The organism is Nocardia canadensis (genome assembly GCF_032656385.1).
In the GTDB taxonomy this organism is placed as follows: Bacteria; Actinomycetota; Actinomycetes; order Mycobacteriales; family Mycobacteriaceae; genus Nocardia; species Nocardia canadensis.
The window spans coordinates 57084-172426 of record NZ_JAVCWB010000010.1; the positions used below are offsets into that span (position 1 = coordinate 57084).

The following is a 115343-nucleotide window of genomic DNA, read 5'->3' on the forward strand; positions in this document are numbered from 1 at the left end:
GACCATCGAAAATGTGCCGAGCAGCCACAGCGTCGCGACGACGAGGGCGAAGGTGGCCACCGCGCCGAGGATCCTGATCGTCCACCCGCGTGAGGTGTACCAACCCATGACGATCCGGTATTTGCCCCGCACCCAGGTCAGGGTGTGGTGGGCCCAGACGAACTCGGTGGCCAGGATGCCGAAGCCCGCGAACACCAGCGCCCAGCCGGGTCCCGGGTACGGGATCGTGACGATCCCGATCAGCAGCACCAGCCCACCGACCACGCCGACGGCGATGCGGTAGCCGAGATTCAGGGTAGGGCGGTGCTCGATGCTCGCCCGGAAGGCGCGCCAGCGCTGCTTGAAGTCCGGCCGCTCGAGGACCGGCTCGGCCGCCGACGCCCCGGCGGCGGAATCCGCCGGGGCGTCGGTGGTGTCAGCGGTCGGCTTGCTCGTCATCGTTCCAGCCTACGAGCCGCCGGGCCCGCGATCACGCCGTAGTCGGCGTACCGTCTCGATCGTCGATGGTGCGCATACCCTCGGCGGTGACCTCGATCACCCGCGCGCCCGCGATGTCGAAAAACAGTCCCGACACCGCCAGCCCGCGCTCGGCGACCGCCCGGCGCACCGCCGGATGCCGGTGCAGCGTCTCGACCTGCACGGCGACGTTGACCATGCCGAGCTGGTCGACCTCGTCGAAGCCCGCGGCCCTGGCCGCGACCGCGACCGGGTGGTCGGCCCGGAACCGGTCCAGGCTCGCCTCGGCGTGCCGCAGCCACGAGCTCAGCCCGCCGTCGGACTCGGCGCCCCGGTAGACCGCCTTCATGGCGCCGCAGGCGGAGTGCCCGCAGACCACGACCGAGCGCACCGCGAGTTCCTCGAGCGCGAACACCAGCGCCGCCTCGACCGAGTCGTCGCCGCTGGTCGGCACCAGATTGCCGACATTGCGGACGGTGAACAGGTCGCCGGGGCCACTCGAGGTGATCACATTGGGCACGATCCGCGAGTCCGAGCAGGTGAGGAAGAAGGAATCGGGGTCCTGCCGGTCCCGCAGCTCGTCCAGGTGCGGGCGCACGACGTGGGCGTGGCTGCGGTGGAACGCCGAGACTCCGGCGGTCAGCGCGTCGCTGCCGGACTTCTGGTGCCGCCACGGGCCGAGCAGCTCGTCCCAGGTCGCGCGACCGAAGCCACGGGCGGGCGGGGAGCCCACCGTGTCGGCCATCCTGGCGCTGCCGATCTCCACGAAATCGACGCGGCCACCACCGCTTTCCTGCTGATGCTGCCAGCTCTCGATGGCCTCGAAGGCGGCGTGGTCGAGGAAGTCGACCGTCATCTCCACGGTGACCTCGGCGCCCGCGGGCACCTTGGCGAGCTCGGCCGAGAGCTTGGGCAGGGCCAGGAAGGTGCACGACCCGTCGATGCGGACCAGCCAGCGCTCACCGCCGGGCAGCGGCATCGCGGCGACCTGCACGCGCACCACGCGCCACAGCAGCAGCCCGAAAGCCAGTGCGAGACCGATGATCACGCCCTCGAGCAGGTTCAGGAACACCACGCCGAGCACGGTGACCAGATACACCAGCAGGTCGCCGGTACGGCGGGCCAGCCGGATGTGGGCCAGCTTCACCAGCTGGATGCCGATCACGATCAGCAGGCCCGCCAGCGCGGCCTTCGGGATCTGCTCGACCAGACCGACCAGCGCCACGGAGAACAGCAGGATCCAGCAGCCGTGCATGATCGCCGAGGCCCGGCTGCGCGCACCCGCCTGCACATTGGTGGCGCTGCGCACGATCACGCCGGTCACCGGCAGGCCGCCGACCAGTCCGGACAGCACGTTCGCCGAACCCTGACCGATCAGCTCACGATCGAAATCGGTACGCGGACCGGTGTGCATCTTGTCCACCGCCACGGCGGAGAGCAGGCTCTCGACGCTGGCGATGAGCGCGATGGTGAGCACCATCATGGCGACCGCCGACCAGTTCCCCGACGGCAGTTCGGGCAGTTGCAGCGCGTCGAAGAGCGAGCCGCTCAACACGATCCGTTCCACCTCGGTGGGCAGCACGAGCGAGAGCAGGGTGCCTGCGACGACCGCGACCAGCGGACCGGGCACCGGGCGCAGCCTCGACGGCACGTACTTCCAGCCCAGCATCACCACGATGACGACGGCGCCGACGAACGCGTCACCGCCGTGCAGCGACAACAGCTGACCCGGCAGCTCGATCAGATTGCGCCAGGCGGTGCTGTGCGATGACCCCCCGAGCAGCACGTGGACCTGCTGCAACGCGATGGTGATGCCGATGCCGGCGAGCATCGCGTGCACCACCACGGGGGCGACGGCGAGCGCGGCACGCGCGATGCGGCTGAGCCCGAACAGGATCTGTAACAGGCCGGCGGCGCCGACGATGAAACAGGTGGTACGCCAGCCGAACTGGGCGATGGATTCGGCGACGACGACGGTCAGGCCCGCGGCGGGGCCACTGACCTGCAGCACCGAGCCGCCGAGCGCACCGACGACGATGCCGCCGATCACCGCGGCGACCAGACCGGCGGCGACCGGGGCGCCGGAGGCGACGGCGATGCCCAACGACAACGGCAGGGCGACGAGGAACACCACGATCGAGGCGGACAGGTCGTGGCGGAGCAGGGACTGCCGCCAGGACGGCGGCGGGGGTTTCGGCGAGGACGCCGGTGCGGCGGGTGGAGCTAGGTCGTTCGCGACAGACATGGTTCTCCTTCGGCGACGCGGCGCGCGGCCGTGGTCGATGGACGATCTACGTGTCGTGGACGGTCGGGTGACCGCGAGACAGCTTCCAGCGATGAAGCGTCGAACGCCCCGGTGCGTCGGCGAACCGGGGCGGGGTGCCAACCACCGTATTGGTAAAGACTTGGCAAAACCAGTGTGCCGCACGAAGAGTGGGTGTCGCCATAACCGCAGGACCGCTGTGGTGTGGCCCACACCAGGCCCGGCGCTCATACCGGTTCGGCCGCGACCCGGCGATGACTGTCGTCGAACTCGGCGATCCCGTCGGTGGTCACCTCGATGACCCGCGCGGTCGCCAGATCGAAGAACAGCCCCGACACCACCACCCCGCGCTCCTCGATCCCGCCGCGCACCGCCGGGTAGTCCATCAGCGTCTGGACCTGCCGGGCGACGTTCACCATCCCGAGCTGATCGACCGGGCCGAAGCCCGCCCGCCGGGCCGCCTCGGCGACCGGGTGACCCGCGTGGAATTCCGCCAGAGTCGGCGCGGCGTGCGCGAGCCAGTCGTCGAGCCCGGGACCGGCCTGGACCTGTCCGTACAGCGCCTCCATGGCCCCACACCCGCTGTGCCCGCACACCACGACCGCGCGCACGTCGAGCTTGTCGAGCGCGTAGATCAGCGCCGCCTCCACCGAGACGTCGCTGCCGCCGACCGGCACGAGATTGCCCACGTTGCGCACGGTGAACAGGTCACCGGGACCGCTGTTGGTGATGACGTTGGGCACGATGCGGGCATCGGCGCAGGTGAGGAAGAAGGTGTCGGCGTCGGGCCGGTGCCGCAGGCCGGCCAGGTGCGGGCGCATGAGGTGCGCGTGGCCGCGGTGATAGGCCGCGATACCCGCCGCGATCGGGTCGACACCGCCGCTGCGCCGCCACGGCCGGATCGCCTCGTCGACCGCCTTGCGGGCGTGGCCGTATTCGGGCGGACCGTCGTGCGCGCGCGCCATCCGCGCGGTGCCGAGTTCGACGAAATCGACCGTGCCACCGCCCGATTCGCGGGCACCGGCCCACTCGGAGAGCAGTTCGCACGCGGCATGATCGAGGAAGTCGACACTGAGCTCCACCGTGACGTCCACGCCGGCGGGCACTTTCGCCAGTTCGCTGGTGAGGCGGGGCACGGCCAGGAAGGTGCAGGGTCCATCGATGCGCACCAGCCAGGTCCCGTCGGGGCGCGGCGCCGCGGCGATGGTGAACTTCACGACCCGCCACAGCAGCAGCGCGAACGAGGCGATCAGGCCGATCACCATGCCCTGCAACAGGTTCAGCGAGACGACCGCCACGACGGTGACGAGGTAGACGTAGATGTCGCCGGTGCGGCGGGCGCGTTTGATGTGCGCCAGTTTCACCAGCTGCACCCCGATCAGCACCAGCAGTCCGGCCAGCGCGGCGGTCGGGATCTGCCGGACCAATCCGACCAGCGCGATCGCGAATACCAGTACCCAGCAACCGTGCAGCACGGTGGCGGCCCGGCTGCGGGCTCCGGCGTTGGCGTTGGTGATGCTGCGGACGATGACGGCCGCGATCGGCAGGCCGCCCAGCGTCCCGGAGGCCATGTTGGCGGCGCCCTGCCCCAGGAGTTCACGATCGAAGTCGGTGCGCTGACCGGGCCGCATCTTGTCGACGGCGACCGCCGAGAGCAGCGTTTCCACGCTGGCGATGAGCGCGACGGTGAGCATGGTCAGCGCGATCGGCACCCAGCCACCGTGCGGCAGCGCGGGCAACCCGATGCCGTCGATCAGCGAGCCGTCCAGGCGCACCCGGTCCACCGTCAGCGGCAGCACCAGCGAGATCACCGTCGCCACCACCACCGCGACCAGCGGGCCGGGCACCACCCGGACGCGGCGCGGCAGGTATTGCCACCCGATCAGGATGGCGATCACGAGCAGCCCGACGAACAGGTCGCCCTTGTGCACCGACATCACCTGATTCGGCAGCGCGACGATGCTCGCCCACGGCGAGCTGACCGTGGTGCCGCCGAGCAGCACGTGCACCTGCTGTAGCGCGATGATCACGCCGATTCCGGCGAGCATGGCGTGCACCACGACCGGGGCGATGCCCAGCGCGGCGCGCGCGATGCGGCTGAGCCCGAACAGGATCTGCAGCAGACCCGCCCCGACGGTGATGAAACACATGGCGGCCCAGCCGAATTGCTGGACCGCACCCGCGACGACGACGGCGAGACTGGCGGTCGGCCCGCTCACCTGGATCGACGAGCCGCCGAGCAGGCCGGCGACCACGCCGCCGACCGCGGCGGCGATGAGTCCGGCGACGACGGGCGCGCCGGAGGCGAGCGCCACACCCAACGACAGCGGCAAGGCGACGAGGAACACCACGATGGACGCCGGAAGGTCTTGCCGAAGAACAGATTTCAGCGAATGGCCCGGATCATTGTCGGTCATCATTCTCCTTCGCCGGGGCGGATCGGCGCCCGGTTCATCGGTCGAACATGCACTGGCAATTGATGCTGAGCTGCGAGCGAACGGCGGCGGAACGGCACTGCTCGAAGAGATTCTCGACCCGAGACACAGGGTCGGGCCAATAGTAAAGAATTACCCAAGCGTTTGGAAAGTCCTCAAGGCGAATGGGACGAATCGCGACTCAACTGTGACGTGCACCACACGCAATACGTCGGGCCCGCGGGGTGCGGCCGATCCGTCGACCGGCCGCAACGATCAGGAATCGAGAAGCGCGGCGCCCGGGTCGGTGGAAACATCGTTTCCGCAGACCACCACAACGAAAGGGTTCCCGATGACCAGCACCTGGGTGCGCCGATCCCACCGGTGGCTCGCCGTGGCCTTCACCGCGATCGTGATCCTCACGGTGATCGCGCTGGCGCTGAGCGGACCGGTCTGGGTGTCCTATCTCCCGCTGTTGCCCCTCGCCGGGCTCTTCCTCTCCGGCAGCGTCCTGTTCGTCCGGTACTACACCGGGAGGTCGGGCGCGGCTCGCCGGACCGGGGCGACCGGCACGCGCGCGCGAACCCGCGGGCTACACCGCTGGGCCGCGGTGGTGTTCGTCGTCACCGTCGTCGCCACCGTGATCGCCCTGTCCCTGCCGGAGCCGATCGTGTGGGTGTCCTACCTGCCGCTGATCCCCCTCGCCGCGCTGCTGTTCTCCGGGCTGTCCATGTTGGTGACGCAGCGTCTTTCGGCGCGGCGCCGGGCCGCCACCGCGTAGGCCTCACCCGATCTCCACCACTCGCGCCCAGGCGGGCGGGCGGTCCGGCACGTAGTCCGGATCGGCCTCGCTCCACGACCCCGCCCGGCGGAACACCCCGACCACCGTCCGGCACGGTGGCCGGGTGTCGGGCCAGGGCGTCTGCCCGTCGGTCAGCGCCACGACCACGTCCGGGCGGGTGCGCAGGGCCGCGGTGAAACCGGTCCGCAGATCGGTGCCGCCACCGCCCATCAAGGTCATCCCCTCGGCCCGGCACAGCGGATCGGCGATCCAGACCGCGGCATCGCACGACAGCACGGTGACCAGGTCCCGACGACCGCCGACTGCGCGGGTGATGGCGGCGACTTCCAGCAGCGCGCTGCCCAATTCGACGTCACTGACCGACCCCGAGGTATCGATGACGACCGCGACCCGAGGGGGCATCCGACGCAGGCTCGGCAGCACCACCCCGGGCAGCGCCGCCGAGCGCCGCGCCGGCCTGCCGTAGGTGTAGTCGGCGCCGACCCCGGGGGCCGAGGCCGCCGAGCGCAGGGCGGCGCCCAGCAGATCCCGCCACGGCTGCGACGGATGCAGCGCCTCCTCAGCCCATCGTCGCCACCCCTGGGGCGCGTCGCCCGGTCGGCCGACGATGCCCTGGGCCACCCGGAACCGCACCGCGTCGCGCTCCTGCTCGCTGAGGCCGTCCGCGCCGTCGGGCCCGAGTTCCCAGGCCCGCTCCAGTCCGTCGGCGCCGCTACCGCAATCGAGCCAGGCCATGCCCTCGGTCAGCCTGCCCAGCCGGAACTGCCCGAGGTAGTCCTCCATGAGTTCGCCTGGGGACAGCCCGAGGTCGGCGGGCAGGACCGCCCCCGCGGGCTGGACGAGCCCGTCGCCGAACGCGTCGTCGTTGATCTCGGCGTCGGCGGCGATGTTCATCCGCAGCCGCTCCGCCGGGCCGGTCAGATCGTGCGCGCGGGCGTATCGATCGCTGCGCGCGTGATGCTCGCGCAGCAGGTGCGACACCTCGTGCACCAGGATCGAGGCGAGTTCTTCCACGGACGTGCAGGCCACGAACGCGGGTGAGACGTAGCAGCGCCAGTGCTTGTCCACCCCCATCGTCGGCACCTGCCGCGACTCGACGATGTGCAGCGCATACAGCGCCGTGGCGAGATAGGGCCGGGCCGACACCGCGGACAGCCTTGCGGCATACAGCTTCTCGTGATCCAGGTGGCCCGTCATCGACGGGCCTCGGCGACGCGGGCCGTGGCCTGCTCGGCCTGCCGGGACACCGAGACCGTGGCGGCGAGATATTCGATCGACGCCGGGATCTCCCAGTCGTCCCGGCGCAGGGTGGCCAGCGTGGTCGCGGGGACCACCACCAGATCCGGCGCCCCGGTCGCCACGGCCCCGGCCAGCAGGGCCCACGCCGCGTCCCAGCGCGCCTTCTCGGGTCGTCGGCGCACCGCCGCCACCACCGCGTCGAGCACGGCCTGGCGCAGATCGCCCCGGTCGGGCAGCGCGGCGACCGCAGGATCGGCCAGCAGCACTTCGGGATCGGGCAGATCCATCCGATCGATGCTGGTCAGCAGCTCGAAACCGGGACCGTCACCGACGGTCCCGCGCACCAGCATCGACAGCACATCGCGCGCGGCGCCCGCCGCCGTGGCGAACGCGATCAGCCGGACCACCATCTCCCAGCTGCGCGGCGACGGCCAGGCACCGCCGCGCCGGGTTTCGGTGGTGGGCAGCTGATGCACCAGCTTCGGGCGGCCCGCGAGCAGCTCGCACACCGCGCGCCGGGCGAACGCCACCGCCTCCGAGAGCTTTTCGGGCGCGAGGCGGGGCAGCGTCGCCCGCGGCCAGGTGCCGCCGAGGCCGCGCACGACGACCTCGTGGTCATGGGTCCATTGCAGGTGCACGAACCGATTCGCCAGCGGCGGGCTCAGTTCCCAGCCGTCGGCGGCCGAGGAACGCGGGTTGGCAGCGGCGACGATGCGGACCCCTGGCGGCAACCGCAGCGTGCCGATCCGCCGTTCCAGGACCAGGCGCAGCAGGGCCGCTTGCACGGCGGGCGGCGCGGTCGAGAGTTCGTCGAGGAACAGCAGGCCCCGTCCGGCCTCGACCAGCTTCACGGCCCAGTCCGGCGGGGCCATCGGCACCCCGTCGGTCGCGGGGTCGTCACCGAGGATGGGCAGGCCCGAGAAGTCGGACGGTTCGTGCACACTCGCGATCACCGTGGTCAGCGGCAGGTCGAGGGACTCGGCGAGCTGGGTCAGCGCGGCGGTCTTGCCGATGCCCGGCTCACCCCACAGCAGGACCGGGAGGTCGGCGGCGACCGCCAGCGTCAGTGCCTCGAGCCGGGTGTCGGGACGGGGTTCGGTGGTCGTTTCGCCGAGCAGAGCGAGCAGTTCGCCCGCGATGTCGAGTTGGGAGCCGATGGTTCGGACCGGACGCGGGACGACGGGAATGCGTACAGACATGGGTGTATCACCTTGATGTGCGGAGGAAGTGGGGAAAGATCAGCGCTTGACCGCGTGGCGCGGACGAACGCCGTCTTCACGGCGGGGGCGGCCGGCGGGCGCGGGGACACCGCGACCGGGCGCGGACAGCCCGGCCCGGAACAGGCCATAGGTGATCCGCCGTCGCGCGGCGGACTCGAGTTCGTCGCGGAGGGGACCGTCGCGCAGCAGCGCCGCGGGACCGAGCAGCCGTTCGACCTCGGCCAGCGCACCGGCGCTGTCACCGTGGTCGAGCCGTTCGCGAATGCCCGTCAGCGCCTCCGGACGACGGTGCGCCCGGTCGATGACCTGTAGGCAGGGCAGCGCAGTGCCGGTCAGCGCGACCAGCAGTTCCTCGCGCCGGATCTCGGCCGGGTCGTGATCGAGCGCGGCCAGGCGCCCGTCGACGAACCCGATCCGGTGCCACTGCCCCCGGCACCACACGAGCCGAGGCCGCTCCGGTCCCCCGGACTTCCGCGAGGCAGCCCGTGGTGACCAGGTCGGGTCTAGTGCCGCGGCGACCAGCGGATGCAGCTGATCGACCGAGATCGCGCCGGCCCGCAGCAGGACCAGATCGGGCAGCGCCCAGGTCGCCGCGTCGGGCAGCACCGGCAAGGCGGACACCGCGCCGCGCCGATATTCCTCGGTGATGCGCACCTGCGCGCCGACCTCGAGGACCACCCGGCGCCGGGCGCCGCAGCGCACCAGAACCATTCCGGCCGTGGACTTCTCGGCCCGCAGCAGGAGCGCGGCCTCCTCGGCCCAGCGATCGACCGCGCATCCGGGCGGCAGCTGTGCGGATGCGTTCTCCCCCGGCGGCGCCCCGCACCGCAGCGGCAGCTCGTCGGCCCTGCGCGCGTCCCACAGGTGCCGGTGCAGATCGAGCCGGAAGCGCCGGTTCGGCCGGGCATGGGGGTGCGGGCTCGCCGCGGCGCCCTCCCAGAGCCCGAGCGCGACGCGCTGACCGGCATCGGCCCAGGCCGGCGCGGTCCGCACCACCAGGTGCACGAATCCTTCACCGCCACCACGGGTTCCGGCGGTCGCGTAGCGCGCCAAGGTGATCGTCAGCCCCGGCCGGAGCAGTCCGTCGGGCGCGATCCTGGGCAGGTGCCAGCGCAGCAGGTCCGGGGCCAGATACCGCAGGTCGGCCCGCACCCGCGCGGCCAGATCCCGGCCGTGGGTCCGGGCCAGCGCGCGCAGATCGAGATCGACGTCGACATGCGCCGCGGCGCAGGCCCCGGCCCAGTCGCCGAGACCGCGGCGCGCGGTGGCGAGATCGATCATGGCGGGTGGCACCGCGAATGCGCGAACCCGCCGCCACAAGGCCAGGCGGGCATCGTCGCCGGGTGGTCCGGCCGCGCGAAGATGCTGCGGATACTGCGGGAATTCCGCTCGATCGAGCGGGAAGGAAGCCGGTGCGATGACCGGCAGGGGGCTCAACGGCCCGGGCGCCGTACGCCCTTTCGACTAGTCGTCATGTGCCCAGTATGCACAACGCCGCCCGGCCCGACAACGCCGACGCCGGGCAGGCGGACGCCGACACGAGGTCGCGCGCCCGCCTGATCCGCAGGTCGCGGAAGGCGATTACCCCGCGTCGGCGGCGGCCAGCGCGGGCTCGGCCGACGGCACGCCGAGCTGCGGGTAGGTCGGATACTCGATGCCCGAGATGTACTGCACGGTGCGCACGACCTGGCACGAGTAGCCGAATTCGTTGTCGTACCAGACGTAGAGGATCGCGGTGTCGCCCTCGACGATCGTGGCGTTGGCGTCGATGATCGACGCCGCGCGCGAGCCGATGAAGTCGCTGGAGACCACGTCGTTGGCGGCGGTGTAGTCGAGGTTGCGGCTCAACGGGCCCGCGAGCGAGACCTGACGCAGGTACGCGAGCACGTCCTCCTTGGTCGTCTCCTGCGCGAGCTGCAGGTTCAGGATCGCGACCGAGACGTCCGGCGTGGGTACCCGGATCGAGTTGCCGGTGATCTTGGCCTTGAAGTCCGGCATCGCCTTCGCGACGGCGGAGGCGGCGCCGGTCTCGGTGAGCACCAGGTTGAACGGCGCGGACCGGCCGCGACGGTCGGCCTTGTGGTAGTTGTCGAGCAGGTTCTGGTCGTTGGTGAACGAGTGCACCGTCTCGACGTGTCCGCGCAGGATGCCGAACTCGTCGTCCATGGCCTTGAGCGGCGGCACGATCGCGTTGGTCGTGCACGAGGCGCAGGAGAAGATCTGCTGGGACAGATCCAGGCTGCGGTGGTTCACGCCGTGCACGATGTTGGGGACATCGCCCTTGCCCGGCGCGGTCAGCACGACCTTCGCGATACCAGGGCGCAGGTGCTGGGACAGACCGTCGCGATCACGCCACCGGCCGGTGTTGTCGATCAGGATGGCGTTGTCGATGCCGTAGGCGGTGTAGTCGATCGTGGTCGGGTCATCGCTGTAGATGAACTTGATGACGTTGCCGTTGGCGGTGATCGTGTCGTTGTCGGCGTCGACCTTGATGGTGCCGTTGAAGTGGCCGTGCACCGAGTCGCGGCGCAGCAGCGACGCGCGCTTGGCCAGATCGTCGTCACCGCCCTTGCGGACCACGACGGCGCGCAGGGTCAGCCCGTTGCCGGAACCCGCCTTCTCGATGAGCAGCCGGGTCACCAGTCGCCCGATCCGGCCGAAGCCGTAAAGCACGACATCGCGCGGGCCCTGCGGCTCGGCCTTGTTGCCGTCGAGCACCTCGGTCAGCACCGCCGCGGTGAACTCCGGGATCGACAGCCCGCGGTCATCGGCGCGATAGGCCATGACCAGCTGTCCGAGGTCGATCTTGCACGGCCCCAGGTCCAGTTCGCTGAGCACCTGCAGGAAGGGCAGGGTCTCGTCGACGGACAGTTCCTCGCCGGCGATCTGCCGCGCGAACCGGTGCGTCCGCAGGATGCTGATCACCGATTTGTTCACCAGCGACCGGCTGTGCAGCAGGATCGTCACGCCCTTGCCCCGGTACAGCGTGCCGATGATCGGGATCATCGCCTCGGCGGCGGCTTCCTGAGCGTTCCAGCGGTCAAGTTGTTCGGTGGTCACCACACGTCCTCAGGTTCTCGGTAAGTAGTCTCTACCGATGCTAAGGAGCGCGGAGTTTTCACCGAGACCGGCTCCCCACCAGTGAGGTTTCCGCCACTCCACCAACGAAAAATGACCAGGACGACAGTCCTGGTCATTACTGTGGTCCCAGCTGGTTTCGAACCAGCGACCTTCCGCGTGTGAGGCGGACGCTCTCCCGCTGAGCTATGGGACCGAACACTGTGCCGAGGGGCTCGGTAGGGCCTCTCGAACGAGATGGAACATTAGCACGGCGCACCCGGGTGACACCAAATCGCCTCGTGAACGGGGGCTTCGGGCTCCCTGGCCGCTTTTGCAGACCGCCGTAGTCACACCTTCCCCTGAATGGATTATCACACTACATGCCTTCATACGCATATCTACGTGTTCTCATGACTGCGCTCTACGGAGAGTCGAGGAGCCGCGAGACAGGGATGTCGCCGTGCCGACACGGACGACTGAACCGATGACACACCCACCGCGACCGTCACGGACGATTCGCCGCCATCCACCGCCCCCACACGCCCGGCGACCACCCGAACAACATGCCTGTAATTCACATTTAGGCCCATCTACCAGCCGATTTGTAGTCTGCGCCGACCGTCGGCTAATGTTTTCCTCGCACCACGGAGAGCAGCCAAGCCGCAAGGCCGACAGCCTCCGGAAGTGCGAATGCGGATGTAGCGCAGTGGTAGCGCATCACCTTGCCAAGGTGAGGGTCGCGGGTTCAAATCCCGTCATCCGCTCGAGAGGTAGGTTAGGCATTCATGCCATCCTCCTTTGCGCGGTGGAGTGGCCGAGTGGTGAGGCAACGGCCTGCAAAGCCGTGCACACGGGTTCGATTCCCGTCTCCACCTCGCGCGATTAGCTCAGCGGGAGAGCGCTTCCCTGACACGGAAGAGGTCACTGGTTCAATCCCAGTATCGCGCACCACAAGAAGGCCCCGGTTTCGACCGGGGCCTTCTTGCGTTTCCGGGCCAGGCCGACCTCCGGACCGCGGCATGTAACACAGGTCACTCCCGACCCGGATACCGTCGGCGCTCCCCTAGGATCGGCACTCGGCGTCGCCGGGCCGGTGTCGGCGACGCGGACCAGCGGCATGGAGGGGCGAGCAGTTGAGGCAGATCCTGATGTCGGCGGGGATCGCCCTGTTCGTCACCATCACCCTCACCCCGGTACTGATCCGGGTCTTCGCGCGCCGCGGCTTCGGCCAGGAGATCCGGATCGACGGACCCGCCAGCCACCAGACCAAACGCGGCACCCCGACCATGGGCGGGCTGGCGATCGGCGCCGGCGTGTGGGCCGGATTCCTCGGATCACACCTGATCGGCCTGCTGTGGGACGCCCCAGGGCCCAGCGCCTCCGGTGTTCTCGTGCTGCTGCTGGCCTCGGCGCTGGGTATGGTCGGTTTCCTCGACGACTCGATCAAGCTGCGCAAACACCGCAATCTCGGCCTGACCGCGGCGGGCAAGTATCTCGGGCAGATCGGTGCCGCGGTCGTGTTCGCGGTGCTGGCGCTGCGTTTTCCCGGCGCGACGGGGCTCACTCCCGCGAGCAACAATCTCTCCTACGTCCGCGACATCAACACCATCGCCTTCGAGTCGCTGATCTTCGTCGCGTTCATCTGCCTGCTGGTGGTGGCCTGGTCGAACGCCGTCAACATCACCGACGGTCTGGACGGTCTCGCGGCCGGCTCGATGAGCCTGACGCTGGGCGCCTACGTGGTGATCACGCTGTGGCAGTTCGAGAACTCGTGCGAGCTCAGCCCGGGCCGGGGCTGCTACAACGTGCGTGATCCGCTCGATCTCGCGGTGGTCAGCGCCGCCGCCGCGGGCGCGTGCATCGGGTTCCTGTGGTGGAACGCCGCGCCTGCCAAGATCTTCATGGGCGACACCGGCTCGCTGGGCCTCGGCGGCCTGGTGGCCGGACTGTCGATCACCAGCCGCACCGAACTGCTCGCGGTGGTGCTCGGCGCGCTGTTCGTCGCGGAGATCCTGTCGGTGCTGCTACAGATCGTCGTCTTCCGCACCACGCACACGCGGCTGTTCCGGATGGCACCGTTCCATCACCACTTCGAATTGAACAATTGGCCCGAGACCGCGGTGATCATCCGGTTCTGGGTGCTGGCCGGCATCGCATCGGCGATCGGGCTGTGCCTGTTCTACGGCGAGTACATCACCGCGCTGTAGCCGGGAACTGTCGGACCGCCCCGCTACGCTGACCCGACACAGTGAGCGAGCGGGAGGTGGCCCAGTGAGTGCCGGCAACGGGCGGGAACTCGACCACGACATCGCCGCCGATGTCTCCTTCGAGCTCGAGGAACTCGACGAGCTGGTCGCCGAACTGCTCACCGAGCACGCCGAACGCGCCCCCAGGGACGCACGGATCGTCGCCCTGCGCCTCGGCATCGGCGGGCAGCGCCCGGAAACCCTGACCCGCATCGGCGCCCGCTACGACCTGGCGCGCGACCGGGTCCGTCAGCTCTACGCCAAGGCGATCGGGCAGCTGGTGCGCGAGGCCGCGCGCTCCGGGCACCGCTGCGCCGAGGTGTTCGCGCACCGTTACCCGCGCGACGCGGGCGATCTGCGGCTGGTGCGGGAGCTGCTCACCGAGACCTACGCCACCGACACCGATCTGGTGGCGATGGAATGGTCGTATCTGAAACTGCGCCTGGCCGGGCACGACCAGACCGACGCAAAGCGCGTCGCCGGATACGTGATGCAGCGAATCCTGGGCTGGCAGAAGAAGACCGCCAGCATCCTGGCCAAACTGCATCCACTCGACGAGACCGACGACCTGGGTCCGCTGCTCGACGACGTCGAATGGGCAGACGGGACCCCCGCTCCCCTGCCGACCGCCTCGGCCCGCGTCGCCGACGGCGACGACGACGGCCGCGGCCGCTTCTACCTCGCCACCGTCGGCCGCGATGTCGCCTACGATTCCGCGCTGGCGGCCCGGCTGCTGCGCACCCTCGACGCCAGCCCGGCCGTGACAGCGTTCCAGGAGGAGCCGACCGCGCTCACCTACGCCTTCGGCGGCGAGGACCACGTGCACTACCCGACCGTCGCCGCGCGGCTCACCGACGGCAGGACGGTGCTGGTCGACGTCGTTCCGCTGGGCCGGATCGCCTTCCATCACACCAGGATCCAGAGCGAGCTCGCCCGCGCCTATGCCCATGACCAGGGCTGGGGCTGGCTGACCTGGACCGGCAGCGCGCTGGACCCGGCCCGGCTGCGGGCCCGCGTCACCGACCCGGCGATCGAGCAACGCCTCGCCGACGACCTCGACAAAGGTCCCTACGATCGCCGCGCGCTGGCGAGCGTGCGCGCCGAGACCGGCCTCGATCTGCTCGATCTGGCCGGGCTCGTGCTGCGCAACGACTGGCGGTGGGACCGAACGCCGATGCGGCTCAGCGCGTCACCAGCGCGCCTGCCATCACGGTGATCACCAGCAGCATCGCGCAGCAGGTGAGCCACTGCCACTGATTGATCGTGCGGTCCATCCGGCCGATCGTCGCCCGCAGGCCCGCCGCGATCCGCTGCTGGGCGACCAGTTCGCTGCGCACCCCGGCCAGGGTGATCGCCTCGGCGTCGGCGTTCACGCCCGCGCGGTCGATCCGATGGTGCAGCCGGTTGACCAGCTTCTGCTTGTCGCGCACGGTCTGTCGCGACACCGCCAGCTCGACCCGCTGATCGCGCAGCTCCCTGCGCTGATGCTCGATCATGGCGGCCTGCGCCGCGGTATGCCGCTCCCAGGTGCCCACCTCGGCCCACCCTCCTGTCGTCGAATCCGCGTGACCCCAGTGGATCTCGCCGGTCACCCAGCCCTCGAGGAAGTCACGCAGTTCCCAGCCCGGCCGCACCGGACCGGCGAACCCCGTCTCGCCCGCGGCGAGCATGCCCTGATCGATGCGGTAGTCGGCCGCCGCGGGCGCGAAATCGGCGATGCCGACCGCGGGGACCAGCGGCACCCAGTACCCCTGCGGGCAGACCCACAGCACGTCGTCGATGCCGGCCGCCTGCAGGCGTCGGCGATGCGCGCGGGCCGCGGTGATGTCGAGGGGGCCGCTGCGCACCTCGACCACACAACGCCGATCGCCACGACGCCAGAAGATGTCGACGGGGATGTCGTCGACCCGCGCGTCGACCTCGGCCTCGTCGGCGCCCGCCGCCGTCAGTCTGCCGCAGATCCAGTGCTCGAGCCGCTGGGTATTCCATTGGGTCGCCACGCATTCGGGGCAACCACAGCCGTATCCGGTCCGTTCCGGTGCCGCCCGCCTGGTGCCCTCGGAGATACCGAGTTCGTCGAGCAGCGCCCGCCGTCCGCACACCACCTGGGTGTCGCTTCGCCGCTTCGTCCTCACACCACACTCCCTCACCGGGGACCCTGACGTGTGCCCGCGCCCACGCCCTGTTCTCCAGGTTCCCGCAGCCACCGACGGGCCGCCAGCCCCCTTGACCCGCGCTCGGGTGCGTCACCGCCCGGTGAGCGAGATCACAAACGCGATTCCACTTGAATATCAAGCTATTTCATTGTGCCGACGTCGCGGAACGTCGCCGAGATCTTGATCATTTCGATACACAGACCGGGCCTGTTGCCCGTCCATTTCGTCCGGATTACGAAACGCTTCGGCGCGTCGCGGATCCGGTCACCGGGACATCGCGACGACGCGGGCGCAGCGCCCGGTGGATATGATCGCTGCGGCCGGGGCGGGCACGCTCGCCGAGCACGGGAAGTAGGGTGTGCATGAACCACGCTGAGCACGACGAGTCCATCGGGTCGATGCTGGCGAGTATCGCCGCGGCGCTGCGTGAGGTCAGTGACAAGCTCGATGTCGTCGCCGCCCGGGTCCAGCAGGAAGTCCCCAGTTTTCCCGCCGATGACGATCTGCCCGACCAGACCAGGATCCGCAGGCTCGAGACCTGGGCTTTCCATGCGTCACAGGACATTTCCCGGCTCAGTGCCCGGCTCGACGCCCTCGACGGCGGCGATCCCGAGCCGGCACCGCGCGCTCGCGGCACCCGCAGCCGCCGCGAAGTGCGGGAGGCCGCCGAAGCCGCCGCGCGCGCGGCCGCCGATTCCGGCGCGGGAGAAGAGCTCTCGTCCCCGAACCCGGCGGGTGACCGGCCCCCGCTGGAGCGCCGACATTCCCGCACCGACCACCTGGGCGACCCGACCTGGCCACTCACCGTCGCCCCGATCCCCCGTCCCTCGACGACCGTCGAACCGGGGAGCGAGCCGACCGGCGAGGCCGCGCAGTTCGCCGATACGGCGCGGTCGGCGCGTTCGGGTCGCGCCGAAGGTCATGCGGCGGGCGGTTCCGCGTCGGCGGGCGGATCGGCCGTGGGCACGCTGGCCGACGGTACGGCCGAGTCCGGCGGTCCGACGCCGCCGGTCAACGGCACGGATCGTGCGCTGCCGGTGAACGGTCGGGATCGCGTGCCGCCGGTGAACGGCCGGGCATCGGTGAACGGGACGTCCCGCGCCATCAGCACGAAGCCGCTCAACGGGGTACGGGTGGTCGATGACTCGGAGTCGCGACGCGACCTTCCGGCGCGCGGGGAAACGGCCGCCGACGAGCGGGGCCGGGGAGCTCGCCGACTCGCTGCCGAGGGTGCCGCTCCCCTGGTCGGTGCGCCCCAGGCCGGTGCTCGCCAGGCCGATGCACCCCAGGCAGGTTCTCGCCAGGCCGGGGCCCACCAGGCCGATGCGCCCCAGGCGGGTTCTCGCCAGGCCGATGTGCCCCAGGCAGGGGCCGAGGGCGTGCGGGGCGGCGTCGAGCCGACCGCAGCGGCCCACGGTGCCGCGGCAGAGATGTCGGTGCGAGGAACCGGGCAGGCGGGCGGAGGGCCCGAGTACAGCACCGGCGTTGCCGGGGCATCCGCTCCCGACTGGCAGACCGAGGCGCAGGCGGGACAGCAGATCATCGCGCCCAGCGCGTCGCAGGCCGGCGAGCCCACCTCGGCGACCGCCCGGAGGCACGCCGACTCTCCTCCCGGCGGACAGCTACCGGTCCGTTCGACTACTTCCGACCAGCCGAACGACGGAGGCGGCAGTGTCGTCGGTCCGGATCGACAGGTCGATCGGTTCACCTCGGCGAGCACCGCCGCACCGCGGCCCGACGATGCCGGGACCGCGCGACCGCCCGCCGATGATGTCGTCCCGACCGAGTCCGCGCGCCGGTGGGCCGAGCGCCTCGCCGCGGCCGCCGCCGACCAGCAGGGCGGCGATGTCGTCCCCACCGCCGCCGCGCGGGCGTGGGCCGATCGCCTGGCCGCCGCCGCGCAGCAGCAGACCGACGATGTCGTGCCCACGGCGACCGCCCGCGAATGGGCCGACCGCCTAGCCGCGGCAGCCGAGTTGGATGCCCTCGCCGCGGCTGCCGGACGAAGTGACGCGGCCGCGACGGCGGAGCGGACCGGCGTCGCCGCGCGGTTGGGGTCGGTGAACGGCCGGGCGGTGGAGCTGTCGGACGACACCGTGATCGAGGCTGTGGAACGGCCAGGCACGCAGCGGTTGCCGCACAACGGTGCGAGCCGGGGTGGCGAGGCCGGTTCGGGTCGTGACGCCGAGATCGGTGGGCGGACGGTGTCGATGTCGGCGCTCGGACGCGAGGGAGCGTCGCCGGAGGCAGATCTGCCAGGGGGGAACGCTACCGGGACAAGTGCACTGTCGGCCGAGGTCGCGGCGCGCCGGGGAGAGTCTGTCGCAGGGGCTGCCGACGAGCTCACCGTGCCGGGTCGAACCGCGCTGGGTGAGGCCGCCCGTGGCGGTGACCGGGTGATCGACGGTGCCCACGCGTCGCAGGCGAATGCCGCTGCCGTCGACATGGCGTCGGATCCGCCGACGGAGACCGGGGTGCGCCCGCCCGCCGAGACCGGTGTGGAGCGGGCCAGGCCGGTCGGCAAGCCCACCGGGGCGACGACCGCGCCGGGAGTGGGCGCTGGACCGGCAGCGGGATCGTCGGAGGCGTTGTCCGGCAATCGGATCGATGCGACGGCCGACGACCTCGAGCGAGTCGTGAGTGATCCCCGGTCTGCCGGTCTCACCGCGGGTGACCGGGGCGAGACGGCCGGTGCCTCCCCGGTGGACGGGTTCGATCCGCGCTCCGCCACGTCACCGGAGCCCGCGGCCTCCGGCACCACCACCAGCGGAATCCACTGGACCTTCACCGACGAGGACCTGACCACGCCGTCGGCCCCGAGTCCGAACGGCTACGCCCGCAACGGCTTCACCGGCGGCGACTCGCAGCGCCCCGGGTCGATGTTCGACGAGGTCCCGCGAGAGCGCCTCACTTCCTCGGGTGACACGCCACCGCCGCCACCCGCCCGCCTCTCCGTGCCGAAGGACCCCGGCCCTGCCGGACAGTCCACCAGCAGCGCCGGGCACGCTGCCTCCGCGGCCGACCGCGCAAGCGCGAGCCTCGAACCCACAACAAGATTCGGTGCCTCGACCAGCGACCACGGCAACGCGGGCCTGGAACCCACCACCCGATTCGGCAGCTCCACCAGCGACTACGACAACGCAGGTCTGGAGCCCGCGACGCGGTTCGGCGGCTCGACCAGCGACCGAGGAACCGAGGGCCTCGAGCCCGCGGGGGGCGCTGGGAGCGAATCGGCGCGGGCCGGTGGGTTCGCCGCGGCGAATGCGCGTGGACCGGAGGCGCCGGCGACCAGCCCGCTCGATCGTGTGGCGTCCGATCCGGCGCCGCCGACCGCGACCGACGCGGCGGGGATCACCGTGACGGGGACGTTCCGGGCGTTCGACATCGAGCGCGCGCACGTCGACAAACTGCAGGCGATGCTGGACGAATTGAAGCGATCGTCGGGGCTGCCGCCGGGGCGGAGCGACGTCTTCGGGCCGCCGACCACAGAGCCCGGCTAGCACCAGCGCAGGAGCAGGCCCGGGCTGCCGGTGCCGGAAGCCGTTCGGGGAGACCGGCGTCGGGAGCCGGTCAGACGGGTGCTGCGACCAGGTCGGGGTGCGGGGCGTCGCGCAGGATGACGCCGATGAGGTCGCGCAGTGCTCGGTGGCCTCCGTCGGCGGTGTTGCGGGGATGCCAGGCCATCGCGACGACGGGAGCGGGCAGGGGCAGGGGGATCTCGAACATCGTCAGGCCGAGGGCAACGGCGGCGGGGCGCGACAGCAGTTCCGGGGCGGGACAGACCAGTTCGGTGGTGGCGACGGTGAACAGGGCCGTGGACAGGTCGGGCACGGTGGCGACCACGCGCCGGGTGCGGCCGTGCAGGGCCAGGCGGTCGTCGATGGGGCTGTGGGTGCGGCCGGTGGCCGAGACCTCGAGGTGCTGGGCGGAGGCGTAGGCGGCGACGGTCGGGCGGTCGGCGCCGAAGGGGTGCGTCGCGGCGGCCAGGCCGACCCAGCGGTCGGCGAACAGGCGGGTCACCACCGTCTCCGGATCGGTCTGACCGATCATGCCGACCTCCACGTCGACCCGGCCGTCGCGCAGGGCGACCGCACCGTCCGCGGCATCGGCGGCCAGCACCCGTACCGTGACGCCGGGCAGCTCGGTGCGGACGGCGGCCAGGAGCGGACCGGTCAGGCGCGGGGCCACCGAATCAGCCACCCGGACAACGAAATCGCGGTGGCGTCCCGCGCCGGTGCCGTCGCGGGCGGTGAGCAGCAACCGCGCCTGATCGACCAGGCCCGCGACGTCGTGGCGCAACTCGAGTGCCCGCGGGGTGGGCACGAGTTGTCGGCCGGAGCGCACCAGCAGCGGGTCCCCCAGCACGGTACGCAACCGGGTCAGGGTGCGGCTCATCGCCGAGGTCGACGTGTGCAGACGCCGGGCCGCCTCGGTCACGCTATTGGTCTCGAGCAGCGCGTCGAGGGCGAGCAACAGGTTCAGATCCAGCGCGTCCACGCGAGGATTATCACCAACGCAATGATCACCGCCAAGTGTTGCGGCGGCGGCGATCCGGCGTGTCGGGCTACCGCTCGGCAACCGGTGCGGGCGCGGGCTGCGCGGGGACGGTGGCCGGATGGTCACGCAGCACCCGCCGGTAGGTGGCGGGCCGCACCGGGCGCACCCACTGGGCCAGCCGGCTGGTCAGCGGCAGCGGGGTACGCAGGTCGTCGAGCATCTCGTCGATGTTGGCCAGGGAGAACGGAACCACCGACGCGCCCTGGGCGTGATGGCCCTCGGTGCGTTCCCGCGACCACCGCAGCCGCTCGTCGATCTCGGAGTTCATCTGCTCGGGCATCGGCGGCACGAACTTGCCGGTGAGCAGCCCGGCGATCCAATGCGCGCCGACCTCCGCGCTCAGCGCGCTCACATTGGAGTTGTTGTAGCCGGCGAAGGTCAGGTTGGGCACCTCGACCGGCAGGATGTTGCGGAAGAGCCGGAAATCGCCGACCTCGTCGGTCAGGCTGCGCCGCACGAACGGGGTCAGAAACGGCACCTCCTGCTGATATCCGGTGGCGCAGACGACGATCTCGGCCAGCTTCAGGGTGCCGTCGGACAGGCGCACCGCGGGCCCGTGCTGCCCGCCGATCAGCTCGGTGACCTCGGTCTCGCGGTGAACGCTGATCCGGCCCGCCTCGACCTGCTCGGCGAAGCCCTCGGTCGCCAGGCTCGCGCTGCTGTCGGCCATCTCCTCGATGCCGCCGGTCGGGAGCAGATCGAGCTCGCGCAGCCGCAGCTTGCGCGTCACCCGCTCCTGCAGCAGATCCAGGTTCGCCTGGCGCAGGCTGAGCCCGTCGAGCCAGCGCTCGACACGGTGCGGCTCCCGCGACCGGAAGTGCGCCTCGCCCAGGCGGGTCAGCAACAGCCGCTCGTAGTCGAGGCCGAAGTCGACCTTGCGCGGCATCTTCCAGGTGAGCCTGCGCGCGACGACGCTGGTCTCGTCGGCCAGATGGCTGACGGCCTCGGCGACATCACAGGCCGACTTGCCGTAGCCGATCACGACCACCGAGCGATCCCGGGCCTGCTCGACGTCGTGGAAGTCCGATACGTGGACGAGCCGACCGCCCGCGGCCGCGAACGCCGCCGCGCCGGGCAGCGCGGGCATGACCGGTTCGCTGAACACGCCGTTGGCGACGATCAGGTGATCGCAGGTCGTGCGGTGCACGCCGTCGCGATCGCGGACCTCGAGCAGCCAGCCGCTGTCGACCGGGTCGGCGGCGACGACCTCGGTGCCCAGTCGCAGGTGCTCGGCCAGGCCGAACTCGTGGACGTACCCGGCCAGGTAAGCCTGGACCTGCTGGCCGTCGGGCCAGCGCGGGAAGTCCTCGGGCATCGGGTAATCGCTGAAGTGGTACCGGAACTTGCTGTTCTGCGCGCGCAGCCCCGGATAGCGTCGGGTGGCGCTCCACACACCTCCGACATCAGGGGCCCGGTCGAACACCTCGACCGGGAAACCCGCCCGACTCAACACTTTCGCGCAGGCCAAACCCGCAACTCCCGCACCGACGATCCCGATGCGGCTACCGCTCGTCATGGCGAGGAGAGTACTCGGCACCGATGCCAGGGTGCCACCGCCGCCGGGCCGACCCGTGCTGTACTGGAACTATGACCAACAGTTCCGTCGTCGTCGATCGGGCCGGGCTCTGGGATGCCGAGGAGCTCAGTGATGTCGCCGCGGCGACCTTCCCGCTGGCGTGCCCGCCGGAAGCCACCCAGGGCGACATCGAGATCTTCCTCGAGCAGATGCTCTCGGGCGAACGGTTCGGCGAGTACCTGTCCGATCCGGAGCGCACGGTCCTCAAGGCCGTCGAGGGCGACGAGATCGTCGGCTACGCCATGCTCGTCGCGGGCAGGCCGATCGATCCGGAGGTGGATGCCCAGGTCAGCCCGGGTGCGGTGGTCGAGCTGAGCAAGATGTACGTGCTGCCGGGACACCACGGCAGCGGCGTCGCCGCCGCGCTGATGACCGCCGCGGTGGCGACCGCCCGCGAGTCGGGCGCGACGGTGCTGTGGCTGGGGGTGAACCAGGCCAACGAGCGCGCCCAGAAGTTCTACGCCAAGCACGGTTTCACGCAGGTGGGAACCAAGACCTTCACGGTCGGCACCCAGGTGCACTCCGACTTCGTGTACGAACGGGCGCTGTGAGGCTCAGACGAGCAGCGCCGCCCGCAGCGCGGTGATCTCGGACTCGGACAGGCCGAGACCGGCGCGGACGTAGCTGTCGAAGCTGCCGTAGCTCTGGTTCGCCTGATCGAAGGCGGCGTCGAGCCAGCTCTGCTGCACGCCGTTGAGCGGGTCGGTGGGCGCGGCGTTGCGGTAGGTGTTGGAGGCCAGGTAGTCGGCGGTGACGGTGGCCCGGTCGACGCCGAGCAGCGTCAGCAGCACCGCCGAGGTCCAGCCGGTGCGGTCCTTGCCCGCGCTGCAGTGGAACAGCACCCCGGTGCCGTCGGCGGCGATGATGTCGCGCAGCACGGCGGCGAACGCCTCGTTGGCACCGGGAGCGGTGATGAACGCGCGGTACATGCCCTCGCCGCCGAACAGCGCGCCCGCCAGGATCAGCGGCGGCGCCTGGCCGATCACGTCGTAGGAGTTGCCGACCGCGCCGACGGGCAGCCGGTCCGCGCCCAGGCCCCGCTCGTAGCCGGTGCGCAGATCGTCGACGACGCGCACATCGAGGGCGCTGAGCCGGGCCAGGTCCTCGGGGGTCGCCTTGTCCAGCGCGCCGGTGCGGAACACCAGCCCGGTGCGCACCCGGTGCCCGTCGGTGGTGCGGTAACCGCCCGCGTCCCTGGCGTTCTGGACGCCGGTGAGGCCGAGCAGCCGATCGGCGCTCCCGATCTCGCTGGTGGGCGCGGGCGCGGCGACGGCCTGGCCGAGTGCCGGACCGAGCAGCACCGCTACTCCGGTCGCGGCGGCCAGACTCGCGCGGACAGCACGGCTACGGGTCACGACAGGCTCCTTCGACGACGCCGGGGTCACGGTCGGGACGAACGTACCCGGCGCCGGTCGATCACGCGGCGGCGGCCTCGAAGCGTGACAGCGCCAGCAGGCGCGAGATCGCGCGCAGGTACTTCTTGCGGTAGCCGCCGTCGAGCATCTCCTGGGAGAAGATCTCGTCGAGCTTCGCGCCGGAGACCGTCACCGGGATGCTGGCGTCGTAGAGACGGTCGGCCAGCACGACGATGCGCAGGGCGACGGCCTGGTCGGTGACCGGGTGCACGCCGGAGATGAACACCGAGGACACCCCGTTGATCAGGGCGCCGTACTTCGACGGATGCAGCGTGCTCAGGTGCTTCAGCAGCGCGTCGTAGTCGTCGAGGGTGGATCCCGGTGTGGTGGCGGCCCGTTCGGCCAGGATGTCCGGGGAGGTCGGCTCGGGCGCCGGCGGCAGGTCGCGGTGGCGGTAGTCGGGGCCGTCGACGCGCACCGGCTCGAAGATGGAGCCGAGCTTCTTGATCTCGCGCAGGAAGTCCTGGGCGGCGAAACGGCCCTCACCGAGCTGGCTGGGCAGCGTGTTCGAGGTGGCCGCGATGGACACACCCGCGGCGGAGAGCTCGGTGAGCAGGCGCGAGACCATGGTGGTGTCGCCGGGATCGTCGAGCTCGAACTCGTCGATGCACAGCAGGCTGTTGCCGGAGAGGCGCTCGACGGCGTTGACGAAGCCCAGCGCGCCGACCAGGTTGGTCAGCTCGCCGAAGGTGCCGAACGACTTGGGCGCGGGCGCGCTGTGGAAGATCGAGGCGAGCAGGTGGGTCTTGCCGACGCCGAACCCACCGTCGAGGTACAGGCCGGCGCCGGAGACGGCCTTCTTCTTGCCGAACAGGCTCTTCTTGGACGCGGCCTTGTGGATCTTGGCGATCTGACCGGCGAATTCCTCGGCCTTGCGGACCGCGGCCGCCTGGCTGGGTTCCTTGGGGTCGGGAATGTAGGAGGCGAAGCTGACCTCGTCGAACATGGGCGGGGGCACCATCTGCGCGACGAGCTGGTCGGCCGGGACCTCCGGATGGCGATCGACGAGGCGTTCTTGCATGAACGAATCGTACGGACGTGGTTGCATCGGTTCCTATGCAGCGTATCCACAATGTGACCCAGCTCGCAGACCTCGACGACGACGCACTGGCCAGGTGCTATGCCTACCCCCGCCACCTGGAACGGCCCTGGGTGCGCGCGAACTTCGTCAACAGTATCGACGGGGCGTTCACCGTCGACGGTGTCTCGGCCGGGCTGGGCACCGACGCCGACCATCGGGTGTTCGGCCTGCTGCGCGAGCTGGCGGAGGTGATCGTCGTCGGCGCGGGCACCGTGCGCGCGGAGAACTACGGCGGCGCGCACCCCGATCCGGACCGCCGCCGAGCGCATTTCCGGCACGGGATCGGCGGGTCGGCCGACGGTACGCCGCCGCCGATCGCGGTGGTCACCGCGAGCGCGCGGCTCGATCCGGCCGCGAAGTTCTTCACCGACGCCGAGACCCCGCCGCTGATCATCACCACCGCGCACGCCGCCAAGGACCAGGTCGACGCCCTCGAGCGGGCGGGTGCGGAGGTGATCGTCGCCGGGGAGGCCGCGATCATGCCCGCCGCGCTGCTGCGGGTGCTCGCCGAGCGCGGGCTGCAACGAGTGCTGTGCGAGGGCGGGCCGCATCTGTTCGGGCAGCTCGCCGAGGCGGATCTGGTCGACGAACTGTGCCTGAGCACCGCGCCGCTGCTGGTCGGCGGGGCGGGCGGGCGAATCTCGCTGTCGGCGAGCGGTTTCGACATCCCGATGCACCGCAGGCAGCTCGTGCTCGCCGAGGACGGCACCGTCCTGGCCCGCTGGGCCCGTCGATGAAACCTGGCGCCGAACCTGGCAGTGTGTAGCCCATGCGCTGGACTCGGGCCGCGGCGACGGCCGCGACACTGTCGATCATGCTCGCGGGCTGTGGGGCCGGACCGTCGGATCGGCCCGTCGTCGCCGTGGAGCGGCCGGGGGTCGGCGGCGCGCAGACCGAGGCGCCCCCGGTGCACGAACCAGCCAAGGCGGACACGCCCAAGACCGACCTGGCCTGGAAGGACTGCACCGCCGCGACACTGAGCTCGCTCGACTTCGGTCCGGCCCCGGCCGGGCTGGTGCTCGAATGCGCCGACTTCTCCACCCCGATCGACACCGCGGGCACCGTGCTCGGCACGTTCCGGGCGGGCGCGCTGCGGGCCCGGCTGCCGCAGACCCCCGTCGACGCCGCGCCGCTGGTGCTCACCTCCGGCGCCGACCGTTCCTCGGCCTCGACGCTGGCCGGGCTGGCCGTCGGGCCGAACAGCGCGCTGCTGGCCGCACAGCCGATCGTCGCCGTGGACCGGCGCGGTATCGGCGCCTCGCAACCCATCGACTGCATCCCGGCGCAACTGCGCGCGGTGATGACCGACCTCGGCCAGTTCGGGGTCGGCAGCGACGACCAGGTCGGCGCCGTCGCCGGCTACAGCCAGGACGCGACCATCGCCTGCCGCGACTTCCTGCAGCCCTACGAGGGCACCTTCGACGCGCCGCACGCGGCCGACGACATCGAACAGCTGCGCAAGCAGTGGCAGGTCGACAAGATCAACCTGCTCGGCACGGGCAACGGCGGCAAGGTCGCGCTCAGCTACGCCCGCCGCTACGGCGACCACCTGGCCCGGTTGGTCCTCGACGCCCCCGAACCGGTCGGCGCCGACGTGACGACGAAGACCGAAGCCGCCGTGACCGGCGCCGAAGCCGCGGTGACCGCGTTCGCGCAGCGCTGCAAGGCCGCCAACTGCGCGCTGGGCGCCGACCCGCGGGCCACCATCGTCGGGTTGGTGGCCAAGGCGAACACCGGCGGCCTGGGCGACATCTCGGCCGCCGACCTCTCGACCGCGCTCACCGGGTTCCTGTCGAGCCCGCGCGGCGACCAGGCGAGCCGGGTCACCGCGCTGGCCGACGTCCTCGCCGCCGCCGACCGTGGCGACCGCGCCCCGCTGGCGGCGCTGGTGGCCCGCGAATCCGCGGCGATCAATTCCGACGGCGAGTTCGTCAACCGGTGCACCGACAGCCAGCAGCCGCCGACCCCGGACAAGGCGCGCGAGCTCGCCGGAACCTGGGCCGGCAAATATCCGGTTTTCGGTCGCACCGCCGCGATCGGGATGATGGTCTGCTCGGCCTGGCCGGTCTCGACCGCGCCGCCGCTGCCGACGAAGCTCGATCTGCCGGTGCTGGTGTTCGCCGGTGCCGCCGACCCGGTCGTCGGCGGGGCCGCGGCCTCGGTCACCGGTGCCCTCGGGGCGGCGGGCGCCCGGCACGCCACGATGACCTGGCAGGGCTGGGGACACCCGGTGATCGCTCACTCCGGCTGCGCGCAGAAGGCGGTCGCCGACTATCTCGCCGAGGCGAAACTGCCCGCCGACGGCGGTGCCTGCCCGGCCTGATCCAGGTCGTACGACCATGTGATTCCGGCGCGTCGGACGGGTCCGGCGACACCATCGCTACCCGATCCGGTGTACCGTGCCCCAGTGTTGTTCCGACAGCTCGAGCCCCGCACCGCTCGCACCTCCGCCGAGGTGATCAAGTTCGCACTCTGGCCGTTCGCGGTCATGACCGTGCTGAACCGTGTCTTCATCAAGGCGGTCAACGGATTCGTCACCGACGACTACCGGCCTGTGTACAACGCCTCGTTCGAGTTCCTGAACGGCAGGCCGCTGTACACCGCCGACTTCTCCTCGGTCGACCCGCACTATCTCTACTATCCGAGCGGAACCCTGCTGATCGCCCCGGTGGCGATCATCGAATACGAGCTGTCCCGGTGGCTGTTCATCGGTCTCAACGCTGTCGCGATCCTGATCGCCTGGTACCTGCTGCTGCGGCTGTTCAAGTTCGGTCTGGGCTCGATCGCCGCGCCGGCGCTGCTGCTGGCGATGTTCGCCTCCGAGACGGTGACCAACACGTTGGTCTTCACCAACGTCAACGGCTGCCTGCTGCTGGCCGAGCTGGTGTTCCTGCACCTGTTGCTGGCACGGCGGGATCTGTGGGCCGGTGTCGCACTCGGGTTGAGCATCTCGGTGAAGCCGACGCTGGCGCCCCTGCTGCTCGTCGCGGCCGTGCGCGGCCAGTGGAAGGTCTTCATCACCGCGCTCGGTGTGCCGCTGACGCTCACCGCGATCGCCTGGCCGCTGTCGGCCGACCCCGAGAAGTTCTTCACCCGGGTCGTGCCGTATCTGGCGCAGACGCGCGACTACTTCAACAGCTCGATCGGCGGCAACGGGCTCTACTACGGACTGCCGCACTGGCTGATCCTGCTGGTCCAGGCCGTGATGGCCGGTGTGGTCGCGGTGACGCTGTGGCTGCTGTGGCGTTACTACCGCCACGACGACCTGTTCTTCGTCACCACGTTCTCCGGGGTGCTGCTCACCGCGTCGTTCCTGCTGCTCTCGCTGGGCCAGATGTACTACTCGATGATGCTGTTCCCGTTCCTGATGTCGGTCGTGCTGCGCAATTCCGTGCTGCGCAACTGGCCGGCGTGGCTGGCGATCTTCGGGTTCATGACCTACGACAAGTGGCTCTCGGACCGCTGGCAGAGCACCGGGCGCACGCTCGAGTACCTGCGCGTGACCTTCGGCTGGGGCCTGCTGCTCGTCGTCGTGTTCTGTGTGCTCGGCGACCGCTACCTGGCCGCGCGCCGCGAGGGCAGACTGCGGTTCGGCATCGACCCCGCGTGGATGGCGAACGCGCCGGATTCGCGCGACGGCACCGAGGACGAGCGGCCCGCGCCCGCGGCGGTCTCCGCCACCACCGATCGCGACGATCCGGTCGCTCCGGAAGAGCCGATCGACGACCGCGAACCCGCGCTGAAATAGGGCTCGGCCGGTGCTGTGACGCGACGATCGCGGCGCGCACCGGCCGAAACCATTAGCGTGGAGTGATGAGTTCCGATACTTCGTTGCCCACGCCGCGCATCCAGCTGACGCCGCAGCAGTGGCGGGCGAAACTGGATCCGCAGGAGTACGCCGTGCTCCGTGAGGCCGCCACCGAGCGCCCGTTCGTCGGCGAGTACACCGATACCAAGACCGAGGGCGTCTACACCTGCCGCGCCTGCGACGCCGAATTGTTCCGCAGCACCGAGAAATTCGACTCGCACTGCGGCTGGCCGTCGTTCTTCGACCCGGCCGATTCCGACGCGGTGATCCTGCGCGCCGACGATTCGCTCGGCATGCGCCGGGTGGAGGTGCTGTGCGCGAACTGCCACAGCCACCTCGGCCACGTCTTCGAGGGCGAGGGCTACCCGACGCCCACCGACCAGCGTTACTGCATCAACTCGATCGCGCTGCGCCTGACACCGGCCCAACCGGAAGGAACTGCCTGAGCGCGCTGGGTGCCCCGCACGACCCGACCTCGAGGAGGGTCCCGCCGACGAAGTCGACGGTTCGCGACCGTCCCGTGGATCAGGTGCCGTTGCGTACGCGACGAAGGAGCAAGCAACGGTGCCTGATCGGCGGGACCGCCGGGGCGCGAACTCGAGCGCGCCAGCGCTCCAGAATTACGGCAGTGCGGTGACCAGCTGCTCGACCTCGACGCGCGGGCCGGTGAAGAACGGGATCTCCTCGCGCACGTGCAGGCGGGCCTCGGTGGCGCGCAGGTCGCGCATGAGGTCGACGATGCGGTGCAGTTCGGGGGCCTCGAAGGCGAGGATCCATTCGTAGTCGCCCAGCGCCATCGAGCTGACGGTGTTGGCCCGCACGTCCGGGTAGCCGCGGGCGGCCTTGCCGTGGTCGGCGAGCATCTTGCGCCGCTCCTCGTCGGGCAGCAGGTACCACTCGTAGGACCGCACGAACGGGTACACGCAGATGTAGTTGCCCGGGTCCTCCCCCGCCAGGAACGCCGGGATATGACTCTTGTTGAACTCGGCCGGGCGGTGCACCGCCACGTTGCTCCACACCGGGGCGCTGGCCCGGCCCAGTTCGGTGGTGCGGCGGAAGTCGGCGTAGGCGGCCTGCAGGTCCTCGACGCGCTCGGCGTGGGTCCACAGCATGAAGTCGGCGTCGGCACGCAGGCCGGCCACGTCGTAGATGCCACGCAGCACGACGCCCTTGTCGGCCAAGCCGTCGAAGAACGCCTGCGCCTCCTTGATCGCCGCGGCCCGGTCCTCGCCGAGCACGCCCGGCTGCACCTGGAACACCGAGAACATCAGGTAGCGAATGGTGGAGTTGAGGGCCTGATAGTCGAGTCGCGCCATGGATCCATCGTGCCACTGCGACGATTTCGCCCGCCGGGTGGGCGGGGATTCGAGATCGGCCGGTCGTCGCCCAGGTGGCGGTCTGCAGCGCCGCCGGATCGTCGATGTCGCGGTAGTGGATGCCGGTCATCCCGAGCGCCCGCGCGGCCGGCACGTCATCGAGCCGATCAGCGATGCACAGGCAACGCTGCGGCGTGACACCGGCCGCCGCGATCTCGTGGTGAACGCGCCCGTCAGTCGGTCGCCGGCCTGGCCGGGAGCCAGGGCGCGGTCTCCTCGCTGCCGAACACGGAGGTCACGGTGGTCGCCGCGCCCTCGTGGAGTTCGACCGGGCCGAGGTCGGGGTCGAGGATCAGGGTGCGGAGGGGCTGCTCGCCGGTGGTGGTCACAGCGGGCGATCATGCAACATCGCTATCGCACCCGGTCGGGGACACGCCGGGGCGATGGGCCAGGACATGTCCAGCCCCATGGATTCGCCCTGCCGACCCGTCGGCTGCCCGAATCTCCCGCCGCCGATACGGTGACCCGCTGTCGGCGCTACTCGACGCGGGAGGTGACGGCGCGGGCGATGCGTTCGGCCGCGGCCGTGCCGGCGGCGACGCAGGCGGGGACGCCGACGCCGTGGAGGTAGGCGCCCGCTACGGCCAGGCCGTCGAGGTCGGCGACGGCGGATTCCAGGGTGGCGATGCGTTCGGTGTGGCCGGGGGCGTACTGGGGCAGGCCGCCGGGCCAGCGTTGGACGATGGCGTGGATCGGGGCGATCTCGGTGCCGGTGACCGTGGTCAGGTCGGCGACGGCGGCGGTGACGAGGTCCTCGTCGGACCAGGACAGCGGGGCTTCGTCGCCGAAGCGGCCGAAGGAGGCGCGGACGAGGGCGACGTCGCGGGCGCCCAGGTGCGGCCACTTGCGGCTGGACAGGGTGAAGGCCTTGGCGCGCAAGGGTTCTCCGGTGGCGACCAGGATGCCCGAATTGTCCGGCAGGTCGGTGGTGAGGGGCAGCGCCATGGCGACCAGCGCCGAGGAGGACAGCTCGATGCCCGCGGCGGCCGCGGCCGCGACCGGTGACGCGTAGTGCAGCAGACGGGCGGTGACGGGGGCCGGCGTGGCCAGGACGACGGCGTCGACCAGGCCGATCGGATCGACCACCCAGCCCCGGGGCGCGGCGGCCACCCGGGTCGCCGCCAGGGTGGTGACCAGCCGCGCGTCCGACGCGGCGGTCAGGGCGGCGAGCAGGGCGCCGTAACCGTCGCGCAGACCGCCGAAGACCGGCGCGGTGCTCGGCGGCGGCAGGGCCTCGCGAACGGCCTCGGTGAGGCTGCGGGCGCCGCGGTCCAGCGCGGCGGCGAGGGTGGGCAGCGCGGCGCGGACGCCGATCGAGGCGCTGGTGCCCGCGTAGACGCCGCCCAGCAGCGGGTCGACACTGCGCTCGACCACCTGCCGCCCGAAGCGATCGGCGACGAGACTGTGCACGTCGATATCGGCGCCGGGCGTCCAGTCGAGCGCGCGCTGCGGCTCGGCCGCGACCTGTGCCAGCGTGGCGTCGTCGACGAGCCCGCGCAGGGATTCGGCATCGGAAGGGATACCCATCAGGGTGCGCCCGGGCAGCGGATGCGCCTTCCCCTGTGCCCACACCAGCGGCCGCTTGCCCGCCGGGCGGACGAGCTGGTCGTCGATGCCGAGCTCGGTCATCAGCTCGAGCACCTCGGGCCTGCGCCCGACGAAGGCCTCGGCGCCGAGATCCACCGGCTCCCCGGCCAATTCACCGGTGTGCAGCACTCCGCCGACACGAGCGCTCTGCTCGAGCACCACGAGGTCGGCCTCGGAGCCCAGCCGCTGCCGCAGTCGATACGCCGCGACGAGCCCACTGATGCCGCCACCGATGATCGCGATCCGCATGCCTCGACCGTAGTCGCGCGGGCACGCGCGCCGGAACCCACACCCTCGGCGCTGTCACCGGAATCACGAACCGCCCACACCACCCCGACCCTGCGCGGCAACACCGGGCCGAGGTGCCGACACGACGGGGATCTACAGCGAGTGCACCAGCTCCACCAGTGCGGTCAGCACGCCCGGATCGGTATCGGGCTGCACACCGTGGCCCAGGTTGAAGATGTGCCCGGTCGCGCCGAGGGTGATGGCGTCGTCGGCCTCGCGCAGGATGCGGCGGGTCTCGGCCTCGACCGCGTCGAACCCGGCGAACAGGATCGCCGGATCCAGGTTGCCCTGCAGGCCTTTTCCGGCGCCGACGCGGCGCACGGCCTCGGTGAGCGGCACCCGCCAGTCGACGCCGACCACGTCCGCGCCCGCCTCGCCCATCGCGCCGAGCAGCTCGCCGGTCCCGACACCGAAATGGATGCGCGGCACACCCGCCGCGGCGACCTCGGCGAACACCCGCTCCGAGTGCGGCAGCACGTATTCGCGGTAGTCGGCCAGCGACAGCGCGCCCGCCCAGGAGTCGAACAGCTGCACCGCGTCGACACCGGCGGCCAGCTGGGCCTGCAGGAACGCGATGGTGATGTCGGTGAGCGCGCCGAGCAGGGCGTGCCAGGTCTGCGGATCGGCGTGCATCATCGCCTTGGTGCGCTCGTGATGCTTGCTCGGTCCGCCCTCGACCAGGTAGGAGGCCAGGGTGAAGGGCGCGCCGGCGAAGCCGATGAGCGGGGTGTCGCCGAGCGCGTCGGTGAGCAGGCGCACGCCCTCGGCCACCGCGCCGACCTCTTCGGGCCGCAGCCGCGGCAGAGCCCGCACGTCGGCCTCGGTCCGCACCGGCGCGGCGACGACGGGGCCGACGCCCGGCACGATGTCGAGGTCGATGCCCGCGGCCTTGAGCGGAACGACGATATCGGAGAACAGGATTGCCGCGTCGACGCCGTGGCGGCGGATCGGCTGCATGGTGATCTCGCACACCAGCTCCGGGTCGAAGCAGGACTCGAGCATGCCGATGCCCTTGCGCAGTTCCCGGTACTCGGGCAGCGAGCGGCCCGCCTGGCGCATGAACCACACGGGGCGCCTGCTGGGCGTCGCGCCGGTGGCGGCGGCCAGGAAGGGGGCATCGGTCAACCGGCGGCGGGTGTAAGTGCTCATCGGTGTTCATCCTAAGCGGCGGGGCGCGGCGTGCCGTCAACTGTCGCCCCCGCAGCGCACCCGACGGGTACACACGCGGACATCGGACGAACGACCTCCCGGCCCGCCTCATCGCACATCGCGCATCACACCGAGCCCGAGAATGCGCGCTGCGCAACGCAGCCCGGACCCGGCGACGTGTGGCGGCGCGCCTCCGACGACGCCGGGCACGCACGGTCTACCGTTTCTCCTCGTGACACCGCTCGACATCCGCGACGGCGCCGCACCGACCGGGGGAACGCCCCGCGAGCCTGCTTCTTTCCGGGCGGCGGTCGATGCGATGGGCACCGCAACCGTGCACCCCCGAATCGAGCTGGCGCCTATCCGTCCCCCGCAACGGTTGGCGCCGTTCTCCTATGCGCTCGGAGCGGAGGTCACCCACCCCGACAGCGCCATCGTGCCGATCGATTCCGAGGGGGACGCGTTCGGCAGGCTGATCCTGCTGCACGACCCCGAGGGCGACGAGGCCTGGCACGGCGTGTTCCGGCTGGTCGCCTACATCCAGGCCGACATCGACGCCGCGCTCGCCGCCGACCCGCTGCTGCCCGAGGTGGCGTGGAGCTGGCTGGTCGACTCCCTGGAGTCGCGCGGCGAGCCGTTCACCGCCCTCGGTGGCACGGTCACGGCCACCAGTTCGGTCCGCTACGGCGACATCGCGGGCCCGCCCCGGGCTCACCAGCTGGAGCTGCGCGCCTCCTGGACGGCGATGAACACCGAGATGCGCCGGCACGTGGAGGCATTCTGCGAGGTACTGGCCTTCGCCGCCGGGCTGCCACCCGCCGGGATCACCCATTTGCGACCGGAGTCGTATACCCGCACCGATCGCCCTTGAACGCCACGTAGAGTTCACGTTTATGCCGGTCGCCGAGGAACCAACCGCAGCAGAGCCCCTGCTCGCCCCCGCCGAGGGGGTTCCACCCGTGCTGGCGACCGCCGACGAGGTCGCCGCGGCCGCCGCGAAACTCGCCGCGGGCACCGGCCCGCTGGCGGTCGACGCCGAGCGCGCGTCCGGGTTCCGCTACTCCGCGCGGGCCTATCTGATCCAGCTGCGCCGGGCGGGCGCCGGCTCCTTCCTGATCGACCCGATCCCGCTGACCGACGCGCTGATCCCGTTGGCCGCGGCGATCAACCCCCTCGAATGGGTGCTGCACTCGGCCGACCAGGATCTGCCCGGCCTGGCCGAACTCGGGCTCCGGCCGGCCCGGCTCTTCGACACCGAGCTCGGCGGCCGGATCGCCGGTTACGAGCGTGTCGGCCTGGCCGCGATGGTGGAGAACCTGCTGGGCCGGTCGCTGCGCAAGGGTCACGGCGCCGCCGACTGGTCGACCCGGCCGCTGCCCGACGAATGGCTCAACTACGCCGCCCTGGATGTGGAACTGCTGCTGGAGCTGCGCGACACCGTCGCCGCCGATCTCACCGAGCAGGGCAAGATCGAGTGGGCCGCCGAGGAATTCGAGCACGTCCGCACCATGGACCCGCCCGCGCCGAAGGCCGACCGCTGGCGGCGCACCTCCGGCATCCACACGCTGCGCCGCGCCCGCCAGCTGGCGATCGTGCGCGAACTGTGGACCACCCGCGACGAGCTGGCCCGCGCCCGTGATGTCGCGCCCGCCCGCATTCTGCCCGATTCGGCCATCGTGGCCGCGGCCACCGGGGAGCCGCGCAGCATCGCCCAGCTGCGCACGCTGCCGGTCTTCGGCGGGCCGCGCCAGCGACGCTACTCCCGGGACTGGTTGGCCGCCGTCGAGCGCGGCCGCACCCTGCCGGACAAGGAACTGCCGCCGCTGACGCTGCCCTTCGACGGCCCGCCCCCGGTCAACCGCTGGGAACGCCGTGACCCCGCCGCCGCGGCACGCCTGGCCACCGCGCGCAGCGCGATAGGCGAACTCTCCACCGAGTACGCCATCCCGGTCGAGAACCTGCTCTCCCCCGACCTGGTCCGCCGGCTGTGCTGGGACGGGCTGCCCGACTACAAGAACGTCGGCGAACCCGACGAGCTGTCGGCCACGATCGAGGAGTTCCTCCGGGCGGGCGGCGCCCGGCCGTGGCAGCGCGCGCTGGCCGTGCCCGCGCTGGCCAAGGCGCTGACCCCCGCCGAATAGACCACCGGCCCCCGCCGCGTCACGCGACAGGGGCCGAGGGGTGCCAAGAACTGGTCAGGGGGCGGGTTGCGCCTGTTCGACGAACCGGTTGGTGTAGGTGGCCGCGAGGTCGATGCGGTCACGGACCGGAGCCACATTGCGCGAATACTGGCCGAGAATGCGCAGCACGTTCTGAGCGCCTTCGGTTTTCATGAGTCCGTCGCCGTTGAACATGCCGATCGAGTCGCGCAGGGACTGCACGTAGAGGGCCGGATCGCTGCCCGCGTACTGCGAGGGCATCGTCGCGGCGATCTCCTCGGGCGTGTGGGTGTCGATCCAGCGCAGGGTCTGGACGAACGCGTTCGCCAGCTTCTGCACGATCTCCGGGTGCGCGGATACGGTGTCGCACTTCATGTACAGCGAGGAGGCCGGGTACAGACCGCCGAGGGCCGCGCGGGTGCCTTCCTCGTTGCGCATGTCGGTCAGGATCTTCGCGTCGCCGGACTGCACCATCTTGGCGACGGTCGGGTCGGTGGTCATGCCCGCGTCGATGCCGTCGTGGTTCATGCCGGCGATGAAAGTCTGGCCCGCACCGACTTTCACCCGGGTGTAGTCGGAGGTGCTCAGGCCGGCCTGGCCCGCGAGCGCCTGGGTGAGGAAGTCGGTCGACGAGCCCAGCGAGGTGACGCCGAGTGCGCGGCCGCGGAAGTCGGCCGGACTGCGGATGGCGTCGGCGTCGGCGGTGGAGACCAGCTCCACCTCCCCCGGCACGTCGGCGAACTGGACCACGGTCTGCAGGCACTGATCCTTGGCCTGCAAGTCGATGGTGTGGTCGTAGAAGCCGACCACGGCCTGCACGTCACCGGTCAGCAGCGCGGTCTCGGCACTGGCGCCGGACTGTTCGCCGAGCAACTTCACGTCGAGGTCGTTGGCGTCGAAGGCGCCGAGCTGCTGGGCCAGCATGGCGGGCAGGTAGATCACCTTCTCCAAACCGCCGACCATGATGGTGATCTGGGGCCTGCCGTCGGCCATCGGGATTGTGCGCGAGTCCCGGCACCCGGTGGCCAGCAGCAGCGAACTGATCGCGAGCAGGGCGACGGCGAGCGGCTTGCGGTATCTCATCGTCTACACCCCGTGTCCCGACTGGGCCTGCGAGGGACGCCATTTCAGCAACCGGTTCTCCGCGACCCCGATCAGCCATTCGGCTATCAGCGCGACCACCGTGATGATGATCATGCCCGCGTAGATGCCCGCCGCGTCGAAGGTGCCCTGCGCGTTGGAAATCAGCAGACCCAAACCCTTACTGGCACCGGCGTATTCACCGACGACCGCGCCGATCAGCGCGAAGCCGAAGGCGGTGTGCAGGCTGGACAGGATCCAGGTGGTGGCGCTGGGCAAGACGATCGAACCGAGGATCTGCCGCTTGCTCGCGCCGAGGATGCGGGCGTTGTCGATGACGTTGCCGTCGACCTCCCTGGCACCGGTGAACGCGTTGAAGAACACCGCGAAGAACACCAGCACGACCACGGTCGCCACTTTGGACTCCAGGCCGAGACCGAACCAGATGATGAACAGCGAGGCCAGCACGATGCGCGGAACAGCGTTGAGCGCCTTGATGAACGGGGCGAGCACGTCGGCCCAGTAGCGACTGCGGCCGAGCAGGGTGCCCAGGACGACACCGGCGACGGTGCCGATCACGAAACCGAGCACGGCCTCCTGCACCGTGGTGAAGATCTGCAACCAGATCGAGCCGAACTGCGTTCCCTCGGTGAACCATTCGACGAGCCGGTCCCAGATGAGCGAGGGCTTGGAGTAGAAGAACGGGTCGATCCACACGCTGGCGACCAGTTCCCACGAGCCCAGCCACACCGCGATGAGCGCGGCCCGCAGACCCCACACCCGCAGCGTGGACTTGCGGTGCTCGGCCTTGACCCGAGCCAGGATCTGATCCTCGGTCTCCGCCTCGACCTCCGGTACGGTGACCGCGATCTTGTCCATCGTCTCAAGCGACACGGGTCGCTCCCTTCGTGCGAGCCGCCTCGACCTGATCGCGCAGCGTTTCCCAGATTTCCCTGTAGAGGTCGCGGAACTCCTCGGTCAGGCGTACCTCCTCGACATTGCGCGGCCGTTCGAGCGTGACGCGGAAGTCACCGCACACCGTCGCCGGGCTCGCGGTCATCACCACGACGCGATCGGCCAGGGCGATGGCCTCCTCCAGGTCGTGGGTCACGAAGATCACCGCGGCGTCGGTGCCCGCCCACACGCGCAGCAGTTCGTCCTGCATGAGCTGGCGGGTCTGCACGTCGAGCGCGCTGAACGGCTCGTCCATGAGGATGATCTCGGGCTCGTTGACCAGTGTCTGCGCCAGCGCGACGCGCTTGCGCATGCCGCCGGAGAGCTGATGCGGGTAGTAGTCCTCGAACCCGGCCAGACCGACGATGCGCACCCACTCGGCGGCCTCGGCCTTGGCCTGAGCCTTCGGCACGCCCCGGAACCGCGGGCCGAGCGCGACGTTGTCGAGGACGCTGCGCCAGGGCAGCACGGCATCCTGCTGGAACATGTAGCCGATGCCGTCGGGGATGCCGTCGACATCCTTGCCGCGCACCAGCGTCCGGCCCGCCGAGGTCGGCTCGAGGCCGGACACCAGCGAGAGGGTGGTGGACTTACCGCAGCCGGTCGGGCCGACCACGGCGACGAATTCGCCTGCGGCGACGGTGAAGTCGATGTTGCGCACCGCGGTGTGGATGCCACCGCCGGTTCCGGGGAAGCGCTTCGTCGCGCCCCGGAGTTCGATGAGTGGATTGCTCATTGCTGCTCCTGTGTCCGGCGCCGCTGGGTGTGATGTGCGGCCGCTATCGAAAGATAAGTGGGCTGGGTCACAGTGCGCGCGCTTGTGCGCACAACCAGCGCAACCAGCGATTCGACAGGTTGTGCGCATTGTGCTCACGCGGTCGGGGCGTGCCTACACTGAGCCGGTGAGGCTGTTCCCCCGGGGCGTCCGGCTGCGGACGCAGATCGTGTTGCTGCAGGTCGCGCTGGTCGCGCTGACCCTGGGGCTCGCGTTCGGGGTGTTCGCCTACCTCAGCGATCAGCGGCTCACCGCCGAGTACGGGCAGCGGGCGCTGGCGATCGCGCGGACCGTTGCCAGTGATCCGGTGGTGCGCGCGGAGGTCGGCCGCTATGCGGCGCTGCCGCTCACGCCGGGGCCCGCGCTGCGCACCGAGCTCGCCGGCGGGCAGCTCGAGCGGACCGCCGAGGCGGCCCGGCAGCGCACCGACGCGCTGTTCGTGGTGATCACCGACGATGCCGGACTGCGGCTGGCCCATCCCGATCCGGCCCGGCTCGGCGAGAAGGTGAGCACCGATCCGTCGCAGGCGCTGGGCGGGGCCGAGGTGGTGATCAGCGAGCACGGCACACTCGGCGACTCGGTGCGCGCGAAAGTGCCGGTGCGCGCGCCGGATTCGGAGCGGGTGGTGGGTGAGGTGAGCGTCGGCATCTCCACCGAGGCGGTGGGCGAGCAGCTGACGCGCGACCTGAGCAAGGCCGGTCTGCTGGTGCTCGGCGCGTTGTTCGCCGGGATCGCCGGATCGGTGCTGCTGGCCCGGCGCTGGCACGGGCTGACCCTGGGCCTGCAACCCGCGGAACTGGCCGAGCTGGTGCGCGAACAGGATGTGGTGCTGCACGGCATCGGGGTGGGTGTGGTCGCGGTCGACGACCGGGGGCGCACCACGGTGATCAACGACGAGGCGCGCGCCCTGCTCGGCATCGAGGGCGACAGTGGTCGTCCGGTGGAGACGATCGGGCTGACCCCGCGCGTACTCGCGGCGTTCCGGGCCGCCGACGGGCGCCCGGTCCAGGCGGCGGTCGGCGACCGGATCGTGGTGGTCACCGCGCGCACGGTCACCCGCGACGGGCGGTCGCTGGGCGCGGTGCTGGATGTGCGCGACCGCACCGACGTCGAGTCGCTGACCCGGCAGCTGGACGCGGTGCGATCGATGAGCACCGTCCTGCGCGCCCAGCGGCACGAATTCGCCAACCGGTTACACCTGCTCAGCGGTCTGCTGCACGGCGACCGGCCCGGCGAGGCCGCACGCTACATCGACGAGCTGCTCGGCGCCGGTCCTCTCGGCGCCGCCATGCCGGGCATCGACACGGTGCGTGACCCGTACCTGCAAGCGTTCCTCGCCGCCAAGGCCGCGCACGCCAGGGAGAACAATGTCGAGCTCCGGTTGGGGCCGAGCACCTGGGTCGACGCGAATCTGACTGCGCCAGTGGATGTCACGACGGTGCTGGGCAATCTGCTGGACAACGCGATCGACGCGGTCCGCCCGAGCGGCACGCCGGTGGCCGCCGAGGACGACGCCCGGACCTCGCCGCGTGGCGCCGGTGTCGATCCCGAATCGACAGCACCCACCCGCACGGTGACCCCGCGGCCCTCGATCCATCCGGTCCGCCGATCGGCCGAGGGCGGAGTGGGCTCGGCAGCACCGTTCGGCGGGGAATCCACCGATCCGGAGGCCGCCCGAACCGGCACGAAATCCGCGTCACAGCCCTGCGCGGCACCGACCGATCCGGCAGCGATACACGCCGACGCGGAATCCACCGCGCAATCCGGCTCGGCCGCAGTCGACACCGGCACGCAACCCGCAGCACAAGCCGGTGGGGAACCGAGCGGCGTCGGTGATCGAGGCGGGGAGGTCGCGGACGGGTCCGGGGCCGAACCGGGCGGTCGGCGCGCCGAGTCCGGTCCGCGTTTCGCCGTTTCGGCGGTGGTGGAAGTCGAACTGGTGCAAGAGGGTTCGACCCTGCACATCACGGTGGCCGACAGTGGCGGCGGGGTGGCGCCGGAGCTGGTGGACGCGGTGTTCGCGGACGGGGTCTCGACCAAAGAGGGGGCGGGGGTGCCGGGCGGACGCGGGGTCGGGCTCGCGTTGTCCAGGCAGGTGGCCAGGGCGCTCGGCGGGGACGTGTGGCTGGCGTCGGCGGGGACACCGGCGGAGGAACTGAGCGGGGCGGAGTTCATCGCGCGTCTGCCGGGCGTGCTGACCGAAGGAGACCCGCCGTGAGCCGGACCGAGTTCAGCGTGCTCGTCGTGGACGACGACTTCCGGGTGGCGAACATGCACGCCGGAATCGTCGGGGCGCTCCCGGGATTCACCGTGGGCGCGGTCGTGAATACGGTGGCCGCGGCGCGGCAGGCGCTGGCCGAGGCCAGCTTCGACCTGGCCCTGGTGGACGTGTACCTGCCGGACGGATCCGGGATCGACCTGGTCCGGGAGCTGCGCTGCGATGCCATGATGCTCACCGCCGCCACCGAATCCGCCACGGTGCGGGCGGCGGCGACGGCGGGCGCTCTCGCCTACCTGGTGAAGCCGTTCGATCACACTGTGCTCGCCGCACGACTGGCCGGATACGGGCGCTACCGGCGGATCCTGGCGGCGCCGGATGTCACCGCCCGCGACGTCGACGCGGCCTGGGACGCCCTGCGCCCGGCCCCGCCCGCCCCCGACCGTGCCGCCGCCGCGACCTCTCCCACCCGGGAGTTGGTATTGCGGTCGGCGCAGAGCGCGGACGCGCCGATGTCGGCGGGCGAGATAGCGACCGCCATCGGCATCTCACGCGCCACCGCCCAGCGCTACCTCGCCGCCCTCGTCACCACCGGTGACCTACGTATGCAGTTGCGCTACGGCGCGACCGGACGCCCCGAACAGGAGTACTCCCCCACCCGCCGCACCCCCTGATCGCCGCGGGGGCACGATACCGAGCAACCGCACCATGGTCCCGCCCTCCGCACCGCGCACCATCGCCCGGCACACCACCATGGCCCGCACCCGCCACACCACCGCACCACCGTGGCCCCGCGACCACCACCGGCGTGCGCCATCATGATCCGTGTCCGCCGCGCGCCACCACGGTCCACGTCCGACCGCGGCGCTACCGCACCACGGACCGCTCGCCGCTGCGGTGCCACCGCACCGTTATCTGCCCTCGGCACGGCGACGACGACGCGCCGACGTACCGACCGCGAGGTGTAGGAACGGCCACGGTGGGGTACTGAAAGGGGTTACGCCCCAGACGGTTTGGAGTACGGCCTTGACCGACCCCCGCTTTCCGCAGCCCTACCAGCCGCCCCGCTTTCCGCCGGGTCCACCCGAGCCGAATGCCGTCACCGCGATCTTCGCCGGCATTCTCGCCGTTGTCGGCGGACTGCGTGGCGTGTTCGGCGCCGTCGCCATCCCGTTCCTGACCACCGACCCCGACTTCGACCCGACCGGGTTCTGGAGCAAGATCCAAGTGCTGCTGGGTGTTTCGGCGCTGTGCTCGCTGATCCTGCTCGTCGGCGGCATCCTGATGCTGGCGCGCAAGAAGGTGTCGCGGGTGCTGATCGGGGTCGGCGGGACCGGCACTCTGGCGCTGTCGATCATCACCACGATCGCGCTGTACAACCATCTGGACGCGCAGACCGATGCTTCCACGTCGCTCACCGTGTCGTTCGATTCCGATCTGAGTGTGTTCAACGCGATCGGGTTCCTGTTCAATATCGCGCTGCTGGTGCTGACCTTCCTGCCGAGCACGGGACGCTGGCTGGCCCACCGCCGACCCGGATACTGACCGAAATTCCCTCGACCCGGCGACCTCTCGACGCTAGCGTGGCCTCCTGCCCGTCCCCGTCGAGAGGAACCGCCGTGTCCGAAGCCGAGGCGATCGCCGCCAACCGCGCCAACTGGGACGACCGGGCCGATGTCCACGCGCGCTCGCGGATGTACGACGTCGATGCCTTTCTCGCCGACCCGGCCGCGATTTCCTCGGTGGTGCGCAACGATCTGGCGGTGCTGGCGCCGCACCTGCCCGACACCGGAATCGCCGGGCGCTCGCTGCTGCACCTGCAGTGCCATATCGGCACCGACACCGTGTCATGGGCCCGGCTGGGCGCGATCGAGGTGCACGGGCTCGATCTGTCCCCGAACTCGCTGCGGCACGCGGCGCGCATCGCCGCGGCCGACGGACGCGACATCACCTGGGTCGAGGGCGATGCCCGGTTCGCCTCGTCGGTGATCGACCGGTCGTTCGACACCATCGTGACGAGCACGGGCACGATCGTCTGGCTGCCCGAACTGACCGCGTGGGCCCGCTCGATCCACGATCTGCTCGCCCCCGGCGGAGTGTTCGTGCTCCGCGACGACCACCCGATCCTGGGCGCCATGGACTTCGAGCCCTGGCGGATCACCGACGACTACCTCGCCGGGGGCGGCGCCCGCACCTATTCGGACGCGGGCACCTACACCGAGGATTCGGCGGGCTCGATCGCGCACACGACCAATCACGAATGGCGCCACGACCTGGGCGAGGTTGTCGGCGCGCTGCTCGCGGCGGGCCTGCGGATCGAGGCGCTGCACGAACTGCCCTACCTGGATTGGCGGCCGTTCGGCGACCTCGTCGCCTGCCCGGAAGGCTGGGCGCTGCCGCCGGGGGCACCACGGATCCCGCTGAACTTCGCCGTCGTCGCCCGGCGTCCCGGGCGGTGAACGCACTGCGCGCTCGGTGTCGTCACCGAGCGCGCAGGATCTCGTGGTCGCCGATCAGCGCGCCCGCAGCCAGCCGCCGATGCGCTGGGCGATCGCGTCGGGGGTCAGACCCAGCTCCTCGAGGATCTCGGCGCGCGAGGCGTGATCCAGGAACTGCTGGGGCACACCGAGATCGCGGGTCGGCACATCCAGACCGGCGTCGCGCAAGCGGGCCGAGACCGTCGAACCGATACCGCCGTGCAGGCCGCCGTCCTCGACGGTGACGACGAGCCGGTAGTTCTCGGCCAGCTTGACCAGCGTGTCCGACACCGGGATGACCCAGCGCGGGTCGACCACGGTGACCGAGATGCCCTGGGGCTCCAAGAGTTCGGCGACCCGCATGGCCGTCTCGGCGAACGGGCCGACCGCGACGATCAGGACGTCGCCGTGCTGGGCCTGCGCCGAGCCGGCACCGGGGACCGCCAGGCGCAGCACGTCGAGACCGTCGAGTCGTTCCACCGCCGTGATGTCCTCGGCGACACTGCCCTTCGGGAACCGCAGCACCGTCGGACCGTCGGAGATCGCCAGCGCCTCGGCGAGTTCCTCGCGCAGGGTGGCGCCGTCGCGCGGAGCGGCGACCCGGATGCCGGGAATGATGCCGAGCAGCGAGAAGTCCCACATGCCGTTGTGGCTGGCGCCGTCGGGGCCGGTGATGCCCGCGCGGTCCAGCACCACCGTGACCGGCTGCTTCAGCAGCGCGACATCCATGAGCAGCTGGTCGAACGCGCGGTTGAGGAAGGTGGAGTAGATCGCGACGACGGGGTGCATGCCGCCCAGCGCCAGACCGGCGGCCGAGGCCATCGCGTGCTGTTCGGCGATGCCCACGTCGAACATGCGGTCCGGGAAGCGCTCGCCGAAGGGCGCCAGGCCGGTCGGGCCGGGCATGGCCGCGGTGATGGCGACGATGTCCTCGCGCCGCGAGGCGTGCTCGATGAGTTCCTCGGAGAACACCGCCGTCCAGCCCTTGGCCTTCTTGCCCGCGAGCGGGCGGCCGGTGAGCGGGTCGATCGGGTCGCAGGCGTGCATCTGGTCGGCGACGTGGTTCTCGGCGTGCTCGTAGCCGTTGCCCTTGCGGGTGACCACGTGCACGACCACCGGTCCGCCGAAGTCCTTGGCGCGGCGCATGGCCGCCTCGAGCGCCACCAGATCGTGGCCGTCGACCGGGCCGACGTACTTCATGCCCAGATCGGCGAACAGTTCCTGCGGGCTGACCGCGTCCTTGATCCCCGCCTTGAGCGCGTGAACCATCGAATACGCCGAATCCCCCACGGCCGGAATGCTTTTGAGAAGGCGCTTCCCGGCGTCGAGGGCGTGCTCGTAGGCGGGCTGGGTGCGCAGCGCGGTCAGCCGGTCGGCCAGGCCGCCGATGGTCGGCGCGTAGGAGCGGCCGTTGTCGTTGACCACGACCACCACCGGACGGTCGGGCGCGCCCGCGATGTTGTTGAGCGCCTCCCAGCACATCCCGCCGGTGAGCGCGCCGTCACCGACGACGGCGACGACGGTGCGGTCCTGCTCGCTCAGCGCGAAGGCCTTGGCCAGGCCGTCGGCATAGGACAGCGCGGCCGAGGCGTGCGAGGACTCCACCCAGTCGTGCTCGCTCTCGGCGCGGCTGGGGTAGCCCGACAGGCCGTCGCGCATGCGCAGCGAGTCGAATCGGTCCTTGCGGCCGGTGAGGATCTTGTGCACATACGCCTGATGGCCGGTGTCGAAGATCAGCGGATCGGCCGGGGAGTCGAAGATCCGGTGTAGCGCGATGGTCAGTTCGACCACGCCTAGGTTGGGGCCGAGGTGGCCTCCGGTGGCGGCGACCTTCTGCACCAGGAACTCGCGGATCTCGTCCGCCAGGTCCCGCAGTTGCGGCACGCTCAGCCGGCGCAGATCTTCGGGTGAATCCACCCGCGACAGCACTCCCACCTGAACTCGCTCCCTCCGGACTACTGTGTGATCCGCCCAGTGTATTTGGCCGTGCGGGCGGCTCCAGCTCGCGGGCCCTTCCGGGTGCCCCGCACCGACGATCACAGCGGGCGTGCCGGTCCCCCGCGGCACGCCGCTGAACAGGGCGCGCCGCCGCCTGACGCCGTCACCACGGGCCGCGATCGCCTGTGAGGACTATCTCCCCCGCGCGTCCCCGCGGGACCGGCCACGCCGCGTCCTAGAGTGTCGCTGTGGCCGAACCGGACGGTGTTGCGCGCACGATCGACCCCGGCGTGGTGGCGGGCATGCTCGACGAGGTGTACGCGATCTGCCGCGACGACACCTCGGGTGCGCCCGCCGACTACATCCCCGAGCTGGCCGCGGTCGCGCCCGACTCGTTCGGGTTGTGCCTGGCCACCGCCGACGGGCTGATCTACCAGGTCGGCGACACCGATGTCGGGTTCACCATCCAGTCCATCTCCAAGCCGTTCACCTACGCGCTCGCGCTGGCCGACCGCGGTCTGGACGGGGTGGCCGCGCACATCGATGTCGAACCCTCGGGCGAGCCGTTCAACGAGATCGCCCTCGAGCCCGATACCCAGCGCCCCAGCAATCCGATGATCAACTCCGGCGCGATCACCGCGGCCTCGCTGATCAACGGCCGCGACGCCGCCGAGAAGTTCGAGCGGGTCCGGCGCTGCTACTCCCGCTTCGCCGGCCGCGAGCTGACAATGGACCAGGCGGTCTACGAGTCCGAGGCGCGCACCGGCTACCGCAACCGCGCGATCGGCTACATGCTGCGCTCGGTCGGCATCATCGATGTCGACCCCGACGACGCGGTCGACCGCTATTTCCGGCAGTGCTCGATCGAGATCACCTGCGCGGATCTGGCCCTGATGGCGGCGACGCTGGCCGACAACGGGGTCAACCCGAAGACCAGGGAGCGGGCACTGTCGACCGCGCTGACCGAGCGCGTGCTCAGCGTGATGACGACCTGCGGCATGTACAACGCCGCCGGTGACTGGGTGACCACGGTCGGGCTGCCCGCCAAGAGCGGCGTCGGCGGCGGGATCATCGCCGTGCTGCCCGGCCAGCTCGGGATCTCGGTGTACTCGCCGCGGCTGGACGGCCAGGGCAACAGCGTGCGCGGCGTCGCGGCCTGCCGGGAACTGTCGCGGCGCCTGGAACTGCACTTCTGTCACGTGACCCGCGCCGCGCGCACCGCCATCCGGGCCGACTACTCGGTGGCGCAGGTGCCCTCGCGGCTGCGCCGCTCCCCCGAGGACGCCGCGGTGCTCGCCGATCACGGCGACCGGGCCCGGGTCTACGAATTGCACGGCGACCTGCTCTTCGCCGGCGCCGAGCGCACGGTGCGCTCGATCGAGAGCAAGGTCGGCGAACTCGACGCCCTGGTCATCGACCTGCGCCGGGTGGGCGAGGTGAGCGCGGTGGCGCGCGAGATGCTCGACGCGCTGCAGAACGCACTGGTCCGGCGGGGCAGCCGGGTCGCCCTGGTCGATCCCGAGGCCCGGCTCGGGCACGAGGCCTCCAGCCTGGACCCCGAGGATCCGCGCGGGCGCGTGTTCGTCGACCGCGACACCGCCACCGAGTGGTGTGAGGACATCATCCTGGCCCGGCACCGGCCGACCGGCGCCGAGAGCCGCCGCTCGATCCCCCTCGACGAGCACCCGCTGCTGGCCGGTCTCGACCCCGAGAACCGTGGTCTGCTCGGCAAGGACTTCGAACCGCGGACCTTCGCGCGCGGCGAGGTGATCGCCGAGCGGGGCGATTCGCGCTGCGGGCTGTTCCTGATCCTGGAGGGCCGCGTGCGGATGACCTTCCCCGGCACCGACGGGCGCGTGCACCGGCTGGTGACGCTGTCGGCGGGGATGACGTTCGGCGAGATCCCGATGCTGCTCGGGCAACCGTTCGTCAACGAGATCATCGCCGAGACGCCGGTGCGGGTGGCGGTGATGCGGCCGGCGGTCTTCGACCAGCTCACCCAGGGCCACCCGCAACTGAAACTGGCCCTGCTGCAACGCCTCGCCGCGGGCGCCTACGCCCAGATGGAGGCCGCGGTGCGGACGCTGTCGGGCAACGCGGGCAACTACTGACGGGGAACTCGGACCCGCCGCGAGACGTTGGGCAGCACAGCATCCTTCGACCGACAGGAGTACCGCGGTGGGCAAGAAGTCCTGGCAGGCGAGCACCACGATGATCGGGCGCGGCACGGTGCGCGCGGTTCCCGATCTGATCCGCGTCACCCTGTCGGTGGAATCGCGCGCCGACACCGTCGCCGCCGCCTACGGCCGCGCCGGTGACCGGGTCAGCGCCGTCGTCGCCGCCCTGCGCGCGGCCGGGGTCAGCGACGCCGACATGGCGACCAGCGGGCTGAGCGTGCGCACCGAGACGGTCTACACCGATCAGGGACGCAGCGAGATCTCCGGCTACCTCGCCACCACCGGGCTCAGCATCGCCCTGCGTGACGGCACCGGCACCGAACCGGCCGACACGGTGGCGGCCGCGGTGACCGCGGGCGGCGACGACGTCCGCCTCGGCGGGCTGACCCGCGGGATCGCCGACCCCGAGCCACTGCTCGCCCAGGCCCGCGACGCCGCCTTCGACGACGCGAAGACCAAGGCCGCGCAGTACGCCGAGCGCGCGGGCGTCACGCTGGGCGCGGTCGTGCAGATCACCGAGGACACCGCCGTGCCGCTCCCCCGCGCCTACGACATCAGCGCCGAGATGGACAGTGCGCCGATGCTGATGGCCAGGGCCGCTTCGCCGGTGCCGGTGGTTCCCGGGGAGACCGAGGTCGGTGCCACCGTCCGGGTCACCTGGGCCCTGGACTGATCCGAACCGGGTCGCCCGGCAGCGGAGCCCCGGCACGCCTCGGCGGAGTGCTCGCCGAGCGCGGAGGCGCCGCTGCCGACGTCCCGCACCGGTCGATGCCGGGTGGTCCGGCGGCCCGAACCGTCCTCGCTCAGCGGTCGAGCAGGGCGACGCATTCGACGTGGTGGGTCGCCGGGAACGCGTCGAAAGCGCGCAGGTCGGCGAGGTGATAGCCCGCGTCGAGATACAGCCCGAGGTCGCGGGCGAAAGACGCCGGGTCGCACCCGATGTGGACGATCCGGCGCGGATCGGCGTCGGTGACCGCGGCCACGACCTCCTTGCCCGCACCGGCCCGCGGCGGATCGAGCACCACGACATCGGGGCCGTCGCCGTCGGCGTGGGCACGCACCCAGCGTTCGACACGGTCGGCGCGCAGGTCCAGCCAGGGCAGATCACGCAGCGCGGCGGTGCCGTCGGCGACGGCCGAGCGCGCCGATTCGACGGCGGCGACCGCACCGGTCTGGCCGGTCTGCTCGGCCAGCCGCGCCGCGAACACGCCGACGCCGGCGTAGAGATCCCAGCCCGAACCGCCGGGAGCCAGCCCCGACCACTGCGCGACGAGGTCCGAATAGCATTGCGCGGCACCGCGATGCGCCTGCCAGAAGCCGGTGGCCGCCAATTCCCAGCGCCGGCCCGCCACGTACTCCACGGCTCGGCCGGTGCCCGCCATCACCCATTCCTCGCGGGGGGCGTTGGTGGCCGACTTGCGCGCGGCGGCCCGGTCGCGGATCGCGCCGCGCTCGTCACCGGGGCCGCCGGACTCCCGGCGGCGGGTGGGCCGCTGACCACGGCCACGGCCCGCGCCGCGCGGGGTCGACGGACGACCGCCCGGCTGCACGGTGTCGGGCACCGCCGCCAGTTCCACGATGTGGCGCACACCGTCACCGTCGACGGCGACGACCAGGTCCGAGCCCGGTGTCCAGAGCCGGTCGGCGACACCGTCGAGCGCCCCGGCCACCGGCTGCGGGCAGCGCAGATCCGGGATCACCGCGGTGCTGCGGAAACGGTGGACCCCGGCCCGGCCCGCGTCGTCGACGACCAGCCGCACGCGGGTGCGCCAGCCGCCGGTGGCCTCGCCGGAGTCACCGGCGATCGGCTCGACGGTCACCTCCCGGTCCACCCCGGCCAGCCTGCGCAGCTGCTCGGCCACCACCGTGGCCTTGAGCGCGCGCTGCGCGGCGGGAGTGGCGAAGGAGAAATCACAGCAACCCGCGCCGCCCGGCCCGGACACCGGGCAGGTGGCCGGCACCCGATCGGGCGACGCCTCGACGATCTCGACCGCATCGGCCCGGCAGAACGACCCGCCCCGGTCCTCGGTGACCCGCGCCCGCACCAGTTCGCCCGGCAGTCCGTGGCGCACGAACACCACGCGCCCCTCGTGCCTGCCGACGCAGAATCCGCCGTGCCCGGGCGGCCCGAGCCGGATCTGGAATTCCTGTCCGCGCCAATCGCTCATCGACGACGGCCCGGCTCTTCGAAACCACGGCGCACCGATCCCGGCGCGTTCCCCTCGGCGGCCTGCTTGGCCCGCGTGGAGGAACTGAGCTGCCACGGCACGCTGGTGACCATCACGCCCGGCTCGAACAGCAGCCTGCCCTTGAGCCGCAACGCGGACTGGTTGTGCAGCACCTGCTCCCACCAGTGACCGACGACGTACTCGGGGATGAACACGGTGACGACATCGCGCGGCGCGTCCTTGCGGACCCGCTTGACGTAGTCCAGCACCGGCTTGGTGATCTCGCGATAAGGCGATTCGATCACCTTCAGCGGCACGTTGATCTCGCTGTTCTCCCACTCGCGCACGAGCCTGCGGGTATCGGCGTCGTCGACGTTGACGGTGATCGCCTCGAGCGTGTCCGGGCGGGTCGCGCGGGCGTAGGCCAGCGCGCGCCGGGTCGGCAGGTGCAGTTTGGAGACCAGCACGATGGAGTGGGTGCGGCTGGGCAGCACCCCGTCCCAATCGGATTCGTCGAGTTCGCGCGAGACCGAGTCGTAGTGGCGGTGGATGAGCTTCATCACGACGAAGATCGCCACCATCGTGATGATCGCGATGTAGGCGCCGGCGAAGAACTTGGTGATCAGCACGATCACCAGCACGGTGCCGGTCGCGGTGAGGCCGATGGCGTTGATCACCCTGGACCGCTTCATCTTCGACCGCTGCGCCGGATCGGTCTCGGTGCGCAGCAGGCGCGTCCAGTGCCGCAGCATGCCGGTCTGGCTCAGCACGAACGAGACGAACACCCCGACGATGTAGAGCTGGATGAGCTTGGTCACCTCGGCGCCGAACAGCACGACGAACGCGATCGCGGCGCCGGACAGGAACAGGATGCCGTTGGAGAAGGCCAGCCGGTCGCCACGGGTGTGCAGCTGACGCGGCAGGTAGCGGTCCTGGGCGAGAATCGAGCCCAGCACCGGGAAACCGTTGAACGCGGTGTTGGCGGCCAGCACCAGGATCAGCGCGGTGACGATGGTGATGAAGAAGAAGCCGATCGGGAAGCCGTGGAAGACGGTCTCGGCGATCTGGGCGATCAGCGTCTTCTGCTGGTAGTCGGCGGGTGCGCCGACCAGGTTCGTGGTGTCGTGGGCGTAGACGACGCCGATCTTCTGCGCCAGGATGATGATCCCCATCAGCAGCACGATCGCGATGGTGCCCAGCATGAGCAGCGTGGTCGCGGCATTGCGCGACTTGGGCTTGCGGAACGCGGGCACGCCGTTGCTGATCGCCTCGACACCGGTCAGCGCCGCGCAGCCGGAGGAGAAGGCACGGGCGATGAGGAAGGCGAAGGCCAGACCGTAGAGATGCTCGTCCTCGGCATTGAGCCCGAAACCGGCCGATTCGGCTTCGAGGTCGTCACCGAGCACGAAGATCTGGAACAGCCCCCAGCCCAGCATGACGAACATGCCGACGATGAAGGCATAGGTCGGGATCGCGAACGCCGTACCGGATTCGCGGATGCCGCGCAGGTTGATCGCGGTGAGGATCGCGATCGCCACCACGGCGAACAGCACCTTGTGGGTCGCGACGAACGGGATGGCCGAGCCGATGTTGGAGGCCGCCGAGGAGATCGACACGGCCACCGTGAGCACGTAGTCGACCAGCAGCGCGCTGCCGACGGTCAAACCGGCGTTGGGGCCCAGGTTCTTCGTCGCGACCTCGTAGTCACCGCCGCCGGAGGGATAGGCGTGCACGTTCTGCCGGTAACTGGCGACCACCACGGCCATCACGAACGCGACGGCCAGACCGACCCAAGGCGCGTACAGATAGGCCGAGATGCCCGCGGCCGACAGCACCAGGAAGATCTCCTCCGGCGCGTAGGCCACCGACGACATCGCGTCGGAGGCGAACACCGGCAGCGCGATACGTTTGGGCAACAGCGTGTGGCCGAGCGAATCGCTGCGGAACGGCCTGCCGAGCAGCAATCGCTTGGCTGCCGTCGTCAACTTGGACACCGGGCTGAGCATAGAGGAGAACACCCGCGGCTTCGCGCGCACGTCGGCGCCACACCGGCCCGGTGTCGTGATTGTTTGTGCCGCGTCGCCCGGGGGAAAATGGGCGATGGGAGCATTCGGCGGGTACGGTCCAAGCCGAATGCCACGGGGTTGGCCAGGAACGAGGGTGCGCGGTGTACGTAGTGATCATGGGGTGCGGACGGGTCGGCTCGTCGCTGGCGCGCGCTCTGGTCCGGGTGGGACACGAGGTCACGGTGATCGACCGCGATCCCAGCGCGTTCCGCCGGCTGGGTGAGGGGTTCACCGGGCAGGAAGTAGTCGGCGTCGGCTTCGACCGGGATGTGCTGACCCGCGCGGGAATCGAACGCGCCGACGCCTTCGCCGCCGTGTCCTCGGGTGACAATTCCAACATCATCTCGGCCCGGGTGGCCAGAGAGATGTTCGGCGTGGAGCGGGTCGTCGCCCGGATCTACGACGCCAAGCGCGCCGAGGTCTACGAGCGGCTCGGCATTCCGACCATCGCGACCGTCCCGTGGACCACCGACCGTTTCCTGCGCACGCTCATCGGCGACAACTCGACCACCACCTGGCGCGACCCCACGGGCGCGGTGGCTGTCACGCAACTCACCCTGCACGAGGACTGGTCCGGCCGTACGGTGCGCGATCTGGAACGCGAGCTCGGAGTGCGCGTGGCGTTCATCCTGCGTTTCGGCCAGGGCCTGCTGCCCGAGTCCAAGACCATCGTCCAGGCCGACGATGTGGTCTACGTCGCGGCGACCTCCGGCAGTGTCGGTGAGGCGGTCGCCCTGGCCGCCAAGGCTCCCACAAGCGAGGACTGAACAACATGAAGGTGGCCATCGCCGGAGCGGGCGCCGTCGGGCGCTCGATCGCCAGGGAACTGCTACGCGGCGGGCATCGGGTGATGCTGCTGGAACGTCAGCTCGACCACATCGATCCGCCCGCCATCCCGGATGCCGTCTGGGTGCACGCCGACGCCTGCGAGCTGTCGCTGCTGGAGAACGCGGGACTCGAGACCTACGAGGTCGTCATCGCCGCCACCGGCGACGACAAGGCGAATCTGGTGCACAGCCTGCTGGCCAAGACCGAGTTCGGCGTGCGCCGGGTGGTGGCGCGGGTCAACGATCCGCGCAACGAATGGCTGTTCAACGAGTCGTGGGGCGTCGACGTGGCGGTCTCGACGCCGCGGCTGCTCGCCTCGCTCGTCGAGGAAGCGGTGTCGGTGGGTGATCTGGTGCGGCTGATGACGCTGCGGCAGGGTCAGGCCAATCTGGTCGAGATCACCCTGCCCGCCGACACCCAGCTCGCGGGCAAACCGGTCCGCAGCCTGGTCATGCCGCGCGACACCGCGCTGGTGACCATCCTGCGCGGCGGCCGGGTGATCGTGCCCCAGCCCGACGACCCGTTCGAAGGCGAGGACGAACTGCTGTTCGTCACCTCGGTGGAAGCCGAAGAGGACCTGCGTCTCACCCTGGCCACCCACGGCATCAAACCGTAACCCTCCGATACGGTTTTCGGCGCGCGGGTGGCGCCGGATCAGGCGACCTTCAGCTCCGCGCGCAGCTTGTTGAGCGCGCGGTGCTGCATCACCCGCACGACGCCGGGGCTGGTGCCGATGGCCTCGGCGGTCTGGGCCGCGCTCCAGCCGAGCACGATCCGCATCACCAGCACCTCGCGGTGGTTCGGCGCCAGCACCTGCATGAGATCCCGGGTGGCCGCGCGCCGCTCCAGCGCCAGCGCCCACTCCTCCGGGCCCGCCGCGCCGCACGCCGCGTCGGGCAGCTCGGCCATCGGGTACGCGGTGTGCTTGGCCCGGCGGAAAGCGTCGGAGACCTTGTTGGCGGCGATCCCGTAGACGAAGGCCAGGAACGATTTGCCCTGGTCGCGGTAGCGCGGGATGGCGGTGACGGTGGCCATCAGCACTTCCTGGGTGACATCGTCGGCGGTGACGGTCAGATGCCCGGTGGCACCCATCCGGGCCGAGCAGTACCGGCGGACCAGCGGGTGCACCAGGCGCACGATCTCGGCGACGGCGTCGCGGTCACCGGCCGCGGCGGGCCCGATCAGCGCGTCCAGCTCGGCTCCGATGCGCTTGCTCTCCGACAGCACGGAGGCGTTCGACTTCTTCGATGCGCCGGGGCGGTGCTCGGTAGCCATCATGGTCGCCGGTCCTTTCACGATCACTGCGTTTTTCGGTACGCATTGATCGTGCGACGAACTCGACGGTGCTACCAGGCACCCCAGGGTGGGTACTTCCCCACCTCCGGCGGCGGTCCGGCCACCCTCAGGCGTGAGTGGAATCCGTTCCGGCGCCGGATTTCTCGACCGGCAGGTGGCCGGCCCGGCGCACCGCCCACACGGTGACCACCAGCGCCACCGCCGTCAGCGGCCAGCCCATGCCGATCCTGGCCACGGCCAGCCAGGTGGTGTGATCGGTGTCGTAGAGCTGGGACTGCACCAGATAGCGGGCGCCGAAGACGACCACCCACACGACGGTGGCCAGGTCGTAGAGCCTGCGGATGCGCCGGTCCGCGCGCCAGCCGGTGCCGTGCCCGTTCAGAGCGCCCCAGATCACGCCGACCAGCGGCCAGCGGAACAGGATCGACAGTGCGAACACGCCGCCGTAGACCAGGCTGGTGTAGATGCCGAACAGGAAGAAGCCCTTGGCCTCGCCCATCCGGTAGGCGATGAACGCGCACACACCGACACCGAGGAACCCGGAGATCGCGGGCTGCACGGGGCTGCGCTTGTACAACCGCCACCCCAGGACGCCCGCGGCGACGCCGAGAGCGGCCCAGATGGCCGCGGTGAGGCCGGCGAAGGTGTTCACCGGGACGAACACCAGCACGGGCAGGGTGGAGTAGATCAGGCCGCTGATGCCACCGAGCTGCTCGAGCAGCGTCTGCTCGGCCTGCTCGACCTCGGCGTCCACCGCGGGGTCGACCGGCTCATCGGTCGCCACGGGCAGTGCCACGGTGGGCTCGGGGTCCGCCTCGATGCGGTACTCGTCGCTGGAGGGCATACGTCAGCTGTTCCCGCGCAATTCGTAGTAGGGGTTGAAGATCACCTTGCGGCCGTCGCGGTCGCCCACGCGGCCACGGACCAGGATCCGCCTGCCCGGTTCGATGCCCGGAATGCGCCTGCGGCCGATCCAGACCAGGGTGATCGCGTCGGTGCCGTCGAAGAACTCGGCCTGTACGGTCGCGCCCGCGGCTTTGGGACACGCCTCGACGCTGCGGAGCCTGCCCAGGATGGTGGCTTCCTCACCGCGACAACAGTCCACCGCGCGCCGGGCACCGGAGGCGTCGGCCGTCTCCGCCAGTTCCTCGGCGTCGAGCTGGTCGATATCGGCGGTCAAGCGGCGCCCGAGTCGACGAAAGTATCCCGAGTCCGGACCCGATCCCGACTTGTGTCCGCCCGTGGATGACGACATGGCACGCTTCTCCCGCTAGTTGGCCGTACACCGCCACTGTAGATGGGCAAACGATCGGCCGCTACGCTCGGTCCGTGTTGCGCATCCCATCCCAGGTCACCGTGGTCGCCCTGCCCGGAACCGGTTCCGACGCCGATTTCGCCGCCCGCGCGTTCGGGCCGGCCGCAGCCGCGCACGGACTGCCATTCCTCGCCGTCGAACCGGACCCCCAGGCCGTGATCGCGAGCTGTACCGCTGCTTTGGCGGCCGCCGCAGCGCGCGGCCCCGTCCTGGCCGCGGGGATCTCCCTCGGCGCCGCGATCGCGCTCGACTGGGCAGCCGGGCACTCGACCGCGGTGGTCGGTGTCATTACGGCATTACCCGCCTGGACGGGTCCCGAAACCGCTGCCTGCCCGGCCGCGCTGAGCGCCTCGGTTACCGCCGAGCAACTCCGCGCCGACGGCCTGGACGCGGTGATCGAGCGGATGCGCGCCTCCAGTCCGGCCTGGCTGGCCGACGCGCTCACCCAATCCTGGCGCGGTCAGTGGCCGCACCTGCCGCGGGCGCTCGACGAGGCGGCGGCCTACGCCTGGCCGACAGTCGAGCGGCTGGCGGGCACCACCGTGCCGGTGGCCGTGGTCGGCGCGAGCGACGACCCGGTGCATCCGATCGCCGTCGCCGAGCAGTGGGCCGCGACACTGCCGCAGGCGCGGCTGCGCCGGGTGACCCTCGCCGAGCTGGGCGCCGATCCGGCGGTGCTGGGTTCGGCGGGATTCGCCGAACTGGCAGCGCTGCACGCCGATTCGACCCCCGCCCGCGCCTAGACCGAGACCACGCCGAGCGAGTCCGGCGACTGCCCCGACCTCCCGCGACACCGCCGGTTCGCCCGCGCAGCCACGGACACCGGCTGTGCGCGTTCGGTTCTCAGTTCAGGCCGAGCTGCTGCATGGCCGATCCGTCGGCGCCACGACGCGGCTCGTCGGGCATCTTCGGCGGCAGCGCCGACGTCGGCGCCGCCTGCGCCGCGGCGGCCTGCGCCGCCAGCGCCTGCTGCTGGGCGAGCACCTGCTGCTGATGGGCGGCGGCCAGCTGTTCGGCCAGCTCCTGCGGCAGCACCACCGGGAGCGGATCACGCACCGGCAGCGGCTCGTCACCGCGCCGCACCACGGCGTCGGCCAGGACGGCACGGGCCGCGGTGATCAGCGGACTGCGCTCGTCGACCGCGCCGGACGGGCCCGCGGCGACCAGGCGGATCATCCAGCGCGGACCGTCGACGCCGATGAAGCGCAGGTCGGCGCCCTCGGTGATGGCCTTGACCTCGCGGCCCCACGGCCCCTTCTCCACGGCGACGCTCGCGCCGTCGCCGCGCAGCGATTCGGCCAGATCGGCGGCGACCGTACGCCACTGGCCCGCCGACTTGGGCGCCGCGTAGGCGGCGACGGTGAGCCTGCCGTGCTCGGTGGCCAGGTGCACCGCCTGCGGGGTGCCGTCGGGGCTCATCTCGACCTGGAGCTGCCCGCCGTCGGGCACGGGGATGACCACCGAGCCCAGATCGAGACGGCGCGCGACCATCTCGTCGGTGACCTCGCTGATGTCGTACGGACCGGCCGCGGCGTCCGGCTCGTGGTCGAAGTTGCCGTAGATGCGCTCGTCGGTCGGGGCGTCGTCGAAGTCCAGGTGCGCGAAATCGGGGCGCTGGAATTCGTCGGTGTCGTACTCGTCCTCGAACTCGTCGAAGCCGTCGGCATCGGTGTAGTCGTCGGCCTCGGCGTACTCCGCCTCGTCGTAGGCCGCGTCCGCCCGCGGTGCGCGCTTCTTCTTCCCGAACAGACCCATTACGCCTCCTCGCCGGCCAGGCTGGCATGCCCGCCGCTCGACCCGTATCCGCCGGTACCGCGGGCGGTCTCGTCGAGATCGTCGACCTCGGCGAAATCGACCAGCTCGACCCGCTGCACCAGCAATTGCGCGATGCGATCGCCGCGCCGCAGCTCGATGGCCGTACGCGGATCGTGGTTGATCAGGCACACCTTGATCTCACCGCGATAGCCCGCGTCGACCGTGCCGGGGGTGTTGACCACCGACAAGCCGGCCTTGGCGGCCAGGCCGGACCGGGGATGGATCAACCCGACCGTGCCGACGGGCAGCGCGATCGCGATCCCGGTGCCGACCAGCACCCGCTCGCCCGGTTCGATGATCACGTCCTCGGTGGTACACAGATCGACGCCCGCGTCACCCGGATGGGCACGCGTCGGCACAGGGATGCCGGGATCGAGCCGCCGCAGCGGAATCGGTGCAAGTGCGTTCACATCGGTCGAGCCTACGCGGTCGGCGCCGGACCTTCTCGTCGCCGCCCTGGTGCGGTGACCTAGTGTTGAGGGGTGCCCGACCAGCCCCATTCGCCGACCACCGACCCCGCCGCCACCGAGCGCTCAGCGTCCTCGGGACACGGTGTCTCGCCCTACCGCGAACGCCTGTGGGTGCCGCTGTGGTGGTGGCCGATCGGATTCGCCATCGCGGGCCTGCTGGCCGCCGAGATCCACATGGGCGCGCCCGGCGTGCGGGCGTGGTTACCCTACGTGCTGCTGGCGCCGATCCCGGTCTGGATCCTGCTGTGGATGTCGCGGCACCGCCTGGAGGTCACCGTCGCGCCCGACGGTACGGCGGAACTGCGCGTCGACCGCGCCCACCTGCCGGTGAGCTTCGTCGCGCGCGCCGCGGCCGTCGCACCGACGGCCAAGAGTGCGGCGCTGGGCCGACAGCTCGACCCCGCCGCGTATGTACAGCACCGGGCGTGGATCGGCCCGATGGCGCTGCTCGTACTCGACGACCCGGACGACCCGACGCCGTACTGGTTGGTCAGTACGCGCAGGCCGGACCGGGTCTTGGCCGCGCTCGGACTCCCGAGCGCGGGCTGACCCGTCGCGTCGCGCTAGGCGGCGCAGTCCATGCAGATCAGCTGGCCGCCCTTCTCGCTGGCCAGTCGGCTGCGGTGGTGCACGAGGAAGCAGCTCGAACAGGTGAACTCGTCGGCCTGCTTCGGGACCACCCGAACGCTGAGTACCTCATCGGACAGGTCCGCGCCGGGAAGCTCGAACGATTCCGCCGTATCGGACTCGTCGATGTCCACGACGGCGGACTGCGCCTCGTTGCGGCGGGCCTTCAGCTCCTCGAGCGAATCCTCCGACACTTCGTCGGATTCGGTGCGCCGCGGTGCGTCATAGTCGGTTGCCATGTCGTCTTCCCCTCAGTCCTTACTCCGTATATCCCGGATCAGTTCGATGGCCGTACCCCACTGGGGTCCGGCGTTCGTACCGCCCCGCCGGTGGTGCACCTCACACGTACACCGGCCGCCTATCAGGGTCGATCGAGGATCGATGACTCCGACAGCGTTCGGTTAACGCAGGACATGCCCTTGTTGTTCCCGCGACCGACCACCGTTTCACCGGTGATTATTCGATCTGGGCGGCCAGACAATAGCGGACCTACGGACAAATGTCGCAATCAAAACCCGGCCGAGTCGAAACCGACGACGAATCTTCACCTGGCGGGAAACTCGCCGAGACCTCCCGCACTCGCGCATCGCCGCCGGACTCGTAGAGTGAGCGCGTGGTTTCACTGATCACCGAAGGCAGCGCGACCGATCGCGACGGCAAACCCTTCCCGCGACGGCGGCCCGAGCTGTGGCTCGCGCTCGTCCTCGTGCTGGCCCTGGTGAGCCTGTTCGTCTGGATCACGGCGTTTCGGACCCATGACGACAGCAACGAGCCGATGGCGTGCAACGCACCGAGCACCCCGACGGCCACCAACGCGGCCCAGCCCGCGCCGCTGGGCACCCGGATGGGCCCCTCCCGGCTCGACGACGTCGATCCCGCGGCGCTGTCGGAGTCGAAGGTGCGCGTGTTCAACGCCAACGGCAAGAGCGGTCAGGCCGGTCACATCGCGGCCGCGCTGGGCGACCTCGGGTTCGCGGGCGCGCCGGGGACACAGGTCGGTAACGATCCGGTCTATGTCAACGGGGACCTCAACTGCACCGGCCAGATCCGCTACGGCGTCAACGGCAGGCCCGCGGCGGCCTCGGTGCAGCTGGTCGCGCCGTGCGCCGAGCTGATCGAGGATCCGCGCACCGACGACACCGTCGACCTGGTGCTCGGCCTGGCCTTCGGCGAATCGCTGCGTCCCGGCGCCGACGCCGAGGAGGTGCTGCGGTCGCTGAAGAACCTCGCCCCCGGTGCCAGCTCGTCCTCGATCGATCCCGCGCTGCTCGACGCCGCCCGCACCGTCAAGTGCTGAGCTGAGCCACGCGCCGCGGGTCTCTCGCCCGCGGCGCGTGCGCGTCAGTCGGGCAACGCGGTGGTCGCGCCGACGCGGGTGAGCAAGGCGGTCAGTTCGGCCGCGACGCCCGGCGCGGCCACGATCGTCAGCTCCCCCGCCGCGCCATCGACGGTGATGTCGGGAACGCGCACGACCGCACCGGCCTCCGCCGCGATCAGCGCGCCCGCCGCCCAGTCCCACGCGTTGAGGCCGTGCTCGTAGTAGGCGTCGAGTTCGCCGGCCGCGACGTGGCACAGGTCCATGGCCGCCGCGCCGAGCCTGCGGATGTCGCGGACCTCCGGGAGCACCTCGGTCAGGAACTGCGCTTGGCGCGCGCGCCGCTGCCTGCCGTAGGCGAAGCCGGTGCCCACGAGCGCCACCGCCAGCGAATCCTCCTGCGCGCACTCCAGTTTCGTGCGGGTGCCGTCGGCGTGCACGGCGTAGGCGCCTGCCCCGCGCGCGGCGCTGTAGGTGGTTGCCGCGGCCACGTCGACGACCGCGCCGGCGACCGGCGCGCCGTCGCGCACGGCGGCCACCGAGACGGCGTAGCCGGGCAGGCCGTAGAGGAAGTTCACGGTGCCGTCGATCGGGTCGACGACCCAGGTGATCGCGCCCGCCGCGGTCGCGCCGACATCGCCGCCGCCCTCCTCGCCCAGGATCGCGTCGGCGGGCCTGCGCTCGGCCAGCAGCGCGCGGATCAGCTGTTCGGATTCGGTGTCGACGACGGTGACCGGATCGGTGACGTGCCCCTTCGTCGCCACCGCACCCGCGACCGGGCCACCGGCGGCGAATACCTCGGGTCGGCGGGCACGCACGTGCGCGGCCGCCGCCTCGGCGAGTTCGACGGCCAGCAGCCGCAACTCCTCGTGGTCGGCGGCGGTCGGGGCGAGGACGGTCTCGGACACGATGGGTTCGGGCACGACTCCATCGGATCACATGTGGCGGCGGCTCGCGCGCAGGGTGACTACCGCTACTCTTTGTCAGGCACATCGACCGCGTCAGCAAGGGGTTGAACCATGTCCGCTCGGGGGCACGCATTCGGCATCGATATCGGCGGTAGTGGGGTGAAGGGCGCCCTGGTCGACCTGGCCACCGGCACGCTGACCCACGAGCGCCTCAAGATCGCCACGCCACAGCCGTCCACGCCGGATGCCGTCGCCGGCGCGGTGGCCGAACTGGTGGCACTGGCGGACTGGGACGGCCCGGTCGGACTCACCCTGCCCTGCGTGGTGCTCGACGGCCACGCCAGGACCGCCGCCAACATCGACCACGCGTGGATCGGCACCGACGCCCGCGAGCTGTTCTCGAAGGCGCTGGGCGGGCGCGCGGTGACCGTGCTCAACGACGCCGACGCCGCCGGGCTGGCCGAGGACAGCTACGGCGCCGCCCGTGAGCTCGACGGGCTGACGCTGCTGCTGACCTTCGGCACCGGGATCGGCTCGGCGCTGATGTACAACGGCACCCTGGTGCCCAACTCCGAGCTCGGCCATCTGGTGGTCGGCGGTGACGAGGCCGAGCATCTGGCCGCGGCGTCGATCAAGGACCGCGAGGAGCTCACCTACCCGCAGTGGGCCGAGCGGGTGAGTACGGTGCTGCGGCACCTCGAGGACCTGTTCTGGCCGAAGGTCATCGTGGCGGGCGGCGGCATCAGCCGTGATCACGAACAGTGGATCCCGTTGCTCACCAACCGAACTCCGGTGATTCCGGCCGTGTTGAAGAACACGGCGGGTATCGTCGGCGCGGCCATGGCCATCGACAAGGGCATCGCGCCGTAGCCCGGCGCGGAGGTCGGCGCAACGCCTGGGTGGCATCGTGCCATGAGTACCCTGGTTGGATCGTTACAATGGAACACGTCCGGCGGTGAGCCGGTGAAACCTTCCGGCCGCGGCCGGTCGCGAGAAGACCGGTGAACAGACCGGCTCCACCCGACCGACGCACCGCCGGTGCAACCCGACCGACCGCTCCGCCGGAAAACCACTCTGGCGTGACGCCGCACGAGACCGTCACGAAAGGGCGTACGTGGTAGCCACGAATACCCGTCAGACCGCCGACTCGGCCGACGCCGACGCCGACGCCACCACTCCGGCCAAGAAGGCTCCGGCCAAGAAGGCCGCTGCCAAGAAGGCCCCGGCGAAGAAGGCCGTCGCCAAGAAGGCTCCGGCCAAGAAGGCTGCCGCCAAGAAGGCGCCCGCCAAGAAGACCGCCGCCAAGAAGGCGACGTCGGCCGAAGGTGGCGAGGAGCAGCTCGACGACGAGTCGATCGAGCTCGACGATCTCGGCGACCTCGAGGTCTCCGAGGACGAGCTCACCGACGGTGACGCCCTGGTCGAAGAGGTGGCCGAGGACACCGCCGAGGAGACCGAGACCGAGGAGCCGTCCGAGAAGGACAAGGCTTCCGGCGATTTCGTCTGGGACGAGGAGGAGTCCGAAGCGCTGCGTCAGGCGCGCAAGGACGCCGAGCTCACCGCCTCCGCCGACTCCGTGCGCGCCTACCTCAAGCAGATCGGCAAGGTCGCGCTGCTCAACGCGGAGGAGGAGGTCGAACTCGCCAAGCGGATCGAGGCGGGCCTGTTCGCCGCGGAGAAGATGCGCGAGTTCGCCGAGGCGGGCGAGAAGCTGTCGGTGACCACCCGCCGCGACTTCAACTGGATCGTGCGCGACGGCAACCGGGCCAAGAACCACCTGCTCGAGGCCAACCTCCGGCTGGTGGTCTCGCTGGCCAAGCGCTACACCGGTCGCGGCATGGCGTTCCTGGACCTGATCCAGGAGGGCAACCTCGGCCTGATCCGCGCGGTCGAAAAGTTCGACTACACCAAGGGTTACAAGTTCTCGACCTATGCGACGTGGTGGATCCGTCAGGCCATCACCCGCGCCATGGCCGACCAGGCCCGCACCATCCGTATCCCGGTGCACATGGTCGAGGTCATCAACAAGCTCGGCCGCATCCAGCGCGAGCTGCTCCAGGACCTGGGCCGTGAGCCCACGCCGGAGGAGCTGGCCAAGGAAATGGACATCACGCCGGAGAAGGTGCTGGAGATCCAGCAGTACGCGCGTGAGCCGATCTCGCTGGACCAGACCATCGGCGACGAGGGCGACAGCCAGCTGGGTGACTTCATCGAGGACTCCGAGGCCGTCGTCGCGGTCGACGCGGTGAGCTTCACCCTGCTACAGGATCAGCTGCAGTCGGTGCTGGAGACGCTGTCCGAGCGTGAGGCGGGCGTGGTGCGCTTGCGCTTCGGCCTCACCGACGGCCAGCCGCGCACCCTCGACGAGATCGGCCAGGTCTACGGCGTGACGCGTGAGCGCATCCGTCAGATCGAGTCGAAGACCATGAGCAAGCTGCGCCACCCGAGCCGCTCGCAGGTACTGCGCGACTACCTCGACTAGCGCCGACGACACGAGAGCCCGTGTCCATCTTCGGATGGGCACGGGCTTCTTTATTTCCGAATGCACGTGCCGATCGGTCGGTATTCCCCATGAGCCGAATTCGGTAACCGTTTCGTGATCAAACCCACAGTGACGGATTGCGCTGTGAACGACGTGGATTCGCGATCTTCGCCGTATCGTCACTCCCAGCTTTTCGTTCTACCGCCGGCCGGTCAGCGGTACTGGCATTGAGGGTTTTCGCGGCGTGCTCGACATCTATCACTTCAGCTACGGCTGGATCACTCCCGTTCTCGCGTATTTCATGTCCGTCACCGGGTGCCTGCTCGGCCTGCAGTGCGCGGCCCGCGGCCGCAACGCGGTGGAGGGACGGGTCGGCTGGCTGATCGGCGCCGCGATCGCGATCGGCGGGACCGGCATCTGGGTCATGCATTTCATCGCGATGCTCGGCTTCTCCATCCGCGGCGCGGAGATCCGCTTCGACATTCCGCTGACGCTGTTCAGCGCGATCACCGCGATGGTCGTCGTCGGGATCGGGCTGTTCATGGTCAACAAGCCCCAGCCCACGCTGCGCTCGCTGCTGGCGGGCGGGACGATCACCGGGCTCGGCGTCGGCACCATGCACTACTCCGGTATGTACGCGATGAAGTCGACGGCGACGGTGAGCTACGACGCGAAGTTCGTCACCCTGTCGATGGTGATCGCGGTGGTCGCCTCGATCGTGGCGCTCTGGTTCACCTTGCGCGTCAAGGGTTTCCTCGCGACGGTCGGCGCGGCGGTCATCATGGGCGTCGCGGTCTGCGGCATGCACTACACCGGCATGGCCGCCATGCACGCCCACTCGAACCATCTGGCGGCGCCGCCCGCCGGCTCGGGCGCGATGGACCTGCTGGCCCCGCTGATCGGTGTCAGCAGCATCGTCACCATGCTGGTGCTGATCAGCGTGAGCCTCACCGAGATCGAGAACGAGGAGGCGCTGCCGCGGATGTGGCTGACCTCCCGCCGCCGGCCCCAGCCCCGCCCGCAGCGCGAGGTCACGCCGGTGGCACCGATGCCGCCGCACCCCTACGTGGAGCACCACACCGAGGAACTGGTCTACGACGGCGTCGGCGCCTGGCCGCGCCGGGTCGTGGACTGATCAGCTCGGCGCCAGACCCACACGGCGCCGGGTGAATTCGACGACCGGCTCGACGACCCTGGCCGCGATCGGTCCGAGGATCGCCATCAGCAGCACATAGGCGGAGGCGAGCGCGGCCAGCCGGGGATCGACCTTGCCGTAGGCGACCGCCAGACCGGCGATGACGATGGAGAACTCGCCGCGCGCCACCAGCGCGGCGCCCGCCCGCGCGCGACCCATCCGGCGGATCCCCTGCCTGCTCGCCGCCCACCAGCCGACGCCCACCTTGGTGCCCGCGGTGACCACCGCCAGCGCCACCGCCCAGCCGAACACCGGCGGGATCGCGGCCGGATCGATGGACAGCCCGAAGGCGACGAAGAAGATCGCGGCGAACAGATCGCGCAGCGGCTCGAGCAGTTTGGCCGCCTCGTGCGCGGTGGAGCCCGAGATCGCGATGCCGAGCAGGAACGCGCCGACCGCGGCCGAGACGTTGAGCGCCGAGGCCGCGCCCGCCACCAGCAGCGCGGCGCCGAGCAGTTGCAGCAGGAACACCTCGCGGTCGGCGCTGTCGAGCACCGCCGAGACCACCCGCCCGAACCGCAACGCCACCACCAGCACCACCGAGATGGTCGCCAGCGCGACGGCCAGCGACATCAGCCCACTCAGCAGGCTCAGGCCCGCCAGCATCATGGTCAGGATCGGCAGGTATACCGCCATCGCCAGGTCCTCGAGCACCAGGATCGACAGGACCACGGGAGTCTCGCGGTTACCGAGGCGGCCGAGGTCGTCGAGCACCTTGGCGACGATCCCCGACGACGAGATGTAGGTGACGCCGCCGAGCACCACGGCGCCGGTCACGCCCCAGCCCAGGATCAGCGCCACCGCGGCGCCGGGCAGCGCGTTGGCCACCAGATCCACCAGGCCCGCCGCCCAGGAGCGCCGCAGACCGGTCATCAGCTCGGGGGCGGTGTACTCCAGCCCGAGCAGCAACAGCAGCAGCACGACACCGATCTCACTGGCCAGGTGCCCGAACTCGGTGGCCGCCTCCAACTGCAGGTAACCGCCGCGGCCGAAGGCCAACCCACCCAGCAGGTACAGCGGGATCGGCGACATGCCGAACCGGCCCGCCACCCGCCCGCAGATCCCCAGCGCGAACAAGATCACACCGAGCTCGAGCAGAGCCAGGGCCTGCGAGGTCACGGCGGTCAGCCGTGCGCGAGGATCTTCGCGGCCGCGTCCAGGCCGTCCGGGGTGCCGACGACCACGAGCAAGTCGCCCTCGGTGAAGGTGAAGTCGGGGCCGGGCGACGGGTGCAGCTGACCGGCGCGCATCACCGCGACGATCGAGGTCTTGGTGCGGGTGCGCATCGCGGTCTCACCGAGTGTGCGTCCCGCGTAGGGCGATTCGTCCCCGATCGCGAGCTGCCGGGTGGTGATGCCCGGCAGATCGCGATGGTCGTCGTTGAGTTTGGCGACCAACTGCGGCGCGCCGAGCAGGTTCGCCAGCACCGACGCCTCGTCGGTGGACAGCGGCACCTGAGCCGCGATCGCGTCCGGGTCGTCGGGTTTGGACACGATCAGGTCGATGTCACCGTCGCGGTGGGCGACCACCCCGACGCGGCGCCCCGACTTGACCTCGAAATCCTTGCGCACTCCGATCCCCGGTAGCGCTGTGACGTCGACGTTCACCCCTCCACAGTAGCCGCGCACCCCGCGCCGATGTGGCCTACGCCACTGTGCCGCGCCGGGGCGTATCGAAGCGGCCGTCCGGTCCCGGCAAATACGTGGCGGCCTCGAGCACGGCGGCGACGGGCAGCGGGGCATAAAGATGCGGGAACAACATCGAGGCCGGATCGGTCGGCACGCCCGGCTCCCAGCGCACCTCGCCGGTGAACCGGGCCGGGTCGAGCCACAGCACCACGAGGTCGGTGCGGCCCGCGAAGAGCCGGTTGGCGGGCAGATGGACCTGAGCGGGCGTGGACAGGTGCACGAAGCCGCTCTCCGACAGCGAGGGCGGTCGGCGCTCGCCTGCCCGTTGTGCGTCGTCCCATTCTTGGGAAGTACACAGGTGAACCAGCGTGTGAGTGTCGGACGTCACGGGTAATCTCCGGGTAGACAACAGGATCGGACGTTCACGACCCTGTCACAGGATGATCGGTACGGCGCACTTCGAGGTCGCTCGGGACGTAACGAGCAACACCGCAGCGAGCGACATATCGGTGAGTGACAGGAGCGAGTGGGAGGTGGCAGCGACGGCACCGCGAGTGGTCGGCGAGGGCTCGTGACCACGACCAGCACATGTTCGCTTTCAGCGAAACCGCAGGTCGTGTTATCGAAAACACAAAGATTCACTTCCGGGAACAAAGCCTGAACCCCGAACGTCTGACAAAGTAGTCGTACCCCTGCTGGGAAGTAGCGGACGCGAGCCACGTGGAGTGACCACGGGGCCCACACCTAGGCGAACGGCCACGCAGCGCCGGGAGCCGGGACGGAGGAGTCATGCCAGGAACCCTGACCAGCACCCCACTGACCGCGGTCGATCGTTGCGATCGTTGCGGGGCGGCTGCCCGAGTGCGTGCCGTTCTTCCCGCGGGTGGCGAGTTGCTCTTCTGCCAGCACCACGCGAATGAACACATGGACCGTTTGCGCGAGCTCGAAGCCGTGATCGACACGGAATCCGCTCCCGCTCTCTGACCACTCCTCGCGTCCGAAACAACAACATCTGACAACAGAACACCCGACAGCGGGCGATCCGGAATCCGGACGCCCGCTGTTGCGTGTCCGGGATCAGCCCGCGGCGTCGGCGAGGATGCCGTCGACCAGCGTCGCGACCCCGTAGACGAAGGCACCGTCGGGATCGGCCGGTGCCTGGTAGTGCTCGCCGACGGTGGTGCCGACGCGCCCGGCCAGCGGGAACTCCTCGGCGGGCATCACCTGGGCCAGCAGGGGGCCGTGCACCTGCCACCAGTCCGCGTCGCTGAGCTGGGCCGTCGCGCCCGCCGCCGCGACAGCGAGGCGGGCGTTGCCGGTGGCGAAGTCGGTGAGCACCGCGATCGCGCGGTCCATCGCGAGATCGTCGAGCCCGATGCCCTCGATCGCGGCGAGTTGACGTTCGTAGCGGCGCATCCTGGCCGGGCCGAGGACCTGCCGCCACGGCGAGACCCCCAGCAGCCAGGGATGGGCGATCAGCTCGGACCGGATCCGGGTCGCGACGGCGATCATCCGGTCGCGGATCGGCAGGTCGGCCGGGATCGGCGGGTCGTCGGCGGCGACGGCGTCGACCATGAGCACCAGCAGCGCGTCCTTGCTGGGGACATAGGTGTAGAGGCTCATGGCGCGCAACCCGAGTTCGGCGGCGACCGCGCGGATCGTCAGCTTCTCGATGCCGTCCCGGTCGGCCAGCGCGATGCCCGCGGCGACCACCGCGTCGACCGTGACACCGGGTTTCGGGCCGCGCGCGCCCGGCTTGGCCGGCAGGGCGTGCCGCCACAGCAGTTCGAGGATGCGGGTGGCCTGTGCGGTGGATTCGTCGCCGTCGGTGGGCACGCGCCGTCCTTTCTGGCGGTCGGGAACAAACTCAGTACAGTGTACGTTGTTAGGTCGTTCGTGCTGCCCGATCAGAGGAGACCGCTCTGCCCGCCACCCAGGCCACCTATCTCCCCGACCGTCACCTGTTCGCCCTGTGGACCTGGACCGGCCACGGCGCCGGTCCCGCGCCGACGGACGTCGGCGACCAGGAACGGCTCACGCTCGCGCTGCCGGTCGGCGAGCGCGGCGCGATCGAGCCGACCGAGATCCCGGCGGCCGTGGTGACACCCACCGAGCTGGCCGCGCTGGCCGCCGTCGACCTCGCGCCGTCGACGCTGGCGTGGCGTGCCCTGCTCGGCCCGGACGCCGAGGTCCGACCCGACGCGGCCGCCGACCTGCCCGTCGCCGCCCATGCCGTCCCCGATGCCGTCGGCACCGCAGTGTGCTCGGCGCAGCGGGCGGTCCGGGTACTGCGGGAGACCGAAGTGGCCGCCGTCGAGCTGGCCGGGCTGCTCGACGCCACCCTGCGCCCCTACCAGGTGCGGGGCGTGAGCTGGTTGCGCGAGACCGTCGCCGCCTACGGCGGTGCGGTACTGGCCGACGAGATGGGTCTCGGCAAGACCGTGCAGACCATCGGGTTCCTGCGGGGCCGGGCCGACGGGCCGCAACTGGTGGTATGCCCGACCTCGCTGGTGGGCAACTGGGTGCACGAGATCGCGCGGTTCGCGCCGGATCTGACCGCCGTGTCCTGGCGCGGCGGCGAGGTGCCCGCCGCGCCCGGCACGATTGTGGTCACCGGATATCCGACGCTGCGCCTGCACGGGGCCGCGTTGACCGAGACCTCCTGGGCCACCGTGGTGTTCGACGAGGCCCAGGCACTGAAGAATCCGCGCACCCAGGTGTCGCGGGCCGCCAAGGCACTCCCCGCCGACGCCAAGGTCGCGCTGACCGGCACGCCGGTGGAGAACCATCTCGACGAGCTGTTCGCGCTGCTGCACCTGACCGTGCCGCGACTGTTCGCCCACCGCACTCAGTTCCGGCGCCGGTTCGTCAAACCGATCGAGGAGGGATCGGCCGCGGCGGCGGCCCGGTTGCGCGACGCGGTGGAACCGGTCGTGCTCGGGCGTAAGAAGCTCCAGGTCGCGGCGTCGCTGCCGGCGAAGATCCACAGCGACCTGCTGTGCGATCTGACCGCCGAGCAGGAACGGGTCTACGACGCGGTGCTCGCCGAGGCGCTCGACGAGGGCTTCGGGTCCGGTCTGCAGCGTCAGGGCCGCGTGCTCGCCGCGCTCACCGGGCTCAAACAGGTGTGCAACCATCCCGGGCTGGTCTCCGGCGATCTGGACGAACTCGCCGGGCGCTCCGGCAAACTCGACCTCTGTACCGACATCGTGGCCACCAATCTCGACACCGGCGACCCCACCCTGCTCTTCACCCAGTACCGGGCGACGGGCGAGCTGCTGGTGCGCCATCTCGCCGAACAGTTCGGCGTCACCGCGCCGTTCTTCCACGGCGGGCTCGACGCCGACCAGCGGGCCGGGATCGTCACCGCGTTCCAATCACCGGACGGCCCACCGGTGCTCGTGCTGAGCCTGCGCGCCGCGGGCACCGGCCTGACCCTCACCCGCGCCGCCGACGTGATCCACTTCGATCGCTGGTGGAATCCGGCCGTCGAGGCGCAGGCCTCCGACCGGGCCCATCGGATCGGGCAGACCCGCACCGTCACCGTCACCACGCTGACCAGTTCGACCACCGTCGAGGAGCACATCGCCGCGATGCACACCCGCAAGTCGGCGCTGACCGACCTGTCCGACGCGGCCGGCATCGCCGAACTGGCCCGCCTCGACGACGACGCGCTGGTCGACATCCTGCGCCGGAAGCGAGCGAACTGATGCCCGACAACGAATTCGGCTTCACGCCCTGGGGCCGGGACTGGGTCCGGCTGGCCGAGCCGCTGCGCCAGACCAAGCCGGAACCGCTGCTGCCCCGCGCCCGCAGCATCGCCCGCAATCACGGCGTCCGCACCGAGATCGAGGGGCGCACGGTCCGCGCCCATCTGCATCGAGGTGGTCAGGCCTCGATCGCCCATGTCGAGGTGGTGCCGCTGACGCGGGCCGCGGTGACCACGATCGCGCACACGATCCCCGATCCCTCGGTGATCACCGACGAAATGCACCGTGCGCTGCTGGACGTGGGCCACTCGCCTGCTCCGGCCCTGGCCGGCACCGACTGTTCGTGCTCGGCGCGCACCGCCCGGTGCGTGCACATCCTCGCGGTGCTGTACACGATCGCCCGGCAGGTCGACGAGAACCCGCGGCTCGCCCTGGAGCTGCAGGGCTACTTCGACGCGACCGACGACGCCGAGGCACCCGTCCAGGAGCACCGCTGGACCAGCGTCCATGCTCTCGATCCGACGCGGTTCTTCGCGGTCTGACACATCGGGGCGGCGCCGGGCGGTCTGCCGGCCCGCTCAGGCGTTGGTGCCGCCGTCGATGGTGATCACCGCGCCGGTGATGGTCCGCCCGGCGGGACCGGCGAGGAACGTGACGAGATCGGCGACGTCCTCGGGCGTGCCGAAACGGCCCAGCGCGCTGAACTCCCGCTGGACCGGCGCGTGATCGCTGCCCGCCGGGTTCATGTCGGTGTCGGTGGGTCCCGGCTGCACCAGGTTGACGGTGATCCCGCGCGGGCCGAGTTCGCGGGCCAGCGCCTTGGTGTAGCCGTTGAGCGCCGACTTGCTCAGGTTGTAGAGCGCCAGGCCGCCGAAGAGCGCGCGATCGGTCAGGTTCGACCCGATGGAGATGATCCGTCCACCCTCGCCCAGATATGCCAGCGCGGCCTGGCCTGCGACGAACGGGGCGCGCGCGTGGATGCCGAGTGCGCGGTCGATCTCGTCGAGCCCGAATTCCCCGTACGGCTTGGCCGGAAAGATGCCCGCGTTGTTCACCAGCACGTCCAGCCCGCCCAGGTCCCGGGCGGTGCGGTCGACCGCGGCGACGATCTGCTCGGCGTCGGCGCTGTCGGCCCGGATCGGCACGGCCCGCCTGCCCAGCGCCTCGATATCGGCGGCGACGGCCTTCGCGGCGACCTCGTCGCGCTGATAGGTGAACGCCACGTCGGCGCCCGCGCCCGCCAGTGCGCGGGCGATGGCGGCGCCGATCCCCCGGCTGCCGCCGGTCACCAGGGCCACGGTGCTGCTCGTCATCGGTTCGCTCCTTTGTGTAGTGATCAGTACACAAATAGCCAAGCGCACGACGACGGGGCGCGTCAAGAGTTTCTTATCGATCGACACAGAATTCCCCGGCCTGCGGCGCAGGGGTATATTTGTCGGTCGACACAGAAAGGTTCGCCATGGCAGAACGCGGCCGCCCGCGCGGTTTCGACCGCGACATCGCCCTGCGGCGTGCCATGGAGGTGTTCTGGGAGCGCGGCTACGACGGCGCCTCGATGGCCGACCTCACCACCGCCATGGGCATCAACTCCCCCAGCCTCTACGCCGCCTTCGGCGACAAGGAAGCCCTGTTCCGCGCCGCGGTCGAGCTCTACGGCCGCACCGAAGGGTCACGCACGGCGCGGGCCCTGCGCGAGGAACCCACCGCCTACACCGCCATCGAGGCGATGCTGCGCGACAACATCACCGTCTACACCGATCCCGAGCTGCCGCACGGTTGCATGGTGGTCCTGGCAGGCGCGACCTACACCACGCGCAACGCCTCGGTCCGCGCATTCCTCGCCGAAGCCCGCCGGCACACCACCGCCGACATCCACGCGCGGCTCGACCGCGGCGTCGCCGACGGCGACCTGCGGCCCGGCACCGACACCGCCGCGCTGGCGGCGCTGTACAGCACCGTCCTCTACGGGCTCTCGATCCAGGCCAGAGACGACGTCGGCCATGCCGAACTCAGCGCCGCCGTCGACAGCGCCCTCGAGGTACTCGCGGCGTCGACGACGTAGCCGACGCGCTACTGACGCCGCAGGGCGGCGATGCGCTCGGTCAGCTGATCGGCGGTGGCCAATGCCGTGGGTGGGCCACCGCATTCGCGACGGAGCTCGCCGTGGATCACGCCGTGCGGTTTGCCGGTGCGATGGTGGTGCATCGCGACCAGGCTGTTGAGTTCCCGGCGCAGTTCGCCCAGCTTGTCCGACGTCGCGACCCGCTCGACGACCGCGGCGGGCGCGGGAGCGACGGCCTCCTGGGCACTGCGATCGGCGAGCTGACGCGTCTGCCGCTCGCGCAGCAGCGCGCGCATCTGGTCGGCGTCGAGCAGACCCGGGATGCCCAGGTAGTCGGCCTCCTCGTCGCTGCCGGCGATGGTGGCGGTGCCGAAGGACGAGCCGTCGTAGATCACCTGGTCGAGCTCGGCGTCGGCGGCCAGGGCGACGAAGGACTTCTCCTCCTCGCCCGGCTCGTCCTTGGTCTTGTTCGCGTCGATGAGCAGCTCGTCGTCGAGCGCGTTCTTCTCGCGATGCGGCTTGCCGATGACGTGATCGCGCTGCAACTCGAGCTGGGCGGCCAGGTCCAGCAGCACCGGCACCGACGGCAGGAAGACACTGGCGGTCTCGCCGGGCTTGCGCGCACGCACGAACCGGCCGATGGCCTGAGCGAAGTACAGCGGGGTCGACGCGCTCGTCGCGTACACGCCGACGGCCAGCCGCGGCACGTCGACGCCCTCGGACACCATGCGCACCGCGACCATCCACGGCTGGGTGCCCTTGGCGAACTCGTCGATACGGCTCGAGGACTGCGGGTCGTCGGAGAGCACCACGGCGGGCCGCTCGCCCGAGATGTGTTCCAGCAGTTCGGCATAGTCGCGGGCACGTTCCTGATCGGTGGCGATCACCAGGCCGCCCGCGTCGGGGATGCCCGAGGCGCGCAGCTGGCGCAGCCGGGTGTCGGCCGCGCGCAGCACCGCCGAGATCCAGTCGCCCGCCGGGTCCAGGGCGGTGCGCCAGGCGCGCGCGGTCTGCTCGGCGCTGAGCGGTTCGCCGAGGCGGGCGGTGTGTTCCTCGCCCGCGCTGTCGCGCCAGTGCGCGTCACCGGAGTAGGCCAGGAAGACCACCGGGCGCACGACGCCGTCGGCGAGGGCGTCGGCGTAGCCGTAGGAGTGGTCCGCGCGCGACCGCGGGAAGCCGGCCTCGTCGGGCTCGTAGGTGACGAAGGGGATCTTGGAATCGTCGCTGCGGAACGGGGTTCCGGTCAGCGCGAGCCTGCGCGTCGCGTCGCCGAAGGCCTCCTCGGTGGCCTCGCCCCAGCTCTTGGCGTCGCCCGCGTGGTGGATCTCGTCGAGGATCACCAGGGTGCGGCGGTTCTCGGTGCGCACCCGGTGCCGCGCGGGATGGGCTGCGATCTGGGCGTAGGTCACCACGACGCCGTGATAGTCGCCGGAGGTGCCGCCGGTGCTGTTGGAGAAGCGCGAGTCGAGCTGGATGCCGGAGCGGGCGGCCGAGGCGGCCCACTGGTGCTTGAGGTGCTCGGTCGGCGCGACAACGGTCACCTGATCGACCGTACGATCGGCCAGCAACTCCGCGGCTACCCGCAGCGCGAAGGTAGTCTTACCGGCGCCGGGGGTCGCGACCGCGAGGAAGTCACGTGGCTTGGTGGCAAGGTATTTCGTGAGCGCGCGCCGCTGCCAGGCGCGCAGGGAGCCACCCGGCGCACCCCCCGCGGCCGCATCGCCCGGTGTACCCGCTTCTCTCGCCGCAGCGACGCCACCCGACCCAGTCACGCAGACGACCCTAGCCGCCCGATGCGGCGTGTCGCCAAACCGACGCGGGGTGGGCGACCGGCATCACAACCCAGCCCGAGGTCACCGGCCATTTACCTGTTACCCGCCGACACGATGCCCGGCCCGCACCACGCGGACCGCCGAGGTGCGGGATGCTGGAGACACGATGAGCAACGACCAGATCCGGGCAGCCGATGCGGCACACCCGCCGCAGGCACCCCTGCCCGGCGGTCTACCCGCGCAGCCAGTGACCGCGGCCGGGGCCGACGGGCAACGTCCCCGCGAACACACCCGGGTGGTGCGGTGGCTGCTCATGGTGTGGCGGCTGGTGGTCCGGGTGTCGCAGAAGTGCTGGAACAACTCGATCTTCGCCAAGTCGGCCGCCGCCGCCTTCTGGCAGACGCTCTCGCTCGCGCCGCTGCTGCTCGGCCTGCTCGGCAGCCTCGGCTACGTGGGCGGGCTGTTCGGGCCCGACACGGTGCAGATCGTGGAGGCCAAGATCATCGCGTTCAGCCGGGAGTTCTTCAGCCCGTCGGTCGTCTCCGACCTGATCGAACCCACCGTCGACGACGTGCTGGGCCGCGGCCGCGGCGCCGTGGTGTCGGTGGGCTTCGTGCTGTCGCTGTGGGCCGGGTCCTCGGCGATGGCGACCTTCGTCGACGCGATCGTGGAGGCCCACGACCAGCAGGACGCCCGGCACCCGGTCTGGCAGCGGATCTTCGCGCTGCTGTTGTACGTGCAGTTCCTGGTCGCGGCGGTGCTGATCCTGCCGGTGATCGCGCTCGGACCCACCCGGATCGGCCGGGTGCTGCCCGAGGCCTGGCGCGAACCCGGCCTGCGCCTGATCGACACGTTCTACTACCCGATCGTCGGCTTGCTGCTGATCGTCGGGCTGACCACGCTCTACAAGCTGGCCCTGCACAAGTCGCTGCCCTGGCACCGGCTCTTCGGCGGCGCACTGGTGGCGGGGGTGTTCTTCATGGGCGCCAGCGATCTGCTGCGCCGGTATCTGGCCTGGATCACCGCCACCGGCGTCAGCTACGGCGCGCTGGCCACCCCGATCGCGTTCCTGCTGTTCACCTATTTCCTCGGCTTCGCGGTGATTCTCGGCGCGGAGTTCAACGCCGCGGTGCAGGAATTCTGGCCGGCCAGGGCCACCCGGATGGAGCAGGTCAAGGAATGGTTCAGCAATCAGGTCCGCGGCGACGACGACGAACGCGAGAACGACGGACGCGACGAAGCGGCCGACGCCTCACCCGAGGCGCCGACCACACCGATCACCGAACCCGCTCAGTCGCCGCCCTTGCGCAGGCCGTCGTAAACCTTCTTGCAGTCCGGGCAGACCGGTGAGCCCGGCTTGGGCGAACGCGTCACCGGGAAGACCTCGCCGCACAGCGCGACGACCATCGTGCCCATCACGGCACTCTCGGCGATCCGGTCCTTCTTCACGTAGTGGAAGAACTTGGGGACGTCGTCGCCGGTCGTCTCGTCGGTCGTGGTTTCCGGGCGTACCAGAGTGTCTGTACTCACGCCTTCCATGATGCCGCATCCCGAGCGCGCACCGCTGACCAGCCGCGTGTGCGTTCGTCGGCGGCGAGTGGAAGACTCGGGGTATGCAGTCCCACGGCGACACCCCCGGCGCCGACGAGCCGACACCGGACCCGGAGGTGACGATGCCCGCCGCGCCGAGTTCCTCGCGCGGCTATTTCCCGGGCGCCGACGCCAAGCACCCGGTGCTCATCACCGAGGCCGCGCCGTCACTCGACGACCAGCATCGCGCCCGCGTCCGCCGCTACACGATCATCATGGCCTTCCGCATCCCCTGCCTGATCCTGGCCGCGGTCGCCTACAGCGCGTTCGAGAACCCGCTGATCTCGATTCTGATCATCGTGGCCTCGGTGCCGCTGCCGTGGATCGCCGTGCTCATCGCCAACGACCGTCCGCCGCGCACCAAGGACGAGCCGAGCCGCTGGGACGGCCGCGCGAACCAGATCGCGCTGGACTCACGTCCGCACAAGGCCATCGACGGCTGACGGCCGCCGCACCAGCATCGACATCAGCGCCGCCAGGCCGCACAGCGCGCCGGCGAGGTACCAGGCCAGGTCGTAGGAGCCCTGCAGATCGCGAATGAGACCCGCGCCGGTGGCCGCGATCGCCGCGCCGACCTGATGGGCGGCGAACACCCAGCCGAACGCGATCGGCCCGTCGGCGCCGAACAGTTCCCGGCACAGCAGCACGGTCGGCGGGACGGTGGCGATCCAGTCCAGGCCGTAGAAGACCACGAACACCCACATGCTCGGCTGGGTGTGCGGGCCGAGCAGCGAGGGCAGGATCAGCAGCGAGAGCCCGCGCAGCGAGTAGTACCCGAGCAGCAGGTAGCGCGGATCGACGCGGTCGGAGAGCCAGCCCGAGGCGATGGTGCCCGCCACGTCGAAGATCCCGACCAGCGCCAGCAGGCCCGCCGCGGTGGTCGGCGGCATGCCGTGGTCGTGGGCCGCGGTCACGAAGTGCGTGCCGACCAGGCCGTTGGTGGAGGCGCCGCATACCGCGAAGCCGCCTGCCAGCAGCCAGAATCCGGGCCTGCGCGCAGCCGAGGCCAGTACCCGCAGCGCCCGGCTCGCGCCACCGGCGACCGCGACGCGCACCCCCGCGTCCGATCCCGCGGGTGCGCCGTAGGCCCGCACCCCGACATCGCTCGGGTAGTCCCGCACGAACAGCCACACCAGCGGCACCACGGCCAGTGCCACGGCCGCCACGATGACCGCGGGCAGCCGCCAGCCGTGCGCGTGCGCCAGCATCGAGACCAGGGGCAGGAACACCAGCTGACCGGTCGCGCCCGCGGCGGTGAGCACGCCGGTGACCAGACCGCGGCTGCGCACGAACCAGCGGCCGGTGATGGTGGCGACGAACGGCATCGACATCGAGCCGACGCCCACTCCGACCAGCAGACCCCAGGTCGCCACCAGCTGCCAGGCCTGGGTCATGAACACCGTCAGCCCGCTGCCCGCCGCGATCAGCACCAGTGCCGCGCACACCACCCGGCGGATGCCGAAGCGATCCATCAACGCGGCCGCGAACGGTGAGATCACCCCGTAGAGCAGCATGTTCAGCGACACGGCCGCCGAGATCGTCGCGTGTGACCAGCCGAACTCGACGTGCAGCGGGTCGATCAGCACGCTGGGCACCGATCGGAAGGCGGCGGCGCCGAGCAGGGCGACGAAACCGACGCCCGCCACGATCCAGGCCGGGTGCGGGGCGCGACCGCGCCGATCGGTGGCGTCGGGGACGGCCGGGGCGCCCTCGGCCGGGTCGTCGCCGGCGGGCGGCAGGGGTGCGCGGAGATCGGTCACCGGAACAGGGTGCCGGAACCTCGCGGCACGAACGAGTGGCCGCGATGACATCTTTCGCAGATATCCTGCCAACCCGCGGTCCGGCGTGATCACGGTCGACAGCGCGCCCACGGCCGCCTACCGTGCGGACAGGACCTCCGGTCCGGGCCGGTACTTCGTCGGCCCCACCGCGTACCCGATCCATCTCGAAACGGAGACAGCATGATTCGCTGGACGTGGGCCTTTCTCGACCGCCCCGCCGCCGGTTTCGACGACTGCGTCCGGTTCTGGGCGACGGTCACCGGCTCCACCGTGTCCGAACCTCGTGGCGCGCAGGGCGAATTCGTCACCCTGCTCCCGGCCGCCGGTCCCGCCTGGCTCAAGATGCAGCGCGTCGGTGGCGACGGCGGCGTCCACCTCGATCTCGATGTCGACGACATCCCCGCCGCGATGGCGACCGCGACCGATCTCGGCGCCCGGGTCGTCACGGTCGAACGCGACTACACCGTGCTGGAATCGCCCGCCGGACAGACATTCTGCTTCACCCCGGTGCACGCCGATGCCCCCGCGCCCGAGGACGAGACGCCGCCGCCGGTCGTCGTCTCGACCGCGCCGGACGGCACCGTGACCCGCCTCGATCAGATCTGCCTCGACCTGTCCCCCGCCGACATCGCGACCGACACCGTGTTCTGGCGAGCGCTGACCGGCTGGACCCACCAGCCGGGCCGCCGCCCCGAATTCTCCCGCCTGCGTGGCCCCGACCAGCCGCTGCACTTGCTGCTCCAGCGTCTCGACGAGGCCCGGCCCGCCGGCGCCCACCCCGACCTGGCCTCCTCCGACATCGCCGCCACCGCCGCCTGGCACGAATCCCTGGGCGCCACCCGGGTCGCCGACGGCGAACGCTGGATCGTGCTGCGCGACCCCGGTTCCGCGGTCTACTGCGTCACCGGCCGTGACCCCTATACCGGCTGACACAGCGGCAACCGGGCCCACCTTCGTCACTGTCGCGCGTTCGCCCGGCGGCCGAGTGCCCCGGGCGCATCACCCGGGCGGGGGTAGCGACACCGTCGACCACCCGCCGGGGGACGCATCCGCCGACGGCCTGCGGTCGCACGGTCCGGCGTGGCGCGCGACACGCGGCCGTAGCTGGTCGATCCGGGCACGCGCCGCCCTGGCACAGTAGGCGGGTGTCTACGAACCCCACCGCCACCGGTTCCCTGCTCACCGCGCTGTGCCCGGACCTGCGCACGGCGTTGATCCGCGTCGGCTACGACGCCGACACACTGGTGGAGGCGCTGGGTCCCGACGTGCACGCCGCGCTGGGCCGCTCCGAGCCGGTGCCCGTGCGCCGGGTGGCACGTGCGGCGGGCGAGCTGGGCACGCTGATCCGGCTGCTGCTGCTCGGTGACGCGCTGCCCGCACGCGAGGTCGCCGCCGCGCTGTCGCCGGTCCGGATCGACGACGCCGTCGCGGCGGGTCTGCTGGCCCGCGACGGTGACGAGCTCAGGGCCGCACTGGATCTGCGCCCGCTCGACACCGGCGCCGGCACCCGCTGGATCCTGTCCGACCTCGACGATTCGATGCGCAGGCGCACCCTCACCGAGGACCATGTGCTCGGGGTCGGACACGCCTCGCTGTCGCTGCTGCGCGCCACGCCGACCGAACCGGTGGGCACCCTGCTGGACCTGGGCACCGGCTGCGGCGTGCAGGCCGTGCACGCGGCGAGCTACGCGGGCCGGGTCACCGCCACCGATGTCAACTCCCGGGCGCTGTGGCTGGCCGAGGCCACCGCCGCGCTGAACGAACTCGACATCGAACTGCTCGAAGGGTCCTGGTTCGAGCCGGTCGCGGGCCGCACCTTCGATCAGATCGTGGCCAATCCCCCGTTCGTGGTGGGCCCCGCTCGCATCGAGCACACCTACCGCGACTCCGGGCTCGCGCTGGACGGCGCCAGCGAGCTGGTGATCGGGCAGGCGCCCGGCTTGCTGGCCCCCGGTGGCACCGCGGCCATGCTCGCCGCCTGGGTGCATATCGAGGGCCAGGACTGGCGGCAGCGGGTGTCGTCGTGGCTGCCCGCCCACGGCGTCGACGCCTGGGTCGTGCAGCGCGACGTCGCCGATCCGGCACTCTATGTGGGTACCTGGCTGCGCGACGCCGGGCTGGACCCGCGCGACCCGGCCGCCCAGGCCAGGGCCGAGGCGTGGCTGGCGGCGTTCGAGGCCGCCGATGTCGAGGGCATCGGGTTCGGGTTCGTCTACCTGCACGCCATCGACGGGCCGACCGAGCTGATGGCCGAGGACCTCACCCACGGCTTCGACGATCCGCTCGGTGACGAGGCGCCCGCCTACTTCGCCCGCTCGGCCTGGCTGCGCGCCGTGGCCGCCGACGACCGCCTCGCCTGGACCTCCCGTTTCGCCCCGAGCCCGGCCACCGCCCTGGAACGGGTGTATCTGCCCGGCGAGCACGGCTGGGAGGAGCAGGTCGCGCGGCTGCATCGCGGCGACGGTCCGCGCTGGCAACACGAGGTCGACGAGTCCACGGTGGCCCTGATCGCGGGAATGCGACCGGACGGTCTGCCGTTGTACGAACTGCTCGAACTGCTGGCCCTCGCCGAGGGCGCCGACCAGGTGACCCCGGAGTTCGCCGCCCAGGCACTCGGTGTCGTGGCCGGTCTGGTGCGCCACGGATTGGTGCGACCCGTCTGAGCCGACCGGCGGTGGGGGCCGAGTTCCGGCCACGGTGCTCTTCTCAGGAACTTCTCAGCCGTACAGGTGGGAACACGCAGCTCAGAGCGGTTTATCACCAGCGCGATCGGGAACTTTCTCTAAGTCGGGTCCGTTGATCGGAGTGAGACACCACCGACAGGAGGCAAGTCATGACAAGCCCCGCCACTACTCGTGTGCGCCCCAGCGAGTCCGATATCGACGCCCAGAGCCCGGCCGCCGACCTGGTACGCGTGTACCTGAACGGAATCGGCCGCACGGCACTGCTCACGGCGGCCGACGAGGTCGAGTTGGCCAAGCGTATCGAGGCGGGCCTGTATGCCCAGCACCTGCTCGAGACGGGTAAGCGGTTATCGGCGACCCGCAAGCGTGATCTGGCGATTCTGGTCCGCGAGGGGCAGGCCGCCCGCTCGCATCTGCTCGAGGCCAACCTGCGCCTGGTCGTCTCACTGGCCAAGCGCTACACCGGCCGCGGTATGCCGCTGCTCGACCTGATCCAGGAGGGCAACCTCGGACTGATCCGCGCGATGGAGAAGTTCGACTACGCCAAGGGCTTCAAGTTCTCCACCTACGCCACGTGGTGGATCCGCCAGGCCATCACCCGCGGCATGGCCGATCAGAGCCGTACGATCCGGCTCCCCGTGCACCTGGTCGAGCAGGTCAACAAGCTCGCCAGGATCAAGCGTGAACTGCATCAGCAGCTCGGCCGCGAGGCCACCGACGCCGAACTCGCCAACGAGTCGGGCATCCCGGTGGAGAAGATCGCCGACCTGCTCGACCACAGCCGCGACCCGGTCAGCCTCGACATGCCGGTCGGCAACGACGAGGAAGCCCCGTTGGGCGACTTCATCGAGGACTCCGAGGCCACCTCCGCCGAAAGCGCGGTCATTGCCGGCCTGCTGCACCACGACGTGCGCAGCGTCCTGGCCACCCTCGACGAGCGCGAACAGCAGGTCATCCGTCTGCGCTTCGGCCTCGACGACGGCCAGCCCCGCACCCTGGACCAGATCGGCAAGCTGTTCGGGCTGTCCCGCGAGCGGGTCCGCCAGATCGAGCGCGAGGTCATGTCCAAGCTGCGCAAGGGTGAGCGCGCCGATCGGCTGCGCGCCTACGCCAGCTGATCCCCGAGAACCCGACGGCCCCGCGGGGTCGTCTGCCGAAACGCCGACCGGTGTCCGCGACCTCTCCCCTCCGGGGTCGCGAGCCGGTCGGCGTTGTTCGTCGGGGACCCCCGCTCAGGCCAGTCGGCGCGGACCGGTGTCGAACCGGCTCGGCTCCGGGCCGATCCGGGCGCGCGCGTAGATGATCTCGGCCGAAGACGGCGCCGCGAGCACCGGATCGCAGGACAACTCGCGCATCTGCGGGATGTCGTCGAACAGGGCCGAGATGCGTTGCGCCAGTTCGGCCAGCGCCGCCTTGTCGACCGCCGGTCCGGCCTGCCCACCGGACAGCAGCGGCGCGGCGCGTGGCGCCTCGATCAGGGCCACGGATTCCTCGGCGGTGAGCGGCAGCGCGCGGAACGCGCGGTCCCCGAGCAACTCGATGATCAGGCCCGAGAGCCCGAACTCGATCACCGAGCCGAAGGAGGGGTCGTCGGTGACGCGCAGAACACAGCCCATGCCCTTGGTCGCCATCTTCTGCACGTGCAGCAGCGGATCGCCGCAGATCTCGACCAGATCGGTGTAGGCCTGGCGGACCGCGTCGGGCGTCCACAGGTCCAGGCGCACCCCGAGCAGGTCCGGCCTGCGCCGCCACAACTCCCCGGTGGCCTTCGCCGCGACCGGATAGCCCAGTTCCTCGCCGGCCGCCACTGCCTGCTCGGCGTCGCGCACCGCCCGGAACTCGACCACGTCGATGCCGTAGCAGCCCAGCAGCCGCACCGTTTCCTCGTCGGTGAGCCAGCGCCCACCCGAATCCGCCAGCCAGCCCGCCACCAGGTCCGCCGCGGCCGCGGTGTCGATGCCCGGCGGTCGCACGACCGGGGAGACCGGCTGGTCCCGCCAGCGGGCGTACCGCTCGACCCGGGCCAGCGCCCTGGCCGCGCGTTCCGGGTCCGGATAGGACGGGATCGAGCCCCTGGCCGGCGCGCCACCGGTCGTGCGCACCGCCAGCAGCTTCGGAATGCCCGACTCGGCGACGAAGGTGGTCAGCACCGGTTTGTCCTTGCCCGGCGCCGCCGCGGCCGCCGCCCGCAGCGCGTCGGCGAAGCCGGCCATCGGTACCGGCACCGGCGGGGCCACGACGACGATCACGGCGTCGACCTCGTCACTGCGCAGCGCGGCCTGCACCGCCTCCCGGTAGTCGGCCGGGGTCGCCTCCGGGCCCAGATCCACCGGCCCGTCGACCGGCGCGCTGTGGACGGTGCGCTCGGTCGGCCGCACACCGGGTCCACGATCCACGACCGAGGCGGGCCGGCGCACCCGCAGGCCTTCGCCGTGCGCGGCATCGATGGCCAGCCAGTTCAGCGCGGCGCTGTTGCCGACCACCGCCACCCGTGGCCCGCGCGGCAACGGCTGACACGCCAGCAGCGCCGCACAGTCGAACAGTTCCGAGATGGAGTCGACCTGGATGATCCCGGCCTGGGCGAACAGGTCACGCACCACCGTGCGATCCATATCGGCGCCCGCGGCCAGCCTGCCGCTGCTCACCGCCACGATCGGCTTGCCCCGCGCCACCCGCCGGGCCAGCCGGGAGAACTTGCGCGGATTACCGAAGCTCTCCAGGTACAGCAGGATCACCTCGGTATCGGCGGCGGTGTCCCAGAACTGCAGCAGATCGTTGCCGGAGACATCGGCGCGGTTACCCGCCGACACGAACGTCGACAAGCCGAGATTGCGCGCCGCGGCCTCCCCCAGGATCGCCGCGCCGAGCGGGCCGGACTGGCAGAAGAACCCGATCCGCCCGCGCTCGGGCAGCACCGGGGCCAGGGTGGCGTTGAGGCCCACCGCCGGGTCGGTGTTGGCGATGCCGAGTGCGCTGGGCCCGACCACCCGCATACCGTGGCCGCGCGCCGCGGCGACCAGCTCGTGTTCGGCGGCCAGGCCCTCGGGCCCGGTCTCGCCGAAGCCGGCCGTGAGCACCACCAGGCCCTTCACCCCCTTGGCCATACAGTCGTCGAGCACCGACCCGATCGCGGCCGGAGGCACCGCGACGACCGCCAGGTCCACTTCGTCGGGGATCTCGCGGACCGTGGCGTAGGCGCGCACGCCTCGCACCGATCGGCGGTTCGGGTTCACCGGGAACACCGGCCCGCTGAAGCCGCCGGCGAGCAGGTTCGCCAGCACGGCGCCACCGACCCTGGTCCGCTCGGGCGAGGCGCCGATCACCGCCACCGACCCGGGCGCCAGCAGGTTGCCGACGCTGCGGGCCTCCGAGGCCGCCTCCCGCGCATCCCGCACGGTGCGCAGCGCTTCGGTGGGATCGATCGCGAACTCCAGGTGCACCTCGGCGCCGTCCCGACTGCGCTGCAGCTGATAGCCGGCGTCGCGGAACACGGTGATCATCGCCTCGTTCTCGGCGAGCACCTCCGCGACGAAGGCCATCACCTCGTTCTCGGCCGCCGCGCCGGCGAGGTGCTCGAGCAGCACCGAGCCCAGACCACGGCCCTGGTGCTCGTCGGCGACCACGAAGGCCACCTCGGCGGCGCGCGGGCCTCGACGATCGAGCAGTTCGTAGCGGGCGACGCCGATGATCGCGTCCCCGAGCAGGGCGACCAGCCCGACCCGATCGTGGTAGTCCACATGGGTGGTGCGGTACATGTCCTTGGGCGAGATCCGCGGGTACGGACCGAAATAGCGCAGATACCGGGTGCGATCCGACAGCGCGGCGTGGAACGTGGCCAGCGCCGGGGCGTCGGCGGGCACGATCGGGCGCACGCGGACCACGCCTCCGTCGGAGGCGAGCACATCGCCGTACCAGTGTTGGGGTGGCGCAGGCGGATTCGCGGGCGTATCGGGGGTGTCGGGCAGCAGCGGCTCAGTCACGAGGGTCCTCCGGGTCGAGCCCGAGCAGGGCGAAGCTCGCCCGCCGGGTGGCCGTGATCGCGGTGTCGATCGCCCGCTGGGCCCGGATCTGGCCCGCGTCGCCGACCTCGGGAGTGCCGCCGGGACCGTCCCAGGGCAGGTAGGCGGTGTCGCCGCCGTCGCCCATGCTGGTCGGCGGCTGCACCCGGGGCGCGGCGGCGCGGACCTGGTCGATCCAGCCGGCCGGGACCGGCGTCTCCGGCGCCAGCGGCCGGTCCAGAGCCGCGGCGAGCAGATGCGTCCAGGCGCGCGGTACCACCCGCACCACGCCGTACCCCCCGCCCCCGATCGCCAGCCAGCGGCCCTCGGCATGGCGGTCGGCCAGCTCGCGCATCGCCAGGAAGGCCGCGCGCTGGCCGTCCACGGTGAGTTCCAGGTCGGCCAGCGGGTCCTCGCGATGGGTGTCCACCCCGCACTGGCTGACGATGATCTGCGGCCGGAAGGCGGCCACCGCGCCGGGCACGACCGCGTGGAATCCACGCAACCACTGGGCATCCCGGGTGCCGGGCAGCAGCGGCAGGTTGATCGAGGTGCCCTCCGCCGCGCCGAGCCCGGTCTCGGTGGGCCAGCCGGTGTTGGGCCACAACGTCGCCGGATGCTGGTGCAGCGAGATCGTCAGCACTCGTGGATCGGCGTAGAAGGCACGCTGGACGCCGTCGCCGTGGTGGACGTCGACATCGAGGTAGGCGATGCGGTCGAAGCCGTGGTCGAGCAGCCACGAGATCGCGATCGCGGCGTCGTTGTAGATGCAGAAGCCGGCCGCGGCGTCGGGCATCGCGTGATGCATGCCACCACCGATGCTCACCGCCCGCCGGGTCCGCCCGGCCGCGATCTCCCCGGCGGCGGCGAGGGTACCGCCCACGATGACCGAGGCCGCCTCGTGCATGCGGGGGAAGATCGGGTTGTCGGCGGTTCCCAAGCCGTACATCGTGTCCTCGGGCGTCGGTGGTCCGTCACCGGCGCGCCGCACCGCCTCGATATAGGCGCTGCTGTGCACCCGCAGCAGGTCGGCCTGGGTGGCCGCGGCAGGTGCCAACGGCTCGACACCGTCGAGCACGCCCAGGCTTTCGGCCAGCGACATGGTGAACTGCAGGCGCGCCGGTTTCATCGGGTGCTCCGGACTCCAGGTGTAGCCGAGGAATCGCTCGGTCCACACGACGGTCCCGGGCTCTTCGCTGTGCGGCGGCGTGACCATGCTCGCCACGCTAGTCGGAAGCAGCGACCCCCGTGACGCGTTGACATGCAGTAGAAATAGGGCCGCCGGTCCGGCGGGCGGACGGGCGTTCGCGCGTGGGTAGAATTCGTGCCGACGAAGGGGTAACAGGTGAAGGATCTGGTCGACACCACGGAGATGTATCTCCGTACCATCTACGACCTCGAGGAAGAGGGCGTGGTGCCGCTGCGGGCACGCATCGCCGAGCGGCTCGAGCAGAGTGGTCCGACGGTGAGCCAGACGGTCGCGCGGATGGAACGCGACGGCCTGCTGCTCGTCGCGGGTGACCGCCACCTCGAGCTGACCGACAAGGGCCGCGCCATGGCGGTCGCGGTGATGCGCAAGCACCGGCTCGCCGAGCGGTTGCTGGTCGACATCATCGGTCTCGACTGGCAGAACGTGCACGCCGAGGCGTGCCGCTGGGAGCACGTGATGAGCGAGGAGGTGGAGCGGCGCCTGATCGAGGTGCTCAACCACCCGACCACCTCGCCCTACGGCAACCCCATTCCCGGTCTGGACGAGCTCGGCCTCGGCGATACCCCCGCTGCCGAGGAGACGCTGGTGCGCCTGTCCGACCTGCCCAACGGCGCGCTGCACGCCGTCGTGGTGCGCAGGCTGGCCGAGCACATCCAGACCGACCCTGAGGTCATCGGCAGGCTGCGCGAGGCGGGTGTGGTGCCCGACGCGCGTGTCACCGTCGAGACCAAGCCGGGCGCGGTGCTGATCACGGTGCCGGGGCACAACGGTTTCGAACTGTCCGAAGAGATGGCGCATGCCGTCCAGGTGAGGCTGGTCTGATACGTGAAACTTCTGGTCACCGGCGGCGCCGGCTACGTGGGTGGCGTGTGCGCCGCCGTCCTGCTCGAGGCGGGCAACGAAGTGGTCGTCGTCGACGACCTGTCGACCGGTAACGCCGACGGCGTCCCGGCCGGTGCCCGCTTCGTCGAGGGCGACATCGCCGTCGCGGCGCCGGAGCTGTTGCGCGCCGAATCCTTCGACGGCGTGCTGCATTTCGCGGCGCAGTCGCTGGTCGGCGAGTCGGTGGAGCAGCCGGAGAAGTACTGGCACGGCAACGTCGTCAAGACGCTGAGCCTGCTCGAGGCGATCCGCGAGACCGGTACCCCGCGCCTGGTGTTCTCCTCCACCGCCGCGACCTACGGCGAACCCGAGCAGGTGCCGATCACCGAGACGGCGCCGACCCGCCCCACCAACCCCTACGGTGCGAGCAAGCTGGCCATCGACCACGCCATCACCTCCTACGCGGCGGCGCACGGCCTGGCCGCGACCAGCCTGCGCTACTTCAACGTGGCGGGCGCCTACGCCGGTCTCGGCGAGAACCGGGTCGTGGAAACGCATCTGATCCCCCTCGTGTTGCAGGTGGCGCTGGGCCACCGCAAGGCCATCTCCGTCTACGGCACCGACTGGCCGACGCCGGACGGCACATGCGTGCGTGACTACATCCACATCCGCGACCTGGCGCAGGCGCATCTGCTGGCGCTGTCCTCGTCGCAGCCCGGCAGCCACCGGATCCTCAATCTCGGCTCGGGCACCGGTTTCTCGGTGCGCGAGGTGATCTCGGCGTGCGAGCGGGTGACCGGCCTGCCGATCGAGGCGATCGACGCGCCGCGCCGCCCGGGCGATCCGGCGGTGCTCATCGCCTCCAGCGACCGCGCGATCGCCGAGCTGGACTGGCGGCCCGAGCACAACGATCTCGACGAGATCGTCTCCGACGCCTGGGAATTCCTGCGGTCGCTCGGCGACAAGGCACACAGCGCGCGCTGATCTCCGCCGCTCGCCGTCCTCACCGGTGGAGCGGGCCGATGTCGACCCCCAGATCAGCCGCGATCTGGTGACCGCACTGCGCGAGTTTGCGCAGCCGTTCCGGCCGCAGCCCGCTCTGCAGCGAGGTCTCCAGCAGCACGGCCATCGGGTGGGTGGCATCGGCCTCCACCGCCGCGGCGAGGGCGACGCCGGCGAACGGCCCGTCCCCGCGCAGGTAGGCGCTGAAGCCCAGCAGTGCCGCGGCCTCGGCGCGGTCGGCGCCGGGCGTGGCCCGGGCGAGTTGAGCCCACAGCTGTTCGGCGGCCTCGGCGTGATCGCCCAGCGCCAGCCCGTACATCGCGTCCCGGATCGGCCGGTCGCGCAGCGTGGCCGCCAGCTGCGCGAGTTCGCGATCGGCACGCGGCGCGCCGGAGGCGGCGTCGGCGATCTGCCACAGGACCCATTCCAGCGCCCTGCGCTGATAGGCCACCGTGTGCCCGGCCCGTGTCGCCGCGGACAGGCCACCGCGATAGCGCGCGACGGCCGGTCCGAGCCGGCGCCGCACCTCGGCGCACAGTCGTCGGTCGGGCCGCACCAGGGCGGTGAGTTCACCGCGCGAGCGGCGGATCTGTCTGCCGTCGAGCACGTGGGACAGCGCCACCATCGACGACGCCGGATCACCGACGACCCCGCCCGCGCCGCGATGGAACAGGTCGCGGAAGCGCGCCCCGGCCACGATCGAGGGCACCGACCAGGCCCCGCACACGGCGATCCCCTCGTCACCGAGTGCCTCGAGCAGCGACGCGGCCCGAAGCGCCTGCATCACCCCGCCCCCGGCCTCGTCGACGAACACCGCCAGCACCCCGCCGGCATGCTCACGCAGGCAGATCGATCCGACGCAGGCGGTGAACTGGCCGATCCGGTGCGGATCGGCGAGCGCGTCCAGATCGAATCGCACCACCGCCTCGATCGCCGTGGACCCGCCCGGGGCCGCCTCGTGCAGGACGGCGACGACCAGCGAGCGTTCGGGGACGAAGCCGAGCATCGCGGGCAGGGCGGCGATGAGCTCGCCGGGATCGTCCACCCGCAGCGACGGCTGCGGTGGTCCGGCGGGGTAGCCGGGGGTGGATTCGGCGCAGGTGAGTGCCCGGGGAAAGGGTCCGGAGCGAGTGGCCCGGCGGGTGGAGTTCGTCGACGATGTCATGGCTCCACCGTGCCCGTGGCCCCCGACGGCACCGGGCGCCCGACCTGGGCGTTGTGCTGCCCTGTTGACGGCCCCGCGGCTGGGGAGCGATCCCGGTCCCGGCGTCGCGCCCGGACCGAACCTGTCACCCCCGCGTGCTAGGGCCGCGGGTCAGGCCCCGCGGATCCGGCGCACGGCGGTCGCGAACATCTCCGCGACGGCCTGCTGGTCGGGCAGGCCCGCGCCGAAGGTCATCGACGTCACCGTGATCCGCACGTCGCCGATCTGCCCGATCGTGGTCTGCATGGTCTGGGTCAGCCCGGCCCCGCCGACGTCGGGAACGACAGTGCGCCGCAACGACACCGCGTCGTCGGCGCCCGTCGGGCTCGTGGTGTCGAGCACGGTCGTGACGGTCGATTCCGCGCCCGCCCGGCTGACCCGGATCTGCTCGCACCCGGCGAGGCGGTCTCGCAGGCGCGCTGGCGCCTCGGTGGTGCGCGAGAGTTCGACGGTGAGCGTGGCCCGGCTCGCGTCGTCGTTGCCGACCGCGACCGCGGCCGGTTCGGCGCCGGGCTCGGGGTCCGGCGGCGTGCACTTCGCCGGGCGGACGGTGGCGCCCGCCCCCACCCCGTCCAGATCGCCCGCCGCAGCGGCCGCGGCCTGCGGGGGCAGGACGACGGCCGGGTAGCGGGCCGGGAACTGCTGGGCGGTGGGCAGCAGATCGGCGAGCGCGCCGTCGATGTGCCGCACCGCCATCGCGCTCTGGGCGACCGGCGTGCCGTCGATGCTCTGTCCGCACCCGGTCAGCGCCAGCCCGGCGAGCACCACCGAGCAGGCGAGGGTCCGGCGCCGCTGCCCGGGGCGCCGGACCCGATCGCCGCCATGGGCCGGTGTCGTCTCCGCCACGTTCACCCCTCCCACTGTGCCCCACCGGGCCGGTCGGGGCGTCATCGCCACGCCGCACGGGAATGTCGAGGCAGCGGTGGCTGTTGTGTAGCAGGACGAGCCGTCCTCCGGCCGTGTGCGATGCGTCTGCTCGCGTGGGGGACAATGGAGAAACGCCTCCCCCGCCGCGAGCGTTGGTGGACCGCGCAGGAAGGAGTACGCGATGGATGATCAGTCGCACATGTACGAGCTGGAGTTCCCGGCACCGCAGCTGTCGTCGGACGACGGCGCCGGTCCCGTGCTGGTGCACGGCCTGGAAGGTTTCACCGACGCCGGTCACGCCGTGCGCCTGGCGACCACCCACCTGCGCGAGAGCCTGGAATCCGAACTCGTCGCTTCCTTCGACGTCGACGAGCTGCTCGACTACCGCTCGCGCCGTCCGCTGATGACGTTCAAGACCGATCATTTCGCCGAGTACGCCGAACCCGAGCTGAACCTGTGGGCGCTGCGCGACACCGCCGGCACCCCGTTCCTGCTGCTGGCCGGCCTGGAACCGGATCTGCGCTGGGAGAAGTTCACCACCGCGGTGCGGCTGCTGGCCGAACAGCTCGGCGTGCGCCGCACGATCGGCCTGTCGGCGATCCCGATGGCGATCCCGCACACCCGTCCGCTCGGCGTCACCGCGCACTCCTCGGACCGTTCGCTGATCGGCGATCACCAGCGCTGGCCCGGTGAGCTGCAGGTGCCCGGCAGCGCGTCCTCGCTGCTCGAATTCCGGATGGCCCAGCACGGACACGAATCGCTCGGGTTCTCCGTGCACGTGCCGCACTATCTGGCCCAGACCGACTATCCCGAGGCCGCCCAGACCCTGCTGGAGAACGTCGCCGACAGCGCAGGCCTCGAACTGCCGCTCACCGCGCTGGGCGAGGCCGCCGCGCGGGTGCGCGAGCAGGTCGCCGAGCACATCGCCGGCAACGAGGAGGTCGAGACGGTCGTGACGGCGCTGGAACGCCAGTACGACAGTTTCGTCACCGCCCAGGAGAGCCAGTCCAGCCTGCTGGCGGGCGACGGTGAACTGCCCAGCGGCGAGGAACTCGGCGCCGAGTTCGAGCGCTTCCTCGCCGAACAGGGCGGTTACGGCGACACCTCCCGCGACAGCGAGGACTGAACCGCCGGGCCGTGCGCAGGTCTGGGCACGGCGACGCCCGCCTCGCCCACTAGGGTGGTCGGAGTGGATCTGACCGACCTGCTCGAAATCCCCGGGACCGACGCCGACGCGCTCTACGAGTCGTTCGCGGCGTGGGCCGCCGAGCAGGGCACGCCCCTGTATCCGGCGCAGGACGAGGCGCTCATGGAGCTGGCCTCGGGATCCAACGTGATCCTGGCGACGCCGACCGGATCGGGCAAGTCCCTGGTCGCGGTCGGCGCGCACCTGTTCGCGATGGCCAACGGGCAGCGCAGCTACTACACCGCGCCGATCAAGGCGCTGGTCAGCGAGAAGTTCTTCGCGCTGTGCGAGGTGTTCGGCGCGGCGAACGTCGGCATGGTCACCGGCGACGCCGCGGTCAACGCCGACGCCCCGATCATCTGCGCGACGGCGGAGATCCTGGCGAACCTGGCACTGCGCGAGGGCGCGGCCGCCGAGGTCGGCCAGGTGGTGATGGACGAGTTCCACTTCTACGCCGATCCCGATCGCGGCTGGGCCTGGCAGGTGCCGATCATCGAGCTGCCGCGCGCGCAGTTCCTGCTGATGTCGGCGACGCTGGGCGAGGTCGACTTCTTCGCCGAGGATCTCGAGCGCCGCACCGGCCGCTCGACCGCGGTGGTCGCGGGCACCGAACGCCCTGTCCCCCTGACGTTCTCGTATGTGCGCACCCCCGTCACCGAGACGCTCGAAGAGCTGGTGACCACCCATCAGGCGCCGGTGTATGTCGTGCACTTCACCCAGGCCGCCGCGCTGGAACGCGCCCAGGCGCTGACCAGCGTGAACTTCGCCACCCGCGCCGAGAAGGACGCGATCGCCGCCGCCATCGGCGAATTCCGCTTCGCCGCCGGCTTCGGCAAGACCCTCTCGCGGCTGATCCGCCACGGTATCGGCGTCCACCACGCCGGCATGTTGCCCAAGTACCGCAGGCTGGTGGAGAAGCTCGCCCAGGACGGCCTGCTGAAGGTGGTGTGCGGCACCGACACCCTCGGCGTCGGCATCAACGTGCCGATCCGCACGGTGCTGCTGACCGGGCTCACCAAGTTCGACGGGGTGCGGACCCGCAGGCTCAAGGCCCGCGAGTTCCATCAGATCGCCGGCCGCGCCGGCCGCGCCGGATTCGACACCATGGGCACCGTCGTCGTGCAGGCGCCCGAGCACGAGGTGGAGAACGCGCGCCTGATCGCCAAGGCGGGCGACGATCCGAAGAAGCAGCGAAAGGTGCAGCGCCGCAAGCCGCCCGAGGGTTTCGTGTCCTGGAGCGAGGAGACCTTCGACCGGCTCGTTGCCGCGCAGCCCGAGCCGATGGTGTCGCGTTTCGCGGTGACCAACGCGCTGCTGCTCAACGTGATCGCCCGGCCAGGCAACTGCTTCGACGCCATGCGCCACCTGCTCGAGGACAACCACGAGCCGCGCCCGGCCCAGCGCAAACACATCCTGCGTGCCATCCGGCTCTACCGGGCGCTGCGCGATGCCGGTGTGGTGCAACAACTCTCCGAGCCCGACGCGCAGGGTCGGATGGCCCGGCTCACCGTCGACCTCCAGCGTGACTTCGCTCTCGATCAGCCGCTCTCGCCGTTCGCGCTGGCGGCCTTCGAGCTGCTCGATCGCGACAGCCCCACCTACACCCTCGATGTCGTCTCGCTGATCGAGGCGACCCTGGAGGACCCCCGGCAGCTGCTGATGGCCCAGCAGCACAAGGCGCGCGGGGCCGCCGTGGCCGAGATGAAGGCCGACGGCATCGAATACGAGGAGCGCATGGAGCTCCTGGAAGAGGTCACCTGGCCCAAGCCGCTGGCCGAGCTGATCGAGCCCGCCTTCGAGACCTACCGGGCCGGGCATCCGTGGGTCTCGGAGTTCGCGCCGTCACCGAAGTCGGTGGTGCGCGACATGATCGAGCGCGCGATGACCTTCGCCGAGCTGATCTCGTTCTACGAGCTCGCCCGCTCCGAGGGTGTGGTGCTGCGCTACCTCGCCGATGCCTACCGCGCGTTGCGCCGCACGGTGCCCGACGCGGCCCGCACCGAGGAGCTCGACGATCTCGTCGAGTGGCTGGGCGAGCTGATCCGCCAGGTGGATTCGAGCCTGCTCGACGAATGGGAGCAGCTCACCAATCCGGGCGCGGAGAACGACGCCGAGCAACTCGCCTTCGGCGCGGAGTCGGTGCGCCCGATCTCGGCCAACGAGCGCGCCTTCCGGGTGATGGTGCGCAACGCCATGTTCCGCCGGGTCGAGCTCGCCTCGCGACAGCGCTGGTACGACCTCGACGAGCTGAGCCCGGGCCCGGACTGGGCCGAGGATTTCGCCCCCTACTTCGACGAGTACGCCACGATCGGCACCGGCCCCGATGCCCGCGGCCCGCAGCTGTTCCAGGTGGAGCAGCGGCCCGGCTTCTGGCATGTGCGCCAGGTCCTCGACGACCCTGCGGGCGACCACGGCTGGGCACTGACGGGCATCGTCGATCTGGAGGAGTCCGACGCCGCGGGCGAGGTGGTGTTCGACGAGGTCACGGTGTCGGCGGGCTGACTGATACCCGTTCCCTATCGTCGAAAATGACGAATGTTTGACGGATTCGTTGTTGGGTAGGCGCCGCTGATACTCTCTCCCGGCCGCCGACCGAAAGTTCAACTATGCCCGAATCCCCGTACCTTGTCATCTACCCCGAGCGGGTACGTGCCAATTACCGAGCTCTCGCCGCCGCCGTGTCGGCGCGGCGCAGCCGGGGCACCCGGATCAGGTACGCGGTGAAAGCGGCACCGGTCGACGAGTTGCTGACGCTGCTCGACGTCGAGGGCGCCGAGTTCGATGTCGCCAGCATCGGCGAGATCGAGCAGGCACTGCGCCTGGGGATCGACGCGGCCAAGCTCTGCTACGGCAATCCCATCAAGAAGAGCGCCCACATCGCGCGCGCCTTCGCCCTGGGTGTGCGCCGCTACGCCTTCGACACCGAGGACGACCTGCTGCGCATCGCCGAGCACGCGCCCGGTGCGGAGGTCGAGTGCCGGTTCCTGTCCTCGGCGCCGGAGTCGCGCACCCCCTTCGGCACCAAGTTCGGCTGCGCGCCCAGCGAGGCGCTGCGGCTGCTGGTGCGCGCCCGCGATCTGGGCTTGGCGGTGGGTGGCCCGTACTTCCACGTCGGCTCCCAGCAACTCGATCCGGCCGCCTGGCGGATCGGTATCCGCCAGGCCGGTGAGATCGTGACCGCGTTGGCGGACAAGGACATTCACGTCGCCGCGGTCAACGTGGGCGGCGGTCTGCCGATCTCCTACGCCGACGCGGCCCCCGAGCTCGACGCGATCGCGGCCGCCATGACCGCGGCCGCCGCGCAGTACCTGCCCGAGTCCACCGGCCTGGTCGTCGAACCCGGCCGCGCGCTGGTGGGCAACGCGGGCACCATTCACGCCGAGGTCGTCGGCGTGCGATTCGCGCCGGATGGCCGGCGCTGGGTGTATCTCGACATCGGCCGATACAACGGTATGGCCGAGACGGAGAACGAGTACATCGCCTACCGGTTCGTCACCGATCGCGACGGCGATCCGGTCGACGAGGCGGTGGTCGCGGGTCCGACCTGCGACGGCGACGATGTACTGTATCAACGCACGAAGGTCCTTCTGCCGACCACGTTGCGAGCCGGTGATCAGATCCAGATCCTCGACACCGGCGCCTATACCGCGAGTTATTCGTCGGTGTCCTTCAATGGTTTTCCGCCCTTGACCGTTCATGTCTCGGGCGCTGAGCGAGAGTGAGTTTGCCCATGACGGCGGAATTCACCGGCTGGCACGTGCTGGCCGAGTTCGGTGGTGTCGACACAGACCTGTGTGACGATCTCGAACGACTCGAATCGGCGTTGCGTGAGTCTCTGATCGCGGCGGGCGTCACCATCTGCGATGTCGTTCACAAAAAGTTCGATCCGCAGGGGGTGACCGTCCTCGCCCTGTTGTCGGAGTCCCACGCCTCGATTCACACCTATCCGGAGTCCGGCGACATCTTCGTCGACGTCTTCACCTGCGGCAGCATCGGCGCGGGCGCTACGAAGGCGGTAGAACTCCTGCGAGACAAGTTGTCTCCCAAGGATGTTCGGATGAAGGTCGTCCAGCGCGGCCACGGGGCCGAGAAGATCTACGAACCGGTGGGCGACGGCCTGACCCGGATCTGGGATCTGCACGAGGTGATCGTGGACACGAACACCCCGTTCCAGCACATGGTGATCGCGCGCACCGATCAGGGCATCTCCCTGTTCTCCGACGACGACCGCCAGTCCACCGAGTTCTCCCAGGTCACCTACCACGAGGCCATGATGGTCCCGGCGTTCGTGCTGGCCGAGAAGCTGGACCGGGTGCTGATCATCGGTTCCGGTGAGGGCGTGGCCTCGCAGATGTCGGTGGCGGCGGGGGCGACCCTGGTCGATCACGTCGACATCGACCAGCGCGAGGTCGAGCTGTGCGCCCGGCACCTGCCCTACGGCTACACCCCCGAGGAACTGGCGGCCGCGGTCGCCGGTGAGGGCCCGGTGCACGTGCACTACGCCGACGGCTGGGACTTCCTGGCCAACGCGCAGGAGGCGGGCACCCGTTACGACGTGATCGTCATCGATCTGCCCGACGAGCGGGTCGAGGACGCCCAGCACAATCGCCTCTACGAGTCGGAGTTCCTGTCCCGATGTAAGGCACTGCTGGCGCCCGGCGGCGTGCTGTCGGCCCAGGCCGGCTGCGCGACCATGTGGCGCAACGAGACCCTCAAGCGGTCGTGGGGTCGGTTCCACGAGCAGTTCGCCACCGTGGTCCCCTACGGCAGCGACGAGCACGAGTGGACCTTCCTGTTCGGCCTGAACGAGAAGATCGAGGACCCGGTCCGCGGCATGACCGACCGCCTGGCCCTGCTCCCCTACCGCGCCGAGACCATCGACGCGCGCGCTCTCGAGCGCGGCGCGATCGAGCCCTACGCGCTGCGCGCCTGAGCTCGCTCGCGACAGACGACGAAGGCGGTGCCCCGGATTGCCGGGGCACCGCCTTCGTCGTGGCGCCGGCCGATCATCGGCGGGCTCTCGATTCCGGTGCCGCGAGGCACCGAATGTTGGCACTATGCGAAGGCATGCTCCGACAGAATCGAGTCCGCTCATGACACCGACACCGTTGTCCGCCGCCGGTCTGATGCCGGTCCGTGTGCCGTCGGACCACCGCCCCCGCCTGGACGCGCTGTCGCGGGCCGGCCGCACCGGGTTCCGCGCGATGTTCGACTCGGCGCCCGAGGTGACGGCGAGCGATTTCGCCCGGCTGGACGGTGATGTGACCATGCGATCGTTCCCCGGGTCCGCCGAACGCGTGCTCGGGCCGGTGATGGCGCGGCCGTCGTATTTCTGGGTGGCGAAGTCGTTTCGTCACGTGGACGGCGAGATGGCGGTGGGACACAACGTCTTCCGCCTGCTGGGCGGGATGCGGGCCCTGAATTTCGTGGCGACTGTGGGTGCTTCCGTGCTCGACGGGCGTCCGGCGGTGCTGTTCGACTACGACGATCCGCGGGTCGGTTCGCGCAGGCCCGCCCGGCGGATCTACGACGAACTGCGCGAGGTCGAACCGGATCTGTGGCTAGGGCCGAGCTACTTCGTGAGCGGCTCGAAGCGAATCCCGATGGGCTGGTTCGCCCTCGACGCCTCGGTACCGTTCGACGGCCCGGCCTGACACAGCGGTGCGCCGGGCGCGGGAGAACCCACGCCCGGCGCACCGCCGCGCACTCAGTCGCGGGCCGCGCGTCGCGCGCGATACTCCGCGACGTTGACCCCGCCGACACCCCAATCCGTGAGCGCCACTTCGTCGATCACCACATAGGTGCTGTCGGGCGACTTGCCGAGCACCTCGAACAGCAGATCGGTGACGCCCTTGATCAACTGCCCCTTCTGCTCCGGGGTGACCCCTTCATCGGTGACCTTGATATTCACGTACGGCATGGTTGGTTTCCTTTCTACGCCGCTCTACCCGAAATGAACCCGCCGTCGACGGGGAGGATGTGGCCGGTGACGAACTCGGCATCGGTCAGGTACAGCACGGCCGCGGTGGTGTCGGCGACCTCACCGATCCGGCCGAGCAGGGCCGCGCTCGCGGCGGCGCGCTCGTCGCCGTCACCGAACAGCGGGGTGCGGATGATGCCGGGCGCGACCGCGTTCACCCGGATCCGCGCCGGCGCCAGCTCGGCGGCCAGGCTGGTGGTCAGGGCGTGGACACCGCCCTTGCTGATCAGCGCGGCCGAGGCGGGCAGCCCGGTCATCGCGTGATCGATGAGCACGGTGCCGATATTGACGATGCTGCCGCCGTCGCCCTGGGCGAGCAGCTGGCGCACCACGGCCTGGGTGGTGAAGTAGGTGCCCTTGAGGTTGCCGCCGAGGTAGCGGTCGAGCTCGGCCTCGGTGACGTCCACGAACGGGGTCGCCCCGAAGACGCCCGCGCTGTTGATCAGCGCGTCGACCCGGCCGAATCGGTCCAGGGCGGCCCGCACGTAGGCCGAACCCGTTGCGGGCGAACCGATGTCGCCTGCCACGGTGGCCACCCGATCGGGCGCGGCCAGTTCCGCGGCGACCTCGGCGAGCTTGTCGGCGTCGCGCCCGCCCAGCACCACCGCGTCACCACGGGCGACGAAGGCGCGAGCGACATCGCGCCCGATTCCACTGGATGCCCCGGTCACGACGACCGTTTTCGGAGTCGGCATCGGCTGTTCCTCTCAGATGTAAGACGACCGGTCGTCTCTGAATAGGCGACCGGAAATTGAGACCAATCGGTCGGATAGTGACGTGGTTACGGCCGGAAGTAGTCGTCGAGCAGGCGCCGCAGACACTTGTCCAGCGGCTCGACGGTGCGATCGATCTTCATCCGGATGACCGCACCCTCCCAGGATTCGAGGAGCAGATCGGCGAGGTCGACGGCGTCGAGGTCGGCGCGCACCGTCCCCTCCGCCTGCGCGGTGCGCAGCGCGCCCGCCACACCATCACGCCAGGCAGCCCAGGCCGCCGACAGGGCGGTGCGCAGCGTCTCGCTGCCCTCGAGTTCGCCGCCGAGGTTGACGATCAGGCAGCCGCCGGTGAAGTCGCGGGCCACGAAATCCGCGGTGAGCGTGGCGAAGAAGCGACGCAGACCGGTGAGCGCGTCGGGCGCACCGGTGAACGCCTCGGCCAGGTTGCGCTGCACACAGAGCGAGTGATGTTCGATCACCGCGTGCGCGAAGCTCTCCTTGCTGTCGAAGTAGTTGTAGAACGACCCCTTCGGTACGCCGACCTTGTCGAGCACCTGCTTGATGCCGGTGCCGTGGTAGCCGTTGAACAGCAGACCGACCGCGCCCTCCTCGATCAGGAGTGCTCGCGTGTCGTCGCTACGCCGGGGTCGTGCCATGCGAGTAACTATACGACCGGTCGTCTACTAATGGCAAGGGTGACCACTCAGTCGTCGTCGACGCCGCGGGCCGCCAGCGCCTCCCCCATCGCGTCGGCGGTCCGCAATGCCCGCACGAGCACGGGCGTGACCAGGGCGGTCGCCGACCAGGACACCCCGCGGGCCCGGCGCGCCTCGGCGACGTCGTGCACGATCTGCGCCAGGAGGGGGACACAGCGGATGGCCAGCGCGAGCAGCAGCCCCACCCGCTCTGGATCGACCCCGACCCGGCGCAGCGGGCCGAGGGCGCGGGTGAGGGCGTCCAGCATGTCGGTCACCCGGGTCGTCACGGTGACCAGGGCCGCGAGGGCGACCGAAGCGAGGAGCACCCCGCAGACGACGACCGCCCGGGTGGGCGAGGTGGTCAGCAGCTGGAACGCGCCGATGATCAGGGTCATCCACAGCACCGGGCGCAGCTGGGCCAGCGCCACCCGCCAGGAGATCCGCGCGAGCGCGAACAGGCAGACGATCACGAGCACGAGACCGCCGACACCGAGCGGACCGCGCACGAACACCGTCATCGCGACGATCGCGGCGACCAGCAACGCCAGCTTCACCCCCGCGGGCAGCCGGTGCAGCGGGGAATCGCCCGGGCTGTAGAGGCCGATCATGCGACGAGCCGCCGGTAGGCGTCGACCGCCTCCGCGGGCGGGCCGTCGTAGGCGACGGACCCGTTGTCCAGCACCACGACTCGATCGAAGCCGTCGAGCAGGGCGAGCTGGTGGGTCACCACGATCACCTGCTGGTCGAGGGCGGCCAGCGCCGCCGACACCCGGCGGGCGTTGCGCAGATCCAGCAGGGTGGTCGGCTCGTCGGCGATGATCACCTCGGGTTCGCGGATCAACGCGGAGCCGATCGCGAGCAACTGCTTCTGCCCGCCCGAGAGCAGATGCGCCGGATGGTCGGCGTGCGCGGACAGGCCGAACCGGTCGAGCATCCGCGCCACCCTGGCCGCGATCTCGGGCTTGCCCAGACCACTGCGCCGCAGCGAGAACGCCAGATCCTCGGCGACGGTCGGCATGACGATCTGGGTGTCGGGATCGGTGAACACGAAGCCGACCTTGCGCCGCACCTGCGCACCCTTGCGGGCGGCGTCGATCCCGTCGACGGTGACGGTGCCCGACGTCGGCGTCAGCAGGCCGTTGAGCATCCGGGCGAGCGTCGACTTCCCCGAGCCGTTGGCGCCGATGAGACCGACCCGCCGTTCGGTGATTCGCAGGTCGATCTCGCGCAGCACGGTCCGCTCACCGAACCGGTGCCCCACCGCGTCGAGGACGATCTCGCTCACGCGCGCCGCCCGGCCACGCGCTCAGCCACGGATCAGTCCGGGGTAGGCCCGGTGCACGCCCTTGGCCACGACCGTGGCGATGACGACCTTGGCCAGGTCACCGGGCACGAACGCGAAGTTGGTCGACACCGCGGCCCACACCCCGAGATCGGTGCGGATCAGCAGACCCGCGGTGCCGAACAGGTAGATGACCACGATGCCGCCGAGCGCGTTGATCAGCAGGCCGGGCACGATCGGATATTTCGGCAGGATCAGCGCGGTCAGCGCGCCGATCACCAGCGTGGCGGGAATCCAGCCGATCAGATAGCCCGCGGTCGGCGAGGCCAGCGCGGTCAGGCCGGTGCGGCCGCCGGAGAGCAGCGGCAGGCCGATCAGGGTCAACGCGATGAAGACCGCGACCGCGGCGGTGCCCTTGCGCGCGCCGAGGATCGCGCCGGTCAGGATCACCCCGAGGGTCTGCAGAGTGATCGGGACACCGCTGAACCCGACGGTGATCGCGCCCGGAAGCCCCAGGGCGGCGATCAGCGCCGCGAACACCGCGATCTGCGCCAGGTCCCGCGCGGCGAAACCGACCGCGGGCTTAGGGGATTTCTCGACATCGGGCACGGCTGACATCCTTCACCACGGAATTGAACGACGTTCAAGATAGCAGGTGAGGGGCCTGCGGGCGCACCCGGACGGCAGCGGAGGGCATTTCGCCCCGCGCGAAGATCGACTACGATTCGAAGGTTGGGACCTCCCGGGCGGCGCTCGCCGCACGACGGCAGCGCGCCGACGACCCGTGGTCGAGGAAAGGCCATCATGTCGATAGCGCTACAACGTTTTTCGAACTTGATCGCCGCGATCTACGCCGCAGGCAACGACCCGGACCGATGGGACTCGGTCATCGGGGAGATCACCGACACCTTCGGCGCGGTCCACGGATTTCTCGTCATCGCCGATCCGGCCGCCGCCCGCTTCGCGATCAAGACCTCGGGGGCCGGTTGCCCGCCGGATCTGTCGACCCGGCTCGAGCACATCGCCGAGCGGGTGCAACAGCTTCCGGTCGGCAGCACCGCCACCAGCGACGATCTGTTCGCCGTGCCGGGGCACGACAGCGCCCTCGCCGATCAGGTGAACGCCAACGGCCTGTCCAACAGCCTCCTGGCCCGGCTCAGCGACGATCGCCCGTCGTCGTGGATCTGCCTGACGATGCCCGATCACCAGTCGATCACCGGACACCCCGCGAGCCTGGCGCTGCTGCGGGTGCTGGTGCCACACCTGCGCGGGGCCCTGCGAACGCAGTCCCGGCTGGTCGCGCTGTCGCGGGACCGGGCCTTGGCGCTCGCGACCCTGGAGCAGGCGCACTACGGGATCATGATCGTCACCACCGACGCGGCGGTGGTCTTCGCCAACTCGATGGCCGAGCGGATCACCCGGCAGTCGGACGGGTTGTCGGTGGACACCTTCGGCTGCCTGCGGGCCGGTTCGTCGACCACCCAGCTCCGGCTGCGCTCACTCATCGACCAGGCCGCGGGACCGGACTACAGCAGCGGCAACGTCGCGGTCGCGCGCAACTCCGGCCGCAAGCCGCTGATCCTGCGGGTCTCCCCGCTCGACGGTATCGCCGGCGACGGACTGTGGGACCGCGCGGTGCTGCTCCTGGTCGCCGATCCGGACCACGACCCCGAACCGGAGCCGACGGCGCTGCACGATCTGTACGGCCTGACCGATGCCGAGACCCTGGTGGCCATGGGGGTGCTGCGCGGCGACGGCTTGCCCGCCGTCGCCGACCAGCTCTCGGTCTCGGTATTCACCGCCCGCACCCACCTGCAGCATATTTTCGCCAAGACGAAAACACACCGTCAGGCCGAATTGGTCCGGCTGTTGTTGACCACTGCCATTTCCGCGCAGTAACTATTCGCGCATCAAATCGGATGGTATCCCGCGCCGATTCCACCCTGCGCGTCGACGTCGGCGAGAATCAGCGAGAAATTCGCGCCGACCTGGGGACCGATACACGGCAGCCCGATATATCCGTTGACGATCGCGACGAGCGTCGAACCGACGACGACGGGCGCGCCCGAATCGCCGACGATCACGCAGATCTGGGTCAACGTCCACGAGGCGCCACCGAAGACGTCCCCGTAGACCAGGCCACAGGTCTGCCCGGTGGTTCGTCCCTCCTTGCACGCGACGGCCGGGAACTGCGCGGGCACTCCGACGTCGGTGATCGTGGTCGAGCCGACGTGGTTCACCGGGATCACCGCGCCCTCGTCGAAGGCGATGACCGCGTAGTCCAGGTCGCTGCCCACCAGCGCGATCGTGCCGACGTTGCCCGCCTCGGGATCGGCCTCCGCGGCCACACCCATGCCCGCACCGGCCGCAGCGCAGTGCGCGGCGGTGAAGCCGACCAGCCGACCGGAACCATCTCGGCCGATGGTCGTGAGTGTGCAGGTGGAGCCGTCGTCGAGGACGATGCCCGAGCCGCCACCGAGGGTCACCGGGGCAGCTCCCTGCGCGGTCCCGGCGGTACCCCAGATCAGCAGCAGTGCGGCGGCGAGAGTCCACCACCGACCCCGTGTCATAGGGACACTCCCGCGCTGATGTGCGGGAGTGCCTCGAGTGCTTCCTGTTTTCGGCATCTGCGTGTCAGACCACGCAGACCGGGAACAAGATGGGGACCGTGATCAAGACGATGCCGCATGCGAGGAAGGCACCGGGGATCGTGATGAACGGTGACAACACAACAGGCTCGACCTGGACCGGCACCGGTGCGACGGGGACGGGGTCCGCCGCGGGCGCTGCGCCGGCTACACCGGCACCTAGGGCGATCATCGGTGCACAGGCGAGCACCGCGATGGTTGAACGAATCTTGTACATGGCCATTCCTTAGACTGTCTCCCACATTTGTCGTGCCGACTCCATGACGGAATCGTCACCCTATAAAGGACAGCACCGACGGCCCGGAATATCGTCGTACGAACAGATGAGATCTAAAAGGGCCGCTTCGATCTGATCACCGCTGCGAGGTATTCGTAATCCTCGGCTCGCGCGGATGACCCCCGATATGCCAGCCCGATCGTGCGGCCCGGCGCGGGATCGGCGAAGCGCGCGGTGTCGAGCGTGGCGCGAGCGGTCTCGGCGGCCACCGCCATCTGCGGGATGAGGGTCACCCCGAGACCGCCCGCGACGCACTGCACCACGGTCGTGAGCGAGGCGGCGCGGGTGTCGCCGACCGCACCGGGGTGCACCTCGGCGGTGCGGCACAGTTCGAGGGTCTGGTCGCGCAGGCAGTGCCCCTCGTCCAGCAGCAGCAGGGGCATGTCGGCCAGCACCGGCGCGGCCAGATCGGTGCGCCCGGCCAGTTCGTGCCCGCGCGGGGTGACGAGCACGAATTCCTCGGAGTACAGCGGGATCTCGACCAGACCGGGCGCCTCGGTGGGCAGCGCGAGCAACGCGACGTCGAGGACGCCGGTGCGCAGTCCGTCGAGCAGCCGGGCGGTCTGGTCCTCCACCACCTGCGGCACCAGCGTGGGCAGTTTGCGGCGCAGCTCGGGCAGCAGCCCCGGCAGCACGTAGGGCGCCACGGTCGGGATGATGCCCAGGCGAAGGACGCCGCCGAGCCCGTCACCGGTCGCCGAGGCGACGAAGCGGTCGGCGGCCTCGAGGGTCGCCATCGCCTGCGGCAGCAGCCGCATCCCGGCCGCGGTGACCAGTACGCGGCGGGTACTGCGCTCGATCAGCTGCAGCCCGAGTCCGTTTTCCAATGATGCCAACGCCTGCGATAACGTGGGTTGGCTCACAGTCAAACGCGCTGCGGCGGTACCGAAATGCCGGTATTCGGCGACGGCGACGAACGCACGCAGCTGCGACAGGGTTGGCTGATAAGTCTGATCAGTCACGCCTATCAGTGTACGACGAGCAATCGGCTTTACCTTTCAGTACGCTTTCGGCAAGATCCCTACGGGCTCACACGACGAGCGCGACCACACCACGAATGAGGAGATGAGCATGGCTCTGCTGACCATCGGCGACCAGTTCCCGGCATACAACCTCAAGGCCGTCATCGGAGGTGACCTGTCGAAGGTCGACGCGCAGCAGCCGGACGACTACTTCACCCAGATCACCAGCGACGACCACGCGGGCAAGTGGCGCATCGTGTTCTTCTGGCCCAAGGACTTCACCTTCGTGTGCCCCACCGAGATCGCCGCGTTCGGCAAGCTGAACGAGGAGTTCGCCGACCGTGACGCGCAGGTCCTCGGCGCCTCGGTGGACAACGAGTTCGTGCACTTCCAGTGGCGCGCCCAGCACGAGGATCTCAAGACCCTCCCCTTCCCGATCCTGTCGGACCTCAAGCGTGAACTGGCCACCGCCACCGGCGTTCTCAACGCCGACGGTGTCGCCGACCGCGCCACCTTCATCGTCGACCCGAACAACGAGGTGCAGTTCGTCTCGGTGACCGCCGGTTCGGTCGGCCGCAACGTCGACGAGGTGCTGCGCGTGCTCGACGCCCTGCAGTCCGACGAGCTGTGCGCCTGCAACTGGAAGAAGGGCGATCCGACCATCAACGCGGGCGAACTGCTCTCGGCCAGCGTCTGATCCACCTTTCCCACCGAATACCCCAGAGGAGCCCCACTGTCATGAGCATCGAGAACCTGAAGAACTCCCTCCCCGAGTACGCCAAGGACCTCAAGCTCAATCTGTCCTCGATCGCGCGCACCACGGTGCTCAGCGAGCAGCAGCTGTGGGGCACCCTGCTCGCCTCGGCCGCCGCGACCCGCTCGGCGACCACGCTGCGCGAGATCGCCGAGGAAGCCGCCGACGTGCTCTCCGCGGAGGCCTACGAGGCCGCGCTGGGTGCCGCGTCGATCATGGGCATGAACAACGTGTTCTACCGCGGCAAGGCGTTCCTGGAGGGTCGCTACGACGACCTGCGCGCCGGTCTGCGGATGAACATCATCGGCAACCCGGGCGTCGACAAGGCCGATTTCGAGCTGTGGTCGTTCGCGGTCTCCTCGATCAACGGCTGCGCGCACTGCCTGGAAGCGCACGAGAAGACGCTGCGCGAGGCCGGTGCGTCGCGCGAGGTGATCTTCGAGTCGCTGCGCGCGGCGGCCATCGTCGCCGGTGTCGGCCAGGCGGTGCAGTCCACCGAGGCCCTGGCCTCGGCCACCGTCTGAGGTGACCCCACCGCGGCCCCCGACCGGATTCCGGTCGGGGGCCGCGATCGTTTCCCGAGGACACGACCGGGCCCGCGCGATCCCGTCACGCCCGCGTACCGGCCGGTAGGCTCGCGATCATGAACGCACATGATGTGCCCGATGCCCCGGACATCCAGGTCGAGGTCGTCCGAGTGTTCACCGATCCCGCCGGGCAGCTCGGCAACGCGCTCGGCATCGCCCGGGCCGGCGATGTCGTCGCGCTCGACAAGCAGGAGCTGGCCGCCCGGCTGGGCTTCAGCGAGACCACCGTCGTACAGGATCCCGTGGACGGGGTCGCCGACGTCCGGATCTACACGCCCACCGTGGAACTGCCGTTCGCCGGGCATCCGAGCGTGGGCACCGCGTGGTGGCTGGCCGTGCAGCGGACGCCGGTCCACACCCTGCAGGTGCCCGCCGGTCCGGTCGCCGTCACCCAGACCGACGGCCTGACCTGGATCACCGCCCGCGCCGAGTGGGCGCCGGACTTCACCTTCCACGAGCTGGCCTCGGCGGAGGAGCTCGCGCTGCTGCGGCCCGAGGACATCACCACCGGCCAGCACTACTTCTGGGCCTGGACCGACGAACCGCGCGGCGCCCTGCGCTCGCGAATGTTCGCCCCCGCCATGGGGATCGCCGAGGACGAGGCGACCGGTGCGGCCGCGGTCGCGCTCACCGCGCAGTTGCGCCGCGGCCTGGTGGTGACCCAGGGACAGGGGTCTCAGCTCTACACCGAATGGGATTCCGACGGCTGGGTGCGCCTGGGCGGGCGGGTCGCCGAGGACCACGTGGTGGTGCTCTGAGCTCAGTGGCCCGGCGGGCCGCCGAAGCGGCGCAGCCAGGGTGGCCGGGCGGTCCAGTGCCCCCGTCGGGAGGTGTCGGGGCTGGTCAGGTCGGCCAGGATCCTGGCTTCCAGGTGCCGGGGCGGCGTGCGCTGGTCCTCGACCGCCAGGCGGGCGAGCACGTCGTGCACACCCCGGACCCGGTCGGCGAACTGTGCCAGGCCGGCCGGGCTCACGGTGGCCAGCTTGTTCTCGATGTGGTGGTGTTCGAGTTCGGCGACCGCGTCGAGGGCGTAGGCGTCGGCCAAGGCGAGCAGTGAGCCCGGGGGGCTCCAGGATCGCGCGGGGCCCACGGGCAGGGTCCGCTGCTCGGCCAGCCGCTCCACGCTCTCGGCGAGCAGCCGGGTGACAGCGGGCACCCGCAGGCCCAGTTCGCGGCCGATCGCCCGGTAGGTGCGCCCACCGTAGTAGGCGAGCACGAACACCTCGCAGTGACTGTCGAGCGGGTCGGCGAAACCGAGCCGGGCCGAGGCGGCGAGCCAGGGGATGTCGTCGCGGTCGTGGCGGTCCAGCCGCAGCCGTTGCACGGCGAGCCGATGGACCTGGGCCAGCAGCCAGGTCTGCTCGGCGCTGAACTCCGGTTCGCCGCGACCCACATAGGGGGCCAGCAGCTCCGGCTCGGACGCGGGCGGGCGGACGCCGCCGACCCGGGAGCCGTCGCGATCGTAGACCGCGCCGCGGCCGAAACCGGTGTCGCGACGCTGACCGCCGACGAATGCCGAACGGCCCCAGGGTGTCCCGAGATCGGGACCGGAGTCCGCCGCGGGGTCGCCCGGCGGCGCCGGCGGCTCGGGATCGACCGTCCACGGTGTCGTGCGCAACCGCCGATATCCCTCGCGGACAACGTCTTCGGCCGCGCCCCGGCGGTGCAGTATCCGCAGCGCGAGACCGAAGGCCGCGGCCCCGGTGGCCCGGAAGAGCGTGCGCAGCGCGTCGCGGTCGTCGGGCTCGGACGGGAGGTCGGGGACGGACCGCTCGACGCCACCGGCCGCCGGGTCGGGACTACGCTGCCGGTTCATCGTCGAATTCCTGTCCACACAACGGCAATTCGCAGCGCGAGCGGTTGTGGATCGGTATTCACTACCCGATCGCGGCGATCAGCATGAAGGCGGTACCGATATCCATCACCACATGGGGGATCAGCGCCGAGGTCAGTGGATGGGCGCCGACGGGGTGGACGAACCGGTGCGGGCGCGGGCCGTGACCGACGGTACCGAGCGCGAGCAGGGCGTCGAGCGCGAACAGCGCGGCCAGCGCCGCCGCGGGCCAGCCCGGACCGCTCTCGTGCTCGCCACCGTGACCGGCCATCGCGTACAGCATCGCCGCGGCCGCCAGCGTGTGGTAGCCGAGTGCGAGCACGCCGTCCGGCCCCGCCGCGGCCCCCCGGTCGAGAACACGCTCGACCAGCAGGATCGCGAAGGCGACGGTGAGTGCGGTGAGCACGCCGCGCACGGCCAGCGGATGGGTCGCGGCGGGGAACACCAGCATCGCCAGCATCATCAGGCACATGAGCAGGTGGGCGCTGTCGGCCGCCGCGTCGACCCGGTGGGTGGGTGCCACCCGGCCGGTCAACCGCCGCGCGACGATGATCGTCGCCAGCACGAACGCGGCGACCACCGGCCACCGCACGAGTGCATAGTGCTCAACGAATTCGGCCACACCCCACCACCTTCGAGTCGAGACCCGCGCTCCCCATGCTCGCATCGACCACGGTGCCCGCGGGGGCGTTTGCCCCCACGCGAACGCGCGCACCGGTGATGACGGATCATGGACCGATGTCCGACGCACACTCCGTGGCCTCGGCGCAGGCATTGCGCGTGACGGTCGACGATCTCTCCGGCGCCCCCATCCGCGACCTGCTGACCGGCCACCACACCGAGATGGCCGCCAACTCCCCCGCCGACAGCATGCACGCCCTCGATCTGGCCGCCCTGCGCGATCCCGCTGTCACGGTGTGGAGTGCCTGGGTGGGCGACGAGCTGGCCGGGTGCGGTGCGCTCAAGGAACTCGACCCCGCCCACGGCGAGATCAAATCCATGCGCACCGCCGACGGGTTCACCGGCCGTGGCGTCGCCGCGGGCGTGCTGGCCGGCATCGTCGCGGAGGCACGGCGGCGCGGCTATGCGCGACTGAGCCTGGAGACCGGCTCCCACGAGTTCTTCGCCCCCGCGCGCCGCCTCTACCTGCGGCACGGTTTCACCGAGTGCGGGCCGTTCGCCGACTACGTCCTCGATCCGCACAGCCAGTTCTTCACTCTCGCCCTCGGCTGACCCGCGATGTCGACAACACCCGATCGGCTCCGACGTTCCGGGTGAGGATGGGCCGAGACGGGCGCATCGACGATCGTGAGGAGCCGAGATGAAGTACGTGATCCTGATCCATTCCAACCCGCAGCCGTGGGGCCATCCCACCAGCGACTACCTGCCCGAATACCAGGCGCTGTCGCAGGCGGAGCGGGACCGGGGCAACGCGGAGTTCGAGCAGTTGCTCGGCGAGCTGCACGAGCGCGGCGAGCTGGTCACCGGGGAGGCGCTGGCGGCGCCGGAGACCTCGCGGCTGTATCGCTGGGCCGACGGCAAGCCCTTGGTCAGCGACGGACCCTACTCCGAAGCCAAGGAACACCTGGCCGGGTTCTTCCTGATCGATGTGGAGAGCCAGGAGCGGGCCGAACAGATCGTCGCCCGGTTCGCCGGGCCGGGTGAGACCGTGGAACTGCGGCCGACGATGTGGCCGGGCGGCGACGACCAGTGAATCAGCGGGTGGTCGAGGACGTCTGGCGCCGGGAGGCGCCCTACGTCCTGGCCGCCCTGCTGCGCAGGCACGGCGATCTCGGCGACTGCGAGGACGCCGCCCAGGAGGCCGCCGAGGCGGCGACCGCGCAGTGGGGCACCGACGGACTGCCCGCCAATCCCCGGGGCTGGCTCATCACCGTGGCCGCGCGGCGGCTGATCGATCGGGTCAGGGCCGATCAGGCGCGGTCGGGGCGCGAGGCGGCCGTCGCGGTGGCGCGGCCCGCCGACAGTGGTCTCGCCCCACCCGCCGATCAGGTCGTGCCCGACGACGGCGACGACACCCTGCGCCTGTTCCTGCTGTGCTGTCACCCGAGCCTGAGCCGCTCCTCACAGGTCGCGCTCACCCTGCACGCGGTCGGCGGGCTGAGCACCGCGCAGATCGCCGCCGCCTACCTCGTGCCGGAGCGCACCATGACCCAGCGGCTCACCAGGGCTCGCGCCACCCTGCGGGCGGCGGGCGCCCGCTTCGCGCTGCCGGATGCCGACGCGCTCCCGGCCCGGATCGCGGCCGTGCTCGATGTCTGCCACCTGCTGTTCGTGGCGGGCCACACCCGCTCGGCCGGTGGCGCGCTGGTGGATCGAGACCTGTCCGAGGAGGCGATCCGGCTGACCCGGGCGTTGGCCGCGGCGATCCCCGACCACGACGAGATCGCGGGCGCGCTGGCGCTGATGCTGCTCACCCACGCCCGCTCGGCGACCCGGATGCGCGGCGGTGACCTGGTCCCGCTGGCCGAGCAGGACCGGACCCGCTGGGATCGGCAGGCGATCGAGGAGGGTGTCGCGATCCTCGAACGGGTGCTGCCCCGAGGCCATGTCGGCCGATTCCAGGTGCAGGCGGCGATCGCGGCGGTGCACGCCGAAGCCACGACGTGGGGCGCGACCGACTGGGCGCAGATCCGCGTGCTCTACGACATGCTCGACCGGATCGCGCCCGGCCCGATCGTCACCCTCAACCGCGCGGTCGCGGTCGGGATGGCGGACGGGCCCGCGGCCGGGCTGGCCATGGTCACGCCACTGCTCGACGATCCGGTGATGGCGCGCCACCATCGGACCTACGCGGTGCGCGCCCATCTGCTCGAACTGACCGGCGCCATCGACGACGCGCTCGAGAACTACCGCCGCGCGGCGCGGCTGACCGCCGGCGTCCCCGAACAGCGCTACCTCAACGACCGGGCCGAGCGGCTGGAACGGGGTCGGTAGCATCTGCCGCCGACCCCGTGGGCGATCAACCCAGAGCGCGGGTGAAGCCCTCGACGAGCTCGACGACCTGGGCGTCGGTCATCACGAACGACGGCGAGATCTGCATCGCGCCCTGCCCGGCGGCGCGGCCCGAGATGCCGTGCTCGCGCAGGGTTTTCACCATACCGGGGCCCTCGGACGGATCGGCCAGCTGCACGGCGGCCACCGCGCCGAGACCACTGCGGACCTCGGCGACGCGCGGGTGCTCGGCCAGCGGCGCGAGCAGCGTGTGCAGGGTGCTCTCCAGGCGGGCCGCCTCCTCGAGCAGTCCTTCGCGTTCGATGATGGCCAGATTGGCCAGCGCCGCGGCCGCCGCGCCCGCGTGCCCGCCGTAGGTGTAGCCGTGCCGCCACCAGACGCCACCGGCGAAGAACGGCTCCGCCAGATGCGGTGCGATGAACACCGCGCCCATCGGCAGATAGCCCGAGGTCAGCCCCTTGGCGGTGGTCACCAGGTCGGGTTCGAGACCGAACTTGGTGGAGGCGAACCAGCTGCCGCCGATCCGGCCGAAGCCGGTCACCACCTCGTCGGCGACGAACAGGATGTCGTGGTCGCGGCAGATCTGGCGCACCTCGGCCAGGTAGCCCGCCGGCGGCAGGTACACCCCGCCCGCGCCGATGATCGGCTCGCAGAAGAACGCCGCGATCTGCTCGGCGCCGATCTCCTCGATCAGGGCCAGCAGCGACTTCGCGTCGTCCCATTCGACGGTGCGGGTGTCGGTGACCAGTTCGCCGTAGCCTTCCCGATTACCGGCCAGACCACCGATCGAGGTGCCCGCGTAATGCATGCCGTGGTAGGCCAGGCGGCGCCCGACCAGGATCTTCTTGTCGGTGCGGCCCAGCTCGTGCCAGTACCGGCGGGCCAGCTTGGCGGCGGTCTCCACCGAGTCCGAACCGCCGGAGGTGAAGAAGATCTTGCTGCCCGGCACCGGCGCGATCCGCGACAGCTTCTCGGCCAGTTCCTGGGTCGGCGGCTCGGTGAGATCACCGAAGTTCGAGTAGTGCGCGATCGTGCGCAACTGCTCGGCGACCGCGTCGGCGATCTCGGCGCGACCGTGCCCGACATTGGCGAACCAGAGTCCGGCGGTGGCGTCGAGGTATCGCTTGCCCGCGGTGTCGTAGACGTAGGCACCGTCGCCACGGGCGACGACGAACGCACCGTCACGAGTGACGGCGCCCATATCGGCGAATCCATGCCAGAGCGCATTCATGGCTCCACACTTACCCGAACCGGAGCGGTCCCGCTCGGCGGACTCGCGCATGTCTCAGTCCGCGGACCTGCGTTCGCGCCACCAGGCCGGCAGATCGCCCAGCGACGCCATGGCAACCGCCAGCGCCGCGAAGACCAGCGTCAGCACGACCAGGCCGATGGCCATCGACAGGTATCCCTGCTGGCGCGGATCGATGAACGGATAGGGATACCAGTCGACGATGGGTCCGCGGATCAAGCTGTACACGCCGTAGAGCAGCGGGAAGATCAGCCACTGCCCGATCAGCTGCGGGCTGGGCCGCAGTCGCTGCGGCATCGCGACCAGCAGCCAGTCCAGCAACAGCACCAACGGCAGATACCGGTGCATCACATCGTTGATCCACTTGTCGTTGAGCATCACGTCGATGCGCGACAGCAACACCGCGTACACGACCATCGTGATGAGCATGTAGAGCGTGGCCGCGCCGCGGAACAGCTGCCAGCCACGCCCCTGCGGCGCGAGCAGCCCGCCCACGAGCAACGCGATCACGCCGAGGATGTTCGATTCGACGGTGAAGTAGCTCAGATAGTTGGCCAGCGAGAACGTCGCGGAGTCGATGTTGCGCACCGGAATCCACAGCAGCGCGACCGCACCGAGGACGCCGAACCCGATCCGCAGAATCCTGATCCACCACGCCGTGCCCATCGCTGCGCTCATGTCGGGATCATCGCATGCGCCGACCGCGAAAACGCCGGTCTGGAACGTCGCGTCGCCGCATCGACCGCGACCGGACCGGACACGCGCGGGCGAACAGCACCCGCCGCCGGTGTGTCGTTGGTCTCGACCGCACCGGCCGTCGACGGCGTGGCGGGAAAACCGGTGGCGGGCTTCGCTAGGCTGGTAGGCGCAATGACCAGGACAGCTAGCACCGGTACCCGCGCGCTGCGCACCCGCCTGGCGGAGGTCTCGCTGCGCGACGAACACCGGCTCCGGCGCAAGCTCGACCGGTCGCGCCCCGAGCACCTACCCGCTCTCGAGGCGGAGATCGCCGCCGCCGAGACCCGCGTGGCGAATCGCCGCGCGGCGGTCCCGCCGATCACCTACCCCGAGCAACTCCCGGTCTCTGCGCGCCGCGACGACATCGCCGCCGCCATCGCCGCGCACCAGGTCGTGATCGTGGCCGGGGAGACCGGCTCCGGCAAGACCACCCAGATCCCGAAGATCTGCCTCGAGCTCGGCCGCGGCATCCGCGGCACCATCGGCCACACCCAGCCACGGCGCCTGGCCGCGCGCACCGTGGCCGAGCGTATCGCCGAGGAACTGGGCACCGAGCTGGGTGACGTGGTCGGCTACACCGTCCGCTTCACCGACCAGGCCTCCGACCGCACGCTGGTCAAGCTGATGACCGACGGCATCCTGCTCGCCGAGATCCAGCGCGACCGGCTGCTGCGCCGCTACGACACAATCATCATCGACGAGGCGCACGAACGCAGCCTCAATATCGACTTCCTGCTCGGGTACCTCAAACAGCTGCTGCCCCAGCGCCCCGATCTCAAGGTGATCATCACCTCGGCCACCATCGATCCCGAGCTGTTCGCCCGCCACTTCGCCGACGCGCAGGGCACGCCCGCGCCGATCGTCGAGGTGTCGGGCCGGTCGTACCCGGTCGAGCTGCGCTATCGCCCGTTGTCACTGGAACTGCCCGGCACCGAGGACGACGACGAGGACACCCGCGTCGTCGATCGCGACCCCACCGACGCCATCGCCGACGCGGTCACCGAATTGTTCGCCGAGGGCGACGGCGACGTGCTGGTCTTCCTGTCCGGCGAACGCGAGATCCGCGACACCGCCGACGCCCTGCGCGATCTGAAACTCCCCCGCACCGAGATCGTGCCGCTCTACGCGCGCCTGTCGGCGGCCGAGCAGCACAAGGTGTTCGCCCCGCACACCGGCCGCCGGGTGGTGCTGGCCACCAACGTCGCCGAGACCTCGCTGACCGTGCCCGGCATCCGCTACGTGGTCGACCCCGGCACCGCCCGCATCTCCCGCTATTCGATGCGCACCAAGGTGCAGCGGCTGCCGATCGAACCGGTCTCGCAGGCCTCGGCGCGGCAGCGCTCGGGCCGCTGTGGCCGGGTCGCCGACGGCATCTGCATCCGCCTGTACTCCGAGGACGATTTCGAGTCGCGGCCCGCGTTCACCGAACCGGAGATCCTGCGCACCAACCTCGCCGCGGTCATCCTGCAGATGACGGCGCTGGGGCTGGGCGACATCGAGAGCTTCCCCTTCGTCGAGGCACCCGATCGCCGCGCCATCCGCGACGGCATCGCGCTACTGGAGGAACTGGGCGCGCTGGCCCACGGCAGCGCGAAAGCGGTGGACGGCGAAGCGGATTCGGGTGGCCGTCTCACGCTCACCCCGATCGGCCGGGAGATGTCGCAGCTGCCGGTCGACCCCCGGATGGCGCGCATGCTCGTCGAAGCGCATCGCAACGGGTGCCTGGACGAGGTGCTGGTGATCGTGGCGGCGCTGTCCATCCAGGATGTGCGCGAGCGACCGGTGGACCATCAGCAGGCCGCCGACACCCAGCACGCGCGCTTCACCGTCGACGGTTCGGATTTCCTGGCCTACCTGCGCCTGTGGGACTACCTGACCGAGCAGCGCAAGTCGTTGTCGTCCAACCAGTTCCGCCGGATGTGTCGCGACGAGTTCCTGCACTACCTGCGGATCAGGGAGTGGCAGGATCTGCACGGTCAGCTGCGCACCATCACCCGCGGGCTCGGCTGGAACGCCGCGGGCACGCCTCGCGAGAATGCCGTCGTCGCGGTCGAGGACGGTGCGACCCCGAACCGGAGTCGTCGCGGACGCGGACGCGCCGACCGCGAGCTACCGCAGTCGAGGGCCGAGGACGGGCAAGGCGAGCAGTCATCGAGTCGGCCCGGCGGCGGCTCCGCCCGAGGCGGGCGCGGCGCAGCGGCATCGCGGCCCGGGCGGAATTCGATCACGAGCGCCGCGACGGCGAAAGGCGGTCGCGAAGCTGCGGATTCGGCGGCTGAGGCGGCGATGCCGTGGCCGAGCGCGCAGATCCATCAGTCCCTGCTGGCGGGCATGCTCTCGCATATCGGTGTGCGCGAGGCGGAGTCACGGGAGTTCCTGGGCGCGCGCAACGCGAAGTTCATGATCTTCCCCGGATCCTCGCTGGCCAAGAAGCCGCCGCGCTGGGTGATGGCGGCCGAGCTGGTGGAGACCTCGCGGCTGTGGGGCCGCATCGCGGCGAAGGTGGAGCCCGAGTGGGCCGAGCGGCTCGCGGGCGATCTGGTCAAACGCACCTACTCCGAACCACATTGGTCGTCCAAGCGCGGCGCGGCCCGGGCCTACGAGCGGGCCACGCTCTACGGCGTGCCGCTGGTCACCGGCCGTCCCGTCGACTACGGGCGCATCGATCCGGAACTGTCGCGCGAGCTGTTCCTCCGGCACGCCCTGGTCCAGGGCGAATGGCAGACCCGGCACGGCTTCTTCGCCCGCAACCGCGCGCTGATCGACGATGTCGCCGATCTCGAGCATCGCGCCCGCCGCCGCGACATCCTCGTCGACGACGAGGTGCTGTTCGAGTTCTACGACCAGCGCATCCCCGCCGACATCGTCTCGGTCCGGCATTTCGACAGCTGGTGGCGCAAGGCCGAACGCACCGACCCCGCCCTGCTCGACTTCGCCACCGAGACCGTGGTCAACGCGGGGACCGCCGCGCTCGACCCGACCGATTTCCCCGACGCCTGGCGCCAGGGTGAGCTCAGCTTCCCGCTGACCTACCAGTTCGAACCCGGCCAGGACGACGACGGCGTGACCGTGCGCATCCCGGTCGAACAGCTCGCCCACGTGCGGGCCGTCGGCTTCGACTGGCTGGTTCCGGGCATGCGCGAGGAACTGGCCGCGGCCTTCATCAAGACCCTGCCGAAGACCTTGCGCCGCCAGGTCGTTCCCGCGCCCGACTTCGCGGCGGCCGCGCTGCGCGAGCTGGTCCCCCGGTCCGAACCGTTGCGCACCGGGCTGGCCAGGGAGCTGTCGCGGCTGGGTTCGGTCACCATCACCGCCGACGATCTCTCGCCCACCGCGCTTCCGGATCATCTGCGGATGACCTTCGCCGCCGTCGACGGCCGGGGCACCGTCCTGGCCACATCGAAGAACCTGGCCCAGCTGAAAACCCAGCTGGCCGCGCAGGTTTCGGCGTCGGTGGCCAAGGCCACGGCGGGCGCCGAACGCCCGGCCGCGACGGTGTGGACCTCCGAGTCGCTGGGCTCGGTGGCGCAGACGGTGCGCCGGGAGGTGGCCGGGCAGACCGTGACCGGGTATCCGGCGCTGGTGCCCGAGGGCGAGGGGGTGGCCGTGCGGGTGCTCAGTTCCCCGGCCGAACAGGCCGCCGCCATGCGCGCCGGCGTGCGCACCCTGCTGCTCGCCGCGATCCCGACCTCCACCCGCGCCGTCACCGCCGGACTGCCCGCCGCCGACCGCCTGGCGCTGAGCCAGAACCCCGACGGATCGCTGGACAAGCTGGTCGAGGACTGCCGGGTCGCCGCCGCCGACGAACTCATCGCCGCCGCGGGCGGGCCGGTCCGGACACCCGAGGAGTTCGACGCGCTGGTCGCCACCGTCCGGCCACAGCTGGCGGGCGCGGTGACCGGACTGATCCGGGCCGTCGCGCCGGTCCTGTCGGCCGCGCATCGGGCCCGCGCTGCCCTGGCCGACACCACCGAGGCCGACATCGCCGACGATGTCCGCCAGCAGCTCGACGACCTGCTGTTCCCCGGTTTCGTCGCCGAATGGGGTCGGGCCAGGCTGCGCGAACTGCCCCGCTATCTGCTCGCCGCGGCGCAGCGCCTGGAATCGCTGCCCGGCTCGGCGGTGCGCGATCGCCAGGGCATGGTCGAGGTCGACCGGATGCTGGCGGCCTACGACAAGCTGGTGCGGAGTCTGCCCGAGGGCCGCAAGCATGCCCGCGACGTCACCGAGATCTGGTGGATGATCGAGGAACTGCGGGTGAGCCTGTTCGCGCAAAAGCTCGGCACGCCGTACCCGGTGTCGGTCAAGCGGATCGAGAAGGCGATCGGCGCGATCCGGCGGTGAGCGGGGCGCGTCAGTCGGTCGTCGCGACGGTCGCCGCGCGCGCCTTGCGCATCTCGGTGATCTCGCGTTCGAAATCGGCCGCGCTGGTGAAGGATCGGTACACCGAGGCGAAGCGCAGGTAGGCCACTTCGTCCAGGTCCCGCAGCGGGCCCAGGATGGCCAAGCCGACCTCGTGGCTCGGAACTTCGGGAGAACCCTTGGCGCGCACCGCGTCCTCGACCTGCTGGGCCAGCAGGTTGAGTGCGTCGTCGTCGACCTCGCGGCCCTGGCAGGCACGGCGGACACCGACGATCACCTTCTCGCGGCTGAACGGCTCGGTGACGCCGCTGCGCTTGACCACCGACAGGATCGCGGTCTCGACGGTGGTGAACCGGCGACCGCAGGACGGACACGACCGCCGACGGCGGATCGCCGTGCCCTCCTCGACTTCACGCGAGTCCACGACTCGCGAGTCAGGGTGTCGGCAATACGGGCAATGCATCCGAGGGTTCCTTCGTCGAGGCGCACTCCATGGCACTTGACAGAATACCTGTCACTACTGCACCACCTGCCACTGCGTGGTCAGGTCCGCGATCAACTCGGGTAACCGGGCGAGCATCCGGCCGCGGGTGAGCTTGACGGGGAAGGGTTCGGCGAACACCGACACAGCGCGGGCCGCGTCGGCGGTGAGGTCCAGATGGCGCGGCACCAGGTCGGCGGTGATGTAGGCCCAGCGGTCGTCGCGGTCGGCCCAGTTGAAGTCGGGCAGCGGCGTCCGCAGGCCGAGTCCGCCCGCGCGCACCGTCGCCGGGGCGTACACCCCGGGCGCGCGGACGCCGGGCACCGCCGGTTTGCCCGCCACGGTGGTGACGTAGGTGAGGACCCGGCCCATGCCGTCGCGACCGGCCGCGGTGACGTCCCACTGGTCGGCGACGATGTGGTTCTGTTCGCGGTCGGTCATCCGGACCAGCGCGTCGGCCCGGCCCGCCGCGGTGCCGCCGTCGATACCCGCCCAAGCGGTGCGCATGCTCTCGTCGATCACGCCGGCGGCGAACAGCTCGTCGATGCCCGCCATCCCCTCGGCCAGATAGACCTCGTGCTGCGGAACCAGGTCGGTGAAGATGTGCTTCTGCATGATCATCAGCCGGGTCTGGTACCAGGCGAGGTCGGCGGCGGTCAGGCGCGGGCCGTGCAGCGCCAGCCCGGTGATGTCGGCGGGCACCTCGGCGACGAGCTCGGGCGGGGTGGCCCGCAGCAGTTCGGCGACGGCGGTACCGAGTTCGTGGATCCCACCGACCGAGAGCACCGCGCCGATGTCACCGACGTCGAAGAAGCCGGAGGCGAACGAGCCACCCGCGATGCCGGCCAGGCCCGCCCAGTAGAAGTCGGGCCGGGCGGCGGCGATGCGGAAGTAGTTGACATACACCTGGCTGAAGGTCGCCGAGTTGGCGGCCACACCGCGAGAGGGCTCCCAGGCAGCCAGATCGATGGCCGCGTTGCCGGTGGAGACGACCAGCCAATACTGGTGCAGCAGGGTGGCATAGCGCGGGGGCGCGATCCCGTCGGCGCGCGCGGCGTCCAGCGCGGCGCGCAGTGGAGGTTCGCTCAGGGGCAACGCCGGGTGCAGACCGCCGCCGAATTCGCCGTCGGCGTTGAGCGCGGGGAGATCGAGATAGTCGGCGTAGCCGGGGGTCGCGTGGGCCGGTGGCGTCAGCACCGCACCCAGGAGCAGACCGAGCAGCACAACGATCGAGTAGCGGCGCACATGACCTCGCATCCGGTTACGCCGAGGCCCCTACCCGCCTCGGTTCAGGATGCCCGTCACCGTAACAACACGTTCTAGTTCTGGG

General features: G+C 70.8%; 105 protein-coding genes and 4 tRNA genes (1 of these 109 only partly in view). 52 read left to right on the forward strand and 57 right to left on the reverse strand.

The window, feature by feature from the left end; translation table 11 throughout:
• The 3 genes from Q7X29_RS23965 to Q7X29_RS23975 all read right to left on the reverse strand — a co-directional run.
• A protein-coding gene (locus tag Q7X29_RS23965) for a TIGR02611 family protein (protein ID WP_218721136.1) crosses the window boundary here: on the reverse strand, positions 1–438 show its 5' portion. The gene continues 54 nt to the left of window position 1, outside the view; only the first 438 of its 492 coding nucleotides appear in the window; it begins with the start codon at positions 436–438; its stop codon lies beyond the left edge, outside the window.
• A 31-nt stretch (positions 439–469) separates the two neighbouring features.
• Positions 470–2701, reverse strand: coding sequence for a bifunctional SulP family inorganic anion transporter/carbonic anhydrase (locus Q7X29_RS23970; RefSeq protein WP_316575450.1), 2232 nt, complete (start codon positions 2699–2701; stop codon positions 470–472).
• 245 nt (positions 2702–2946) lie between these two features.
• Positions 2947–5139 (reverse strand): bifunctional SulP family inorganic anion transporter/carbonic anhydrase, encoded by a 2193-nt coding sequence (locus Q7X29_RS23975; protein WP_316575451.1) that lies wholly within the window; start codon positions 5137–5139, stop codon positions 2947–2949.
• 346 nt (positions 5140–5485) lie between these two features.
• Between Q7X29_RS23975 and Q7X29_RS23980 the strand changes: the two genes are divergently transcribed.
• The gene (locus Q7X29_RS23980) at positions 5486–5914 is read left to right on the forward strand and encodes a hypothetical protein (RefSeq protein WP_316575452.1); all 429 of its coding nucleotides are present in this window, start codon (positions 5486–5488) and stop codon (positions 5912–5914) included.
• A gap of 3 nt (positions 5915–5917) precedes the next feature.
• Here Q7X29_RS23980 and Q7X29_RS23985 read toward each other — a convergent pair whose 3' ends face one another.
• The 5 genes from Q7X29_RS23985 to Q7X29_RS24005 form a co-directional block, all read right to left on the reverse strand.
• Positions 5918–7132 carry a vWA domain-containing protein gene (locus tag Q7X29_RS23985; protein WP_316575453.1) on the reverse strand — a complete coding sequence of 405 codons (1215 nt, stop codon included), beginning with the start codon at positions 7130–7132 and terminating at the stop codon, positions 5918–5920.
• Positions 7129–8373 carry an AAA family ATPase gene (locus tag Q7X29_RS23990; RefSeq protein ID WP_316575454.1) on the reverse strand — a complete coding sequence of 415 codons (1245 nt, stop codon included), beginning with the start codon at positions 8371–8373 and terminating at the stop codon, positions 7129–7131. Before Q7X29_RS23990 ends, Q7X29_RS23985 begins: the two co-directional genes overlap by 4 nt.
• Before the next feature lie 39 nt (positions 8374–8412).
• Complete coding sequence (locus Q7X29_RS23995) at positions 8413–9675, reverse strand: hypothetical protein (protein WP_316575455.1); 1263 nt, start codon at positions 9673–9675, stop codon at positions 8413–8415.
• A gap of 300 nt (positions 9676–9975) precedes the next feature.
• Positions 9976–11454 carry a glyceraldehyde-3-phosphate dehydrogenase gene (locus Q7X29_RS24000; protein WP_316575456.1) on the reverse strand — a complete coding sequence of 493 codons (1479 nt, stop codon included), beginning with the start codon at positions 11452–11454 and terminating at the stop codon, positions 9976–9978.
• Between the two features lie 142 nt (positions 11455–11596).
• Positions 11597–11668: transfer RNA gene (locus Q7X29_RS24005), tRNA-Val, on the reverse strand.
• Between the two features lie 478 nt (positions 11669–12146).
• On the opposite strand from Q7X29_RS24005, the gene Q7X29_RS24010 reads away from it, so the two are divergent.
• The 5 genes from Q7X29_RS24010 to Q7X29_RS24030 all read left to right on the forward strand — a co-directional run bounded on the left by Q7X29_RS24010 (position 12147) and on the right by Q7X29_RS24030 (position 14916).
• Positions 12147–12218: transfer RNA gene (locus Q7X29_RS24010), tRNA-Gly, on the forward strand.
• Between the two features lie 40 nt (positions 12219–12258).
• Positions 12259–12329 (forward strand) — tRNA-Cys (locus Q7X29_RS24015).
• Between the two features lies 1 nt (position 12330).
• Positions 12331–12405 (forward strand) — tRNA-Val (locus tag Q7X29_RS24020).
• A gap of 182 nt (positions 12406–12587) precedes the next feature.
• Complete coding sequence (gene mraY / locus Q7X29_RS24025) at positions 12588–13661, forward strand: phospho-N-acetylmuramoyl-pentapeptide-transferase (RefSeq protein WP_316575457.1); 1074 nt, start codon at positions 12588–12590, stop codon at positions 13659–13661.
• A 64-nt stretch (positions 13662–13725) separates the two neighbouring features.
• Positions 13726–14916 carry a sigma factor-like helix-turn-helix DNA-binding protein gene (locus tag Q7X29_RS24030; RefSeq protein ID WP_316575458.1) on the forward strand — a complete coding sequence of 397 codons (1191 nt, stop codon included), beginning with the start codon at positions 13726–13728 and terminating at the stop codon, positions 14914–14916.
• Here Q7X29_RS24030 and Q7X29_RS24035 read toward each other — a convergent pair.
• A complete protein-coding gene (locus Q7X29_RS24035) occupies positions 14882–15835 on the reverse strand; it encodes a hypothetical protein (RefSeq protein WP_308248648.1) in 954 nt (317 codons plus the stop codon). The genes Q7X29_RS24030 and Q7X29_RS24035 overlap by 35 nt on opposite strands.
• A gap of 383 nt (positions 15836–16218) precedes the next feature.
• Between Q7X29_RS24035 and Q7X29_RS24040 the strand changes: the two genes are divergently transcribed.
• Positions 16219–19356 (forward strand): hypothetical protein, encoded by a 3138-nt coding sequence (locus Q7X29_RS24040; protein WP_316575459.1) that lies wholly within the window; start codon positions 16219–16221, stop codon positions 19354–19356.
• 70 nt (positions 19357–19426) lie between these two features.
• Here Q7X29_RS24040 and Q7X29_RS24045 read toward each other — a convergent pair whose 3' ends face one another.
• Together Q7X29_RS24045 and Q7X29_RS24050 are read right to left on the reverse strand one after the other, a co-directional pair.
• Positions 19427–20353: a LysR family transcriptional regulator gene (locus Q7X29_RS24045; RefSeq protein WP_218721147.1), complete on the reverse strand. Its 927-nt coding sequence runs from the start codon at positions 20351–20353 to the stop codon at positions 19427–19429.
• Positions 20354–20420: 67 nt separating this feature from the next.
• Complete coding sequence (locus tag Q7X29_RS24050; RefSeq protein WP_316575460.1) at positions 20421–21929, reverse strand: flavin-containing monooxygenase; 1509 nt, start codon at positions 21927–21929, stop codon at positions 20421–20423.
• Between the two features lie 71 nt (positions 21930–22000).
• Here Q7X29_RS24050 and Q7X29_RS24055 point away from each other — a divergent pair, with 71 nt between their 5' ends.
• On the forward strand, positions 22001–22540 hold the full coding sequence (locus Q7X29_RS24055) for a GNAT family N-acetyltransferase (protein ID WP_218721149.1): 540 nt from the start codon (positions 22001–22003) through the stop codon (positions 22538–22540).
• 3 nt (positions 22541–22543) lie between these two features.
• Here Q7X29_RS24055 and Q7X29_RS24060 read toward each other — a convergent pair whose 3' ends face one another.
• Both Q7X29_RS24060 and zapE read right to left on the reverse strand, forming a co-directional pair.
• A complete protein-coding gene (locus Q7X29_RS24060; protein WP_316575461.1) occupies positions 22544–23344 on the reverse strand; it encodes a tyrosine-protein phosphatase in 801 nt (266 codons plus the stop codon).
• Between the two features lie 61 nt (positions 23345–23405).
• Positions 23406–24425: a cell division protein ZapE gene (zapE, locus tag Q7X29_RS24065; protein WP_218721151.1), complete on the reverse strand. Its 1020-nt coding sequence runs from the start codon at positions 24423–24425 to the stop codon at positions 23406–23408.
• A 35-nt stretch (positions 24426–24460) separates the two neighbouring features.
• On the opposite strand from zapE, the gene Q7X29_RS24070 reads away from it, so the two are divergent.
• The 4 genes from Q7X29_RS24070 to msrB all read left to right on the forward strand — a co-directional run bounded on the left by Q7X29_RS24070 (position 24461) and on the right by msrB (position 28739).
• Positions 24461–25222, forward strand: a complete 762-nt coding sequence (locus Q7X29_RS24070; RefSeq protein ID WP_316575462.1) for a pyrimidine reductase family protein — start codon at positions 24461–24463, stop codon at positions 25220–25222.
• 32 nt (positions 25223–25254) lie between these two features.
• Positions 25255–26808 (forward strand): alpha/beta hydrolase, encoded by a 1554-nt coding sequence (locus Q7X29_RS24075; RefSeq protein ID WP_218721153.1) that lies wholly within the window; start codon positions 25255–25257, stop codon positions 26806–26808.
• Positions 26809–26892: 84 nt separating this feature from the next.
• On the forward strand, positions 26893–28233 hold the full coding sequence (locus tag Q7X29_RS24080) for a glycosyltransferase family 87 protein (RefSeq protein WP_218721154.1): 1341 nt from the start codon (positions 26893–26895) through the stop codon (positions 28231–28233).
• Positions 28234–28298: 65 nt separating this feature from the next.
• A complete protein-coding gene (gene msrB, locus Q7X29_RS24085) occupies positions 28299–28739 on the forward strand; it encodes a peptide-methionine (R)-S-oxide reductase MsrB (RefSeq protein WP_218721155.1) in 441 nt (146 codons plus the stop codon).
• Positions 28740–28913: 174 nt separating this feature from the next.
• Here msrB and hemQ read toward each other — a convergent pair whose 3' ends face one another.
• From hemQ to hemE, 4 genes are all read right to left on the reverse strand, one after another.
• Positions 28914–29609, reverse strand: a complete 696-nt coding sequence (gene hemQ, locus Q7X29_RS24090; protein WP_218721156.1) for a hydrogen peroxide-dependent heme synthase — start codon at positions 29607–29609, stop codon at positions 28914–28916.
• 233 nt (positions 29610–29842) lie between these two features.
• The gene (locus Q7X29_RS24095; protein WP_218721157.1) at positions 29843–29998 is read right to left on the reverse strand and encodes a hypothetical protein; all 156 of its coding nucleotides are present in this window, start codon (positions 29996–29998) and stop codon (positions 29843–29845) included.
• 148 nt (positions 29999–30146) lie between these two features.
• On the reverse strand, positions 30147–31505 hold the full coding sequence (locus tag Q7X29_RS24100) for a protoporphyrinogen oxidase (protein ID WP_316575463.1): 1359 nt from the start codon (positions 31503–31505) through the stop codon (positions 30147–30149).
• A gap of 132 nt (positions 31506–31637) precedes the next feature.
• Positions 31638–32693: a uroporphyrinogen decarboxylase gene (gene hemE, locus Q7X29_RS24105; RefSeq protein WP_218721159.1), complete on the reverse strand. Its 1056-nt coding sequence runs from the start codon at positions 32691–32693 to the stop codon at positions 31638–31640.
• Positions 32694–33012: 319 nt separating this feature from the next.
• Here hemE and Q7X29_RS24110 point away from each other — a divergent pair, with 319 nt between their 5' ends.
• A complete protein-coding gene (locus Q7X29_RS24110) occupies positions 33013–33564 on the forward strand; it encodes a DUF3000 domain-containing protein (RefSeq protein ID WP_374104913.1) in 552 nt (183 codons plus the stop codon).
• 22 nt (positions 33565–33586) lie between these two features.
• Positions 33587–34834, forward strand: coding sequence for a ribonuclease D (locus Q7X29_RS24115; protein WP_316575464.1), 1248 nt, complete (start codon positions 33587–33589; stop codon positions 34832–34834).
• A gap of 54 nt (positions 34835–34888) precedes the next feature.
• Here Q7X29_RS24115 and Q7X29_RS24120 read toward each other — a convergent pair whose 3' ends face one another.
• From Q7X29_RS24120 to Q7X29_RS24130, 3 genes are read right to left on the reverse strand one after another with little or no spacing between them, the layout of a single operon-like run.
• Complete coding sequence (locus tag Q7X29_RS24120; protein WP_218721162.1) at positions 34889–35935, reverse strand: ABC transporter substrate-binding protein; 1047 nt, start codon at positions 35933–35935, stop codon at positions 34889–34891.
• 3 nt (positions 35936–35938) lie between these two features.
• On the reverse strand, positions 35939–36826 hold the full coding sequence (locus Q7X29_RS24125) for an ABC transporter permease (RefSeq protein WP_316575465.1): 888 nt from the start codon (positions 36824–36826) through the stop codon (positions 35939–35941).
• Entirely contained in the window at positions 36816–37622 is an 807-nt protein-coding gene (locus tag Q7X29_RS24130) for an ABC transporter ATP-binding protein (protein WP_316575466.1), read from the reverse strand. The genes Q7X29_RS24125 and Q7X29_RS24130 overlap by 11 nt, the downstream gene beginning before the upstream one ends.
• Before the next feature lie 166 nt (positions 37623–37788).
• Here Q7X29_RS24130 and Q7X29_RS24135 point away from each other — a divergent pair, with 166 nt between their 5' ends.
• The 4 genes from Q7X29_RS24135 to Q7X29_RS24150 all read left to right on the forward strand — a co-directional run bounded on the left by Q7X29_RS24135 (position 37789) and on the right by Q7X29_RS24150 (position 42338).
• Positions 37789–39879 (forward strand): sensor histidine kinase, encoded by a 2091-nt coding sequence (locus tag Q7X29_RS24135; protein WP_316575467.1) that lies wholly within the window; start codon positions 37789–37791, stop codon positions 39877–39879.
• Complete coding sequence (locus Q7X29_RS24140) at positions 39876–40553, forward strand: response regulator (protein WP_316575468.1); 678 nt, start codon at positions 39876–39878, stop codon at positions 40551–40553. The genes Q7X29_RS24135 and Q7X29_RS24140 overlap by 4 nt, the downstream gene beginning before the upstream one ends.
• A 352-nt stretch (positions 40554–40905) precedes the next feature.
• Positions 40906–41424: a hypothetical protein gene (locus Q7X29_RS24145; RefSeq protein WP_316575469.1), complete on the forward strand. Its 519-nt coding sequence runs from the start codon at positions 40906–40908 to the stop codon at positions 41422–41424.
• Positions 41425–41498: 74 nt separating this feature from the next.
• Entirely contained in the window at positions 41499–42338 is an 840-nt protein-coding gene (locus Q7X29_RS24150; protein ID WP_316575470.1) for a class I SAM-dependent methyltransferase, read from the forward strand.
• Positions 42339–42392: 54 nt separating this feature from the next.
• Here Q7X29_RS24150 and dxs read toward each other — a convergent pair whose 3' ends face one another.
• Positions 42393–44291 (reverse strand): 1-deoxy-D-xylulose-5-phosphate synthase, encoded by a 1899-nt coding sequence (gene dxs, locus Q7X29_RS24155; RefSeq protein WP_218721168.1) that lies wholly within the window; start codon positions 44289–44291, stop codon positions 42393–42395.
• Positions 44292–44596: 305 nt separating this feature from the next.
• Here dxs and glsA point away from each other — a divergent pair, with 305 nt between their 5' ends.
• Both glsA and Q7X29_RS24165 read left to right on the forward strand, forming a co-directional pair.
• Positions 44597–46405, forward strand: coding sequence for a glutaminase A (glsA, locus tag Q7X29_RS24160; RefSeq protein ID WP_218721178.1), 1809 nt, complete (start codon positions 44597–44599; stop codon positions 46403–46405).
• Between the two features lie 67 nt (positions 46406–46472).
• A complete protein-coding gene (locus Q7X29_RS24165) occupies positions 46473–47144 on the forward strand; it encodes an SIMPL domain-containing protein (RefSeq protein WP_218721169.1) in 672 nt (223 codons plus the stop codon).
• Positions 47145–47274: 130 nt separating this feature from the next.
• Here the strand turns inward: Q7X29_RS24165 and Q7X29_RS24170 are convergent, their stop codons facing one another.
• Together Q7X29_RS24170 and Q7X29_RS24175 are read right to left on the reverse strand one after the other, a co-directional pair.
• Positions 47275–48639, reverse strand: coding sequence for a class I SAM-dependent RNA methyltransferase (locus Q7X29_RS24170; RefSeq protein WP_316575471.1), 1365 nt, complete (start codon positions 48637–48639; stop codon positions 47275–47277).
• A complete protein-coding gene (locus tag Q7X29_RS24175) occupies positions 48636–50633 on the reverse strand; it encodes an APC family permease (protein ID WP_218716951.1) in 1998 nt (665 codons plus the stop codon). Before Q7X29_RS24175 ends, Q7X29_RS24170 begins: the two co-directional genes overlap by 4 nt.
• Before the next feature lie 173 nt (positions 50634–50806).
• Between Q7X29_RS24175 and Q7X29_RS24180 the strand changes: the two genes are divergently transcribed.
• Positions 50807–51472 carry a potassium channel family protein gene (locus tag Q7X29_RS24180; protein ID WP_218716950.1) on the forward strand — a complete coding sequence of 222 codons (666 nt, stop codon included), beginning with the start codon at positions 50807–50809 and terminating at the stop codon, positions 51470–51472.
• A 5-nt stretch (positions 51473–51477) separates the two neighbouring features.
• Positions 51478–52149: a potassium channel family protein gene (locus Q7X29_RS24185; protein WP_316575472.1), complete on the forward strand. Its 672-nt coding sequence runs from the start codon at positions 51478–51480 to the stop codon at positions 52147–52149.
• Positions 52150–52187: 38 nt separating this feature from the next.
• Here the strand turns inward: Q7X29_RS24185 and Q7X29_RS24190 are convergent, their stop codons facing one another.
• The 3 genes from Q7X29_RS24190 to Q7X29_RS24200 all read right to left on the reverse strand — a co-directional run bounded on the left by Q7X29_RS24190 (position 52188) and on the right by Q7X29_RS24200 (position 54084).
• Positions 52188–52808, reverse strand: a complete 621-nt coding sequence (locus Q7X29_RS24190; RefSeq protein WP_218716948.1) for a sigma-70 family RNA polymerase sigma factor — start codon at positions 52806–52808, stop codon at positions 52188–52190.
• A 127-nt stretch (positions 52809–52935) separates the two neighbouring features.
• Positions 52936–53673 (reverse strand): DUF3159 domain-containing protein, encoded by a 738-nt coding sequence (locus Q7X29_RS24195; RefSeq protein WP_218716947.1) that lies wholly within the window; start codon positions 53671–53673, stop codon positions 52936–52938.
• A gap of 3 nt (positions 53674–53676) precedes the next feature.
• On the reverse strand, positions 53677–54084 hold the full coding sequence (locus Q7X29_RS24200) for an OB-fold nucleic acid binding domain-containing protein (RefSeq protein ID WP_019047972.1): 408 nt from the start codon (positions 54082–54084) through the stop codon (positions 53677–53679).
• 74 nt (positions 54085–54158) lie between these two features.
• On the opposite strand from Q7X29_RS24200, the gene Q7X29_RS24205 reads away from it, so the two are divergent.
• Positions 54159–54887 carry an alpha/beta fold hydrolase gene (locus Q7X29_RS24205; RefSeq protein WP_316575473.1) on the forward strand — a complete coding sequence of 243 codons (729 nt, stop codon included), beginning with the start codon at positions 54159–54161 and terminating at the stop codon, positions 54885–54887.
• 100 nt (positions 54888–54987) lie between these two features.
• Here Q7X29_RS24205 and Q7X29_RS24210 read toward each other — a convergent pair whose 3' ends face one another.
• Both Q7X29_RS24210 and dut read right to left on the reverse strand, forming a co-directional pair.
• Positions 54988–55893: a DUF3710 domain-containing protein gene (locus Q7X29_RS24210; RefSeq protein ID WP_449411957.1), complete on the reverse strand. Its 906-nt coding sequence runs from the start codon at positions 55891–55893 to the stop codon at positions 54988–54990.
• Between the two features lie 5 nt (positions 55894–55898).
• Positions 55899–56369: a dUTP diphosphatase gene (dut, locus tag Q7X29_RS24215; RefSeq protein WP_218716944.1), complete on the reverse strand. Its 471-nt coding sequence runs from the start codon at positions 56367–56369 to the stop codon at positions 55899–55901.
• 72 nt (positions 56370–56441) lie between these two features.
• On the opposite strand from dut, the gene Q7X29_RS24220 reads away from it, so the two are divergent.
• Positions 56442–56978, forward strand: coding sequence for a DUF3093 domain-containing protein (locus Q7X29_RS24220; RefSeq protein ID WP_218716943.1), 537 nt, complete (start codon positions 56442–56444; stop codon positions 56976–56978).
• A 14-nt stretch (positions 56979–56992) separates the two neighbouring features.
• Here Q7X29_RS24220 and Q7X29_RS24225 read toward each other — a convergent pair whose 3' ends face one another.
• Positions 56993–57295: a DUF4193 domain-containing protein gene (locus tag Q7X29_RS24225; protein WP_218716942.1), complete on the reverse strand. Its 303-nt coding sequence runs from the start codon at positions 57293–57295 to the stop codon at positions 56993–56995.
• Positions 57296–57669: 374 nt separating this feature from the next.
• Between Q7X29_RS24225 and cei the strand changes: the two genes are divergently transcribed.
• The gene (gene cei / locus Q7X29_RS24230; RefSeq protein ID WP_218716941.1) at positions 57670–58353 is read left to right on the forward strand and encodes an envelope integrity protein Cei; all 684 of its coding nucleotides are present in this window, start codon (positions 57670–57672) and stop codon (positions 58351–58353) included.
• Between the two features lie 44 nt (positions 58354–58397).
• Here cei and Q7X29_RS24235 read toward each other — a convergent pair whose 3' ends face one another.
• Positions 58398–59294 (reverse strand): inositol monophosphatase family protein, encoded by an 897-nt coding sequence (locus tag Q7X29_RS24235; protein WP_316575475.1) that lies wholly within the window; start codon positions 59292–59294, stop codon positions 58398–58400.
• Positions 59295–59390: 96 nt separating this feature from the next.
• On the opposite strand from Q7X29_RS24235, the gene ppgK reads away from it, so the two are divergent.
• The 3 genes from ppgK to Q7X29_RS24250 all read left to right on the forward strand — a co-directional run bounded on the left by ppgK (position 59391) and on the right by Q7X29_RS24250 (position 62896).
• A complete protein-coding gene (gene ppgK, locus Q7X29_RS24240) occupies positions 59391–60149 on the forward strand; it encodes a polyphosphate--glucose phosphotransferase (RefSeq protein ID WP_218716939.1) in 759 nt (252 codons plus the stop codon).
• Positions 60150–60393: 244 nt separating this feature from the next.
• Complete coding sequence (locus tag Q7X29_RS24245; RefSeq protein ID WP_218716938.1) at positions 60394–61761, forward strand: RNA polymerase sigma factor; 1368 nt, start codon at positions 60394–60396, stop codon at positions 61759–61761.
• Positions 61762–62005: 244 nt separating this feature from the next.
• Positions 62006–62896: an MHYT domain-containing protein gene (locus Q7X29_RS24250; protein ID WP_218716937.1), complete on the forward strand. Its 891-nt coding sequence runs from the start codon at positions 62006–62008 to the stop codon at positions 62894–62896.
• Here Q7X29_RS24250 and Q7X29_RS24255 read toward each other — a convergent pair whose 3' ends face one another.
• The 3 genes from Q7X29_RS24255 to Q7X29_RS24265 are packed head-to-tail and all read right to left on the reverse strand — an operon-like array spanning position 62897 to position 64972.
• Positions 62897–64075, reverse strand: a complete 1179-nt coding sequence (locus tag Q7X29_RS24255) for a cation:proton antiporter (RefSeq protein ID WP_316575476.1) — start codon at positions 64073–64075, stop codon at positions 62897–62899. It lies immediately after the preceding gene.
• Positions 64076–64080: 5 nt separating this feature from the next.
• Complete coding sequence (locus Q7X29_RS24260) at positions 64081–64563, reverse strand: cation:proton antiporter regulatory subunit (RefSeq protein WP_218716935.1); 483 nt, start codon at positions 64561–64563, stop codon at positions 64081–64083.
• Positions 64564–64600: 37 nt separating this feature from the next.
• Positions 64601–64972, reverse strand: a complete 372-nt coding sequence (locus Q7X29_RS24265; RefSeq protein ID WP_218716934.1) for a DUF952 domain-containing protein — start codon at positions 64970–64972, stop codon at positions 64601–64603.
• A gap of 401 nt (positions 64973–65373) precedes the next feature.
• Between Q7X29_RS24265 and Q7X29_RS24270 the strand changes: the two genes are divergently transcribed.
• Positions 65374–65568 (forward strand): DUF7455 domain-containing protein, encoded by a 195-nt coding sequence (locus Q7X29_RS24270; RefSeq protein WP_029903635.1) that lies wholly within the window; start codon positions 65374–65376, stop codon positions 65566–65568.
• 93 nt (positions 65569–65661) lie between these two features.
• Here the strand turns inward: Q7X29_RS24270 and Q7X29_RS24275 are convergent, their stop codons facing one another.
• Positions 65662–66420, reverse strand: coding sequence for a TetR/AcrR family transcriptional regulator (locus tag Q7X29_RS24275; protein ID WP_218716933.1), 759 nt, complete (start codon positions 66418–66420; stop codon positions 65662–65664).
• Between the two features lie 125 nt (positions 66421–66545).
• Between Q7X29_RS24275 and Q7X29_RS24280 the strand changes: the two genes are divergently transcribed.
• Positions 66546–68294, forward strand: coding sequence for a DEAD/DEAH box helicase (locus tag Q7X29_RS24280; protein ID WP_218716954.1), 1749 nt, complete (start codon positions 66546–66548; stop codon positions 68292–68294).
• Positions 68294–68836, forward strand: a complete 543-nt coding sequence (locus Q7X29_RS24285; protein WP_316575477.1) for a hypothetical protein — start codon at positions 68294–68296, stop codon at positions 68834–68836. The genes Q7X29_RS24280 and Q7X29_RS24285 overlap by 1 nt, the downstream gene beginning before the upstream one ends.
• A gap of 36 nt (positions 68837–68872) precedes the next feature.
• Here Q7X29_RS24285 and Q7X29_RS24290 read toward each other — a convergent pair whose 3' ends face one another.
• The gene (locus Q7X29_RS24290) at positions 68873–69607 is read right to left on the reverse strand and encodes an SDR family NAD(P)-dependent oxidoreductase (RefSeq protein WP_316575478.1); all 735 of its coding nucleotides are present in this window, start codon (positions 69605–69607) and stop codon (positions 68873–68875) included.
• Between the two features lie 146 nt (positions 69608–69753).
• On the opposite strand from Q7X29_RS24290, the gene Q7X29_RS24295 reads away from it, so the two are divergent.
• Positions 69754–70356 (forward strand): TetR/AcrR family transcriptional regulator, encoded by a 603-nt coding sequence (locus tag Q7X29_RS24295; protein ID WP_316575479.1) that lies wholly within the window; start codon positions 69754–69756, stop codon positions 70354–70356.
• A gap of 8 nt (positions 70357–70364) precedes the next feature.
• On the opposite strand, the gene Q7X29_RS24300 is transcribed toward Q7X29_RS24295, so the two are convergent.
• On the reverse strand, positions 70365–72128 hold the full coding sequence (locus Q7X29_RS24300) for a DEAD/DEAH box helicase (protein ID WP_374104832.1): 1764 nt from the start codon (positions 72126–72128) through the stop codon (positions 70365–70367).
• Positions 72129–72441: 313 nt separating this feature from the next.
• Between Q7X29_RS24300 and Q7X29_RS24305 the strand changes: the two genes are divergently transcribed.
• Positions 72442–73449 carry a YihY/virulence factor BrkB family protein gene (locus tag Q7X29_RS24305; protein WP_255587230.1) on the forward strand — a complete coding sequence of 336 codons (1008 nt, stop codon included), beginning with the start codon at positions 72442–72444 and terminating at the stop codon, positions 73447–73449.
• On the opposite strand, the gene Q7X29_RS24310 is transcribed toward Q7X29_RS24305, so the two are convergent.
• The gene (locus Q7X29_RS24310) at positions 73419–73658 is read right to left on the reverse strand and encodes a DUF3039 domain-containing protein (protein WP_189024012.1); all 240 of its coding nucleotides are present in this window, start codon (positions 73656–73658) and stop codon (positions 73419–73421) included. The genes Q7X29_RS24305 and Q7X29_RS24310 overlap by 31 nt on opposite strands.
• A 143-nt stretch (positions 73659–73801) precedes the next feature.
• On the opposite strand from Q7X29_RS24310, the gene Q7X29_RS24315 reads away from it, so the two are divergent.
• Positions 73802–74161, forward strand: coding sequence for a DUF3099 domain-containing protein (locus Q7X29_RS24315; protein WP_218716952.1), 360 nt, complete (start codon positions 73802–73804; stop codon positions 74159–74161).
• Here the strand turns inward: Q7X29_RS24315 and Q7X29_RS24320 are convergent.
• Complete coding sequence (locus Q7X29_RS24320) at positions 74132–75478, reverse strand: MFS transporter (protein ID WP_316575480.1); 1347 nt, start codon at positions 75476–75478, stop codon at positions 74132–74134. The genes Q7X29_RS24315 and Q7X29_RS24320 overlap by 30 nt on opposite strands.
• 201 nt (positions 75479–75679) lie before the next feature.
• Here Q7X29_RS24320 and Q7X29_RS24325 point away from each other — a divergent pair, with 201 nt between their 5' ends.
• The 3 genes from Q7X29_RS24325 to Q7X29_RS24335 all read left to right on the forward strand — a co-directional run bounded on the left by Q7X29_RS24325 (position 75680) and on the right by Q7X29_RS24335 (position 79301).
• The gene (locus Q7X29_RS24325) at positions 75680–76429 is read left to right on the forward strand and encodes a VOC family protein (protein ID WP_218716927.1); all 750 of its coding nucleotides are present in this window, start codon (positions 75680–75682) and stop codon (positions 76427–76429) included.
• 215 nt (positions 76430–76644) lie between these two features.
• Entirely contained in the window at positions 76645–78162 is a 1518-nt protein-coding gene (locus Q7X29_RS24330; RefSeq protein WP_218716926.1) for a DUF7782 domain-containing protein, read from the forward strand.
• 170 nt (positions 78163–78332) lie between these two features.
• The gene (locus tag Q7X29_RS24335) at positions 78333–79301 is read left to right on the forward strand and encodes a sigma-70 family RNA polymerase sigma factor (protein WP_022566390.1); all 969 of its coding nucleotides are present in this window, start codon (positions 78333–78335) and stop codon (positions 79299–79301) included.
• A 114-nt stretch (positions 79302–79415) separates the two neighbouring features.
• On the opposite strand, the gene Q7X29_RS24340 is transcribed toward Q7X29_RS24335, so the two are convergent.
• Together Q7X29_RS24340 and Q7X29_RS24345 are read right to left on the reverse strand one after the other, a co-directional pair.
• Positions 79416–82163: a bifunctional acetate--CoA ligase family protein/GNAT family N-acetyltransferase gene (locus Q7X29_RS24340; RefSeq protein WP_316575481.1), complete on the reverse strand. Its 2748-nt coding sequence runs from the start codon at positions 82161–82163 to the stop codon at positions 79416–79418.
• Positions 82156–83397: an acetoin utilization protein AcuC gene (locus Q7X29_RS24345; protein WP_218716924.1), complete on the reverse strand. Its 1242-nt coding sequence runs from the start codon at positions 83395–83397 to the stop codon at positions 82156–82158. Before Q7X29_RS24345 ends, Q7X29_RS24340 begins: the two co-directional genes overlap by 8 nt.
• Before the next feature lie 129 nt (positions 83398–83526).
• Here Q7X29_RS24345 and Q7X29_RS24350 point away from each other — a divergent pair, with 129 nt between their 5' ends.
• Entirely contained in the window at positions 83527–84213 is a 687-nt protein-coding gene (locus Q7X29_RS24350) for a metal-dependent transcriptional regulator (RefSeq protein WP_218716923.1), read from the forward strand.
• 3 nt (positions 84214–84216) lie between these two features.
• On the forward strand, positions 84217–85197 hold the full coding sequence (galE, locus tag Q7X29_RS24355) for a UDP-glucose 4-epimerase GalE (protein WP_316575482.1): 981 nt from the start codon (positions 84217–84219) through the stop codon (positions 85195–85197).
• Positions 85198–85216: 19 nt separating this feature from the next.
• Here the strand turns inward: galE and Q7X29_RS24360 are convergent, their stop codons facing one another.
• Positions 85217–86380, reverse strand: a complete 1164-nt coding sequence (locus tag Q7X29_RS24360) for a DUF4192 domain-containing protein (RefSeq protein ID WP_316575483.1) — start codon at positions 86378–86380, stop codon at positions 85217–85219.
• A 150-nt stretch (positions 86381–86530) separates the two neighbouring features.
• A complete protein-coding gene (locus Q7X29_RS24365) occupies positions 86531–87271 on the reverse strand; it encodes a sensor domain-containing protein (RefSeq protein ID WP_316575484.1) in 741 nt (246 codons plus the stop codon).
• Positions 87272–87467: 196 nt separating this feature from the next.
• Here Q7X29_RS24365 and Q7X29_RS24370 point away from each other — a divergent pair, with 196 nt between their 5' ends.
• The 5 genes from Q7X29_RS24370 to Q7X29_RS24390 all read left to right on the forward strand — a co-directional run bounded on the left by Q7X29_RS24370 (position 87468) and on the right by Q7X29_RS24390 (position 94126).
• Positions 87468–88412 carry a PAC2 family protein gene (locus Q7X29_RS24370; protein ID WP_218716509.1) on the forward strand — a complete coding sequence of 315 codons (945 nt, stop codon included), beginning with the start codon at positions 87468–87470 and terminating at the stop codon, positions 88410–88412.
• Between the two features lie 63 nt (positions 88413–88475).
• The gene (locus Q7X29_RS24375; protein ID WP_316575485.1) at positions 88476–90974 is read left to right on the forward strand and encodes a DEAD/DEAH box helicase; all 2499 of its coding nucleotides are present in this window, start codon (positions 88476–88478) and stop codon (positions 90972–90974) included.
• A gap of 104 nt (positions 90975–91078) precedes the next feature.
• On the forward strand, positions 91079–92194 hold the full coding sequence (locus Q7X29_RS24380; RefSeq protein WP_218716507.1) for a type III PLP-dependent enzyme: 1116 nt from the start codon (positions 91079–91081) through the stop codon (positions 92192–92194).
• A gap of 8 nt (positions 92195–92202) precedes the next feature.
• Positions 92203–93405: an adenosylmethionine decarboxylase gene (gene speD / locus Q7X29_RS24385; protein WP_218716506.1), complete on the forward strand. Its 1203-nt coding sequence runs from the start codon at positions 92203–92205 to the stop codon at positions 93403–93405.
• 160 nt (positions 93406–93565) lie between these two features.
• A complete protein-coding gene (locus Q7X29_RS24390) occupies positions 93566–94126 on the forward strand; it encodes a hypothetical protein (RefSeq protein ID WP_316575486.1) in 561 nt (186 codons plus the stop codon).
• A gap of 53 nt (positions 94127–94179) precedes the next feature.
• Here Q7X29_RS24390 and Q7X29_RS24395 read toward each other — a convergent pair whose 3' ends face one another.
• The 6 genes from Q7X29_RS24395 to Q7X29_RS24420 form a co-directional block, all read right to left on the reverse strand.
• On the reverse strand, positions 94180–94392 hold the full coding sequence (locus Q7X29_RS24395) for a tautomerase family protein (protein ID WP_218716504.1): 213 nt from the start codon (positions 94390–94392) through the stop codon (positions 94180–94182).
• A 14-nt stretch (positions 94393–94406) separates the two neighbouring features.
• Positions 94407–95147, reverse strand: a complete 741-nt coding sequence (locus tag Q7X29_RS24400) for an SDR family NAD(P)-dependent oxidoreductase (RefSeq protein ID WP_316575487.1) — start codon at positions 95145–95147, stop codon at positions 94407–94409.
• An 86-nt stretch (positions 95148–95233) separates the two neighbouring features.
• The gene (locus tag Q7X29_RS24405; RefSeq protein ID WP_316575488.1) at positions 95234–95824 is read right to left on the reverse strand and encodes a TetR/AcrR family transcriptional regulator; all 591 of its coding nucleotides are present in this window, start codon (positions 95822–95824) and stop codon (positions 95234–95236) included.
• Positions 95825–95871: 47 nt separating this feature from the next.
• Positions 95872–96474, reverse strand: coding sequence for an energy-coupling factor transporter transmembrane component T family protein (locus Q7X29_RS24410; RefSeq protein ID WP_218716501.1), 603 nt, complete (start codon positions 96472–96474; stop codon positions 95872–95874).
• Positions 96471–97151 (reverse strand): energy-coupling factor ABC transporter ATP-binding protein, encoded by a 681-nt coding sequence (locus Q7X29_RS24415; RefSeq protein ID WP_218716500.1) that lies wholly within the window; start codon positions 97149–97151, stop codon positions 96471–96473. Before Q7X29_RS24415 ends, Q7X29_RS24410 begins: the two co-directional genes overlap by 4 nt.
• 21 nt (positions 97152–97172) lie before the next feature.
• Complete coding sequence (locus tag Q7X29_RS24420; RefSeq protein WP_218716499.1) at positions 97173–97766, reverse strand: biotin transporter BioY; 594 nt, start codon at positions 97764–97766, stop codon at positions 97173–97175.
• 186 nt (positions 97767–97952) lie between these two features.
• Between Q7X29_RS24420 and Q7X29_RS24425 the strand changes: the two genes are divergently transcribed.
• Positions 97953–99047, forward strand: a complete 1095-nt coding sequence (locus tag Q7X29_RS24425; protein WP_218716498.1) for a helix-turn-helix domain-containing protein — start codon at positions 97953–97955, stop codon at positions 99045–99047.
• 11 nt (positions 99048–99058) lie between these two features.
• Here the strand turns inward: Q7X29_RS24425 and Q7X29_RS24430 are convergent, their stop codons facing one another.
• From Q7X29_RS24430 to Q7X29_RS24440, 3 genes are all read right to left on the reverse strand, one after another.
• Positions 99059–99718, reverse strand: a complete 660-nt coding sequence (locus tag Q7X29_RS24430; protein WP_218716497.1) for a S1 family peptidase — start codon at positions 99716–99718, stop codon at positions 99059–99061.
• Between the two features lie 64 nt (positions 99719–99782).
• Positions 99783–100019: a hypothetical protein gene (locus Q7X29_RS24435; protein WP_218716496.1), complete on the reverse strand. Its 237-nt coding sequence runs from the start codon at positions 100017–100019 to the stop codon at positions 99783–99785.
• Positions 100020–100126: 107 nt separating this feature from the next.
• Positions 100127–101035 carry a hydrogen peroxide-inducible genes activator gene (locus Q7X29_RS24440; RefSeq protein ID WP_218716495.1) on the reverse strand — a complete coding sequence of 303 codons (909 nt, stop codon included), beginning with the start codon at positions 101033–101035 and terminating at the stop codon, positions 100127–100129.
• A gap of 109 nt (positions 101036–101144) precedes the next feature.
• Here Q7X29_RS24440 and Q7X29_RS24445 point away from each other — a divergent pair, with 109 nt between their 5' ends.
• The 3 genes from Q7X29_RS24445 to Q7X29_RS24455 all read left to right on the forward strand — a co-directional run bounded on the left by Q7X29_RS24445 (position 101145) and on the right by Q7X29_RS24455 (position 103134).
• Positions 101145–101732, forward strand: coding sequence for a peroxiredoxin (locus Q7X29_RS24445; RefSeq protein WP_218716494.1), 588 nt, complete (start codon positions 101145–101147; stop codon positions 101730–101732).
• A gap of 41 nt (positions 101733–101773) precedes the next feature.
• Positions 101774–102313 carry a carboxymuconolactone decarboxylase family protein gene (locus tag Q7X29_RS24450; protein ID WP_218716493.1) on the forward strand — a complete coding sequence of 180 codons (540 nt, stop codon included), beginning with the start codon at positions 101774–101776 and terminating at the stop codon, positions 102311–102313.
• Positions 102314–102432: 119 nt separating this feature from the next.
• On the forward strand, positions 102433–103134 hold the full coding sequence (locus Q7X29_RS24455) for a PhzF family phenazine biosynthesis protein (protein ID WP_218716492.1): 702 nt from the start codon (positions 102433–102435) through the stop codon (positions 103132–103134).
• Positions 103135–103136: 2 nt separating this feature from the next.
• On the opposite strand, the gene Q7X29_RS24460 is transcribed toward Q7X29_RS24455, so the two are convergent.
• Together Q7X29_RS24460 and Q7X29_RS24465 are read right to left on the reverse strand one after the other, a co-directional pair.
• Positions 103137–104192 carry an RNA polymerase sigma factor gene (locus tag Q7X29_RS24460; RefSeq protein ID WP_218716491.1) on the reverse strand — a complete coding sequence of 352 codons (1056 nt, stop codon included), beginning with the start codon at positions 104190–104192 and terminating at the stop codon, positions 103137–103139.
• A 61-nt stretch (positions 104193–104253) separates the two neighbouring features.
• Positions 104254–104832 (reverse strand): DUF5134 domain-containing protein, encoded by a 579-nt coding sequence (locus tag Q7X29_RS24465; RefSeq protein WP_316575489.1) that lies wholly within the window; start codon positions 104830–104832, stop codon positions 104254–104256.
• 116 nt (positions 104833–104948) lie between these two features.
• Between Q7X29_RS24465 and Q7X29_RS24470 the strand changes: the two genes are divergently transcribed.
• The 3 genes from Q7X29_RS24470 to Q7X29_RS24480 all read left to right on the forward strand — a co-directional run bounded on the left by Q7X29_RS24470 (position 104949) and on the right by Q7X29_RS24480 (position 107165).
• Positions 104949–105443, forward strand: a complete 495-nt coding sequence (locus tag Q7X29_RS24470; protein WP_218716489.1) for a GNAT family N-acetyltransferase — start codon at positions 104949–104951, stop codon at positions 105441–105443.
• An 88-nt stretch (positions 105444–105531) separates the two neighbouring features.
• Positions 105532–105924, forward strand: coding sequence for a YciI family protein (locus Q7X29_RS24475; protein WP_218716488.1), 393 nt, complete (start codon positions 105532–105534; stop codon positions 105922–105924).
• Positions 105921–107165: an RNA polymerase sigma factor gene (locus Q7X29_RS24480; RefSeq protein WP_316575490.1), complete on the forward strand. Its 1245-nt coding sequence runs from the start codon at positions 105921–105923 to the stop codon at positions 107163–107165. Before Q7X29_RS24475 ends, Q7X29_RS24480 begins: the two co-directional genes overlap by 4 nt.
• Before the next feature lie 25 nt (positions 107166–107190).
• Here Q7X29_RS24480 and Q7X29_RS24485 read toward each other — a convergent pair whose 3' ends face one another.
• Together Q7X29_RS24485 and Q7X29_RS24490 are read right to left on the reverse strand one after the other, a co-directional pair.
• On the reverse strand, positions 107191–108414 hold the full coding sequence (locus tag Q7X29_RS24485) for an aminotransferase family protein (RefSeq protein ID WP_218716486.1): 1224 nt from the start codon (positions 108412–108414) through the stop codon (positions 107191–107193).
• Between the two features lie 54 nt (positions 108415–108468).
• A complete protein-coding gene (locus tag Q7X29_RS24490) occupies positions 108469–109110 on the reverse strand; it encodes a Pr6Pr family membrane protein (RefSeq protein WP_218716485.1) in 642 nt (213 codons plus the stop codon).
• A gap of 192 nt (positions 109111–109302) precedes the next feature.
• Here Q7X29_RS24490 and hrpA point away from each other — a divergent pair, with 192 nt between their 5' ends.
• Positions 109303–113514, forward strand: coding sequence for an ATP-dependent RNA helicase HrpA (hrpA, locus tag Q7X29_RS24495; protein ID WP_316575491.1), 4212 nt, complete (start codon positions 109303–109305; stop codon positions 113512–113514).
• A 10-nt stretch (positions 113515–113524) separates the two neighbouring features.
• On the opposite strand, the gene nrdR is transcribed toward hrpA, so the two are convergent.
• The gene (gene nrdR, locus Q7X29_RS24500; RefSeq protein WP_316575492.1) at positions 113525–113995 is read right to left on the reverse strand and encodes a transcriptional regulator NrdR; all 471 of its coding nucleotides are present in this window, start codon (positions 113993–113995) and stop codon (positions 113525–113527) included.
• A 54-nt stretch (positions 113996–114049) separates the two neighbouring features.
• Entirely contained in the window at positions 114050–115270 is a 1221-nt protein-coding gene (locus tag Q7X29_RS24505; protein WP_218716482.1) for a hypothetical protein, read from the reverse strand.
• Between the last annotated feature and the right edge of the window lie 73 nt (positions 115271–115343).

Bases quoted from the DNA above. Each gene is read 5' to 3' on its own strand.
- Q7X29_RS23970 (WP_316575450.1), bottom strand. From the start codon at position 2,701: ATGTCTGTCGCGAACGACCTAGCTCCACCCGCCGCACCGGCGTCCTCG.
- Q7X29_RS23975 (WP_316575451.1), bottom strand. From the start codon at position 5,139: ATGATGACCGACAATGATCCGGGCCATTCGCTGAAATCTGTTCTTCGG.
- Q7X29_RS23980 (WP_316575452.1), top strand. From the start codon at position 5,486: ATGACCAGCACCTGGGTGCGCCGATCCCACCGGTGGCTCGCCGTGGCC.
- Q7X29_RS23985 (WP_316575453.1), bottom strand. From the start codon at position 7,132: ATGACGGGCCACCTGGATCACGAGAAGCTGTATGCCGCAAGGCTGTCC.
- Q7X29_RS23990 (WP_316575454.1), bottom strand. From the start codon at position 8,373: ATGTCTGTACGCATTCCCGTCGTCCCGCGTCCGGTCCGAACCATCGGC.
- Q7X29_RS23995 (WP_316575455.1), bottom strand. From the start codon at position 9,675: ATGATCGATCTCGCCACCGCGCGCCGCGGTCTCGGCGACTGGGCCGGG.
- Q7X29_RS24040 (WP_316575459.1), top strand. From the start codon at position 16,219: ATGAACCACGCTGAGCACGACGAGTCCATCGGGTCGATGCTGGCGAGT.
- Q7X29_RS24050 (WP_316575460.1), bottom strand. From the start codon at position 21,929: ATGACGAGCGGTAGCCGCATCGGGATCGTCGGTGCGGGAGTTGCGGGT.
- Q7X29_RS24055 (WP_218721149.1), top strand. From the start codon at position 22,001: ATGACCAACAGTTCCGTCGTCGTCGATCGGGCCGGGCTCTGGGATGCC.
- zapE (WP_218721151.1), bottom strand. From the start codon at position 24,425: ATGCAAGAACGCCTCGTCGATCGCCATCCGGAGGTCCCGGCCGACCAG.
- Q7X29_RS24070 (WP_316575462.1), top strand. From the start codon at position 24,461: ATGCAGCGTATCCACAATGTGACCCAGCTCGCAGACCTCGACGACGAC.
- Q7X29_RS24075 (WP_218721153.1), top strand. From the start codon at position 25,255: ATGCGCTGGACTCGGGCCGCGGCGACGGCCGCGACACTGTCGATCATG.
- msrB (WP_218721155.1), top strand. From the start codon at position 28,299: ATGAGTTCCGATACTTCGTTGCCCACGCCGCGCATCCAGCTGACGCCG.
- hemQ (WP_218721156.1), bottom strand. From the start codon at position 29,609: ATGGCGCGACTCGACTATCAGGCCCTCAACTCCACCATTCGCTACCTG.
- Q7X29_RS24100 (WP_316575463.1), bottom strand. From the start codon at position 31,505: ATGCGGATCGCGATCATCGGTGGCGGCATCAGTGGGCTCGTCGCGGCG.
- hemE (WP_218721159.1), bottom strand. From the start codon at position 32,693: ATGAGCACTTACACCCGCCGCCGGTTGACCGATGCCCCCTTCCTGGCC.
- Q7X29_RS24110 (WP_374104913.1), top strand. From the start codon at position 33,013: ATGGGCACCGCAACCGTGCACCCCCGAATCGAGCTGGCGCCTATCCGT.
- Q7X29_RS24115 (WP_316575464.1), top strand. From the start codon at position 33,587: ATGCCGGTCGCCGAGGAACCAACCGCAGCAGAGCCCCTGCTCGCCCCC.
- Q7X29_RS24120 (WP_218721162.1), bottom strand. From the start codon at position 35,935: ATGAGATACCGCAAGCCGCTCGCCGTCGCCCTGCTCGCGATCAGTTCG.
- Q7X29_RS24130 (WP_316575466.1), bottom strand. From the start codon at position 37,622: ATGAGCAATCCACTCATCGAACTCCGGGGCGCGACGAAGCGCTTCCCC.
- glsA (WP_218721178.1), top strand. From the start codon at position 44,597: ATGCTCGACGAGGTGTACGCGATCTGCCGCGACGACACCTCGGGTGCG.
- Q7X29_RS24170 (WP_316575471.1), bottom strand. From the start codon at position 48,639: ATGAGCGATTGGCGCGGACAGGAATTCCAGATCCGGCTCGGGCCGCCC.
- Q7X29_RS24185 (WP_316575472.1), top strand. From the start codon at position 51,478: ATGAAGGTGGCCATCGCCGGAGCGGGCGCCGTCGGGCGCTCGATCGCC.
- Q7X29_RS24190 (WP_218716948.1), bottom strand. From the start codon at position 52,808: ATGGCTACCGAGCACCGCCCCGGCGCATCGAAGAAGTCGAACGCCTCC.
- Q7X29_RS24195 (WP_218716947.1), bottom strand. From the start codon at position 53,673: ATGCCCTCCAGCGACGAGTACCGCATCGAGGCGGACCCCGAGCCCACC.
- Q7X29_RS24200 (WP_019047972.1), bottom strand. From the start codon at position 54,084: ATGTCGTCATCCACGGGCGGACACAAGTCGGGATCGGGTCCGGACTCG.
- Q7X29_RS24225 (WP_218716942.1), bottom strand. From the start codon at position 57,295: ATGGCAACCGACTATGACGCACCGCGGCGCACCGAATCCGACGAAGTG.
- ppgK (WP_218716939.1), top strand. From the start codon at position 59,391: ATGTCCGCTCGGGGGCACGCATTCGGCATCGATATCGGCGGTAGTGGG.
- Q7X29_RS24270 (WP_029903635.1), top strand. From the start codon at position 65,374: ATGCCAGGAACCCTGACCAGCACCCCACTGACCGCGGTCGATCGTTGC.
- Q7X29_RS24285 (WP_316575477.1), top strand. From the start codon at position 68,294: ATGCCCGACAACGAATTCGGCTTCACGCCCTGGGGCCGGGACTGGGTC.
- Q7X29_RS24290 (WP_316575478.1), bottom strand. From the start codon at position 69,607: ATGACGAGCAGCACCGTGGCCCTGGTGACCGGCGGCAGCCGGGGGATC.
- Q7X29_RS24295 (WP_316575479.1), top strand. From the start codon at position 69,754: ATGGCAGAACGCGGCCGCCCGCGCGGTTTCGACCGCGACATCGCCCTG.
- Q7X29_RS24305 (WP_255587230.1), top strand. From the start codon at position 72,442: ATGGTGTGGCGGCTGGTGGTCCGGGTGTCGCAGAAGTGCTGGAACAAC.
- Q7X29_RS24315 (WP_218716952.1), top strand. From the start codon at position 73,802: ATGCCCGCCGCGCCGAGTTCCTCGCGCGGCTATTTCCCGGGCGCCGAC.
- Q7X29_RS24325 (WP_218716927.1), top strand. From the start codon at position 75,680: ATGATTCGCTGGACGTGGGCCTTTCTCGACCGCCCCGCCGCCGGTTTC.
- Q7X29_RS24335 (WP_022566390.1), top strand. From the start codon at position 78,333: ATGACAAGCCCCGCCACTACTCGTGTGCGCCCCAGCGAGTCCGATATC.
- Q7X29_RS24345 (WP_218716924.1), bottom strand. From the start codon at position 83,397: ATGGTCACGCCGCCGCACAGCGAAGAGCCCGGGACCGTCGTGTGGACC.
- Q7X29_RS24360 (WP_316575483.1), bottom strand. From the start codon at position 86,380: ATGACATCGTCGACGAACTCCACCCGCCGGGCCACTCGCTCCGGACCC.
- Q7X29_RS24370 (WP_218716509.1), top strand. From the start codon at position 87,468: ATGGATGATCAGTCGCACATGTACGAGCTGGAGTTCCCGGCACCGCAG.
- Q7X29_RS24380 (WP_218716507.1), top strand. From the start codon at position 91,079: ATGCCCGAATCCCCGTACCTTGTCATCTACCCCGAGCGGGTACGTGCC.
- speD (WP_218716506.1), top strand. From the start codon at position 92,203: ATGACGGCGGAATTCACCGGCTGGCACGTGCTGGCCGAGTTCGGTGGT.
- Q7X29_RS24390 (WP_316575486.1), top strand. From the start codon at position 93,566: ATGACACCGACACCGTTGTCCGCCGCCGGTCTGATGCCGGTCCGTGTG.
- Q7X29_RS24395 (WP_218716504.1), bottom strand. From the start codon at position 94,392: ATGCCGTACGTGAATATCAAGGTCACCGATGAAGGGGTCACCCCGGAG.
- Q7X29_RS24400 (WP_316575487.1), bottom strand. From the start codon at position 95,147: ATGCCGACTCCGAAAACGGTCGTCGTGACCGGGGCATCCAGTGGAATC.
- Q7X29_RS24405 (WP_316575488.1), bottom strand. From the start codon at position 95,824: ATGGCACGACCCCGGCGTAGCGACGACACGCGAGCACTCCTGATCGAG.
- Q7X29_RS24410 (WP_218716501.1), bottom strand. From the start codon at position 96,474: ATGATCGGCCTCTACAGCCCGGGCGATTCCCCGCTGCACCGGCTGCCC.
- Q7X29_RS24420 (WP_218716499.1), bottom strand. From the start codon at position 97,766: ATGTCAGCCGTGCCCGATGTCGAGAAATCCCCTAAGCCCGCGGTCGGT.
- Q7X29_RS24425 (WP_218716498.1), top strand. From the start codon at position 97,953: ATGTCGATAGCGCTACAACGTTTTTCGAACTTGATCGCCGCGATCTAC.
- Q7X29_RS24430 (WP_218716497.1), bottom strand. From the start codon at position 99,718: ATGACACGGGGTCGGTGGTGGACTCTCGCCGCCGCACTGCTGCTGATC.
- Q7X29_RS24435 (WP_218716496.1), bottom strand. From the start codon at position 100,019: ATGGCCATGTACAAGATTCGTTCAACCATCGCGGTGCTCGCCTGTGCA.
- Q7X29_RS24445 (WP_218716494.1), top strand. From the start codon at position 101,145: ATGGCTCTGCTGACCATCGGCGACCAGTTCCCGGCATACAACCTCAAG.
- Q7X29_RS24450 (WP_218716493.1), top strand. From the start codon at position 101,774: ATGAGCATCGAGAACCTGAAGAACTCCCTCCCCGAGTACGCCAAGGAC.
- Q7X29_RS24455 (WP_218716492.1), top strand. From the start codon at position 102,433: ATGAACGCACATGATGTGCCCGATGCCCCGGACATCCAGGTCGAGGTC.
- Q7X29_RS24460 (WP_218716491.1), bottom strand. From the start codon at position 104,192: ATGAACCGGCAGCGTAGTCCCGACCCGGCGGCCGGTGGCGTCGAGCGG.
- Q7X29_RS24470 (WP_218716489.1), top strand. From the start codon at position 104,949: ATGTCCGACGCACACTCCGTGGCCTCGGCGCAGGCATTGCGCGTGACG.
- Q7X29_RS24475 (WP_218716488.1), top strand. From the start codon at position 105,532: ATGAAGTACGTGATCCTGATCCATTCCAACCCGCAGCCGTGGGGCCAT.
- Q7X29_RS24485 (WP_218716486.1), bottom strand. From the start codon at position 108,414: ATGAATGCGCTCTGGCATGGATTCGCCGATATGGGCGCCGTCACTCGT.
- Q7X29_RS24490 (WP_218716485.1), bottom strand. From the start codon at position 109,110: ATGAGCGCAGCGATGGGCACGGCGTGGTGGATCAGGATTCTGCGGATC.
- hrpA (WP_316575491.1), top strand. From the start codon at position 109,303: ATGACCAGGACAGCTAGCACCGGTACCCGCGCGCTGCGCACCCGCCTG.
- nrdR (WP_316575492.1), bottom strand. From the start codon at position 113,995: ATGCATTGCCCGTATTGCCGACACCCTGACTCGCGAGTCGTGGACTCG.
- Q7X29_RS24505 (WP_218716482.1), bottom strand. From the start codon at position 115,270: ATGCGAGGTCATGTGCGCCGCTACTCGATCGTTGTGCTGCTCGGTCTG.